This is a genomic window from Paenimyroides aestuarii (assembly GCF_024628805.1).
GTDB classification, from domain to species: Bacteria; Bacteroidota; Bacteroidia; order Flavobacteriales; family Flavobacteriaceae; genus Flavobacterium; species Flavobacterium aestuarii_A.
In genome coordinates this window covers 115344-230686 of record NZ_CP102382.1, presented here as the reverse complement: position 1 = coordinate 230686, position 115343 = coordinate 115344, and the positions used below count along the sequence as shown (strand labels likewise).

At 35.4% G+C, this 115343-nt stretch carries 103 protein-coding genes, 9 tRNA genes, 3 rRNA genes and 2 pseudogenes (2 of these 117 cut by a window edge); 63 read left to right on the top strand and 54 right to left on the bottom strand.

Annotation, left to right across the window (positions count from 1 at the left end; all coding sequences use genetic code 11):
• From NPX36_RS01095 to NPX36_RS01080, 4 genes are all read left to right on the top strand, one after another.
• Nucleotides 1-914, top strand: the end of a protein-coding gene (locus tag NPX36_RS01095; protein WP_257499598.1) for a methylmalonyl-CoA mutase family protein. 2503 nt of this gene lie to the left of the window's left edge; only the last 914 of its 3417 coding nucleotides appear in the window; its start codon lies off the left edge, out of view; it ends in the stop codon at nt 912-914.
• A 238-nt stretch (nt 915-1152) separates the two neighbouring features.
• Complete coding sequence (locus NPX36_RS01090; protein ID WP_257499597.1) at nt 1153-1743, top strand: hypothetical protein; 591 nt, start codon at nt 1153-1155, stop codon at nt 1741-1743.
• Entirely contained in the window at nt 1730-2503 is a 774-nt protein-coding gene (locus tag NPX36_RS01085; protein WP_257499596.1) for a hypothetical protein, read from the top strand. Before NPX36_RS01090 ends, NPX36_RS01085 begins: the two co-directional genes overlap by 14 nt.
• Before the next feature lie 228 nt (nt 2504-2731).
• Nucleotides 2732-4594: an ABC-F family ATP-binding cassette domain-containing protein gene (locus NPX36_RS01080; protein WP_257499595.1), complete on the top strand. Its 1863-nt coding sequence runs from the start codon at nt 2732-2734 to the stop codon at nt 4592-4594.
• 11 nt (nt 4595-4605) lie between these two features.
• Here NPX36_RS01080 and NPX36_RS01075 read toward each other — a convergent pair whose 3' ends face one another.
• Nucleotides 4606-5238: an NUDIX hydrolase gene (locus tag NPX36_RS01075; RefSeq protein ID WP_257499594.1), complete on the bottom strand. Its 633-nt coding sequence runs from the start codon at nt 5236-5238 to the stop codon at nt 4606-4608.
• Nucleotides 5239-5245: 7 nt separating this feature from the next.
• Here NPX36_RS01075 and pyrE point away from each other — a divergent pair, with 7 nt between their 5' ends.
• The 4 genes from pyrE to NPX36_RS01055 all read left to right on the top strand — a co-directional run bounded on the left by pyrE (nt 5246) and on the right by NPX36_RS01055 (nt 8295).
• The gene (pyrE, locus tag NPX36_RS01070; protein WP_257499593.1) at nt 5246-5887 is read left to right on the top strand and encodes an orotate phosphoribosyltransferase; all 642 of its coding nucleotides are present in this window, start codon (nt 5246-5248) and stop codon (nt 5885-5887) included.
• Nucleotides 5888-5900: 13 nt separating this feature from the next.
• Entirely contained in the window at nt 5901-6293 is a 393-nt protein-coding gene (locus NPX36_RS01065; protein WP_257499592.1) for an SRPBCC family protein, read from the top strand.
• Between the two features lie 97 nt (nt 6294-6390).
• Complete coding sequence (gene lpdA, locus NPX36_RS01060) at nt 6391-7794, top strand: dihydrolipoyl dehydrogenase (RefSeq protein WP_257499591.1); 1404 nt, start codon at nt 6391-6393, stop codon at nt 7792-7794.
• A 66-nt stretch (nt 7795-7860) separates the two neighbouring features.
• Complete coding sequence (locus NPX36_RS01055; protein ID WP_257499590.1) at nt 7861-8295, top strand: hypothetical protein; 435 nt, start codon at nt 7861-7863, stop codon at nt 8293-8295.
• A gap of 6 nt (nt 8296-8301) precedes the next feature.
• Here the strand turns inward: NPX36_RS01055 and NPX36_RS01050 are convergent, their stop codons facing one another.
• Nucleotides 8302-9621: a DNA recombination protein RmuC gene (locus NPX36_RS01050; RefSeq protein WP_257499589.1), complete on the bottom strand. Its 1320-nt coding sequence runs from the start codon at nt 9619-9621 to the stop codon at nt 8302-8304.
• Nucleotides 9622-9807: 186 nt separating this feature from the next.
• Here NPX36_RS01050 and NPX36_RS01045 point away from each other — a divergent pair, with 186 nt between their 5' ends.
• Both NPX36_RS01045 and NPX36_RS01040 read left to right on the top strand, forming a co-directional pair.
• Nucleotides 9808-10194, top strand: coding sequence for an START-like domain-containing protein (locus NPX36_RS01045; protein ID WP_257499588.1), 387 nt, complete (start codon nt 9808-9810; stop codon nt 10192-10194).
• A gap of 40 nt (nt 10195-10234) precedes the next feature.
• Entirely contained in the window at nt 10235-11071 is an 837-nt protein-coding gene (locus NPX36_RS01040; RefSeq protein WP_257499587.1) for an aminotransferase class IV, read from the top strand.
• On the opposite strand, the gene NPX36_RS01035 is transcribed toward NPX36_RS01040, so the two are convergent.
• The 5 genes from NPX36_RS01035 to NPX36_RS01015 form a co-directional block, all read right to left on the bottom strand.
• Nucleotides 11061-11621: a YqgE/AlgH family protein gene (locus NPX36_RS01035; RefSeq protein ID WP_257499586.1), complete on the bottom strand. Its 561-nt coding sequence runs from the start codon at nt 11619-11621 to the stop codon at nt 11061-11063. The genes NPX36_RS01040 and NPX36_RS01035 overlap by 11 nt on opposite strands.
• An 85-nt stretch (nt 11622-11706) precedes the next feature.
• Complete coding sequence (locus NPX36_RS01030) at nt 11707-12012, bottom strand: HU family DNA-binding protein (protein ID WP_257499585.1); 306 nt, start codon at nt 12010-12012, stop codon at nt 11707-11709.
• Between the two features lie 119 nt (nt 12013-12131).
• On the bottom strand, nt 12132-13076 hold the full coding sequence (gene fmt, locus NPX36_RS01025) for a methionyl-tRNA formyltransferase (RefSeq protein ID WP_257499584.1): 945 nt from the start codon (nt 13074-13076) through the stop codon (nt 12132-12134).
• Entirely contained in the window at nt 13076-14968 is a 1893-nt protein-coding gene (locus NPX36_RS01020) for a RecQ family ATP-dependent DNA helicase (protein WP_257499583.1), read from the bottom strand. Before NPX36_RS01020 ends, fmt begins: the two co-directional genes overlap by 1 nt.
• Before the next feature lie 34 nt (nt 14969-15002).
• Nucleotides 15003-15536, bottom strand: a complete 534-nt coding sequence (locus tag NPX36_RS01015) for an ATP-binding protein (protein ID WP_257499582.1) — start codon at nt 15534-15536, stop codon at nt 15003-15005.
• A gap of 112 nt (nt 15537-15648) precedes the next feature.
• Here NPX36_RS01015 and NPX36_RS01010 point away from each other — a divergent pair, with 112 nt between their 5' ends.
• The 10 genes from NPX36_RS01010 (at nt 15649) to typA (ending at nt 22089) form a co-directional block, all read left to right on the top strand.
• Nucleotides 15649-15936, top strand: coding sequence for a DUF493 family protein (locus NPX36_RS01010; protein ID WP_257499581.1), 288 nt, complete (start codon nt 15649-15651; stop codon nt 15934-15936).
• A 7-nt stretch (nt 15937-15943) separates the two neighbouring features.
• A complete protein-coding gene (locus NPX36_RS01005; protein WP_257499580.1) occupies nt 15944-16750 on the top strand; it encodes a DUF4290 domain-containing protein in 807 nt (268 codons plus the stop codon).
• Nucleotides 16750-18066, top strand: a complete 1317-nt coding sequence (murA, locus tag NPX36_RS01000; protein ID WP_257499579.1) for a UDP-N-acetylglucosamine 1-carboxyvinyltransferase — start codon at nt 16750-16752, stop codon at nt 18064-18066. Before NPX36_RS01005 ends, murA begins: the two co-directional genes overlap by 1 nt.
• Before the next feature lie 56 nt (nt 18067-18122).
• Complete coding sequence (locus NPX36_RS00995) at nt 18123-19229, top strand: WG repeat-containing protein (RefSeq protein WP_257499578.1); 1107 nt, start codon at nt 18123-18125, stop codon at nt 19227-19229.
• Nucleotides 19230-19404: 175 nt separating this feature from the next.
• Nucleotides 19405-19476, top strand: a tRNA-Glu gene (locus tag NPX36_RS00990).
• Between the two features lie 29 nt (nt 19477-19505).
• Nucleotides 19506-19577, top strand: a tRNA-Glu gene (locus NPX36_RS00985).
• A 30-nt stretch (nt 19578-19607) separates the two neighbouring features.
• Nucleotides 19608-19679 (top strand) — tRNA-Glu (locus NPX36_RS00980).
• Nucleotides 19680-19710: 31 nt separating this feature from the next.
• Nucleotides 19711-19782, top strand: a tRNA-Glu gene (locus tag NPX36_RS00975).
• Nucleotides 19783-19938: 156 nt separating this feature from the next.
• Nucleotides 19939-20190 carry a 30S ribosomal protein S20 gene (gene rpsT, locus NPX36_RS00970; RefSeq protein ID WP_257499577.1) on the top strand — a complete coding sequence of 84 codons (252 nt, stop codon included), beginning with the start codon at nt 19939-19941 and terminating at the stop codon, nt 20188-20190.
• 99 nt (nt 20191-20289) lie between these two features.
• On the top strand, nt 20290-22089 hold the full coding sequence (typA, locus tag NPX36_RS00965) for a translational GTPase TypA (RefSeq protein ID WP_257499576.1): 1800 nt from the start codon (nt 20290-20292) through the stop codon (nt 22087-22089).
• A gap of 47 nt (nt 22090-22136) precedes the next feature.
• On the opposite strand, the gene htpG is transcribed toward typA, so the two are convergent.
• A complete protein-coding gene (htpG, locus tag NPX36_RS00960; protein WP_257499575.1) occupies nt 22137-23987 on the bottom strand; it encodes a molecular chaperone HtpG in 1851 nt (616 codons plus the stop codon).
• 153 nt (nt 23988-24140) lie between these two features.
• Between htpG and NPX36_RS00955 the strand changes: the two genes are divergently transcribed.
• The 4 genes from NPX36_RS00955 to NPX36_RS00940 all read left to right on the top strand — a co-directional run bounded on the left by NPX36_RS00955 (nt 24141) and on the right by NPX36_RS00940 (nt 28159).
• Nucleotides 24141-24599, top strand: a complete 459-nt coding sequence (locus NPX36_RS00955; protein ID WP_257499574.1) for a lipocalin family protein — start codon at nt 24141-24143, stop codon at nt 24597-24599.
• A 12-nt stretch (nt 24600-24611) separates the two neighbouring features.
• Entirely contained in the window at nt 24612-25310 is a 699-nt protein-coding gene (locus tag NPX36_RS00950) for an OmpA family protein (protein ID WP_257499573.1), read from the top strand.
• Between the two features lie 145 nt (nt 25311-25455).
• A complete protein-coding gene (locus NPX36_RS00945; RefSeq protein WP_257499572.1) occupies nt 25456-27420 on the top strand; it encodes a M4 family metallopeptidase in 1965 nt (654 codons plus the stop codon).
• A gap of 73 nt (nt 27421-27493) precedes the next feature.
• Entirely contained in the window at nt 27494-28159 is a 666-nt protein-coding gene (locus tag NPX36_RS00940) for an MgtC/SapB family protein (protein WP_257499571.1), read from the top strand.
• Nucleotides 28160-28164: 5 nt separating this feature from the next.
• Here the strand turns inward: NPX36_RS00940 and NPX36_RS00935 are convergent, their stop codons facing one another.
• Genes NPX36_RS00935 through NPX36_RS00925 form a run of 3 tightly spaced genes read right to left on the bottom strand, consistent with a single transcriptional unit; the run spans nt 28165 to nt 30150 of the window.
• Entirely contained in the window at nt 28165-28779 is a 615-nt protein-coding gene (locus tag NPX36_RS00935) for a GNAT family N-acetyltransferase (RefSeq protein WP_257499570.1), read from the bottom strand.
• Nucleotides 28780-28796: 17 nt separating this feature from the next.
• Nucleotides 28797-29135, bottom strand: coding sequence for a hypothetical protein (locus NPX36_RS00930; RefSeq protein ID WP_257499569.1), 339 nt, complete (start codon nt 29133-29135; stop codon nt 28797-28799).
• Nucleotides 29136-29187: 52 nt separating this feature from the next.
• Nucleotides 29188-30150 carry an FKBP-type peptidyl-prolyl cis-trans isomerase gene (locus tag NPX36_RS00925; protein ID WP_257499568.1) on the bottom strand — a complete coding sequence of 321 codons (963 nt, stop codon included), beginning with the start codon at nt 30148-30150 and terminating at the stop codon, nt 29188-29190.
• Nucleotides 30151-30229: 79 nt separating this feature from the next.
• Here NPX36_RS00925 and NPX36_RS00920 point away from each other — a divergent pair, with 79 nt between their 5' ends.
• Genes NPX36_RS00920 through NPX36_RS00910 form a run of 3 tightly spaced genes read left to right on the top strand, consistent with a single transcriptional unit; the run spans nt 30230 to nt 31695 of the window.
• Nucleotides 30230-30631, top strand: a complete 402-nt coding sequence (locus tag NPX36_RS00920; protein WP_257499567.1) for an RNA-binding S4 domain-containing protein — start codon at nt 30230-30232, stop codon at nt 30629-30631.
• Nucleotides 30618-31196, top strand: coding sequence for a TPMT family class I SAM-dependent methyltransferase (locus NPX36_RS00915; RefSeq protein ID WP_257499566.1), 579 nt, complete (start codon nt 30618-30620; stop codon nt 31194-31196). The genes NPX36_RS00920 and NPX36_RS00915 overlap by 14 nt, the downstream gene beginning before the upstream one ends.
• A gap of 1 nt (nt 31197) precedes the next feature.
• A complete protein-coding gene (locus NPX36_RS00910) occupies nt 31198-31695 on the top strand; it encodes a phosphoribosyltransferase family protein (RefSeq protein ID WP_257499565.1) in 498 nt (165 codons plus the stop codon).
• 30 nt (nt 31696-31725) lie between these two features.
• Here the strand turns inward: NPX36_RS00910 and NPX36_RS00905 are convergent, their stop codons facing one another.
• The gene (locus NPX36_RS00905) at nt 31726-33651 is read right to left on the bottom strand and encodes a gliding motility-associated C-terminal domain-containing protein (RefSeq protein WP_257499564.1); all 1926 of its coding nucleotides are present in this window, start codon (nt 33649-33651) and stop codon (nt 31726-31728) included.
• 44 nt (nt 33652-33695) lie between these two features.
• Nucleotides 33696-34211, bottom strand: coding sequence for a shikimate kinase (locus NPX36_RS00900; RefSeq protein ID WP_257499563.1), 516 nt, complete (start codon nt 34209-34211; stop codon nt 33696-33698).
• A 135-nt stretch (nt 34212-34346) separates the two neighbouring features.
• Between NPX36_RS00900 and NPX36_RS00895 the strand changes: the two genes are divergently transcribed.
• Nucleotides 34347-35885 (top strand): YifB family Mg chelatase-like AAA ATPase, encoded by a 1539-nt coding sequence (locus NPX36_RS00895; RefSeq protein ID WP_257499562.1) that lies wholly within the window; start codon nt 34347-34349, stop codon nt 35883-35885.
• Here NPX36_RS00895 and NPX36_RS00890 read toward each other — a convergent pair.
• The 6 genes from NPX36_RS00890 to NPX36_RS00865 form a co-directional block, all read right to left on the bottom strand.
• Nucleotides 35875-36591: a hypothetical protein gene (locus NPX36_RS00890; protein WP_257499561.1), complete on the bottom strand. Its 717-nt coding sequence runs from the start codon at nt 36589-36591 to the stop codon at nt 35875-35877. The genes NPX36_RS00895 and NPX36_RS00890 overlap by 11 nt on opposite strands.
• A 54-nt stretch (nt 36592-36645) precedes the next feature.
• Nucleotides 36646-37512, bottom strand: a complete 867-nt coding sequence (gene ypfJ / locus NPX36_RS00885) for a KPN_02809 family neutral zinc metallopeptidase (protein ID WP_257499560.1) — start codon at nt 37510-37512, stop codon at nt 36646-36648.
• A 32-nt stretch (nt 37513-37544) separates the two neighbouring features.
• Nucleotides 37545-38240, bottom strand: a complete 696-nt coding sequence (locus NPX36_RS00880) for an RluA family pseudouridine synthase (protein ID WP_257499559.1) — start codon at nt 38238-38240, stop codon at nt 37545-37547.
• A gap of 144 nt (nt 38241-38384) precedes the next feature.
• A complete protein-coding gene (gene panB, locus NPX36_RS00875) occupies nt 38385-39203 on the bottom strand; it encodes a 3-methyl-2-oxobutanoate hydroxymethyltransferase (protein WP_257499558.1) in 819 nt (272 codons plus the stop codon).
• Nucleotides 39204-39319: 116 nt separating this feature from the next.
• Nucleotides 39320-40495, bottom strand: coding sequence for an SH3 domain-containing protein (locus tag NPX36_RS00870; protein ID WP_257499557.1), 1176 nt, complete (start codon nt 40493-40495; stop codon nt 39320-39322).
• 7 nt (nt 40496-40502) lie between these two features.
• Complete coding sequence (locus tag NPX36_RS00865; protein WP_257499556.1) at nt 40503-40814, bottom strand: hypothetical protein; 312 nt, start codon at nt 40812-40814, stop codon at nt 40503-40505.
• Between the two features lie 277 nt (nt 40815-41091).
• On the opposite strand from NPX36_RS00865, the pseudogene NPX36_RS00860 reads away from it, so the two are divergent.
• Nucleotides 41092-41982 (top strand): annotated as a pseudogene (locus tag NPX36_RS00860) (IS982 family transposase).
• 59 nt (nt 41983-42041) lie between these two features.
• Here NPX36_RS00860 and NPX36_RS00855 read toward each other — a convergent pair.
• Entirely contained in the window at nt 42042-43463 is a 1422-nt protein-coding gene (locus NPX36_RS00855) for an L-serine ammonia-lyase (RefSeq protein ID WP_257499555.1), read from the bottom strand.
• 132 nt (nt 43464-43595) lie between these two features.
• Here NPX36_RS00855 and NPX36_RS00850 point away from each other — a divergent pair, with 132 nt between their 5' ends.
• The gene (locus NPX36_RS00850; protein ID WP_257499554.1) at nt 43596-45368 is read left to right on the top strand and encodes a T9SS type A sorting domain-containing protein; all 1773 of its coding nucleotides are present in this window, start codon (nt 43596-43598) and stop codon (nt 45366-45368) included.
• 170 nt (nt 45369-45538) lie between these two features.
• Nucleotides 45539-47431, top strand: coding sequence for a molecular chaperone DnaK (gene dnaK, locus NPX36_RS00845; protein WP_257499553.1), 1893 nt, complete (start codon nt 45539-45541; stop codon nt 47429-47431).
• A gap of 286 nt (nt 47432-47717) precedes the next feature.
• Here the strand turns inward: dnaK and NPX36_RS00840 are convergent, their stop codons facing one another.
• The 6 genes from NPX36_RS00840 to NPX36_RS00815 form a co-directional block, all read right to left on the bottom strand.
• Nucleotides 47718-47966: a GIY-YIG nuclease family protein gene (locus tag NPX36_RS00840; protein ID WP_257499552.1), complete on the bottom strand. Its 249-nt coding sequence runs from the start codon at nt 47964-47966 to the stop codon at nt 47718-47720.
• Between the two features lie 101 nt (nt 47967-48067).
• Nucleotides 48068-48316, bottom strand: a complete 249-nt coding sequence (locus NPX36_RS00835) for a GIY-YIG nuclease family protein (RefSeq protein ID WP_257499551.1) — start codon at nt 48314-48316, stop codon at nt 48068-48070.
• A gap of 101 nt (nt 48317-48417) precedes the next feature.
• Nucleotides 48418-48666, bottom strand: a complete 249-nt coding sequence (locus NPX36_RS00830; RefSeq protein ID WP_257499550.1) for a GIY-YIG nuclease family protein — start codon at nt 48664-48666, stop codon at nt 48418-48420.
• 101 nt (nt 48667-48767) lie between these two features.
• On the bottom strand, nt 48768-49016 hold the full coding sequence (locus NPX36_RS00825) for a GIY-YIG nuclease family protein (protein WP_257499550.1): 249 nt from the start codon (nt 49014-49016) through the stop codon (nt 48768-48770).
• Between the two features lie 101 nt (nt 49017-49117).
• On the bottom strand, nt 49118-49366 hold the full coding sequence (locus tag NPX36_RS00820) for a GIY-YIG nuclease family protein (protein ID WP_257499550.1): 249 nt from the start codon (nt 49364-49366) through the stop codon (nt 49118-49120).
• 51 nt (nt 49367-49417) lie between these two features.
• Nucleotides 49418-49492: transfer RNA gene (locus tag NPX36_RS00815), tRNA-Pro, on the bottom strand.
• A gap of 192 nt (nt 49493-49684) precedes the next feature.
• Between NPX36_RS00815 and trxB the strand changes: the two genes are divergently transcribed.
• Both trxB and NPX36_RS00805 read left to right on the top strand, forming a co-directional pair.
• Nucleotides 49685-50629, top strand: a complete 945-nt coding sequence (gene trxB / locus NPX36_RS00810; RefSeq protein ID WP_257499549.1) for a thioredoxin-disulfide reductase — start codon at nt 49685-49687, stop codon at nt 50627-50629.
• Between the two features lie 37 nt (nt 50630-50666).
• Nucleotides 50667-51596 carry an ABC transporter ATP-binding protein gene (locus NPX36_RS00805; RefSeq protein WP_257499548.1) on the top strand — a complete coding sequence of 310 codons (930 nt, stop codon included), beginning with the start codon at nt 50667-50669 and terminating at the stop codon, nt 51594-51596.
• A 101-nt stretch (nt 51597-51697) separates the two neighbouring features.
• On the opposite strand, the gene NPX36_RS00800 is transcribed toward NPX36_RS00805, so the two are convergent.
• Entirely contained in the window at nt 51698-54121 is a 2424-nt protein-coding gene (locus tag NPX36_RS00800; RefSeq protein ID WP_257499547.1) for a S9 family peptidase, read from the bottom strand.
• A 183-nt stretch (nt 54122-54304) separates the two neighbouring features.
• On the opposite strand from NPX36_RS00800, the gene NPX36_RS00795 reads away from it, so the two are divergent.
• Nucleotides 54305-55312, top strand: coding sequence for a 3-oxoacyl-ACP synthase III family protein (locus NPX36_RS00795; protein ID WP_257499546.1), 1008 nt, complete (start codon nt 54305-54307; stop codon nt 55310-55312).
• Nucleotides 55313-55364: 52 nt separating this feature from the next.
• Nucleotides 55365-56045 (top strand): sterol desaturase family protein, encoded by a 681-nt coding sequence (locus tag NPX36_RS00790; protein ID WP_257499545.1) that lies wholly within the window; start codon nt 55365-55367, stop codon nt 56043-56045.
• 52 nt (nt 56046-56097) lie between these two features.
• On the opposite strand, the gene NPX36_RS00785 is transcribed toward NPX36_RS00790, so the two are convergent.
• On the bottom strand, nt 56098-56481 hold the full coding sequence (locus NPX36_RS00785; protein ID WP_257499544.1) for a hypothetical protein: 384 nt from the start codon (nt 56479-56481) through the stop codon (nt 56098-56100).
• A 223-nt stretch (nt 56482-56704) separates the two neighbouring features.
• On the opposite strand from NPX36_RS00785, the gene NPX36_RS00780 reads away from it, so the two are divergent.
• On the top strand, nt 56705-57250 hold the full coding sequence (locus tag NPX36_RS00780; RefSeq protein ID WP_257499543.1) for a hypothetical protein: 546 nt from the start codon (nt 56705-56707) through the stop codon (nt 57248-57250).
• Between the two features lie 40 nt (nt 57251-57290).
• Here the strand turns inward: NPX36_RS00780 and NPX36_RS00775 are convergent, their stop codons facing one another.
• From NPX36_RS00775 to NPX36_RS00760, 4 genes are all read right to left on the bottom strand, one after another.
• Complete coding sequence (locus tag NPX36_RS00775) at nt 57291-58835, bottom strand: FMN-binding glutamate synthase family protein (RefSeq protein ID WP_257499542.1); 1545 nt, start codon at nt 58833-58835, stop codon at nt 57291-57293.
• 191 nt (nt 58836-59026) lie between these two features.
• Entirely contained in the window at nt 59027-59590 is a 564-nt protein-coding gene (locus NPX36_RS00770) for a thioredoxin family protein (RefSeq protein ID WP_257499541.1), read from the bottom strand.
• A gap of 84 nt (nt 59591-59674) precedes the next feature.
• Nucleotides 59675-61120 (bottom strand): glyceraldehyde-3-phosphate dehydrogenase, encoded by a 1446-nt coding sequence (locus NPX36_RS00765; protein ID WP_257499540.1) that lies wholly within the window; start codon nt 61118-61120, stop codon nt 59675-59677.
• A 117-nt stretch (nt 61121-61237) separates the two neighbouring features.
• On the bottom strand, nt 61238-62632 hold the full coding sequence (locus NPX36_RS00760; RefSeq protein WP_257499539.1) for a Do family serine endopeptidase: 1395 nt from the start codon (nt 62630-62632) through the stop codon (nt 61238-61240).
• Between the two features lie 120 nt (nt 62633-62752).
• Here NPX36_RS00760 and dapF point away from each other — a divergent pair, with 120 nt between their 5' ends.
• The 8 genes from dapF to NPX36_RS00720 all read left to right on the top strand — a co-directional run bounded on the left by dapF (nt 62753) and on the right by NPX36_RS00720 (nt 72400).
• Nucleotides 62753-63547, top strand: a complete 795-nt coding sequence (dapF, locus tag NPX36_RS00755; protein ID WP_257499538.1) for a diaminopimelate epimerase — start codon at nt 62753-62755, stop codon at nt 63545-63547.
• Between the two features lies 1 nt (nt 63548).
• On the top strand, nt 63549-64085 hold the full coding sequence (locus NPX36_RS00750) for a GNAT family N-acetyltransferase (protein ID WP_257499537.1): 537 nt from the start codon (nt 63549-63551) through the stop codon (nt 64083-64085).
• The gene (mltG, locus tag NPX36_RS00745) at nt 64075-65112 is read left to right on the top strand and encodes an endolytic transglycosylase MltG (RefSeq protein ID WP_257499536.1); all 1038 of its coding nucleotides are present in this window, start codon (nt 64075-64077) and stop codon (nt 65110-65112) included. Before NPX36_RS00750 ends, mltG begins: the two co-directional genes overlap by 11 nt.
• Nucleotides 65113-65226: 114 nt before the next feature.
• Nucleotides 65227-65679, top strand: coding sequence for a hypothetical protein (locus NPX36_RS00740; protein WP_257499535.1), 453 nt, complete (start codon nt 65227-65229; stop codon nt 65677-65679).
• A gap of 169 nt (nt 65680-65848) precedes the next feature.
• Nucleotides 65849-66673, top strand: a complete 825-nt coding sequence (locus tag NPX36_RS00735; RefSeq protein WP_257498440.1) for an IS5 family transposase — start codon at nt 65849-65851, stop codon at nt 66671-66673.
• A gap of 37 nt (nt 66674-66710) precedes the next feature.
• Nucleotides 66711-67796 (top strand): efflux RND transporter periplasmic adaptor subunit, encoded by a 1086-nt coding sequence (locus tag NPX36_RS00730; RefSeq protein ID WP_257499534.1) that lies wholly within the window; start codon nt 66711-66713, stop codon nt 67794-67796.
• A 15-nt stretch (nt 67797-67811) separates the two neighbouring features.
• Nucleotides 67812-70964: an efflux RND transporter permease subunit gene (locus tag NPX36_RS00725; RefSeq protein ID WP_257499533.1), complete on the top strand. Its 3153-nt coding sequence runs from the start codon at nt 67812-67814 to the stop codon at nt 70962-70964.
• Nucleotides 70965-70966: 2 nt separating this feature from the next.
• Complete coding sequence (locus NPX36_RS00720; RefSeq protein ID WP_257499532.1) at nt 70967-72400, top strand: TolC family protein; 1434 nt, start codon at nt 70967-70969, stop codon at nt 72398-72400.
• Between the two features lie 52 nt (nt 72401-72452).
• Here the strand turns inward: NPX36_RS00720 and NPX36_RS00715 are convergent, their stop codons facing one another.
• Genes NPX36_RS00715 through NPX36_RS00700 form a run of 4 tightly spaced genes read right to left on the bottom strand, consistent with a single transcriptional unit; the run spans nt 72453 to nt 76162 of the window.
• On the bottom strand, nt 72453-73490 hold the full coding sequence (locus NPX36_RS00715) for a hemin-degrading factor (protein WP_257499531.1): 1038 nt from the start codon (nt 73488-73490) through the stop codon (nt 72453-72455).
• Nucleotides 73491-73503: 13 nt separating this feature from the next.
• Nucleotides 73504-74277, bottom strand: a complete 774-nt coding sequence (locus NPX36_RS00710) for a heme ABC transporter ATP-binding protein (protein WP_257499530.1) — start codon at nt 74275-74277, stop codon at nt 73504-73506.
• Nucleotides 74274-75302: a FecCD family ABC transporter permease gene (locus NPX36_RS00705; protein ID WP_257499529.1), complete on the bottom strand. Its 1029-nt coding sequence runs from the start codon at nt 75300-75302 to the stop codon at nt 74274-74276. Before NPX36_RS00705 ends, NPX36_RS00710 begins: the two co-directional genes overlap by 4 nt.
• Nucleotides 75302-76162, bottom strand: coding sequence for a heme/hemin ABC transporter substrate-binding protein (locus NPX36_RS00700; RefSeq protein WP_257499528.1), 861 nt, complete (start codon nt 76160-76162; stop codon nt 75302-75304). The genes NPX36_RS00705 and NPX36_RS00700 overlap by 1 nt, the downstream gene beginning before the upstream one ends.
• 147 nt (nt 76163-76309) lie before the next feature.
• On the opposite strand from NPX36_RS00700, the gene NPX36_RS00695 reads away from it, so the two are divergent.
• From NPX36_RS00695 to NPX36_RS00685, 3 genes are all read left to right on the top strand, one after another.
• Nucleotides 76310-78439, top strand: a complete 2130-nt coding sequence (locus NPX36_RS00695; RefSeq protein ID WP_257499527.1) for a TonB-dependent receptor plug domain-containing protein — start codon at nt 76310-76312, stop codon at nt 78437-78439.
• A 14-nt stretch (nt 78440-78453) separates the two neighbouring features.
• Nucleotides 78454-79554 (top strand): HmuY family protein, encoded by a 1101-nt coding sequence (locus tag NPX36_RS00690; protein ID WP_257499526.1) that lies wholly within the window; start codon nt 78454-78456, stop codon nt 79552-79554.
• A 229-nt stretch (nt 79555-79783) separates the two neighbouring features.
• Nucleotides 79784-80383 carry a peptidoglycan-binding protein LysM gene (locus NPX36_RS00685; protein ID WP_257499525.1) on the top strand — a complete coding sequence of 200 codons (600 nt, stop codon included), beginning with the start codon at nt 79784-79786 and terminating at the stop codon, nt 80381-80383.
• A 71-nt stretch (nt 80384-80454) separates the two neighbouring features.
• Here the strand turns inward: NPX36_RS00685 and gldJ are convergent, their stop codons facing one another.
• Entirely contained in the window at nt 80455-82077 is a 1623-nt protein-coding gene (gene gldJ, locus NPX36_RS00680) for a gliding motility lipoprotein GldJ (RefSeq protein ID WP_257499524.1), read from the bottom strand.
• Between the two features lie 190 nt (nt 82078-82267).
• On the opposite strand from gldJ, the gene porU reads away from it, so the two are divergent.
• The 11 genes from porU (at nt 82268) to rrf (ending at nt 95617) form a co-directional block, all read left to right on the top strand.
• Entirely contained in the window at nt 82268-86071 is a 3804-nt protein-coding gene (gene porU / locus NPX36_RS00675; RefSeq protein ID WP_257499523.1) for a type IX secretion system sortase PorU, read from the top strand.
• A gap of 57 nt (nt 86072-86128) precedes the next feature.
• Nucleotides 86129-87337, top strand: coding sequence for a type IX secretion system outer membrane channel protein PorV (gene porV / locus NPX36_RS00670; protein ID WP_257499522.1), 1209 nt, complete (start codon nt 86129-86131; stop codon nt 87335-87337).
• 62 nt (nt 87338-87399) lie between these two features.
• The gene (gene cdd / locus NPX36_RS00665; RefSeq protein ID WP_257499521.1) at nt 87400-87882 is read left to right on the top strand and encodes a cytidine deaminase; all 483 of its coding nucleotides are present in this window, start codon (nt 87400-87402) and stop codon (nt 87880-87882) included.
• Nucleotides 87883-87955: 73 nt separating this feature from the next.
• A complete protein-coding gene (locus NPX36_RS00660) occupies nt 87956-89347 on the top strand; it encodes a nucleotide sugar dehydrogenase (protein WP_257499520.1) in 1392 nt (463 codons plus the stop codon).
• 503 nt (nt 89348-89850) lie between these two features.
• Nucleotides 89851-89925, top strand: a tRNA-Val gene (locus NPX36_RS00655).
• Nucleotides 89926-90124: 199 nt separating this feature from the next.
• Nucleotides 90125-91642: ribosomal RNA gene (locus NPX36_RS00650) — 16S ribosomal RNA — on the top strand.
• A gap of 69 nt (nt 91643-91711) precedes the next feature.
• Nucleotides 91712-91785, top strand: a tRNA-Ile gene (locus tag NPX36_RS00645).
• A gap of 87 nt (nt 91786-91872) precedes the next feature.
• Nucleotides 91873-91949 (top strand) — tRNA-Ala (locus NPX36_RS00640).
• Between the two features lie 163 nt (nt 91950-92112).
• Nucleotides 92113-92186 (top strand) — tRNA-Tyr (locus tag NPX36_RS00635).
• 233 nt (nt 92187-92419) lie between these two features.
• Nucleotides 92420-95303: ribosomal RNA gene (locus NPX36_RS00630) — 23S ribosomal RNA — on the top strand.
• 202 nt (nt 95304-95505) lie between these two features.
• A 5S ribosomal RNA gene (gene rrf / locus NPX36_RS00625) occupies nt 95506-95617 on the top strand.
• Together the 16S, 23S and 5S rRNA genes with 4 tRNA genes alongside form the textbook arrangement of a ribosomal RNA operon.
• 740 nt (nt 95618-96357) lie before the next feature.
• Here the strand turns inward: rrf and NPX36_RS00620 are convergent.
• The 3 genes from NPX36_RS00620 to NPX36_RS00610 form a co-directional block, all read right to left on the bottom strand.
• Nucleotides 96358-96732: a hypothetical protein gene (locus NPX36_RS00620; RefSeq protein ID WP_257499519.1), complete on the bottom strand. Its 375-nt coding sequence runs from the start codon at nt 96730-96732 to the stop codon at nt 96358-96360.
• Between the two features lie 147 nt (nt 96733-96879).
• Entirely contained in the window at nt 96880-98928 is a 2049-nt protein-coding gene (locus NPX36_RS00615) for a M16 family metallopeptidase (protein WP_257499518.1), read from the bottom strand.
• Between the two features lie 13 nt (nt 98929-98941).
• Nucleotides 98942-100267, bottom strand: a complete 1326-nt coding sequence (locus NPX36_RS00610; protein ID WP_257499517.1) for a M16 family metallopeptidase — start codon at nt 100265-100267, stop codon at nt 98942-98944.
• A 189-nt stretch (nt 100268-100456) separates the two neighbouring features.
• Here NPX36_RS00610 and rplU point away from each other — a divergent pair, with 189 nt between their 5' ends.
• Together rplU and rpmA are read left to right on the top strand one after the other, a co-directional pair.
• A complete protein-coding gene (gene rplU / locus NPX36_RS00605; protein ID WP_257499516.1) occupies nt 100457-100768 on the top strand; it encodes a 50S ribosomal protein L21 in 312 nt (103 codons plus the stop codon).
• 42 nt (nt 100769-100810) lie between these two features.
• On the top strand, nt 100811-101071 hold the full coding sequence (gene rpmA, locus NPX36_RS00600; protein WP_257499515.1) for a 50S ribosomal protein L27: 261 nt from the start codon (nt 100811-100813) through the stop codon (nt 101069-101071).
• A 91-nt stretch (nt 101072-101162) separates the two neighbouring features.
• Here rpmA and NPX36_RS00595 read toward each other — a convergent pair whose 3' ends face one another.
• The 3 genes from NPX36_RS00595 to NPX36_RS00585 all read right to left on the bottom strand — a co-directional run bounded on the left by NPX36_RS00595 (nt 101163) and on the right by NPX36_RS00585 (nt 103075).
• Nucleotides 101163-101564, bottom strand: a complete 402-nt coding sequence (locus NPX36_RS00595; protein ID WP_257499514.1) for a hypothetical protein — start codon at nt 101562-101564, stop codon at nt 101163-101165.
• Between the two features lie 239 nt (nt 101565-101803).
• Nucleotides 101804-102145, bottom strand: a complete 342-nt coding sequence (locus NPX36_RS00590; protein WP_257499513.1) for a low molecular weight phosphatase family protein — start codon at nt 102143-102145, stop codon at nt 101804-101806.
• Nucleotides 102146-103075, bottom strand: coding sequence for a thioredoxin family protein (locus NPX36_RS00585; RefSeq protein ID WP_257499512.1), 930 nt, complete (start codon nt 103073-103075; stop codon nt 102146-102148).
• Nucleotides 103076-103442: 367 nt separating this feature from the next.
• On the opposite strand from NPX36_RS00585, the gene NPX36_RS00580 reads away from it, so the two are divergent.
• Nucleotides 103443-104147 carry an SDR family oxidoreductase gene (locus NPX36_RS00580; RefSeq protein WP_257499511.1) on the top strand — a complete coding sequence of 235 codons (705 nt, stop codon included), beginning with the start codon at nt 103443-103445 and terminating at the stop codon, nt 104145-104147.
• Nucleotides 104148-104684: 537 nt separating this feature from the next.
• On the opposite strand, the pseudogene NPX36_RS00575 reads toward NPX36_RS00580, so the two are convergent.
• Both NPX36_RS00575 and NPX36_RS00570 read right to left on the bottom strand, forming a co-directional pair.
• Nucleotides 104685-106260: pseudogene (locus NPX36_RS00575) on the bottom strand (IS1182 family transposase); the annotation flags it as partial.
• 119 nt (nt 106261-106379) lie between these two features.
• A complete protein-coding gene (locus NPX36_RS00570; protein ID WP_257499510.1) occupies nt 106380-106790 on the bottom strand; it encodes a DUF4293 domain-containing protein in 411 nt (136 codons plus the stop codon).
• A gap of 191 nt (nt 106791-106981) precedes the next feature.
• Here NPX36_RS00570 and rho point away from each other — a divergent pair, with 191 nt between their 5' ends.
• Both rho and NPX36_RS00560 read left to right on the top strand, forming a co-directional pair.
• Nucleotides 106982-108646, top strand: a complete 1665-nt coding sequence (gene rho, locus NPX36_RS00565; protein WP_257499509.1) for a transcription termination factor Rho — start codon at nt 106982-106984, stop codon at nt 108644-108646.
• Between the two features lie 17 nt (nt 108647-108663).
• On the top strand, nt 108664-109092 hold the full coding sequence (locus tag NPX36_RS00560) for a rhodanese-like domain-containing protein (protein WP_257499508.1): 429 nt from the start codon (nt 108664-108666) through the stop codon (nt 109090-109092).
• 49 nt (nt 109093-109141) lie between these two features.
• Here NPX36_RS00560 and scpA read toward each other — a convergent pair whose 3' ends face one another.
• The 9 genes from scpA to NPX36_RS00515 form a co-directional block, all read right to left on the bottom strand.
• Nucleotides 109142-111265, bottom strand: a complete 2124-nt coding sequence (scpA, locus tag NPX36_RS00555; RefSeq protein ID WP_257499507.1) for a methylmalonyl-CoA mutase — start codon at nt 111263-111265, stop codon at nt 109142-109144.
• 56 nt (nt 111266-111321) lie between these two features.
• Entirely contained in the window at nt 111322-111615 is a 294-nt protein-coding gene (locus tag NPX36_RS00550; RefSeq protein WP_257499506.1) for a type II toxin-antitoxin system RelE/ParE family toxin, read from the bottom strand.
• A complete protein-coding gene (locus tag NPX36_RS00545) occupies nt 111605-111835 on the bottom strand; it encodes a hypothetical protein (protein ID WP_257499505.1) in 231 nt (76 codons plus the stop codon). The genes NPX36_RS00550 and NPX36_RS00545 overlap by 11 nt, the downstream gene beginning before the upstream one ends.
• A gap of 27 nt (nt 111836-111862) precedes the next feature.
• Nucleotides 111863-113215, bottom strand: a complete 1353-nt coding sequence (locus NPX36_RS00540) for a methylmalonyl-CoA mutase subunit beta (RefSeq protein ID WP_257499504.1) — start codon at nt 113213-113215, stop codon at nt 111863-111865.
• A 17-nt stretch (nt 113216-113232) separates the two neighbouring features.
• Complete coding sequence (locus tag NPX36_RS00535) at nt 113233-113574, bottom strand: FtsB family cell division protein (RefSeq protein WP_257499503.1); 342 nt, start codon at nt 113572-113574, stop codon at nt 113233-113235.
• Nucleotides 113575-113576: 2 nt separating this feature from the next.
• A complete protein-coding gene (gene udk / locus NPX36_RS00530; RefSeq protein ID WP_257499502.1) occupies nt 113577-114188 on the bottom strand; it encodes a uridine kinase in 612 nt (203 codons plus the stop codon).
• Nucleotides 114189-114606: 418 nt separating this feature from the next.
• Nucleotides 114607-114900, bottom strand: coding sequence for a thioredoxin (gene trxA / locus NPX36_RS00525; protein ID WP_257499501.1), 294 nt, complete (start codon nt 114898-114900; stop codon nt 114607-114609).
• A gap of 2 nt (nt 114901-114902) precedes the next feature.
• A complete protein-coding gene (locus NPX36_RS00520) occupies nt 114903-115103 on the bottom strand; it encodes a DUF6132 family protein (RefSeq protein WP_257499500.1) in 201 nt (66 codons plus the stop codon).
• Nucleotides 115104-115113: 10 nt separating this feature from the next.
• Nucleotides 115114-115343, bottom strand: partial view of a rhodanese-like domain-containing protein gene (locus NPX36_RS00515; protein ID WP_257499499.1) — the 3' portion only. It continues 88 nt past the right edge of the window; the window shows 230 of its 318 coding nt (coding positions 89-318); its start codon lies off the right edge, out of view; it ends in the stop codon at nt 115114-115116.

Here is a 115343-nt window from a genome sequence, read left to right as displayed (position 1 = left end):
CGCAATTGGCTTTTACATTGGCAAATGGTTTCACTTATGTAGAATATTATTTGTCAAGAGGAATGGATATTAATGCATTCGGCCCCAACTTATCATTCTTTTTCTCGAATGGTATCGATCCGGAGTATTCCGTAATAGGTCGTGTGGCACGTAGAATCTGGGCAAAAGCCTTAAAACAAAAATATGGAGCTAACGAACGTGCACAGATGTTGAAATACCACATTCAAACATCGGGTAGATCGTTGCACGCACAAGAAATAGATTTTAACGATATTCGTACAACATTACAAGCATTGTATGCAATTTATGACAACTGTAACTCGTTGCACACCAATGCGTACGATGAAGCTATTACAACGCCAACCGAAGAGTCGGTGCGCAGAGCAATGGCAATTCAGTTGATTATTAATAAAGAATTAGGATTGGCGAAAAACGAAAATCCAATACAAGGATCATTCATTATTGAAGAATTAACCGATTTGGTGGAAGAGGCGGTTTTGGCAGAGTTTGATCGTATTACAGAACGTGGCGGTGTGTTGGGAGCAATGGAAACCATGTATCAACGCTCTAAAATTCAAGAAGAATCATTGTATTATGAAACGTTGAAACACAATGGCGATTTCCCAATCATTGGGGTAAACACTTTTTTAAGTTCAACAGGATCAAAAACAGTTGTTCCGGCAGAAGTAATTCGTGCAACCGAAGATGAAAAACAGTTTCAAATTAAAACTAAAGAAAATCTTCACAAAGCAAAAGCACAAAAAGCAACAGAAGAATTGGCAAGAATACAAGAAGTTGCTATACAAAACCAAAATATTTTTGAAGCTTTGATGGATGCTGCCAAAGTATGTTCATTAGGTCAGATAACCGATGCTTTATTTAAAGTAGGCGGTCAATACCGCAGAAATATGTAACCTTAATACAAGAAACCCGCTCCATATTTGAAGCGGGTTTTGTTTATATTGCGTGATTCGTAATCAAAATTACATTCAAAAACCGTATTTTTGTGCCTCAAGAAATAAATCATGAATTATCTCTCAGTAGAAAATATATCAAAATTTCTATAATTGCAAAGCGATAAAATATTCAATTTTATATATTGTTTTATTGTAACATTGTGATGCTTTAGTTGAGAAATTTAATGAAAATACGATGAAGATTATTTTGTATAAAAAAGTTTTTTTTACGACTCTTATTTTAGGATTAATAGGTTTTATCATTATAAGCCACACAAATTTTCTAAACTATGAAAAGCCTTTGACTTTTGATAAATATGAACAGATTACATTTAAAAATTTTAGAGGAATTGAATTTTTTAAAAAGACATTATATGGGAATGAGAGATTTGCATATGTTGTAACATCAATTGATTATAAAATTGAAGATAATTCGGTAACAATTCAATCTCTTTTTCATCCATCTAGATCATTTGTTTATAATCAGAATACAAACAGTAAAGAGCTTTTACAGCATGAAAAGTATCATATTAAAATTACAGAATTATATGTAAGGAAAGCTAAAGAAAAGATACATAAATTAGATAGATTTGATAAAAGAAAAATAAAACAAATTATCGAACAAGTTGGAAAGGACGAAAGAGCATTTCAAAAGGAATATGATTACAATACTTTCCATAGCTATGTTTTAAGTGAACAGAAAAAATATGAAATAGTAGTTGATAGTTTACTAAATTTATTAACAGAATACAAAAAACCAAAAATTAATTTCCATGAAAGGTATTAAAAATTTAACTCTAGCTTTAGTTGTTTTAACTGTTTTGAGTTGTAATAAAGAAAATAATGTTTTTCCCACAGATAAGAGATATTGGGATATAAATGATTATAATAAAGTTGTTAGAGAGCTTAATTATGGTTACGAAAAAGATGATATGTTACCAACATTCGATGATCCCAATACCAAAATCATAGTTGAGAAACTAACCGATAAGCAAAATTTTAATATCGTACTAGAAGACAATGAATTAGGACTTAAACACAGAAATGAAATTGCCGAAAAGTTTTTCAATGAATGGAAAAATATGACTACTATTTATAATGTATTAGATAGAAAAGATCAGTATTTGTATGAAGATGAAATGTTAGCTGTGTGGCATTTTGGTTTAGAACTTCAACTTAAATATTTTAAATTAGGAAATGAGCAAGTAGAGGAAAGTGCAGATGATCCAAACGCGCCTAGAGTAAAAAGTAATATAAATTCGAACGTTAACACATTAATAAAAAATTATCTTATTTATCTAGATGAAATTAATAACGAAGATGCGTTTAGTGAAGCGGGAAAATCAAAATTGGCTCAAGGAATTGATAATTATTTTCCAAAACTTATTAACTTATATCCCGAATCAGATTTTAATGCAATGAAATCTAAAGCAGAATTGCTATCAAAAAAAACAAACTCTGAAAAAATAAAAGTTTCTTTAAATAACATAATTGCACTTATTGATTCAAATTATAAGAAGGAAAAAAATGAAATGCAAAATCATTAATTATGCTCAAACCAAAATATTTTTGAAGCTTTGATGGATGCTGCCAAAGTATGTTCATTAGGTCAGATAACCGACGCTTTATTTAAAGTAGGCGGTCAATACCGCAGAAATATGTAACCTTAATACAAGAAACCCGCTACAGATTTGAAGCGGGTTTTGTTTATATTGCGTGATTCGTAATCAAAATTACGTTCAAAAACCGTATTTTTGTGCCTCAAGAAATAAATCATGAATTATCTTTCAGTAGAAAATATATCAAAATCATTCGGAGCGCGCACGCTTTTTGAAGGCGTATCGTTTGGTATCAACAAAGACCAAAAAATTGCATTTGTTGCCAAGAACGGAACTGGAAAATCGACCATATTAAGCATTATCAATGGATTGGATTTTCCCGATACCGGTCAGGTGGTGATACGGAAAGGAATCCGTATGGAGTTTTTGTCGCAAGACCCTGATTTGCAAGACCAATTAACCATTGAAGAAAGCATTTTTGCATCTGATAACGAAATTCTTAAAGTTATTGAACGTTACGAAAAGGCATTGGAAAACATGGACGACCAAGAGGAATACCAATTGGCGTTTGATCAAATGGATCGGTTCAATGCGTGGGATTTTGAAACACAATACAAACAAATTCTCTTTAAATTGAAACTAGAAGATTTAAAGATGAAAGTTAAAAACATGTCGGGTGGGCAAAAGAAACGCTTGGCATTGGCAATTGTTCTAATCAATAAACCCGATTTACTGATTTTAGACGAGCCCACCAACCATCTGGATTTGGAAATGATTGAATGGTTAGAAGATTACTTCGCCAAAGAAAACATTACCTTGTTTATGGTTACCCACGACCGTTTCTTTTTAGAGCGTGTATGTAATGAAATCATTGAATTAGACAACGGAAAAATATATCAATATAAAGGGAATTATTCGTACTATTTACAGAAAAAAGAAGAGCGTATTGCATCGGAAAATGCATCGATCGATAAAGCCAAAAATCTATTTGTGAAAGAGTTGGATTGGATGCGCCGTCAGCCAAAAGCACGCACCACCAAGTCAAAATCTCGACAAGACGATTTCTACGTTATTAAAGAAAAAGCACATTCGCGCCGAAAAGAACATCAGTTAGAATTAGAAATCAATATGGAGCGAATGGGGTCTAAAGTTATTGAAATGCACAATGTTTCTTTAGCTTTTAACGATAAAATCATTCTAAAAAACTTCGATTATCTTTTTAATAGGGGCGAACGCATCGGCATTATTGGTAAAAACGGAACCGGAAAATCTACTTTTTTAAATATTTTAACCCAAACAATCCAACCCGATTCTGGCAAGGTGGTTATTGGCGATACCATTAAAGTGGGATATTACACGCAAAGCGGTATCAATCCAAAACCCGAACAAAAAGTCATCGATATCATTAAAGAATACGGCGAGCATATCCCACTGACTAAGGGAAGAACCATTTCGGCAGGGCAATTGTTAGAACGATTTTTGTTTGATAGAAAAAAACAGCACGATTTTGTAGAAAAATTAAGTGGTGGTGAATTAAAGCGGTTGTATTTATGTACTGTTTTAATTCAAAATCCAAACTTCTTGATTCTCGATGAACCTACGAATGATCTGGATATTGTTACCTTAAACGTATTAGAAAACTTTTTGTTAGATTATCCCGGATGTTTGCTTGTAGTTTCGCACGACCGTTATTTTATGGATAAAATTGTGGATCATTTGTTTGTGTTTAGAGGCGAAGGCGAAATCGAAGATTTTCCCGGCAATTATTCCGATTTCAGGATTTATGAAGATTCTGCAGAACCTGCCAAAGAAGAGGTTTCTAAGGAAAAAGTTAATTGGAAAGAGAATCAGCCTAAAAAATTGGGTTTAAGCTTTAACGAACAGAAAGAGTTTTCTAAAATTGAACGAGAAATAAAAGATTTAGAATATCAAAAAAAGCAAATAGAAGAAAGTTTTTCTAATGGAACTGTTTCCGATGAAGAAATGATTTCAAAAGGCTTGGAATTGCAAAAAATAATTGAAACTTTAGAAGAAAAAGAAGAACGCTGGTTTGAACTTTCATCTAAAATGGAGGAATAGAAAAAGGAATCTTAAATGATTCCTTTTTCTTTTTCTAAAACAGTTTGGTCATAAACCGTATCATTAAACAACAATTTAATGTTTTGGTACGAGTTTTTAAGCAAATCTGGAATGTCTTTTTTATCAACCCAAACCACTTTTTCAATGCCCTCTTCAATCTGTCCGTGCAGTTCACCAACGTAGGTAGTACGCATTGAAAACCAGTAGGTGATTTTTAAACGGTATTCGCCATTTCGCTTAAAAATGTGAAAAGTTTTTTCTAATCGTTTGTTTATTTTTAAATTTTTGCAACCAGTTTCTTCTTCCACCTCTCTGATAGAAGTTTGTTCAATAGTTTCATTTTTTTCGATACCACCCTTTGGTAAATCCCATTTGCCGTTGCGAAAAATAAACAAAACCTGTTTCTTATCATTTTCAACCAAACCGCCACCTGCTTTGTTCACTGTAATTTTATCCTTAAAAAGTTTCATTAACTGTTCTTCGCAAGGATGATATAAGTAAGCATTTGTAACTTCACCACTAAAATATTGAGCAATTAACTTTTGTAGGTCAATGGTTTCAAGCAAATAATATTTAAAGTTGCGTTCTTTTTCTAACGTACTTGTTAAAAAAAGTGGCTTATCATTAATAAAAACTTTATACATTTGTAATATGATTTTTAACGACAATACAGCACAGAAAACGGCCGAATTGCTTTTACAAATAAACGCAATTAAATTAAATCCTAAAAATCCTTTTACATGGGCTTCAGGATGGAAATCGCCAATTTATTGCGATAATCGCATAACTCTTTCATTTCCAGAAATTAGAAAATTTTTAAAAAACGAATTTGCTGCAAATATTGTAGAAAAATTTGGTAAACCCGACTATATTGCAGGTGTGGCAACTGGTGCCATTGGCATTGGTTTGTTGGTTGCCGAAGCTTTAGAGCTTCCTTTTGTTTACGTTCGTCCGGAACCGAAAAAACACGGGCGCCAGAACCAAATCGAAGGACAATTTGAAGCAGGTAAAACAGTAGTTGTGGTTGAGGATTTAATAAGCACTGGTAAAAGCAGTTTGCAAGCAGTTGATGCGTTGCGCAATGCCAATGCACAGATTTTGGGAATGGCAGCGATTTTTACCTACGGATTTGATGTGGCTACCGAAAATTTTAAAAACGCAGACATACAATTGGTTACATTAAGCAATTATCCAACGTTGTTAAAAGCGGCAGTAGAGAAAAAATATATCTCACAAGAAGAAGTTGCTACTTTGAGTGATTGGAGTAAAGACCCTTCTGTTTGGGGAGTTTAAAAAAATATAAATTATGAATTTAGAAAGTCCGATAGTAACTGTTCAAAAATCATCAGCGTATTTGTTTGATGCTTTAAGCGATATTAAAAATTTCGAGAAGTTAATGCCTGAAAATAGAGCAAAGTTTGAAGTAATAGACGAAAACTGCTTTGAATTTGCTCTAAAAGGAATGCCCGATATTAAGCTGGTAAAAAAAAGTGCTACGCCTAATACAGAAGTTGTTTTAGGAGCCGCTAGTAGCAAATTACCTTTTACATTAATTGCCAAATTAGACGAAAAAGCCACAGAAGAAACCAACGTACAGTTGTTTTTTGAGGGCGATTTCAACCCAATGATGGCTATGATGATTAAAGGACCCATTGGAAAGTTTATTGAAACGTTAGCTGAAAATATGCATAAACTTTAAAAAAAATAGCAGCATTCACCACTTCGTAAATGCTTATTTCACAATAATAAATCGTACTTTTGTACAACTTTTAATTTTACACTAAAAAATATAAAATATGAATTCATTTGACGTAGTTGTAATAGGTTCAGGTCCGGGCGGATATGTTTCAGCAATTCGTTGCGCACAATTAGGAATGAAAACTGCAATCATTGAAAAATACCCAACTTTAGGAGGTACTTGCTTAAATGTAGGCTGTATTCCTTCTAAAGCCTTGTTGGCATCATCGCACCACGTTGATGAAATGAAACATTTTGCAGATCACGGTATTGAATTGCCTGGTGACGTTAAAATCGATTTACAAAAAATGATTGCACGTAAACAAGCTGTTGTTGATCAAACTTGTGGCGGCGTTAAATTTTTAATGGATAAAAACAACATCACTGTTTTTGAAGGTGTTGGATCTTTTGAAAATGCAACTACAATTAATGTAACAAAAAACGATGGTTCTGTTGAGCAGATTTCGGCTAAAAACACCATCATCGCAACAGGATCTAAACCGTCTTCTTTACCTTTTATTTCTATCGATAAAGAGCGCATTATTACTTCTACCGAAGCTTTAAAGTTAAAAGAAATTCCTAAACACTTAATCATTATTGGTGGTGGAGTTATCGGGTTAGAATTAGGTCAGGTTTATTTGCGTTTAGGAGCTCAAGTTTCTGTTATAGAATATGCAGACCGTGTGTTGCCTACTATGGACGGAGCAGTTTCTAAAGAATTGACAAAAGTGTTGAAGAAAGCAGGATTGAAATTCTACACTTCGCACAAAGTTCAAAAAGTAGAAAGAAACGGCGATGCTGTTTTGGTGGAAGCTTTAAATGCTAAAAACGAAGTGATTGCTTTAGAGGGTGATTACGCATTGATTTGTGTTGGTCGTCGTCCGTACACCGATGGATTAAATGCAGATAAAGCCGGAGTGAAGTTAACCGAAAGAGGTCAAATAGAAGTAAACAATCATTTACAAACTTCCGTTTCAAATATTTATGCGATTGGTGATGTGGTTCGTGGTGCCATGTTAGCTCACAAAGCAGAAGAAGAAGGTGTTTTGGTTGCGGAGCAATTGGCAGGACAAAAACCGCATATCGATTATAATTTAATTCCAGGTGTTGTTTATACTTGGCCAGAGGTTGCCGCTGTTGGTAAAACAGAAGAGCAATTAAAAGCAGAAAACAAAGAATACAAAGTGGGACAGTTTCCTTTTAAAGCATTAGGTCGCGCACGTGCATCTTCTGATTTAGACGGATTCGTAAAGATCTTGGCGGATAAAACAACCGATGAAATTTTAGGATTTCATATAGTGGGTGCCCGTGCAGCCGATTTAATTGCAGAAGCAGTTGTAGCAATGGAATACCGAGCGTCGGCAGAAGATATTTCTCGTATGTCGCATGCACACCCAACGTTTGCAGAGGCTATTAAAGAAGCAGCCTTAGCTGCAACAGACAACAGAGCGTTACACGTATAGTTTATGAATGAAAAATACTGCTTATAAAAAAAGCAGTATTTTTTATTTTAAATTTAATTCTTCTTTATGTTTAAATATTTCACATTATACCTATTGGTATTCTTGAGCAGTATCAACAGTTATTCGCAAAGGATTAAACCATATCATATACACAATGCCAAATACGAACATTTTCTTAATCTTAACTTAGTAACAACAAACTTTGATAAATTAATTAATAAACAAGATAAATATCAAGGAAAATATTTAACAATTAAAGGTCTGTTAGTTTTTGATGATTCTAAAGTATTCATTTATGCTAATCAAGCAAGGTATAATGAATTTTTAAATGGTTCTAAAGTTTCTAGATTTCAATTGTTGTTGAAGACCGATGAAATTGAATTTTTAAGAGAAAGTTGTCATTTACTTGAAGCAAATATTTATGGAACCTTTCAAAAGGCAGAAAATCAAAAATTAAATAATATTATAGGAACTTTTTCTAATTTGTGTATAATTCCTTAAATACATTTACAGACTTACGTCCTCTTCATCGTTAAAATCATTCAGAATATTTTTAGGCGAAATTCCATACTTTAACAAATGATTTGTTTGCGACAAAATATTTCCTCTACCTTCTCTTAACTGATTTTGTGCTTTTAAGTATGCGTCTTGTGCCTGTTGAATTTGTTTGCCAACCTGTTCGAAACTTTTTGTAAAAAGAACCGTTTTTTCATAAATTTTTTCGGCTTGTTTTACAATTTTTTGTGCCGATTTGTCTTGTTTGTCTCTATTCCATAAATCCGAAATCAACTTTAAACAAGCAATTAAGTTTGTAGGACTAATCAATAAAATGCGTTTTTTGTAAGCATCGTTCCAAAGGTTACTGTCTTGCTGTATCGCTAGTAAATATGCAGGCTCAATTGGTATAAACATCATAGTGAAATCTAAACCACTTACGAGATTTTGATAATTTTTATTACTCAATTCTTCAATATGTATGCGCAACGCCTTTAAATGGTTATTCAAATGGATAGTCTGCTCATCTGCATTTTCAGTCTGGCAATAGGCATCATAAGCATTTAATGAAACTTTCGAATCAATCACAATTGATTTTTGATCAGGTAAATCAATAATAATATCGGGGCGTACATTTTTTCCTTCCATAACCAAATTGTGTTGCACACGGTATTCTCTGTTTTTGCAAAGCCCAGACTGTTGTAAAATATTTTCTAAAATCACTTCGCCCCAATCTCCTTGTTTTTTATGATTAGTTTTTAGTGCGTTCGCCAAATTGTTAGCTTCGGTACTGATTTTATTGGTTTGAAACATCAATTCTTTTATACGTTCGTCTAAAGAAAAGCGAATCTTCGATTCTTTTTCATATGTTTCTTCTACTTGTTTTTTAAAGCGTTCTATGTTTTCATTTAATGGTTTAAGAACAGCATCAATATTCTCTTGGTTGGTTTTTGTAAATCGTTCTGCTTTTTCTTCCAATAACTTTTGGGCAATGTGTTCAAACTGCAATGTTGTTTGCTTATGTAAATGCGCAATTTCAGCTTTTTGAAAATCCATTTTTTCTTTTAATACCCGGTTAGTCGTTTTGGCATCAAAGTTTTCATGAGTCATTAATTTGTTTTGCTCTTGCAGCACTTCCATTTCTTTTAATAGCATTTCACATTTATCAGTAAGTTCGCTGTTTTTGAAAAGAAGTAAAGAGTGGTTGTTTTCTAATTCATGAATCATTTGCTCTTTTGCACCGCTTGTTTTCTTTAACTGAATATTTTTATAGATCAAAATAAGCGATATTACAAAAAGAACAAGGACTAATATTTGAGAGATTGTAAACATTTTTTGTTGTAAAAATATAAATAAGATGCGACTTTGTTTGTCGTTTTACTAATTAAAACCAACTAAAAATCTTCAACATTAAAAAAATGGGAATAAGTAAATTTCTACAAGTAATTTCATTCAATTAATTCCAAAAAAATTTGCTAATAGTTTTATTTTTTATATATTTCGCAAAAAAAATAAACTATGAAAACAAAGTTTGAGATTGAATACCCCATAACAGCTTCCCCGCAATTGTTGTATCAATATATTTCAACTCCTTCGGGGCTTACAGAGTGGTTTGCAGATGACGTGAACTCGCGAGGTGAATTGTTTACTTTTATTTGGGAAGATAGCGAAGAAAAAGCAAAATTGGTCACAAAAAAAACCGATGAAAAAGTAAAATTTCGTTGGTTGGATGAAGAAGGTGCCGATACAGAATATTTCTTTGAACTTCGTATTGTTCTAGATGAGCTTACTAAAGATGTAACTTTAATGGTAACCGATTTCGCAGAGGAAAGCGAAGTGAAAGATCAAACGCAATTATGGAACAACCAAATTGCAGATTTGAAAAAAGTATTAGGGTCTGCATAATTAAAGCCTTATATTTGCTCTGAATTTCAGAGCTTTTTTTATGATTAATTTTAATGGAGATTTAGTAGGTCAGTCTAACGAACATATTGAACAAAACCGCGGTTTTTTATATGCAGATGCGGTTTTTGAAACATTAAAGGTTTTAGACGGAAAGATTCTTTTTCTAGAAGATCATTATTTTAGACTAATGGCTTCGATGCGAATTCTGCGTATGGAAATTCCACTCGATTTTACATTGGAATACATGGAAAGTCAAATCATAAAAACCACCACTGCCTTAAATTTAACCCACGCTCGTGTGCGCTTAACTGTTTTTAGAAACGGAAGCGGGAAGTATTTACCAGAGCAAAGAACCGTAGGTTTTGTAATTGTGGCTGAACCCGCTGCGACCATCTATACAAATAAGCTTGAAAAATACGAAGTGGAACTTTTTAAAGATTTTTACATATCAAAACATTTGTTAAGTTCTTTAAAAACAACCAGTTGTTTGGTGAATATCACCGCAAGTATTTTCGCGAAAGAAAATGGTTACGAAAACTGTTTGTTGATTAATGATGAAAAAAATGTGGTGGAAGCCACCAATGGAAATGTTTTTTTAATTACAAATAATACGGTGGTGACACCTCCAATCAGCGATGGATGTAAAAATGGAATTATCCGCAAAAAGATGATTGAAATTATTAAAAAATCAGAGGAATTACTTTTTGAAGAGCGGTCTATTTCTCCTTTTGAGTTACAAAAAGCAGATGAAATGTTTATAACCAACATTGCCGTAGGTATCCAATCGGTAACGCAATACCGAAAAAAGAAGTTTGATCAAACTGTTGCAAATAATTTATTGGTAAAATTAAATGCCTTAGTTAGGTTCAATTCATAACGGGATCTTCGGGTGCATTTGCCCAAATGATAAATTCATCGCCCAAATCAATCATTAATTCTTTCCATAATTTAGAAGGTGTTTTTTCTAGTAAATGATTGGTGAATTGGTTTTCTACACAGGTCCAAGCTTTTTGCTGTACTTCTTCTTGCAATTGGTTTTCTTCCCAGCCACTGTATCCTAAGAAAAAGCGAATGTCTTTTTGCGAAACTTTGTTTTCTTTTAAAAGTTCAAACAATATTTCATAATCGCCCCCCCAAAAAATACCGTCTTTAATTTCGATACTGTTTGGTATTAATGAAGGAATGGTGTGTATAAAGTATAAATTGTCTTGTTCTACCGGACCACCACTGAAAATTCTGAAATTTACCGAGGCTTCAGGTATCACATCTTGTAATGTTAAATTCAAAGGCTTGTTCAGAATAAATCCTACACTTCCTTTTGCATTGTGTTCAGCTAATAATAAAACGGTTCTACTAAAAACGGTGTCTAATAAAACCGAAGAATCAGCTATTAATAACTTTCCTTTAGTGGGGGTTAACTGTTTCATAATTTACTTTTTTATTTAAAAGTAAAAAAAAAATAAAAAAAACCACACTTTTCAGGTGGTTTTTAATTATCCAAAAAGAAAAAAATTATTTTTTCTTTTTCGCTGCAGCTTTAACAGGTGTGTTTACAGCTCCGTCTAAATCAGCACCAGCTTTAAATTTAACTACTTTTTTAGCAGCAATTTTAATTGATTTTCCAGTTTGTGGATTTCTACCTTCTCTTTCTGCTCTTTCAGAAACAGACCAAGATCCAAAACCTACTAAAGAAATTTTTTCTCCTTTAGTTAATGTTTCACCAACATTTTTTAAAAATGATTCTAAAGCTGATTTAGCTGCTGTTTTGCTAATTCCTGCATCTTCTGCAATCGCGTCGATTAATTGTGTTTTGTTCATAATAATTTTTTTTTATTGAGTTAATCTTAACATATACAAATTTAAAAGTTAAATTCATTTATACAACTTTTTTTTGTAAAAAAGTGAGAAAAATAGCGGAAAAAAGCTATTAAATGGCCTTAATTACACTTTGCTTGCTCTGAAAATTGCATTCCATTGAGCAATTCTGTTGTTTTCATTTTCTTTTTTCCTGGAAATTGCAACGACAAAACTTCGATGAATCCATCAATAGTAGCAATTTCTATTGTTTTTTTCGTAGTGATAAAACTTCCGGGTTGGTGATTGTGTTTTTCGGTTCGATAAGATACATCGTGTAATTTAACATTCCATTCGTTTTCATGATCTATCAAAATGGTATAAGCAGAAGGATAGGGATTTAACCCCCGAATTAAATTGTAAACCTGTTTGCTTTCCTTATTAAAGTTTATTTTACAATTTTCTCGGTTAAGCTTATACGCCGTTTTTGTGTCTTCTGCAGGTTGCAGTGTGGTGGTGGCATTGTTGTTTTCTATTAACTTTAAGGTTTCAATGACTGCGTCTGCACCTAAATGCATCAATTTGTCGTGCAATGCTCCGGCGGTTTCATCTGGTGCAATATATGCTTCTTTTTTTAGGATTATAGCACCTGTGTCTATCTTTTCATCAATAAAAAATGTAGTTACACCTGTTTTTTCTTCTCCGTTGATAATTGCCCAATTTATGGGTGCGGCTCCGCGGTAATCGGGAAGTAAAGATGCGTGTAAATTAAACGTGCCAAATTCGGGCATTGCCCAAACGGCTTTTGGCAACATTCTAAAAGCTACCACTATTTGCAAGTTGGCGTTTAATGCGGCCAATTCTGCAAGAAAAGTTTCTGATTTTAGGTTGGTGGGTTGCAAAACTTTTAAGTTATTTTGCTCGGCATATATTTTTACGGCAGATTGATGCAGTTTTTGACCGCGACCTGCTGGTTTGTCTGGTGCTGTAACCACAGCTGCAATTTCGTAATTGTTTTTGTAGATTGTATCTAAAATTCCCACGGCAAAGTCGGGCGTTCCCATGAAAACAATTCGTAGTTTATTCATTATAATTTAATATAGGTTGCGTTTTGATAAATAAATTGGTTTTCTTCAATTAATTCGGTTAAGGCTTGCGCCAAGTAACTTGTTTGGTTTAAATAACGACTTTTTAATTCGCTCAATTCAAAAACATGACCTTTTGGATGGTTTTTTAATTGATTTTTTATTTGTGAAAGCACATCCTCTGCGCTGTTTTTCTTTTGAATACAAACCGAACATTTACCGCAATCATCGGTATATAGCTCATCGAAATAATCTAATAAGATTTTGTTTTTACAAACCGATTGATTGGTTACATAATGTAGCATTGCTTTGAACTGCATGTCTTTTACATTGTTAAACTGCACCAAATTTTTTGCCACTCGGTTAATAGTGATATCATCTTCACGAATTTCGTTTAAAACAATATTTGTATCATTTGGGGCTTGTGTAAAGGTGCAAAATCCTTTTAAAACCCAAGAGTCAATAATTTCAATAATTTTTTGGTTGGGTATTTTGGTGTGTTTTGCCAATACATCAATGTCTATAAAGGTGTCGCTTTCGTGTATGCCGCGGTAATGGTGCAAAATACTTAAAAAGATAATTTCTTCGATAGAATGATTACTAAAATATGCAATGGCATCTTCAGAATTTAACAAAAAATGTATGTAATTTTTATATTTAAAATGCTGCTCAAAAGTAAGAACCGATTGTCGATCTAAAAAAGCAAATGCATGAAAGGTTTTGCTTACGGGTAAATTGTGTTTCTTACAAAAATCTTTAAAATTAAAACGAATGGTTTCGTTAAAACCTTCGCCATAAGCAATTTGAAATTGGTTTACAAAGCGTTTATATACCAGCTTTACAAAGTCGGTTTCTAAGTGGTTGTGCAGATGAAAATTAGTGGCTTCGGTAACGCTGTAATTGTTTAAGATTAATGTGGCAAAAGCTTTTTCGCCATCACGTCCGGCACGTCCGGCTTCTTGATAGTAACTTTCTAAATTATCGGGAATATGCAAATGAATCACATTGCGCACGTTGGGCTTATCAATCCCCATTCCAAAAGCATTCGTAGCCACCATCACCAAGGTTTTTTCGCTAATCCATTGGTTTAACTTTTCTTTTTTTGATTTAAAATCCAAACCTCCGTGAAAAAAATCGGCAGCAATACCGTATGATTTCAAATTTTCTGCCACTTCAACCGTTGCTTTTCTGCTTTTCACATAAACAATTGCGGGTGCATTTGATTTTTTTAAAATTTGAAACATTATTTCTTCGGTGCTTTCTTGTTGATAAACGCCATAATGCAATTCATTCCGCAAAAATGATTTTTTAAACGTTTGCGGATTCACCAAATGAAGACTGTTAATGATATCATCTTGCACACGTTTGTTGGCCGAAGCCGTTAAAGCAATAAACGGCACATTGGGCAACCATTCTTTTAACTTGCCAATTTCTAAATATGCAGGACGAAAATCGTGTCCCCATTGCGAAATACAGTGTGCTTCGTCTATCGCTACCAAATTTATAGGCAATTGAATGATTCGGCTTAAAATCCATTCATTTTTTAAGCGTTCGGGTGCTATATACAGAAATTTGAAGTTTCCATAAAGCGAATTATCCAACAAGTTTGAAATTTCTTCGGTAGATAGGTTTCCTGAAATAGAAAGTGCTTTGATATTGCGGTCTTTTAATTGATTGATTTGATCTTCAATCAACGCAATTAAAGGTGAAATCACCAAGCAAATACCATCGGTCATTAAGGCTGGAATTTGAAAACAAATACTTTTGCCACCGCCAGTTGGTAGTAGTGCAAGCGTATCGTTTCCCTGAACCACCGATTCTATGATTTCTTCTTGCGGAAAGCGAAAAGCATCGTGGTTCCAATGTTTTTTTAAAATGTGTAAAGCTTCAAACAAAACCGTGTTTTTTTTCTTTAAAAATAAAGAAAATTTACAAATTATTCAAAATAAAAGCAATTCTTGTTTCTAAATCACCTTTTGGCACCTCTTGTAGGTGATAGCCATAGCTTTCGTAGGTTTCCACCAAATGATTGTGAATAAGTTGGGCTTGTTCAAAATTCTCATAGCGTTCGTTGTCGCATTCGTAAATTTCTTCCCAAGGCGGTAAAATAAAAATTTTTGTATAGCGGTGTTCTTTGCAAGCATCTTCGAATACGGTAGGGTAGGCATCGCCAATATAGTGCATATACGCTAACACATCGGGAATACCACGATCAATAAAAACGCAATTGGCATTCTCTGTCAGTGCATTTTTAAATTGTTCAATACGCCCCTTTAAAAGTAGTTCGCTAAACAATAAGGGTTCTTTTAAAAATAATTGATCAACACCTGTTTTTTGTGCATCTAAAGTAACTTGTCGCGAAATTTCAGGATAGCAAACGTATCCCTTTTCGGCCAATTTATTAATGACCGATGTTTTGCCCGAACCAGGACCGCCAATTAAAACAATAATTTTCTTATCCACTTTAAAAATCAAAATGCAAAATTACTATAATTATTAAAACCAATAGTCATTTTAAGTCTATAATTAGTATATTTACTTAAATCTAATGTATATTTGTACTAATTTTTATTATATGGATCAAAAAGCAGAAGAATTTTATGCACGCCTAAAAGCCGAGCTAGAAAATACGACCGAAAAATGGCCGGTAGAATACTTATACAAATTTATTGTTCCAGCTGATGAGGCTAAAATTGCCTTAATTGAAAAGGCTTTCAACAATATGGGAGCAGTAATTAAAACAAATAAATCTAAAAACGGAAATTACTCAAGTGTTTCAATAAATGTGGTGATGGGCAGTGCAGATGCAATTATTGAGAAATACAAAGAAGTTTCAACTATAGAAGGAATTATTTCCTTATAAATTTTATATGAAATTTAATCCAACAGAAGCAATAAACAATTTAGAATACAACACCAATCGCAGAGATTTGGTGTTGCCTGAATATGGTCGTCATTTGCAAAAATTAATCGACCAAGTTATTTTAATAGAAGACCGTGAAGAGCGCAACCGTGCAGCACGTGCCGTGATTGATATAATGGGAACGATTAATCCGCATTTGCGCGATGTGTTAGATTTTCAACACAAACTATGGGATCAGCTTTTTAAAATGTCGCGTTTTGAGTTAGACGTAGATTCACCTTATGAAAAACCAAAAGCAGTGACCGATTTCCACGAACCGGTTTTAATTGAATATCCCAAAAACAACCATGAATACCGTTTTTATGGTTCCAATATTGTGGATATGATTCAAGAAGCTGTTGGTTGGGAAGAAGGAGAGCGGAAAGATGCTTTAATCATGGTGATTGCCAATCACATGAAGAAAAGTTATGTGAACTGGAATAATGAATCGGTAGAAGATGCTGTGATTTTTCAACATTTAAAAGAATTATCGGCAGGCAAAATTGATTTAACAACCGGCGTTGATGAGAACAACAATTCGGTGAACCTTGCCAAAACAAATAACTGGAACAACCCATATCAAAACAACCGCAATGCTTCGGGTGGTAATTCCAATAACCGCAACAATCAATTTCAAAATCGCAACAATTCAGGAAACAACAGTCAAAGAAACAATTCGAATAATAATTCTAATAACAAACAAGGGAACAACACCAATAATAGATTTGTTAAGAAAAATAATACTAATTCACCGAAAAACAGAAACACAAATTAATGGGAACTTTTAAGATAGAAGGTGGGCATCCGTTAAATGGAATTGTACAACCGCAAGGAGCTAAAAATGAAGCACTTCAAATTTTATGTGCTGTTTTACTGACTGATCAAAAAATCACAATTTCAAATATTCCTGATATCATCGATGTAAACAAACTAATTACATTGTTAGAAAACTTAGGCGTTTCTGTTGAAAAAATCGACCGAAACACCTATTCGTTTCAGGCAGATCAGGTGAATATGGCTTATTTAGAATCGGATAAATTCCGCGAAGAAGGAAAATCGCTTAGAGGGTCTATCATGATTGTGGGGCCGTTATTAGCACGATTTGGAAAAGGATACATACCCAAACCGGGAGGAGATAAAATTGGTCGCCGCAGATTAGATACCCATTTTGAAGGATTTATCAATTTAGGAGCTACTTTTAGATACAACCGCGAAGAATATTTTTACGGGGTAGAAGCGCCCAATGGATTAACAGGCACCTATATGTTGCTAGATGAAGCTTCTGTTACCGGAACAGCCAATATTGTAATGGCTGCTGTTTTAGCAAAAGGAACCACCACTATATACAACGCTGCTTGCGAACCGTATTTGCAACAATTGTGTAAGATGCTGAACGCCATGGGTGCAAAAATTACTGGCGTTGGATCGAATTTGTTAACGATAGAAGGTGTGGAATGCTTAGGCGGATGCACGCACCAAATTTTACCCGACATGATCGAAATTGGATCTTGGATTGGTTTGGCAGCAATGACGCGCAGCGAGGTTACCATAAAAAATGTAAGCTGGGAAAATTTAGGTGTGATACCAACAGCTTTCAGAAAATTGGGAATTACTATTGAAAAAGTAAACGAAGACGATATTTTCATTCCTGCACACACCAACGGTTATGAAATTAAAGGCGATATAGACGGATCTATTTTAACAATTTCTGATGCCCCATGGCCAGGATTAACTCCCGATTTATTAAGTATATTTTTAGTAGTTGCAGCACAGGCAAGGGGAGAGGTGTTGATACACCAAAAAATGTTTGAATCGCGTTTGTTTTTTGTGGATAAATTAATTGATATGGGTGCAAAAATTATTTTGTGCGATCCACACCGTGCTGTAATCATTGGTCATGACTTTAAATCGCAGTTAAAAGCAACCAAAATGTCATCGCCAGATATTCGTGCCGGAATTTCGTTATTAATTGCCGCACTATCAGCAAAAGGAACAAGTGTTATTCAAAACATCGATCAAATAGATCGCGGTTACGAAAACATTGATGAACGCTTAAGAGCTTTAGGAGCAAAAATTGAACGTTTGGATTAAAGTAAAGAGTCTTTTTAAAGGGCTCTTTTTTGTTTATATTTATCAAAATAATTATAATGAAACATTCCATATTTATTGTTTTTTTTAATATTATAACTAGTTTGTCTTTTTCGCAAAAAAAAGATATTTGGGTGTCATTTTTTAATAAAGATAGTACTCTGGTAGGTTTTAAAGACAGTAAATCCGAAATTAAAATTGAACCAAAATTTACGGGTTTTACAATAGCTAGTAAATTTGATGATGTTTTAGTAGTTTCAGAATCAATAAATGATCATTGGCAAAGTTATTACCTTAATAAGTCTGGTAAAAAATTCGGTTTAGATAGTCTATTTATTTTTGATAACCGTACAGATTGTGAAAGTGAAGGATTTATACGTTTCAGTGATTATATGACTAACAATATTGGAATGTTTAATAAAAACGGTGAAGTTGTAATCCCGGCTAATTACAATGCTTTGACAGCTGTTAGGAATGGTTTGGTAATAGCATTGAAAAATGCAAAAAAAGACTATTGGCATAAAGATGATCATGACGGATGTGATCATTTTAGTTGGATAGGTGGACAAACAATACTCATTGATACTTTAAACAATATCCTTGTTGACAACTTTACATACGAAAAGCCTCTAAATTTATTTAGTGTTGAAAAAAGTAAAAGACCACTTTCAAGTGCTATTAGAACGTCGTTTTTAGGGACTAATGGAACATATTACTCTTTTGTAGATTTTGAGAAAGAGTTTGAAGAATGGTTTAAGAAAGATTTTTTATCCAATATTTCAGAAAAAAAATTACTACTTAACTCATTTAATAAGATTGTTTGGAGTTCAAAGAGGGATTGGGAATCTTGTGAAAAAAATCAATTTATTAACGATAATTTTTTATTATTAAAGGAAATGTTTTCGGAGATTTTAACCGATGATTGTAATTATGATATTTCTCAAGCTGAGTTAAATAGTTTTATATTCGAAGGTGCAGACTTCGATGAATATTTTGATAACTGTCGTGATGCAAAATGGTGGATTTACCCAACAATGAATGTTTATATTATTAATAAAAAAGATAAAGGTTCAATAGAAAGAGGCTATGAATTTTTACGAACTAATCAAGGTTACAAATTAATTTCTATTCGCTTTAGCGATACTGATTTAAAACGTATTAAATAAATAAGATAAAAATGTATACATCAAAACCTAAAAACATTTGCGAATTAAAAATTTATGTTGATATTTGCACACGCTAATAAAAAGCAACAAGTTCTTATTAAATATAGAAAAAGTAAAAAAATAATTTGTAGGTTTTAAAAATATTAATACTTTTGCAACCGCAAATACAAATAATGGTCCGTTCGTCTAGGGGTTAGGACGCCAGGTTTTCATCCTGGTAACAGGGGTTCGATTCCCCTACGGACTACAAAAGGTTTTCCATTGACCTAAAAAAATGGCCCGTTCGTCTATCGGTTAGGACGCCAGGTTTTCATCCTGGTAAGAAGGGTTCGATTCCCTTACGGGCTACAAGGTTTTCCATCAAACCTAAAAAATGATGGCCCGTTCGTCTATCGGTTAGGACGCCAGGTTTTCATCCTGGTAAGAAGGGTTCGATTCCCTTACGGGCTACAAAGGTTTCCATCAAACCTAAAAAAACGATGGCCCGTTCGTCTATCGGTTAGGACGCCAGGTTTTCATCCTGGTAAGAAGGGTTCGATTCCCTTACGGGCTACTGTTAGTTGTAAATAAGTTTTGTAAAATATCAGTCAGTGTCTCGGCTTTTATTTTATTAGTTAAAACCAAAGTGTTTGCCTAAGCAAATGTGGGAGGTTTTTCTTTTTTAACTAAAAGTTTTAAATAATTAATTACAATTAAAAAAGATTAAAAAATGGCAAATCACAAGTCAGCTTTAAAAAGAATTAGAAGCAACGAAAAGAAAAGAGTATTAAACAAGTATCAGCACAAAACAACTCGTAATGCAATTAAAGCTTTACGTTTGATTGAAACAAAATCAGAAGCTGCTGAAAAATTAGTTGTTGTTACTTCTATGATTGATAAATTAGCTAAAAAGAATATTATTCATGCTAACAAAGCAGCTAACTTAAAGTCTAAATTAACAAAACACGTTAACGCTCTTTAATCAGTTAATGTTTTTGAGATATATAACACTGAAGCTCTCTTTCATCGAGGGCTTTTTGTTGTTAAATAGCATCAATAAAATACAAGAAACTTTATTTTTATGACCCAAATAAGAAATATCGCAATTATTGCACACGTTGACCACGGTAAAACCACCATGGTTGACAAAATTATGTATCATTGTCAATTGTTTAGAGAGAATGAAAATACAGGTGATTTAATCCTTGATAATAACGATTTAGAACGCGAACGTGGAATTACCATTGTATCTAAAAACGTTTCTGTTCAGTACAAAGGAACAAAAATCAACATTATTGACACTCCTGGACACGCGGATTTTGGTGGAGAAGTGGAACGCGTTTTAAATATGGCCGATGGTGTTTTGCTAATTGTAGATGCATTTGAAGGACCTATGCCACAAACACGTTTTGTGTTACAAAAAGCTATTGAATTAGGTTTAAAACCTTGCGTGGTTATTAATAAAGTTGATAAAGAAAACTGTACCCCAGACGAAGTACACGAAAAAGTGTTCGATTTAATGTTTGAATTAGGTGCGGAAGAATGGCAGCTAGATTTCCCTTCGGTTTACGGTTCGGCAAAAAACAACTGGATGAGTACCGATTGGAAAAAACCAACCGATTCAATGGAAGCATTATTAGAAATGGTTATTGAACACGTGCCGGCTGCCGAAGTTAAAGAAGGTACCCCACAAATGTTAATCACTTCGCTAGATTTCTCTTCTTTTACAGGTCGTATTGCAATTGGTCGTTTACACCGTGGTGTTTTGCGTGAAGGAATGAATATTTCTTTAATTAAACGTGAAGGCGGCGTTGTGAAATCAAAAATCAAAGAGCTTTATACCTTTGAAGGTCTAGGCAGAATGAAAGTTACCGAAGTGAAGGCAGGTGATATTTGTGCTGTTGTAGGGATTGAAGGTTTTGAAATTGGTGACTGCATTGCCGATTTTGAAAATCCGGAAGGATTGGGAACAATCAAGATTGATGAACCTACAATGAGCATGTTATTTACCATTAACGATTCCCCGTTTTTTGGTAAAGAAGGAAAATATGTGACATCTCGCCATATAAAAGATCGTTTAACAAAAGAGTTGGAGAAAAATTTAGCATTACGCGTAAATGAAACCGATTCTGCTGATAAATTCATGGTTTTTGGTCGTGGTGTATTGCATTTGTCTGTTTTAATTGAAACCATGCGTCGTGAAGGTTACGAATTACAAATTGGTCAGCCGCAAGTTATCATTAAAGAAATCGATGGAGTGAAATGCGAGCCAATCGAAGAATTAACCATTGACATTCCTGAAAACTTGTCAGGACGTGCAGTAGAATTTGTAACATTGCGCAAAGGCGAAATGTTATCAATGGAACCACGAGGAGAGCGTATGATTATTGTTTTTAATATTCCATCGCGCGGAATCATTGGTTTGCGTAACCAATTGTTAACAGCAACAGCAGGTGAGGCAATTATGGCACACCGTTTCTTAGAATATCAACCATACAAAGGCGAAATTGCAGGGCGTAACAACGGTTCATTAATCTCTATGGAAAACGGTAAAGCAATTCCTTATTCTATTGATAAATTGCAAGATCGCGGTAAATTCTTTGTAGATCCAAATGAAGATATTTACGAAGGTCAGGTTATTGGAGAAAATTCTCGTGGAGATGATATGACGGTTAACGTAACAAAAACCAAAAAGTTAACAAACGTGCGTTCATCCGGTGCAGATGATAAAGCCCGAATCATTCCAGCAATTAAATTCTCTTTAGAAGAAGCTTTAGAGTATATTCAAAAAGATGAATATGTTGAGGTTACTCCAAAATCATTGCGTTTACGTAAAATCTACTTAAATGAAAACGATAGAAAACGTTATAAAATTGATTAATTCAGTTTAAAATATTCAATAAAAAAAGGAGCAAAATGCTCCTTTTTTTATTGAATATTTTCAAAATTTCGTTTCACAAAAGCAGTAAGCTCTTCACCTTTGAGCAAGCCTTGAGCCAGTTTTGCTAAATCTAATGCTTGTTTTACTAAATGATTTTTAGTGGCTTCATCACTTTCGTTTAAAATTTTAGAAGCAATTTCAGAATTCGTATTAACAATTAAATTGTATGAATCTGGGAAACTGCCAAATATGGTATTGCCGCCCATTGCCTGCATTTCTTTCATACGACGCATAAATTCGGGTTGCGTGATCATGAAAGGTTCCGCATTGCTGTCCAAAGCTTCGGTTTGAACACTGTAGTTGCTATTATTTATAGTGGTTTCGATAAACTCTTTTAGTTTTTTAGTTTCATCCTCGCTTAATTTAGAAACCACCGTTTCCTCTTTCTTAATTAAATTATCAATTGAATCCGCATCAACACGCGCAAAAGTGATGTCTTGATGATCCATTTCCAACTTTTGAATTAAATGCGATACAATTGGCGAATCTAAAAGCAACACTTCATATCCTTTTGCTTTGGCGTTTGATATATAGCTGTGTTGTGCATCTTTGTTTGACGCATAAAGCACAACCATTTTACCTTCTTTATTGGTTTGGTTTGCTTTTATTTTTGCTTTTAATTCTTCAAAAGTAAAAAACGCCTCATCAACGGTTGGATACAGTGCAAAATCTTTCGCCTTTTCGTAGAATTTATCCTCACTCAGCATTCCATATTCCAGCACAATTTTAATATCGTTCCATTTTTGTTCAAAAGCAGCACGGTCTTCGTTAAAAAGCGATTTCAATTTATCGGCTACTTTTCGGGTAATGTAATTCGATATTTTCTTCACATTTCCATCGGCCTGCAAGTAAGAACGCGACACATTTAAAGGAATATCCGGAGAATCGATTACACCTTTTAACATCGTTAAAAATTCAGGAACAATTCCTTCTACATTATCGGTAACAAAAACTTGATTTTGATACAATTGAATTTTATCTTTTTGAATGCTTAAATCACCCGATAATTTCGGAAAATATAGAATTCCTGTTAAATTAAACGGATGGTCCACATTCAAATGGATATGAAACAAAGGATCGTCGAACTGCATAGGATACAATTCGCGGTAAAAATTTTTGTAATCTTCATCGTTTAGCTCACTTGGTTTCTTTGTCCATGCCGGGTTTGGGTTATTGATGATTGCATCAACCACTACTTCGTTATCGCCTTCTTTTTCGGTTTTTGTTCCAAATTTAATAGGCACGGGCATGAATTTGTTGTATTTAGAAAGAAGTTGTTGAATTTTGTGGTCTTCTAAAAATTCGGTAGAATCATCGGCAATATGAAGAATGATTTCTGTACCACGCTCGGTTTTGTTTGAAGGCTCTAAAGTAAACTCAGGCGATCCGTCGCATGTCCAGTGAACAGCAGGTTCTTCTTTATATGATTTGGTAATGATTTCAACCTTACTTGCAACCATGAATGCCGAGTAAAATCCTAAACCAAAATGCCCAATAATGCCTGAATCTTTTGCAGAATCTTTATATTTTTCTAAGAACTCTTCAGCGCCAGAAAAAGCGACTTGGTTAATGTATTTTTCAACCTCTTCAGCTGTCATTCCAATCCCTTGGTCAATAATGTGTAGTTTTTTGTTTTCTTTATCAACCTTCACTTCAATTTTTGGATGACCATATTCAACAGTAGCTTCACCAATAGCTGTTAAATGCTTTAATTTTAAAGTGGCATCGGTAGCATTACTAATCAATTCACGTAAAAAGATTTCGTGATCGCTGTATAAAAACTTTTTAATCAACGGAAAAATATTTTCAACCGTTACATTTATTTTACCTGAAGTCATATTTATAAGATTAATTTTACTGTTATTTTTGCTGATAAATAGTCAAAACAAATACCAATGATGAAAAATATGACAAAAAGGCATAAAAAAAATCATCAAAAATTATATTAAGGCACAAAATTTGTTAATTTTGAACTATAAAATATATTAATTATGAAAAAGGTCTTAGCAATAGGAATTTTATCGGTAGCAATGTTCTCATGTAAAACAGCTACTAACACAAAAAATGATGTGCCAACTCAGATTAAATTAAAAGGAGAGTGGACATTGACCAATGTAAAATATCCATCAGGATTTAAAGTTACATCATTCCAAATAGCCGATGCAAAATGTTTTGAAGGCAGTCAGTGGAAATTTGTTTCAAACAATAACACAGGAACTGTTACCTTGAACAACAATTCCTCAAGTTGTCCGGAGTACAATTCTAAAATTGTATGGAACATTAAGCAAGACAGTTCATTCAACTTAAAGTTTGTTGGTGATGACAAGGCAAAACATGTTACTACAGGGTATAATCTTACCGCAGCAAACATTACAGACACGACTTTTGAATTGATTGACAATTCAACGGAAGCAACAATTGTGTATTCATTTGTAAAAAATAATAAATAAAAATAGAAAGTTATGAAAAAAGTAAGCGTATATGTATTATCAACTGCTTTATTGGCAGGAACACTATTCACAGGGTGTAACACGGTTAGAAATGCAAACAACACTCAAAAAGGTGCAGCAGTTGGTGCAACTGCAGGTGCGGTTTTAGGCGGTGTTTTAGGAAATAATGTAGGAAGTAAAAACAACAGTGCTTTAGGTGCGGTTTTGGGTGGAGTTATCGGTGGAACTGCCGGTGCAATTATTGGTAAAAACATGGATAAACAAGCACAAGAAATTGAAACAGCTATCCCTGGAGCAACAGTTGAACGCGTTGGTGAAGGAATTAAAGTAGTATTGAACGAAAATACAGTTAACTTTAACTTCGATTCAGCGGAATTAACCCCAACAGCGACTGCAAACTTGGATAAAATTGCTAAAGTTTTAATAAGCAACCCAAAAACTTTAATTACAATTTATGGCTACACAGACAGTGTGGGTAAAGATGAATACAACATGAAATTATCTCGCAGCCGTGCAAATGCCGTGAAATCATACTTAGGATCAAAAGGTATTGGCGTGAAAAGAATTACTGCGCAAGGAATGGGAGAGGCTGATCCAATTGCATCAAACGATACAAAAGAAGGACAAGCTAAAAACCGCCGCGTGGAATTTGGAATTGTAGCGAATGAAGATATGATTCAAGACGCAAGAAAAGAAGCAGCACGTTATTAATCATATAACTATACAAGTATTTAATAGAAGCAATGTTTAAAAGCATTGCTTTTATTGTTTTACTTAAAAAAATATAACTAATTTAGAGGATTCAAAACAACAGATATTTTTAGTAATGAGTCAACCATTTATCCCATTAAAAAAAATGATGAGTCGTACCATTTTAGCGGCTCTTTTTTTAGTTCCTACCCAAACAATTTTTGCCGAAAGTTATCAGATTAATATATCGGATCAGACTTCAGAAAGATGGCCAAAACCCAAATTTCAAAACAAATTAGGAACGTTCTATGCAGATTTTAGCAACTTTAAAATCGCTGCAGATGACTTTGATAAAAATCTTGTTAGTTACTTTAATTTAGATAGCAATCATTCATTTGAATTGATTAAAAAGACCAAGGATACAGAAACTGGTGCTATTCACTACAGTTACCAACATTTTTTTAAAGGAATAAAAGTGCATGGAGATTTAGTTTTTTTGCATGAAAAGCAAGGGAAAATTAATCATCTAAATGGGCAATTGATATCTTTTAAAGAGCTAGCTGTTTCCGAAAAAATAACCGATACTGAAGTTGTTGAAATTGCCCGAAAAGCTTTTGGTGTGAATGAAAGTGCAACAGAAAGCGCTATTGAAAAATATATATTAAAAAAAGAAGATGAAACGCAAGGCCTTGTAATTAAACTTGTAAAAAAAATAAATATTCGCTCCTTATATCCTTTAAAGAGTATTGATTTTATTATAGACGCTCAAACAGGTGAGCTGTTAATAGAAAGAAATAAAGTATATAAAGCCGATACTCCAAGTTCTAGTGCTACTTATTTTAGAGGAACTAAGAGTATGACTGTAGATTCTTACAATGGAACGTATCGTTTAATGGATAACAGTAGAAATATTAGAACCTTAAATGGATCTAATTTAGACGGGCAACTAAACAGCGATGGTTCATTCAACGGATTTTCAGAATACACAAATGCTACTCCAAATTTCACAGTTAATGGATTAAAGCCTGCTGTAGAAGTGCATTGGGCTATGAGAGAAACGTATGATTACTATAAAAATATTCACAACAGATTTAGTTTTGATGGAAATAATCATATCATTCATAACTATTATGATGCAGGTGCTGTTTTAGGTACAGATGAAAATGCAGCGGCTGTAGATGAATTCTATCAAAATGATGTGTACAATGGAATGTTTTACGGTAAAGGAGGTTCTAGCATGCATCCAGTGGTCTCTTTAGATATCGCGGGGCACGAATTTTCGCACATGGTAATTAGCAGAAACGGCAATGGAGGTTTAGATTATGAAAACGAATCTGGGGCTATAAATGAATCATTTGCAGACATTTTTGGAACAGCTATAGAATTTTATGTAAACGACAATCCTAATTGGACAATAGGTGAAGGGGTTTTTAAAAACAATGTTTCCCCAAACTATTTTAGAAGTATGAACAACCCAAATAATACACCTGTCTCGGCAGGAGCTCCAAATCAACCCGATACTTACAAAGGTACTTATTGGCAGAAAACTACCAATAATCCAAACGCATATAACGATTATGGCGGTGTGCATATAAACAGTGGTGTGGGGAACCATTGGTTTTATTTACTAAGTATGGGTGGAAATGGAACCAATGATTTAGGAAACGCGTACTATGTAAACCCTATCACCATTCAAAAAGCAGAAAAGATTGCTTACAGAGCGTTAACAAACAGCTTGTCACCCTCAGCAACATATATGGATTTTTATAATGCCACCAAAATAGCTGCTGAAACATTATATGGACTTCATTCAAACGAATGGGACGAAGTTGTAAATGCTTGGTACGCTGTGGGAATTGGTGACGCACCTGCTTCTACTAAAAACATAGAAATGCAATCAAAATTAGCGATTTATCCTAATCCTGTTGGAAATGATTATTTTATTATTGAATCGCAATTAGCAAATGAAACTACTTTTGAAATGTTTGATATTACAGGAAAAAAAATAATTGCATCACAAATTTTAGGAAGCAAAGTAACTATTCCCACTGCAGGTTACCAAGCAGGAATCTACCTGCTTAAATTCAAATCAAATGCAGGAGAATATTCCCACAAACTAATCATTAAATAATAAAAAAATAGTATATTTATAGTACATCTAAAAGGTTAGCGTTTTCGTTAACCTTTTTAATTTAAAAATGACTATGGATTTCACCACTATCACTGATTATTGGCAATTATCGGATCTGCTAAAAGCTTCGTTCTCGCTTTTGGTGGGAATGCTTTTGGGTGCCGAAAGAGAGTTGAAAGACAAAGCTGCCGGTTTGCGAACCATAACCTTGATATGTTTAGGAAGTACGCTGTTTACGTTGCTTTCCTACAAATTGGGTATGGGCGATTCTGAAGATGCCACACGCATTGCTTCGTATGTGGTTAGTGGCATTGGTTTTTTGGGCGCAGGTGTTATTTTTAAAGATGCTTTTAGTATCAACGGATTAACCACTGCTAGTATAATTTGGATTGCAGCAGCTATTGGAATGAGTATTGGTTTTGGTCAGTTTTATACCGCACTTACCTTTCTGGCATGCAGTTTTTTCATCATTCATTTAGGTGGATTTGTAAACAAACATTTATTAACAATGATTTCATTGAAACGCATTGAAATTCAGATTGATAAAATACATTACAAAAGTAAACCCGAAATTGAAACAAATATTAAAATGTTTTGCAAACAAATAGAATTAAAGCAACTACACGAACTAAATGGCATTATTATTCTAAATTATGAATGCAAGGCATACACCAAAAAAATACATCTTCTTGAAGATTATTTGGTGTATAATACTAAAATACAGAGTTTTAAAATGTAGTTTTTTTACTGATCCATTGGATAGATTTTTGCATAGAGCATTTCGCGCACCGATTCGTTCCACTCTGTGTTTAAAATACTCAACACCATGGTATCTCTTCGCACACCTGTTTTAGGACAAATGGCGTTGCTGCGCAAAACTCCATCAACGGAACAACCAATACTTAGCAAAGCATTTATACTTCTCAGGTTTTCAGAATAAGCTCTAAATTCCACCCGAACCATCTGCATTTTCTCAAAAGCAAATTCCAATAAAAGCCATTTGCAATTTTTGTTTACACCCGTTCCTTGAAATGCTTTTCCGTACCAAGTATAACCCATTTGTAAGCGATTGCTGTTTAAATAAATATCGCAATAGCGTGTAGCGCCAACAAATTTTTGCTTTTTCTTGTCAAAAACAGCAAAAGTATATTCTTCTTGGTTAATGCGTTTTTGAATAGCAATACCAATATATTTATTCAAATTTTCTGGTGTATCACATTTCACCATAGAATATTCCCAAATTTCGGGTTCATGTATGGTAAACTCTAAAAAATCTTCATAATGCTTTGCCGATAAAGGTTCTAATCGAACAAATTCATTTTCTAAAATATAATCTTCGTTGAAATCGAAATTAATCATTAACAGTAGGGTGCAACTTAAGGAATGATACTTTTGAAGAAGGCTTTGCAGTTCTGGTCAAAATCAGTATCGTTTAACAATTCTAAAGCTTTGGTGCTTATCATTTCATAATCTGCAGGCTGCAATTGATTTTGAAATATATCGTTATAAATATTACTAATAATTCCAAAAACACCGTTTAATTCTTCGGGTTTTATCTCTTTATTTTTTGCAAATATAATCCTTAAAAAGTTTGCTGCAACATACGATGCAATTTCAATGGCATTGTTAACAGAAATTTTATCTTTCTTGCTTTTGTAATAAAGTAAGGTTTCTAAATCTTTTTGTATTAATTGGGCAATATTGGAAGTGTTCATGTTTTTTCTTAAGCTAAAAAAAACCTGCAATTAAACAGGTTTTAGTGTATTTTTAATGACAATTTTTATCTAAATGTTTTTTTACTGAACCATTTTCGCAATTTGGAATTTGTTCAAATTCATATAATTTTTGAACCATTTCGCCATTTTCTTCCACAGTGTAAGTGATTTCCTGACGTGTGGTATAACCATCGCCATCGTCATCAATATCTAAAAAATTAGGTTTTCCATCGCCATCGGTATCATCGTCCCATAAATCTCCGTTGCCGTTAACATCTTCGTATTTATCAAGTAAACCATCGTTGTCATGATCTACTTCTTTCTTCGCAATCAATGAAATATCAAAAATCAAAGGTTCGTAAGTACCAATAGTGCTGCCAGCAGGAGATGATGCAAAATATCCTAAACCAGATGGCATAAACACAATTACACGTCCTGGGTTTTCATAGGTATAAGTACCGTCTTCATTTTCAATGATGGCACTAGCTGTTTTAATTTTTTGAAGAATTTGTCTGTAACCTGCAATGGTTTCAGTATAGCTTGAAAAAGCGGGGTATGCACTCCAAAAACCAAACGGATAGGTGTCAAAAATCGTTTTGTCAAATTTATAACCCGTATATGAAGTAAATGCATTGTCATGCATATTTGGGGTTTCTCCACCACCTTCATTCACAATAATATAGTATAATTTATATTCCACATTATCGGTTAATTTTTGCAAACCTTGTGAATTGGTGTAATAAGGTAGATTTTTTATAGTGATAGATTGCAGCGGATTTTCACTTTGGTTCCAAATAGCATTTGATGCATTCAAATCGGTGGTTTCAAAGTTTACGCCGTCTTCCAGAATTTCAATGCTGTTTGATTTTAAAAAGGTTTCAATCTCGATGATATCTTCGTTATATACTTCTTGGCGGTCGCGCTCTGCAATAGTGGTATCATTGTCTTCCGGGTTGCAGTTCCAAATTAATAAAGAACCGCTAAACAATGCTGCCCATGTAAAAAATCTTTTCATTTAACTTATAAATTAATGGTGCAAGATACAATTTTCATTTATTTTTGTTTAAAAATTAACCCAAAATTATAATATCAATATGCGCGTAGATAAATATTTGTGGTGTATTAGGGTTTATAAAACACGTAGTATAGCTACTGATGCCGTAAAAAAAGGTCATATATTAGTAAACAATCAACAGGCAAAAGCTTCGAGAGATGTTTTCTCGGGCGATAAAATTTCGGTTCGGAAAGATCAAATCAATTACCAGTACACGGTTTTAGATATTCCGCCCAATAGAGTAGGTGCAAAGTTGGTTGACATGTACCGAAAAGATGAAACACCACCAGAAGCATTTGAACATTTAGAGCTTTTGAAATTGGCAAAAGAGCACTACCGTGCAAAAGGCGAAGGCCGACCAACCAAGAAAGACCGCCGCGATATAGATGAGTACTTAGATGAAGATGATTATTTTGAACAACTAAACAATGAAACTAAATAAAGAATATTGGACCAGCCGATATGCCGAAAACAATATCCCTTGGGATGCCGGTGAAATCACCACACCTATAAAAGAATACGTGGATCAGCTCACCAATAAAAACTTAAAAATTTTGATACCAGGGGTAGGCAGTGGTCACGAACTAGCTTATTTATACAACAAAGGTTTTAAAAATGTGGTGGGTTTAGATATTTCAGCCGAACCTTTTGCAGCTTTTGCAGCCAAAAATCCAGATTTTCCCAGCAACCAATTAATTGTAGATGATTTTTTTAACCATACCGAAACATACGATTTAATTATAGAGCAAACATTTTTTTGTGCATTATCACCAGAATTAAGACCTTTGTACGCAGAAAAAATGAGTCAATTATTAAAGACAAACGGTAAATTGGCAGGTGTTTTGTTTTCGTTTCCGCTCACAGAAAAAGGACCACCTTTTGGAGGAAGTGCAGCAGCATATCAAGAATTGTTTTCAAACTATTTTTCAATTGAAACATTACAACCGTGCTACAATTCAATAAAACCAAGACAAAACAGCGAACTATTCATTATTTTAAAGAAATAACATGGCACAAAACATTATATTAACCCAGCAACAAATTCAGCAAATAACCAAGCGAATTGCTTACCAAATCTATGAAACATTTGTAGATGAAACCGAGATAGTAATTGCCGGAATAGCAAACAGCGGTTATGTTTTTGCAAAGAAAATAAGCGATGAGGTTCAAAAAATTTCAAACATAAAAATAGTTTTAGGAAAGGTTGAAGTAAACAAGCAAAATCCCTTAGAAGCTATTAAAACCGATTTATTGCAAAACGATTACGAAAACAAAGCTTTGGTTTTGGTTGATGATGTCATGAACTCTGGAGCCACATTGATTTATGGCGTAAAGTATTTTTTAGAAGTACCTTTAAAGAAGTTTAAAACAGCTGTGTTGATAGACCGCAATCACAAGAAGTTTCCGGTTAAAGCTGATTTTAAAGGCATTTCATTGTCCACCTCTAGTTTAGAACACATACAAGTGGTTTTTAACGATCAAGAAGAATATGCTTATTTAAGCTAAAAAGCGCAATCTGAAAAGATTGCACTTTTGTTATTGTACTTCCATCATGATTTGAACCCAGCCTGTCTTTGGTCCGTTTATAGATTCTATGCTATAGAAATAAGTACCAGAGGGCAAAATAGCTCCGCCGTTTGATTGTCCGTGCCATTGATTGGTGTATCCCATTCCATAGCTGTAAACTAAAGCACCCATTCGGTTGTAAACACTTAGCTTTGTTACTCCGAAAGGTGTTAAATCCCAAGAATCGTTTAAACCATCGCCGTTGGGTGAAATTCCTTTCGGAATTAAACAATCATTGTTATAAACAGTGAATTGTGTTTCGTAAGTACATTTGTTAAACTCTGGATAGTCGGGGTCAATAAACAAACTGTTTCCATAGATATAGATCGTTCTTTTGCCATAAATTACAGCATCAGCAGTATAGGTTTTTATCAGCTTTCCTTTACCGTTGGGCTCCGTATAATAATTGTAACCTGCAGGTAGAGGTGGCAATAAAAAAGGTTCGCAGCCCACATTGTATTGGTCGTTTCGGATAATTCTTTCCTTCGAATCAAGACGTAATTCTGATAAAATAAAACATTGCTTCTCGTTTTCAATCCTTACATAAATGGTTTCTTGCACACCAAAAGGCACTTTGTAGCTAGTTGGTTGTTGTATGGGATTTGTTTTAGAAATGGCATTATTTTGTGAATTATAAAAGCTAAATTCAAAATCTGATTTTGTTTGACCATCAATAAAATAATCAATACTTTCTTCTAAATTATACACCAATCCGTCTGACGCTTCATCAGCACAAAATTCAGAATAGTCTATGTTTTTAGGAGGAAAGCCTAATGTATCCACTTTTAATTGCAAGGGTACAACAAAAGGACATTTCCCATTGGCGGTTATTTGAATGTAAATTGTTTTGCTTCTTGTTAGATAATTTTGAGGATTAGAGATGTAATTAGTGTTATCTTCTAAAGCATCTTGTTCATTTTTATAGTATTTATAAGTTATAGAAGAATTGTTTAACCTGTTAATTTGTGGTTCAATATCGGTGAGGTTGAAATATTCATCTTTTGTTTGATCGAAATCACAAACTTCTAATTCTAATGCATATTCAGGCAGCTTTGCCACATCGTTCACAATAAACGTTATTTCGGTAACGCGCGCCAATAATCCGTTTGCTCTTTTGAATCGGGCATAGATCGTTTTAGGACTTTCAGTTGATGAAACGTCATACGGCGATTGAAGCGTGTTTGTGGCAAAGAGGGTATTTGCATCAGCCTCAAATTCAAAGAAATCGATAGTAAATGTTTTGTTTATGTTGTTGATTTCATCTTTTATGGTATTCAAATCGAACGTTTCTTTTCCATCCCTGTCCCAATCGCATACTTCGTAAGTTTTACCAATCACACTACAGTTTAAAACAGCATCTCCTCCAAACGATAAATCGTAACTAACAACAGAACTTTCCCAATGATCCACGGCGATTAATATTCCATCGCCAGGCACCACATCATACCAACGAACCATTCCCGGAATTACGCCAGTATTTGGTGGAGCAGCTCCCGGAGTTTCGCACAATTGAGTGGGTTCCAGTAAAGATAAACCAATATCTACTGTATTTACCCCAATAATGGTATTTTGCGATCCACGGTCACTAATACCCAAATTCGATAAATTAGGGTTTAGCCAAGAAGCAAAATCAAAATCAACATTTGCGTTTGGGGTGATGGTAAATGTAAAGGTAGAACCTGATTCAATCTCTACATAGTAAAGCGTTATAGCAGTGGATAGTGGTAAGAATGTACTACACGAAGTGTATAAATTGTTATATGCATTGGTTGTGGGGCTGGTTCCTTGAACAGTTTGACCAGAGCATAAATTTATAATATGCGACGGATTTATACTTTGGCTAAAACTAAAATTAAAACCTATGAATAATACTAAAAGCGTAAAAGTGTATTTCATAAAGTATTGTTTTAAACAATAAATATAGCCAAAATAATAAACAATTAATCATTTTTTTTAATGATTGATAAAATTTCATGGCAAATCGCTGTAATATCTTTGTTGTTGATAGGCAAAATATGTTTTGAAAAATTATAAAAATAATTTCGCTCAAATAAATGCTGTGCAATGTATGTGGGCAAGTCATCAATATTTTGCAAAAGAGGGCGATTGCTGTTTTTTAACCTTTCAACTAAAGTAGAAACACTCGCCTTTAAATAGAACGATTGCACCCTATTATCTTGTAGTTTTAAATGGTTATTCGCATAGCAAGGAGTGCCACCGCCCAAGCTTAAAACGAATTGTTCATCGGTATTTAAAAGTTCATTAAACCAAAAATGTTCCACTTTTCTAAAATAAACCTCTCCTTTTTGTTTAAATATTTCGTTAATGGTTAATTGCTCTTTGTTTTCAATAAAATGGTCTAAATCAATAAAAGGAATAGCAAGGTCAATGCCCAATTTTTTCCCTACGGTTGTTTTACCACTTCCCATATATCCCACCAAAATAATTTTTTTCATGTTTTGCTTTGTTTGTCAAACAAAAATACAACTAAAAAGCTTTTTGAATATTTCATACAAGAATTATATCTAAAACAATAACTCTTTTTTAAATTAAAAGTACTATATTAGAATTTAGAAAATAACAAATTGTATATGTTGGTAAAAGTTTTTGGAAGCGCTGTTTTTGGTATAAACGCTACCACAATAACCATTGAAGTAAATATAGACAAAGGCATTGGCTATCATTTAGTGGGGTTGCCCGATAATGCGGTGAAAGAATCAAGCTACCGAATTGCTGCTGCTTTGGCAAATATTGGATACAATTTACCCGGAAAAAAAATCACTATAAATATGGCGCCTGCCGATTTGCGCAAAGAAGGCTCGGCATATGATTTGCCTTTAGCGATCGGAATTTTAGCCGCTTCAGGTCAATTAAAGAAGACCGATTTTAGCAATGTAATGATTATGGGTGAATTATCGTTAGACGGTTCTGTTCAGCCCATCAAAGGTGCGTTGCCAATAACCATTCAAGCAAAGGCCGATGGTTATACAGAGATTTTTCTTCCAAAAGAAAACATTCAAGAAGCAGCTATCGTTGAAGGAATCAATGTGTATGCAGTGCCTAATATTTCTGATTTAATCGATCATTTTGAAGATAAAACGCCTTTGGAGATTACCCAGATTGAACAAGAAGATTTGTTTGATGTTGCCAACGATTTTTCGTTGCTTGATTTTGCCGAAGTAAAAGGGCAGGAAAACATTAAGCGTGCACTAGAAATTGCTGCTGCTGGTGGTCATAATATTTTGCTGATTGGTCCGCCTGGATCTGGTAAAACCATGTTGGCTAAGCGACTTCCAAGCATTTTACCACCTATGACGATGGACGAAGCTTTAGAAACCACAAAAATTCATAGTGTGGTGGGCAAGGCACAAAACGTTGGTTTGATAAAAAAGCGACCTTTTAGGGCACCGCACCATACGGCATCGAGCGTATCGCTGGTGGGTGGTGGCAGTTATCCGCAACCTGGCGAAATTTCATTGGCACACAACGGCGTATTGTTTTTAGATGAATTGCCCGAATTTAAACGCGAAGTGTTAGAGGTTATGCGGCAACCGTTAGAAGATCGCGAAGTAACCATTTCGCGGGCAAAGTTTACCGTTTCCTATCCATCTTCTTTTATGTTGGTAGCAAGTATGAACCCAAGCCCCAGCGGATATTTTATGAATGATAAAGGGTTAAGTTCTTCATCGGCACAGGAAATGAATCGGTATTTAAACAAAATTTCAGGACCTTTATTGGATCGAATTGATCTTCATATCGAAGTAAACCCTGTTCCTTTTGAAAAATTATCTGAAAAATCAAGCGCAGAGAAAAGTGCGTCGATACGAGATAGGGTGGTGCAAGCCCGAAGCATACAATCGGAACGTTTTAAAGAATATGCGGGTATTCATTATAATGCCCAAATGCCCACAAAGTTAATAGCTGTTTTTTGCGATTTAGATGCCACTTCATTGCAATTGCTGCAAACTGCTATGGATAAACTTAATTTATCAGCCCGTGCATACGACCGAATTTTGAAAGTGGCGCGAACCATAGCCGATTTAGAAAGGAGCGATAAAATTCTGCCGGCGCATATTGCCGAAGCCATTCAATACCGCAGTTTAGACCGTGATTTATGGACTAATCAGTAAGTTGCTCGCTAATATGTTGGTACAAACAATACGCCACAATATAATTTAATGGTAGGGTTAAAATAATTCCTATTCCAAAAAAAAGAATACCTATTAATGATAAAAAATATGTAATCATAATAAATAAAAACAAAAATCCGGGTTTTTGATTGATGATAGCAATGCTTAAAGAAATACTTTTACCAACGCCCAAACCGTGCACATAAATAGCAACTACCGAAAAATAAGTTAACAGCTGCAGCAAAACAGTTATTCCAAGTGCTACCAAGCCAAAACCTGCTTGTTCTAAGAAATAGGAAAGGACAGTGGTGCTTACTTGCACTGCTATAATAACGTTTAGTGCTTTTAAACCGCTGGTGCTGAAAACAGATTGGTAAGCGGTTCCCAAGCCCACATAAGGCTGGGTTGCTGATTGATGAATCATTCCGTAAACGCCGCTTAAAAGGTAATGTGCAATGATGCCCACAATTCCGTTTAAAAGCAGCAGTTCTATAGATTTACTGGCAAGTATTTCTTCTACAAATGCAGTGTTTTCTAATTTAGAGATGTCTTGCGGAAAATCGAACAAAAATAATATTCCAATAAAATATACAAAAAATAGAATGATAAAGGTAAGCAATATATAAAGTCCGGAGGTTACAGCTACTTTTTTCGCAACCGCAATGATTTGTTCGGATAGTTTTAATTGTTCAATTTCGTAGTTCATAATAAAAAAAATGCTTCGCAAAAGTACGAAGCATTTTTTGAATTGTTTACTGTTTTAATAGCGAATACTATTATATATGATTTGAATATCGCCTTGGCTGATATCTCCTGTGGTATATCCTTTCATAAACCAAGCTTTTCGTTCGGCTGATGTTCCATGTGTAAACGTTTCCGGCTGCACATGACCCTGCATTTTACTTTGAATGGCATCATCGCCTACTGCTTGTGCGGCGCTGATTGCTTCTTCAATGTCGCCTGCTTCTAGCTTGTCTTTATTGCGGCTTGCCCAAATTCCGGCGTAAAAATCAGCTTGTAATTCTTGTGCTACCGAAAATTTATTGGCTGCAGCTTTGCTTTTTCCTTGCTGAGCTTGGCGCACTTTTTGGCTGGTTCCCACAATGGTTTGTATGTGGTGCCCCACTTCGTGTGCAATGACATAAGCAATAGCAAAATCGCCTCCTTTGGCACCAAAACGACTTCTTAATTCTTCAAAAAAACGTAAATCCATATACACTTTTTGATCGGCAGGACAGTAAAAAGGGCCTGAAGCTGATGTAGCCGAACCACATGCAGTATTCACACCGTCATCAAACAAAACCATTCCAGGGCTTTGGTAAGTTTGTCCATTTTCTTGAAAAATCTGACGCCATGTTTCATTGTTATAATAAAAATTAGCTTCCGAAAAATCACCTAATTCTTTTTCCTTTGCAGAAAGCTCTCGCGTTTGCACTTGTTCGGTTTGCTGTATTGCGCCTTGGGTTTGATTCAATACATTGCCAATTACTTGCCCGGTTTCGCCACCAAACATGGTAAGCAACAATGCTACAATACCAATGATTCCACCACCTACAACCGCTTTTCCACCGCCCGACATTCCTCTGCGGTCTTCAAACCCTTCTGCTTTTTTTCTTTCCCATTTCATATCTTAAAACTTCTAAATTTTTATCTAAATTACTATTTTTCTACGTTTTTCCAAATAATATCATCTGGAACGGGTGCTATAATTTTTAATTCTTCTTTGCTAACCGGATGTCTTAACACTAATTGGCGTGCGTGCAAATGAATACCACCGTTTGGATTGCTTCTATCAAAACCATATTTTAAATCGCCTTTAATTGGGCAACCAATAGCGCTCAATTGACAACGAATTTGATGATGCCTTCCTGTATGCAAATCAATTTCTAGCGCAAAATAAGCATTTAATTTGTGAATGATTTTATAGTCTAAAATTGCTTTTTTGCTGTCTTTTACTTCTTTGGTGTGTGCTTTGGAGGTGTTGTTTTTTGGGTTTCTAGTTAAATAGTGAATCAACGTATCACTATCTTTTGGCGGTTGCTTTTTAACCACAGCCCAATAGGTTTTCTGGGTTTCGCGGTTTTTAAACAAATCGTTCAATCGGGTTAAAGCTTTAGATGTTTTTGCAAACAAAACAATGCCTGTTGTGGGTCGGTCTAACCTGTGAACCACGCCTAAATAAACAGCTCCGGGTTTGTTGTATTTTTCTTTTAAATATTCTTTAACCACATCGCTCAATGGTTTATCGCCGGTTGTATCGCCTTGAACAATATCGCCAACACGCTTATTCACCACAATGATATGGTTGTCTTCGTATAAAACCTGTAAATTTTCTTTTGTTGAATAGATTTTCATTCGAGTGGCATGTAGGTTATTTCTAGAGATGCACAGATGATATGTTGATTTTTTATTTGATTAGACACAATGTTTTTTGCAGATTAATCCTTAAAAAGCATCTTTAAAATGAAGAAAAAAACAATGTATCTGTGGTTTAATTTGTTAATATTGCTCTGATGAATTTGGAAAATCTTTCGATTTCACATCATCAACATACTGTCCGATGGCTTTTGTCATGTCTTCGTACAAATTCATATAGCGTCTTAAAAATTTAGGACTGAATTCATGTGTCATACCAATCATATCATGCACCACTAAAACCTGACCGTCAACACCACTTCCTGCGCCAATTCCGATAATAGGAATCGAAACTTCTTGGGCAACTTTCTCTGCCAATGCTGCCGGAATTTTCTCTAAAACAATTGCAAAACAACCAATTTTTTCGAGCATTTTGGCATCTTCTATCAATTTTTCGGCTTCTGCTTCTTCTTTTGCTCGAACGGTATATGTTCCAAATTTGTAAATAGACTGAGGCGTTAAACCCAAATGTCCCATAACCGGAACACCAGCGCCTAAAATCTTTTTGATACCTTCTTTAATTTCTTTACCACCTTCTAATTTCAAAGCATGGGCACCGCTTTCTTTCATTACGCGAATGGCAGATTCTAATGCCTTTTTAGAGTCCGACTGATAGGATCCAAAAGGTAAATCAACCACTACCAATGCGCGTTGCACACCGCGAACTACACATGAAGCATGATAAATCATTTGATCCAATGTAATGGGTAAAGTGGTTTCGTGTCCTGCCATAACATTGCTGGCAGAGTCGCCTACCAAAATCACGTCAACCCCCGCAGAATCTACAATTTTTGCCATGGTGTAATCGTAAGCAGTAAGCATAGAGATTTTTTCTCCGTTTTTTTTCATATCAAAAAGCGACTTGGTAGTCACTATTTTGTAATCTTTTTTTGCAACAGACATACTGAAATTATTGTTGTTTGTGAGCGGTAAAATTAGATAAAAAGTTTAAGAAAAAGATACTATTCTGAATAAAACAAGCCAAAAGAGCGTGTCTTTTGCAAATGCAGTGTTTTTTATTAGCAATAATAAGATGCTACAATCTTAAACAATTTTCCGTTTTTAAACTGAAATTCATATATCATATAGTCATCGTTTGAAATGTAATACGATTGATTTTCAGCATTTATAAAAGAAATCAAGCCGACAGCGGTTTTTAAAAATTCAACTTCGGTAGTAGTGCTGTCTAAAAAAGTATTTTTAATTTTAAAGCCAATGCCTTGCTGGGCAGTTACTCCTCGCAAATGAAAGGTTTTATTCGTGCGGTGTGCAATGGTTTCACAAATGCCGAAATAAACCAAATATTCATGTTCGGTCAATGTGCAATCATCGTAAGCTTCAGTTTTAGTGGTAAATTTACCTAATTGTGCTACTAAAAAATCTTTTTGAAAACCATTTTTGGGTTCTAAAAGGTTGTTAAGAGCAAAGCCAAACTTTTTTTCTTCGATTAATTGCGAAGGAAGTGTAAAAGATGCTCGAGGTCTGTGTTTTAAAGCATCGGCTTGCAGTGAACAAATTTCGGCAACATCTTTTTGATTATTTTTTGATGCAAATTCGGCATACAAACGTAAAGCGTCTTCGTTTTCATCGGGATTACTGTTCCAACCGAGTTCTAAAATGCGTTCGGCAAATTTTTTTTGCTCTTCTAAAGTTTCAGCTTTTTTGTATTGATTTTTTAAAACGGATAAATCTGGTCGTTGGCCCACATATTTCACTGGAATATATCCCTTTTTGTTATCAATCTGAACCGGAATCCAAGCTTCTGGATTATACGGATAAAAGGAAATAGGAACCACCGTTCCGTTTAAAAGTGTACCTACCACAGGAGCAGCACTATTGGGCAGCTCCCGAATTTTAAGGCTTGCAACCGTTGTGAACAAATGGGGCGATCCGTAATAACCATCGTTTTCTATAATAATTGCAGGTGATGGTTCATAATCGTCTTTTGCGTTTAAATGATCTTTTACCTGATAGGTGTTGGTAATGTAAATGGTTTCGGTGTGTGGTGTGTAAACTTTATAAACATATTTATCTTCCAGAAATTCATACGAATCTATTGATGCACCACGCAGAAAAATGCCCACAGCTTTTGATTGTTTTTCGTCGTTGTATGCAACAGTGGGAGTTGATATGTATTTTCTTTGTTGCCCATAAACCAAACAATTCATCAGTAAAAAGAATAAGACTTTTTTCATAATTTATTTAAAACCTATGGTATTGATTTTGAAAAATTTCGTTTTTATAGATAATAACTTCTGATTCTTCTTTATATTTTCCAAGAGACCTATTGTAAAATTCAATATGATTTAAAAATTTGGTTTTAGAAACTTGGTCATAAAACGTCCAATGAAATATTTCTATTTTTCGACCTTTAATTTCATTGTTGAAATCTTTTTCTTTATAAGTTATTAAGTACGAGTTAATTGAATAATTACTTACTTTTAAAAACTTATTATAATAAATCATTTCTTTGTTGAATCCTGTAATACCGAAAATTGTATCATTTTTAAACATTTTTGGCTTACAATCTTCACATATAGAAATCTTGGGTTCTATAAAATCTTTGATTTCATTCTCAATATAATTACGAAGAATCGTATCTTTAATTTCAGAAAGTTTTATGCTGTTTATGTTTTCAGATACTGTTACCGCTTCCGTGTTTTCATTTTTACATGAAAAGAAGACTATAAACCTGAGTTCGATTATTATTTAGGATAAATATATTGTATAAAAAAAGAAATAGTTGTATATTTAATTATCTGATTGTTAAATATTTAAACAACTATTTCTTATGGTTAATTTCGATAAAATTACAGAAATTTTTTGTCTTGTTGATGAATTTTGCCAGCAATTTTTTCCTTTTCTTGAAAAAAACAGTATTGGAAACAAATCTAAAAGACCCCCAATGATGTCACCCAGTGAAATAATAAGTATTATGATTCTTTTTCATTTGAGCGGTTTCAGATGCTTTAAGCACTTTTACATTTTCTATATTCAAAAACATATGCAAGCTGAGTTTCCTAAAACAGTGTCTTACAATAGATTTACAGAGCTTATGCAATCCAACATACTTCCGCTCACAATGTTTTAAAAACCTGCTGTATGGGCAATTGTACAGGTATTTCATTTGTTGATTCCACTCCAGTAAGGGTTTGTAAAAAAAACAATCAAAAACAATAAAGTGTTCAAAGATATAGCTACCGTAGGCAAGTCCACTATGGGGTGGTTCTATGGGTTCAAGCTTCACTTAATTATCAATGAAAAGGGTGAAATTCTAAGCTTTACTATTACACAAGCCAATGTAGATGACCGTGAACCTCTTAAAAATGAAGGATTTCTCAAAGGGATTTTCGGAAAACTCTTTGCAGATAAAGGGTATATCTCTAAAAAAATTGCAGACATATTATTTGTTGATGGTGTTCATCTAATCACACAACTTAAAAACAATATGAAAAACTGTTTAATGACCTTGTCTGACAAAATACTATTGAGAAAACGTTCTGTTATTGAAACAGTTAACGATGAATTGAAAAATATGTGTCAAATTGAACATTCAAGACATAGATCTATTGGAAACTTTCTTACAAACCTTATTTCGGGTCTAATTGCTTATTCATTTTTTCCTAAAAAACCTTCAATACAATATAATGAACTAAAAACAAATCAGTTAACAATGTTCTGATTAATCGAACTCAGGTTATAAGTAATATTAAAAATATCTTTCTCACAAAATAAACTTCACTAACAATCTGCCAAATTAACAGCCACAGCTAAACCGCCTTCGCTGGTTTCCTTGTATTTATTATTCATATCTTGCGCGGTTCGCCACATGGTATTCACTACTTTATCTAATGGAACTTTTACGTTTTTAGGATCGGTATCTAATGCTAACTCGGCGGCGTTAATTGCTTTAATAGCGCCCATAGTGTTGCGTTCAATACACGGAATTTGCACCAAACCACCAATTGGGTCGCAGGTTAAACCTAAATGATGTTCCATAGCAATCTCGGCAGCAACGGTAACTTGTTGAGGTGTTCCACCCATTAATTCGCAAAGTGCAGCAGCAGCCATTGCACTCGACACGCCAATTTCGGCCTGACAACCACCCATGGCAGCAGAAATAGTAGCTCCTTTTTTAAAGATACTGCCAATTTCGCCGGCAACCATTAAAAACTGTTTTATTTCTTTTTCGCCGGCTTTGTGGTTTTCAATTGTTAAGTAATACATTAAAACAGCAGGTATTACGCCTGCACTGCCGTTTGTGGGTGCAGTAACCACGCGGCCTAATGAAGCATTTACTTCGTTTACCGACAAAGCAAAACAGCTCACCCATTTTAATATTTGACGAAAATATACTTTTGTTTTGCGAATGGTTTGCATCCATTCTTCGGGGGTGTTATAAGAAAAATCGCCTTTTAATTTTTGATAAGTATCATACGCTCTTCTACGCACGTTTAATCCGCCTGGAAGTGTTCCTTCGGTATGGCAACCAATATAAATGCACTCTAACATGGTGTTCCAAATCCGCATTAGTTCTCGGTCTATTTCTTCGGGGCTGCGCAACATTAATTCGTTTTCATAAACAATTTCAGAAATTGATTTATTTTCTTTGACACAAAAAGCAAGCAGTTCATTGGCATTGTCCACAGCAAACGGAAAATCAATTTTCGATTTTTCATTGGTTGTGTCTGTATCGGCTGTTTCTTTCACCACAAAACCACCACCTATTGAATAAAAAGTAGCTTCATGATTTTGATCTTCATAAAAAGCAGTAAATGTTAATCCATTGGCGTGAAAGGGCAAAAAGTCTTTATTAAAAACAATTTGTTTGGCTGGATTAAAAGCAATTTTTTGAGTACCACCCAAGTTTAAAAAATGAGTGTTTTTAATAGTATCAATAATTTCTGAAATGGCTTCAACAGGAACATATTCAGGATCGGCACCACTCAATCCTAGCATCACGGCCAAATCGGTAGCGTGACCAATACCAGTTAACGACAAGGATCCATATAAATCAACGGTAATTCGTTCTGTTTTATCAAAAATATCCAAATGCTTCAATTCTGCAATAAAGCGTTCCGCAGCTCTCCACGGACCTAGAGTATGCGAACTGGATGGGCCAACGCCAATTTTTAACATATCGAAAACCGAAATATATTCCATATTGAATCTTAACAAATTAATAAAGCGAAGTTACGAAATTATATGTGAATTATTTTTTGTCTTGATATTTTAAAATAAATTTCTTAAATTTCAAGAGTTTATTCACTTATTAATCAGTTAAATGTGTAAATTATGATAAAAAAAATACTTTTAATTTTTATTTACTGCTTTTTTATTAATGGTTTGTTTGCGCAACCTAATTTGGAGTGGTATGGAACAGCATCTGCTAAGACATTAAACGGAGATTGGCATTTCGATGACAATAATGGTGTGTATTACATTGGTGCTTTTGGAGAGAATCAAGATTTAGATTTTAAAGAAAATCAAGAATACATTTTTAAGCATCCAAGTACAGGAAATCCAACGAAAGGTTATGGTATAATAAAGTACGATTTAGAGGGGAATTTATTATGGGTTAAAGGGACACCAATTGAAAATCCTGGAACAAGTGAGTTTTTTACTATTGAGAAAACTAAACTATATCTTAACAAAATATATATTGTGGGTAAATTTTATAGAAACGGGATAGCTCCTGATTTTGATAAAGGAAATTACAAGATTTATCCTGATGGAAATCGAGATTTAGTTATTTTAGAGTATGATTTGGATGGAAAATTTAAAAATGCTAATAAAATGTATTTTTTTTCAATGGGTGGTGGCTTTTTATCTATAAGTAATTTTATTGTTGATAATAGTGGTGCATTTCATATAGGCGGGAGTTTTATGGGAAATGTTAATTTTGATATAAAAAATCGCTCAAAAGTTTACGAGATTTCTAGGGAAGGTTCAACGGTTTTTTATATTAATTATTCTAAAAACTACAGTATTCTTAATTATTTTACTTTTGAAACAGATTATGCAGAGTGTTTTACGTTTGATATTGATGGAGATGAAAACGTTTATATAACTGGTTCGTTTAGAGGAAAATTAGACTTAGATCCAAGTATTGGTGAAAATATTGTAACATCGGACTTAATCGCACCTGAAATTTTTGATACTAATGCTTTTATCGTAAAAATTGATAGAAATGGTAAATATATTTGGGGACAAAAACTTTCCTTTGAAGAGCCACGAGGATTATTAATTAGTACTAAAAATTATCTTTATATAGGAGGAAATTTTACAGGAAATAAAAATCTAAATATCATAGGTTCACCAATCAATTATCAATCTAATAAAGAAGTAAATGGAGATTTAAATACTCCTTTTATAGGAAAATATAATTTAGATGGAAAAGTTGAATGGATTAAAATTTTGAAATCTAATAACGGTAGCGCTTTTATTAGAGAGTTCTATTATAAAGAGGGGATAAAATATGCTGCTTTAAGAGGTTCGGGAGAATTTGCTTTATCAAATGGAGAAAAAATTAATTTGAATGATAATTATTCATCAGCTTTAATTAGTTTTGATGAAACTTCTGTAAAAAAAATTCATACATTACAAGGAATTTATACACATATGTATATGAATCAAAAAAGCTCAAAATTGATAACATACGGAATGTATAGTTATGTTGATGCTGAAATACCAGAATATGAAATTTTTCTCCCAGCAAAGAATCCTGCACCTATGGGAAATGCGGGGGGAATATCTCAATATGTAGCGATGTTTAATAACGCTGAAATTAATGAAGACGAAATAGAGCAGCCAGGTACTGGTACTAATCCAAATTTACGTTTAGCCATTTATCCAAATCCTTCTAATGGTCAATTTATTATTGAAGTTGATGGGTATTTGTTCGGAACCACTTACAAAATATTTGATGAAGCGGGGAGAAAAATCTTTGAAGATAAGGTAGCCCAACAAAAAAATGAGGTTTTAATAAACGTTGCAGCAGGTGTTTATGCTATTTCATTTTATCGAAATGATGAAATTATCAAGTCACATAAGATAATTGTTAAGTAATAATTGTGTCAATATGTCATAATGTAACCTTTAATACAGTTTAATAATGTCAGAAAATCTACTTTTTCTGACATTTTTTTATGCTTTTTAAGTTAGGCACAACAATTGACTAATACAAAAGCGTGAATGAATCACAAAAAATAAAGTACAAAATAAAGAATATAAAAGATATGAGTAAGATTATTGGAATTGACTTAGGAACTACCAACTCTTGTGTTGCTGTAATGGAAGGTAATGAAGCAGTGGTTATTCCAAATGCAGAAGGTAAAAGAACAACACCGTCTGTAATTGCTTTTGTAGAAGGCGGTGAAATTAAAGTGGGTGACCCTGCAAAACGCCAAGCGGTAACAAACCCTACAAAAACCATAGCGTCTATTAAACGTTTTATGGGTGAAAAATTCTCTGAAGTTCAAAAAGAATTAGAGCATACAGCATACAAAGTAGTAAAAGGTGACAACGATACCCCGCGCGTTGATGTGGACGGACGTTTGTACACTCCACAAGAATTATCGGCAATGACGCTTCAAAAAATGAAGAAAACTGCTGAAGATTATTTGGGCCAAACAGTTACGCAAGCGGTGATTACCGTTCCTGCATATTTTAACGATGCACAACGCCAAGCTACTAAAGAAGCCGGACAAATTGCTGGGTTAGAAGTAATGCGTATTATCAACGAACCTACTGCTGCAGCATTGGCTTACGGTTTGGATAAAGGCAGCCAAGACAAAAAGATTGCAGTTTACGATTTAGGTGGTGGTACTTTTGATATCTCGATCTTAGAATTAGGTGACGGTGTTTTTGAAGTATTATCAACAAACGGAGACACGCATTTAGGAGGTGACGATTTTGACCAAGTAATCATTAATTGGTTAGCAAACGAATTTAATGCAGCTGAAGGTGTAGATTTACGCCAAGATCCAATGGCACTTCAACGTTTAAAAGAAGCAGCAGAAAAAGCGAAAATCGAATTGTCTTCTTCAGCTCAAACGGAAATCAACTTACCGTATGTAACTGCTACAGCTACAGGACCAAAACACTTGGTGCAAACATTAACTCGTGCAAAATTTGAGCAATTAGCAGACGATTTAGTACGTCGTTCAATGGAACCATGTAAAAAAGCATTACAAGATGCAGGGTTATCCATCTCAGATATCGATGAGGTAATCTTGGTAGGTGGATCAACACGTATTCCTGTAATTCAAGAACACGTAGAAAAATTCTTTGGAAAAAAACCATCAAAAGGCGTAAATCCAGACGAAGTTGTTGCTTTAGGAGCAGCTATTCAAGGAGGTGTTTTAACAGGCGATGTGAAAGATGTATTGTTGTTAGACGTTACACCTTTATCATTAGGAATTGAAACAATGGGTGGTGTTTTTACAAAATTAATTGAGTCGAACACAACCATTCCTACCAAAAAATCGCAAGTGTTTTCAACAGCGGTAGATAACCAACCATCGGTAGAAATTCACGTGTTGCAAGGAGAACGCCCAATGGCAAATGATAACAATACAATTGGTCGTTTCCATTTAGACGGAATTCCACCAGCACAACGCGGAGTGCCACAAATTGAAGTTACTTTTGATATTGATGCAAACGGTATCATTAAAGTATCGGCAACTGATAAAGGCACAGGTAAATCACACGATATTCGTATTGAAGCTTCTTCTGGATTAACAGCAGAGGAAATCGAACGAATGAAGAAAGAAGCAGAAGCAAACGCAGAAAGCGACAAAAAAGCGAAAGAAACTGCCGATAAATTAAACGAAGCAGACGGAATGATTTTCCAAACCGAAAAGCAATTGAAAGAGTTTGGTGATAAATTATCAGATGGTAACAAATCGAATATCGAAGGCGCATTGGAAGAATTGAAAAAAGCTTACGAAACTCGTAATGTAGAAACAATTCAACCGGCTTTAGACAAAATCAACGAAGCTTGGAAGGCAGCTTCAGAAGAAATGTACAAAGCCCAAGCAGACACACAACAGGGTGGTGCATCACAAGCTGAGCCAACACAAGACAGTGGCGATGCTACCCAAGACGTAGATTACGAAGAAGTGAAATAGTAATTTTTTTCATAAATACGAAAAACCTCAAGCTGAAAAGTTTGAGGTTTTTTGTTTAAATTAACATTAAAGAAACTGTAAACTTACCCCTTTTTAGAACAATTTAAAAGTATTACTCACTTAATCGCTCACGGATAGGTTGATATAAACTGGGATATTTTGATATGAAATAAAAACAAAAAAACCGCAAATCCTTAGAATTTGCGGGTTTATGACTTCACTTAGTGCAAGTGTTGTCGGGGTGGCAGGATTCGAACCTGTGACCTTCCCGCCAGGCGGGACGCGATTATATTTCATAAAATCCAATATCAAAAAGAAATCTTTTACCACCTCTTTTTTTTATTTTGTTTTCGAGTTGAACCGCTTCACTTCTCGACTGACATTCAAAATAAGTTATTAAAATCCACGGGATGCCGTTTTTAGTTGCAATTTGTTGTGCCGTGTTGTGCCGATTGATTCTGTCGGATAAATTATTGGTTTGCCCAACATAATACTTCAAAGACTTGGTACTATATAAAATATAAGTATAAAACATAACACTGTTTTAAAATAAAAAAAGACTTCCATTTTAGAAGTCTCTTTTTTGTCGGGGTGGCAGGATTCGAACCTGCGACCTTCCCGCCAGGCGGGACGCGATTATATTTCATAAAATCCAATATCAAAAAGAAATCTTTTAGCACCTCTTTTTTTTATTTTGTTTTCGAGTTGAACCGCTTCACTTCTCGACTGACATTCAAAATAAGTTATTAAAATCCACGGGATGCCGTTTTTAGTTGCAATTTGTTGTGCCGTGTTGTGCCGATTGATTCTGTCGGATAAATTATTGGTTTGCCCAACATAATACTTCAAAGACTTGGTACTATATAAAATATAAGTATAAAACATAACACTGTTTTAAAATAAAAAAAGACTTCCATTTTAGAAGTCTCTTTTTTGTCGGGGTGGCAGGATTCGAACCTGCGACCTTCCCGCCAGGCGGGACGCGATTATATTTCATAAAATCCAATATCAAAAAGAAATCTTTTAGCACCTCTTTTTTTTATTTTGTTTTCGAGTTGAACCGCTTCACTTCTCGACTGACATTCAAAATAAGTTATTAAAATCCACGGGATGCCGTTTTTAGTTGCAATTTGTTGTGCCGCGTTGTGCCGATTGATTCTGTCGGATAAATTATTGGTTTGCCCAACATAATACTTCAAAGACTTGGTACTATATAAAATATAAGTATAAAACATAACACTGTTTTAAAATAAAAAAAGACTTCCATTTTAGAAGTCTCTTTTTTGTCGGGGTGGCAGGATTCGAACCTGCGACCTTCCCGCCAGGCGGGACGCGATTATATTTCATAAAATCCAATATCAAAAAGAAATCTTTTAGCACCTCTTTTTTTTATTTTGTTTTCGAGTTGAACCGCTTCACTTCTCGACTGACATTCAAAATAAGTTATTAAAATCCACGGGATGCCGTTTTTAGTTGCAATTTGTTGTGCCGCGTTGTGCCGATTGATTCTGTCGGATAAATTATTGGTTTGCCCAACATAATACTTCAAAGACTTGGTACTATATAAAATATAAGTATAAAACATAACACTGTTTTAAAATAAAAAAAGACTTCCATTTTAGAAGTCTCTTTTTTGTCGGGGTGGCAGGATTCGAACCTGCGACCTTCCCGCCAGGCGGGACGCGATTATATTTCATAAAATCCAATATCAAAAAGAAATCTTTTAGCACCTCTTTTTTTTATTTTGTTTTCGAGTTGAACCGCTTCACTTCTCGACTGACATTCAAAATAAGTTATTAAAATCCACGGGATGCCGTTTTTAGTTGCAATTTGTTGTGCCGCGTTGTGCCGATTGATTCTGTCGGATAAATTATTGGTTTGCCCAACATAATACTTCAAAGACTTGGTACTATATAAAATATAAGTATAAAACATAACACTGTTTTAAAATAAAAAAAGACTTCCATTTTAGAAGTCTCTTTTTTGTCGGGGTGGCAGGATTCGAACCTGCGACCTCCTGGTCCCAAACCAGGCGCGATGACCGGGCTACGCTACACCCCGAATTGTTTTCAATAATTCGAGTGCAAATATACATGTTTTTTTTATTTAATGCGTAAAATTTTAAAAAAAGATAAAAAAATATTTACTCATAGAGCGAATCGATTATACCATAGTTATTTAAAACAGAACTTTCTTTTGAATCCATTGATAAATAGCTATTTTTGTAATCGTTAAAAAACAATGTAAAAAAATATGTCAACAACTATAGAAACGGTAAAATGTTTAATAATAGGTTCGGGGCCAGCAGGTTATACTGCGGCGATTTATGCGGCTCGTGCCAATATGAATCCTGTATTGTATCAAGGAATGCAACCTGGCGGTCAGTTAACCACAACAAATGAAGTAGAAAATTTCCCAGGCTATCCAGATGGGGTTACAGGTCCAGAAATGATGATGCAACTGCAAGCGCAAGCTAAGCGTTTTGGAACAGATGTACGTGACGGTTTTGCTACCAAGGTTGATTTATCGGGCGAATTGAAAAAAATATGGATCAATGACACGATTGAAATTCATGCAAAAACAGTAATTATATCAACAGGGGCAACAGCTAAATACTTAGGTATTCCGTCTGAACAGCACTATTTGCAAATGGGTGGCGGTGTATCGGCTTGTGCAGTTTGCGATGGTTTTTTCTACCGTAATCAAGAAGTAATTATTGTTGGTGCAGGCGATTCGGCTTGTGAAGAAGCCCATTATTTGTCGCATTTATGTAAAAAAGTTACTATGCTGGTTCGTTCTGAAAAATTTCGTGCATCAAAAATCATGGAGGAACGTGTGAAAAACACACCAAACATTGAAATTTTAATGAGCACCGAAATTGATGAAGTTTTGGGCGACGGACAAATTGTTAACGGAGTGCGTATAGTGAATAATAAAACCAACGAGAAAAAGGAAATCGCTGTTACAGGTGTTTTTGTGGCAATTGGTCACAAACCTAATACCGATATTTTCGCCGGACAATTAACGATGGACGAAACAGGGTATTTAATCACCGAAGGAAAAACATCTAAAACAAACGTTCCCGGCGTTTTTGCGTGTGGTGATGTGCAGGATAAAGATTACCGACAAGCAATTACTGCTGCTGGATCGGGCTGTATTGCGGCTTTAGATGCCGAACGTTATTTAGCAAGTTTATAATTTTATACCAACAGGCGGCTTCGGTCGCCTTTTTATTATGCTAAGAGTTCAATCAATTTCGTTTTCTTACGAAGATAAACAAGTGTTATCACAAATTAGATTTTCTGTTCTAAAAGGGCAAAGTATTGCGCTTATTGGAGAAAGTGGAAGTGGAAAATCAACCCTACTAAAATTGATCTATGGTTTGATGGATGCCGATTCAGGTTCGATTTTTTGGAAAGATAAACAGATTTTGGGCCCTGCATACAATTTGGTTCCCGGAATGGACTTTATGAAATATTTGGCTCAGGATTTTGACCTTATGCCTTTTGTTTCGGTTGCTGAAAATGTAGGTCGATTTTTATCGAATTTCTATTTAAAAGAAAAGAAGCAACGAGTTGATGAATTGCTGAAATTGGTTGATATGACGGAATTTGCCCATGTAAAAGCTCAATTTTTAAGCGGAGGACAAATGCAACGAACCGCTTTGGCGAGAGTCTTGGCTTTAGAACCGGAATTACTTTTGTTAGATGAACCTTTTTCCCATATTGATCATCATCAAAAAAGTAAATTAAGTCAACATGTATTTCAGTATTGTAAATCAAAAGGAATCACCATCATATATACTTCGCATACACCCGAAGAGATTTTAATGTTTTCAGACGAAGTGATTGTAATGAAAGATGGAGTCATTTTGACTAAAGAAAAACCACAACATATTTATGAACTTCCTTCAAGTGAATACATTGCTCGTTTAACAGGTGAAATAAATTTAATTCCCGTACGCTATTTAGGTGTTCAAAATGATGAAATATTACTCGTTAGACCACATCAATTTTTTATAGCAAACGAGGGTTATCAAGCCAAAGTTATTTCGTGTTATTACAGTGGAAGAGGGTATGTGTTAAAAGCTCAATTTCACGATGTTGTTCTAACCATTGAATCGCGTGAGCCTTTAAGCGGAACGATTCATTTTTTAATTAGATAAAATAAAAACGCCGACAATTTGCCGGCGTTTAAAAAAATATTTAGTTTACACGAGATTCTTCACTCCATTACATTTCGTTCAGAATGACAGCATCGTGTGAGTTATTTTTTATTTTTTAAATGCTTGTCTAAAAACTGTTCTTGTTCCCAAAGCAGGTGCAAAATGTTTTCTTTAGCAACGTAACTGTGACTTTCTTTTGGTAAAATTACCATACGAACCGGTGCTCCTAATCCTTTCAACGCTTGAAAATAGCGTTCGGTTTGCAAGGTAAAAGTGCCCGGGTTGTTATCGGCTTCGCCATGCACTAAAAGCAATGGCGTTTTCATTTTTTCGGCATTCATGAAAGGCGACATGGTGTTGTACACATCAGGAACTTCCCAATAATTGCGCTGTTCGCTTTGAAAACCAAAAGGAGTCAATGTTCTGTTATATGCACCTGAGCGGGCAATTCCGCAGGCAAACAATTTGGTATGAGCCAATAAATTTGCAGTCATAAAAGCGCCGTATGAGTGTCCGCCCACGCCCACACGGGTTCTATCAATAAATCCTAATTTATCCACTGCATCAATCGCAGCTTCAGCATTCAGCGCCAATTGTTCAATAAAGGAATCGTTTGGTTCTTGTGTTCCTTCGCCAATAATCGGAAAAGCGGCATCGTCTAAAACCGCATAGCCTTTCGCAGCCCAATATACAAACGAACCGTAATAAGGAAATGTAAATTCATTAGGATTTGCAGATGACTGTCCGGCACTGTTTTTATCTTTATATTCAGCCGGATATGCCCAAATTAAAAGAGGTAATTTTTCGGTAGGATTTTTACGGTCATAACCCGCTGGTAAATACAATGTTCCCGATAATTCCACTCCGTCTTTGCGTTTGTATTTGATTACTTCTTTATGCACATCTTTAATACTTTCAAACGGATTTTTGTTGAAGGTAATCTGCTTTAAATCATTTTTTGAGTTAATGTTGCGGAAATAGTAATTAGGATAATCGTTTTTTGATTGGATATTCACCAAAACAGCTCCTTTTTTAATATCGATGATTTCAGAAATCGATTCCAAGCGGTCTGTAAGTTTTGATTGATACAAACGTTTTGTTTTTAAAGTAGCCAAATCCAATTCATCAATAAAAGGAAATTGCCCTTCTTTGGTGTGTCCTTCGCCAATTAAATACAATTTGTTGTTTTCTTTTTGCAAGGTGTATCTTCCCAATGCATTCTTTTTAGTTTGAAAATCACCCGGATCGCTGTAAATATCCTGATAATTTCGATCCCAAATGGTCACTAATTCCGATTTTTTGGTTGGATTAAACAAATAAGTTTTTATGTTCCGGGTATCATACCATTGATCGTAAACAATTGCCGTTTCTTCATCGCCCCAAGCAATTCCACCAAAGCGTTGCGGTGTTTTTGTAAGCAACTCAGGTTCATTGTTAAAAGGCGCTTCCCAAGTATATAAAGCATCGCGTTTTTCTACGCTTTTTGCAGGGTCGCCGCCGTCTAAAGCTTCTACAAAAAACAAAGTAGCTGGTTTATCACTTCTCCAGTTCATGCTGCGTTTTCCTTGTCGAGTTGCCATAAATCCTTTTGGCATCACTTCGTTCAAAGGTACATCGTTTACCAATTTCACTTCTTCACCATTTGCTTTATAAGCAATCGTTTTCATTGGAAACCGACTTAGCGGTACCAAGTACGAAAAGGGTTTTTGAATGGTTGTTAGCAAAACATAATTTCCATCGGGCGAAAAAGTTTCACCAGCAAATAAATCGGCTTTTTTAAACAGTTTTTTGGTTCCGTTTAAATCAATTGTATATAATTCAGAGGTTACAATGGTCTCGAAATTGGCTTCGTCGGTTTTGTTTTTCAACAAATCTTGATAGGTTCTGTTTTGCGAAACCACACCTTCTTCGGCATTAGAAACAATAGGCCCGGTAGGGATTGCTTTTTTAGCATCTATCAATGGTTTTCTGTTTTCGGGAATTACCTTAATCAACAACTCGTTGCTGTTTCTAAACCAAGTAATCGGGTTGCCTAAATTGGCATTTAAAATGGCATTGGTCAGTTTTTTTGCCGTTGCTTTTTCTAGGTCTAAAACCCATAATTCGTTGCCGGTTGCTGTGGTATTTGTAAATGCCAGTTTGGTTTCGTTTGGCGCCCAAGATACGTTGCTGATCTGTGCGTTGGCAGGCAAACCTTTCACAACGGTTTCGGTTTTATCGTTGATTTTTTTTATTTTTATGTTGTTGATGAACGATGCCGTGCTTGAAATATTCGTGTTTGGATTGATACGTAAACCACCCAAACGCAATTCGTCTTGATTCAATTCGTCAAGCGATTTATAGGTATTTCGATACGAGAGAACCATCCACTCTTTATTCGTACTTATAGAAACAGAAGGGGCACGTTCATAATCGGCTAACTGTAAAATTTCTTTTGAAGGCTTCTGGAACGTAATGTTTTCTTGTGCAATCATAGGCGCTGTGGCTAATAATAATGCTAATAAGGTTTGTTTTATTCGTTTCATTAATAAACAATTGATTGTGAAATTATGTTTTTAAAGATACAATTATTTATCAAAAATCAATCAATAGTAATGTGTTTCCTATGATTTAATCTAATAATTGTGCAGGATATTCGATTAATGAATACCTTAGTATTGTTTTAAAAATAAGTGTAAATTTGTATGAATTCCAAATAAAAAGTAAGTATGTATCATTCAAAAATAACCGGATTAGGCTTTTATGTACCGGAAAATGTGGTAACAAACGATGATTTATCACGACTTATGGATACCAATGACGAATGGATTCAAGAGCGAACCGGTATAAAAGAACGCCGCCATGTAGTTTTACCAGAAGATACCACTTCAGGTATGGCGCTAAAAGCATCGAAAATTGCCATTGAACGTGCAGGAATTGATAAGAACGATATCGATTTTATTGTATTTGCCACGTTAAGTCCCGATTATTATTTTCCAGGTCCGGGAGTTACCCTTCAAAAAGAATTGGGCATAAATACCGTTGGAGCGTTAGATGTTCGCAATCAATGCTCGGGTTTTATTTATGCGCTTTCGGTGGCCGATCAGTTTATTAAAACGGGCATGTATAAAAATATTTTGGTGGTTGGCTCTGAAGTGCATTCAAAAGGATTGGACATGACCACTCGCGGGCGTGGTGTTTCGGTGATTTTTGGCGATGGGGCAGGAGCTGCTGTTTTAAGCCGAACCGAAGATTTATCAAAAGGGATTTTATCAACCCATTTACACTCAGAAGGCGAGCATGCAGAAGAATTGGCGTTAATTGCTCCCGGAATGGGCAAGCGCTGGGTGACCGATATTATTAAAGAAAATAATACAGACGATGAATCGTACTATCCGTACATGAATGGTCAATTTGTATTTAAAAATGCAGTGGTTCGTTTTTCAGAAGTGATTAATGAAGGGCTGCAAGCAAATAATTTACAAGTTGCAGACATTAATATGTTGATACCACACCAAGCCAATTTGCGAATTGCACAATTTATTCAGCAAAAATTCAAACTGACCAACGATCAGGTGTATAACAACATTATGAAATACGGCAACACCACAGCTGCATCGGTGCCTATTGCACTCACCGAAGCGTGGGAACAAGGCAAAATTAAAGAAGGTGATTTAGTGGTACTTGCAGCATTTGGCAGCGGTTTTACATGGGCAAGTGCTCTAATTCGTTGGTAAAAAAGTTGTAATTGATAATAGTTCTCAGTAAATTCGAATAATAAAAAAAGTTATGAAAGGTCATAGAGTACAAAATTCAGGACAAGCGCAATTGTTTAAAAATCCATTTTTGGAATTGTTAACTAAGGGGCATCCTGCATTAAGTTGGGGTATTCATGTTCCCATTTTGGTGTATTGTTTTTATTATGGATACAGTCATTATTTTTTGACATTGCCAGAAATGTTTGCTATCGCCGTTTTTGCATTGCTTTTTTGGACATTTTTTGAGTATATCGCACATAGATATGTGTTTCATTTAATAAGCGAAAAGGAAAATTTGCAAAAGTTTGCTTATATCATGCACGGTAACCACCATCATTATCCAAAAGATAAATCGCGCTTATTTATGCCACCGGTGCCTAGTTTAATTATTGCGGCGGCGCTTTTTGGTATTCAATATCTGCTTTTAGGAAAGTATGCTTTTGCTTTTTATCCGGGTTTTATTCTAGGATGGTTAATGTATGCTTCGATGCATTATTTGATTCACGCCATCGAACCTCCTTTCAAGTTCTTGCAACCCTTGTGGCGCAATCATCATCTGCATCATTACCGCAATGAAAACCTTGGTTTTGGGGTGAGTAACACGTTTTGGGACAAAGTTTTTGGAACCATGTTCGATTTTAAAAAAGACCGTATCGATAAACAAAAATCTAAAGATTTAATGTTTGATAGAAAACAAAAAAGTGAAGCCTAAAATGCTTCACTTTTTTTTATAAACGTAAGTAGTTATCAAAAATTATTAATTTTTAAAAATAAGGCTTTTGTGCAAATTGTACAGTTATTACATTGCTGTCAAGATAGCCCGCACGTTTTGCTTGAATAGTTACCGTGGTGATAGTATTACTTGTGTATCGGTTACCCATTATTTCTTTGCCATTCACATAAAAAGTAGCATCAGAAACTGCAGATCCGCCACTCGTTGCTGATAACATCACTTGATTTCCTAATGGTGAAAAATACCTCTTTTTTTCAGTTGAATAAGAAGTGTTTGCAGTAAGTGTTAATTGCTGCCCAATATTAGGATTTTGGTTTGGAACGGGTGTTTCTAATACAGTGTCATCTTCAGAGCATGAAGAAAAACCAATCACTGAAAAACTAGCTATTGCAATAAAGAATAAAATCTTTTTCATCTTAAATATATAAGGTTAATCGTTTACTAACTTAATAATGCTATAAAAATACAAAAAATATTGGTTAACCAAATTTTTTATGTTTGTTTTTTATAATATAGTTAATTTTTTTACGATTTCAATGATAAAGAATATGGTTCGTTATAAACGGCATTTCGCTTTAATAGTTAATTAATTGAAAAGGCAGACAGATCAAAATTCTTTTTCTTGCTATCTTTGTTTTATGAAACGACTAATTATTTATGCTACTAGCTTATTAAGTGCAGGAGCTTATTCGCAAATTGGCGATGCCATTCACTGTGGATACGACTTTACCAGTTATATAGTTGTAAAACCTCACGAAGACGGCAAAACACAAACCATAAACGGTTTAAAAATGACTATTTGCGATGAAAATGGCAACGAAGTAATAAATAAAGATTTTAAGTTAAGTTGGAAAAATAACAACCAACCGTTGCATTTTGTTCGCAATTACAAAATTGATTCTAATAATAAAAAGTTAGAAGGTTTTGACGAAGGTAAATGGTTTTATTATTTTGCCGATGACCATTATTTGGTAACAGTTTCCAATACCTTTAATGCCGAAGATTATTATTTAAAAATCGAAGATACAGATGGCATTGAAAATGGCGGACATTTTAAAACCTTTATGATGCAATTGGCGCCTTATAATATGTATATCTTATGCACGTCAGAGGAAAAGCAAAAAGCCATGCAATTTGGTAGAAGAATGAACAAACCTATTGATGTGGTTTTAGAAAAATATTAAATGAAAAACGGAAGAACAATTGTCTTCCGTTTTTTTATGATTAGTTGATAACTGTTTCTTTATCTTTAAAATACATTTCTGCAAAAGTAATGTTTCTGCCATGTTCAATACGTTTGTGAAATACCTCTGGACTTATTTCGTTTGGTTTAGAGAAACCGCAAGCTCCAATAAATTCTCCAAAAGCTTTCATGGTGTTTTTATGAAAAGTGGCTACACGCACTGATTTGTCTGTAATATCCATTCCTTCATACAACAAAGGATCTTGAGTGGCGATACCAACAGGGCAGTGTCCGCTGTCGCATTGCAAGGCTTGAATGCATCCCAAAGCAAACATCATTCCTCGGGCACTGTAACAAGCATCGGCACCTAATGACATATTTTTGGCTAAATCAAATGCTGAGATAATCTTTCCGGCAGCGATGATTTTAATTTGGTCACGCAAATTGTATTGTTTCAATATCTTGTTTGCAAAAACCAATGCATCCGATAGTGCCATTCCCATATAATCGATAAATTCTAATGGTGCAGCCCCGGTTCCACCTTCAGCGCCATCGATTGTAATAAAATCGGGATAAATTCCGGTTTCGCTAAACGCTTTGATGATATCTGTAAACTCGTCTTTTCGTCCAATACAAATTTTAAAACCTACGGGTTTACCGCCACTTAAATTACGCATTTTTCCAATAAAGTATGCCAATTCAATAGCATTGCTAAAGGCAGAGTGCGATGATGGCGAGTGTACGGTTGTAAAAGGTTTTACATTACGAATTTTAGAAACCTCTAAAGTGTTTTTCTCAGCAGGTAATAATCCACCATGACCGGGTTTCGCTCCTTGAGAAAGCTTTAATTCGATCATTTTAACGTCGTCATATTGCGCTCTTTCGGCAAATAAGGCATCATTAAAAAAACCATTTTCATCTCTACAGCCAAAATATCCGGTTCCAATTTGCCAAATTAAATCACCTCCTGATCTGTGATATGGTGAAATACCACCTTCTCCGGTGTTGTGCGCAAATCCTCCTAATTTAGCACCTTTGTTTAACGAAATAATCGCTTTTTTACTTAATGCGCCATAACTCATTGCGCTAATATTATAAATACTTGCACTGTAAGGTTTGGCACATTGATCATTTCCAATTAAAGTTCTAAAGTTAAAATCAGAGATGTTTTTTGGATAAACAGAATGCGAAGCCCATTCATAACCAATGCGGTTTGGGTCATCTTGCATACCAAAAGATACGGTTTGCTTGGCGTTTTTAGCACGTTGGTAAACAATAGAACGCTCACGGCGGTTAAAAGGTTTACCATCTAGCTCACCTTCCCAAAAATATTGACGCAATTCCGGGCGAATTTCTTCTAAAATGTATCTTAAACGCCCAATAATTGGATAGTTTTTGCGAATGGTATGCTTCGTTTGAAAAGCATCTTTAAACGCTAAATAAAACAAAACTGCAGGCAATATGAGTGATATTATACTCCAACTTCTAAAGATTACGAGGTACAATGTCACAATTAAATAGGTAATAACAAATGCCCAAATAACTTGCCTAATTACAAAACGATTAAAAAATTTTTGATGTAACATACATTTTTAAATGCAAAAATTGTTGTTGTTTAATAATTGATTTTAATACCTATTGTTCTTAATTTTTTTATAAAATAACCATCAAGCTTCTCTTTCAAATTCGAGGTCTTTATTTTATTCTAGAAAACCTGTTCATTTTCTAAAATGAAAAAAGAAAAATAGTGTTCGCAAAGGTAATAAACATTTTGATTTTAAAGAGTATTTTTCCATTTAATATTACACCCAACACTTGGTTTTTGCAAAGGATTAACACTTCGGTTGTACAAGATTGAATCAATGGCGTTGCGAAGGTCATTTCCATTGGTAGGAATTCCGTTTTTTGGGCGTGAATCGTCTAATTGACCGCGATAGATTAATTTGTTTTGTGCATCGAACAAATACAAATCGGGAGTGCATGCAGCATCGTATTTTTTTGCTACTTCTTGCGTTTCATCATATAAATAAGGAAAACCGAATTTATGGTGAAAAGCAAACTCACTCATTTTTTCAGGGGCATCATCAGGATATGCAATAGCGTCGTTGCTGGAGATGGCTACAAATCCAATTCCTTGTACGCGGTAATCATTTGCCACACGAACAATTTCTTCTATTACATGCAACACAAAAGGGCAGTGGTTGCAGATAAACATAACAACTGTTCCGTGGTTTCCTTTTATGTCATTAAACGATTTCCATTCGTTGCTATTTGTATCGGGCAGAAAAAAATCGGCTGCTGTTGTGCCTAAGGCTAACATTTTTGATGGTGTACGTGCCATAATGTTTTTTGTTTACTACGAATATAAACTAAAAAAAGCTGGTTTTCAAAAAACCAGCTTTTAAATATTAAGATTATATATCTACTAATAGTAAACGTATCTGCGTACTTTAGCAATGTGTTTTGCTAAACGAATCACTTGGTGGCTGTAGCCATATTCGTTGTCGTACCAAATGTATAGTACAATGTTTTTACCATCGGCAGAAACAATTGTTGCGTTAGAATCATAAATTGCTGGTGCTGATGTTCCAACGATGTCTGATGAAACCAATTCGTTGTTTAATGAATATTTAATTTGCTCTACCAATTCGCCTTCTAAAGCATATTGTTTCATTATTTTGTTTAAATCTGCTACCGAAGTTTCTTTGCCAACTTCTAAATTTAAAACTACTAATGAACCATTTGGAACAGGTACACGAATGGCATTAGAGGTTAATTTACCCGCTAAACTTGGCAATGCTTTTGCAACTGCAGAACCAGCACCTGTTTCGGTAATTACCATGTTTAAGGCAGCTGCTCTTCCACGACGGTATTTTTTGTGCATGTTATCCACCAAATTTTGGTCGTTTGTATAAGCGTGAATGGTTTCTAAATGTCCTTTCACCACTCCTAATTCTTCTTCAATAACAGCCAAAACAGGCGTAATGGCGTTTGTTGTACAAGATGCAGCAGACCAAATCGGAGTTTCGTCGATGTTGTAATTTTCATGGTTTACACCATAAACAACATTTGGAACACCTTTTCCTGGCGCTGTAAGTAAAACTTGTGTTGCACCTTTTGATTGTAAGTGGCGTGATAAAGCGGCTTCGTCTTTAAAAACACCTGTGTTATCAATAACCAATGCATCGTTGATACCGTATTGTGTGTAATCGATATCTTCTGGTTGAGCGGCAGAAATCATGCGAACTGGTGAACCATTGATAATCAACGATTCGTTTTCAACATCAATTCCTACTGACCCTTCAAAATCTCCGTGGATAGAGTCTAATCGAAGTAAAGATGCACGCTTTTCCAATGAAGCTTCATCGTTTTTATCGCGTGTTACGATTGCTTTTAAGCGTAATTGTTGACCTTTACCAATTTTAGCCATTAATTCGCGTGCTAATAAACGACCAATACGACCAAATCCGTATAAAACAACGTCTTTTGGCTCAATTGTATTTCCTTCTTTTGCACCTTTTAACTTGTCCACAACAAAAGACAAAGAATCGTTGTATTTGTTGTCTTCTAGATGGAATTCATACGTTAATTTACCAATATCAATGCGCGCTGCTGGTAAGTCTGCGGTTTGAATGGCACGAGCAATTTCAACAGTGTCAAAAATATTAATAGGTTTTTCAACAAATTTTGCAGCATATTCGTGTAAATTAATAATGTCGCTCACGCTACGGTCAATCAATTGATTTCTGAACAAAACCAATTCAATTGATTTGTCATACCATAAATCATTAACGATTTTAATAAACTCTACGCAAGCTTTTCTTCTGTCTGCTTGGAAAGCCAATTCTTTTTCGTATAAATTATTTTCCATTTGGGGTGTAAATTGTGTTGTATTTTAAAAAGTTGTACAAAAATATTAATTTTTATGATATACAAGCACATATAATTAAAAAAGTAGCTTTTTTATAAGCTACTTTTTATCAACACATTACAAAATCAATCGCAATCGTTCGCCTCTTGGAGTGATTAAATCCATGCGGAGTTGTTCCTGATTTAGTTTTGAAAGAATTTCGTTGGCATGTTCGGTATTTTTGATTTTTGAACCATTCACTGCCAAAATAATCGCATTTTTCAATTCACTTTCATAGGCTTTAAAACGCTCGTTGGATATACCGTTGATTTTAACACCGTAATTAATTCCCAACGCTTTTTGTTCTTTTGGCGACAAATTTTCAATTTCGAATCCGTTAAATTGGATTTGGGCAATTTCTTTTTTACTTAATTTAACCACTAATTCTTTGTCTTGATTGTTTCGTTTTAAAGAAACTTTTACTTCGTCGTTCGGGCGTTTGGTGGCAATGATGCTGTTTAAATCTAGAAAAGAATTGATTCCTTTGCCGTCTATTTTATAAATAATATCGCCTTTTTTGATACCTGCAGCTTCGGCTCCTGAATTTTTTGTTACGTTCTCCACATAAAATCCTTGTTTAAAGGTGAGCTTGTTTTCTGCTGCAATTTGACTGTTCACTTCATAACCTTGCACCCCCAAAATACCTTGTTGCACTTTTCCGTATTCCATTAAATCGTTCACTATTTTTCGAGCTAAATTAGAGGGAATAGCAAAAGAATAGCCCACATACGAGCCTGTTGCAGACGAAATCATGGTGTTGATACCAATTAAATCGCCGTTGCTGTTAACCAATGCACCGCCTGAATTTCCCGGATTCACAGCCGCATCGGTTTGAATGAATGATTGAATACCGTTTTCTGATAAATTGCGGGCTTTGGCTGAAACAATTCCAGCTGTAACAGTAGAAGTTAAATTGTACGGATTTCCCACTGCTAGCACCCAATCGCCCACACTAATGGCATCAGAATCGGCGAAAGTTGTAAACGGTAGTTTCTCAGACGTATTGATTTTTAAAAGGGCAATATCCATTTTAGAATCGGTTCCTATCAATTTTGCTTTAAAAGTACGGTTGTCGTTTAGCGTAATTTCCAATTCACTTGCACCTTGAATTACGTGATTATTCGTAATGATATATCCGTCTTCCGAAATAATCACGCCAGAACCCGTACCCACTTGCGCGTAGGTTTGTCCACCACCTTGGTATCCGTAGAAATATTCCATAATCGGGTTTCGCGGTGCATTTCTAAATGATACATTTTTAACGTGTACCACCGAATGAATGGTTTTTTCTGCGGCCAACTTAAAATTAGGCGCTTCAAAAACCGAATTGTTCACATTTCGAAAAGGTGCACTTGTGGTAATTTCTTTTGCGTTTTCAAAATAATTGGTATCTTCAAAAAACAATTTGTACGACCCCAATGTTACAACACCACTTAACAACGATGTTGCTAAAATAGTTCCTATATTTTTCATATAATTATTTAATGTTTATTTATTTAACAGTAAAATTACAATAGTACTAAATCATTAAAAAATAGTTTAACGCTTGTTAACACTACTTAACGAAGCTTTAATATTTTATATCTTTGCACAATGAAGCAATTAACATTTTATAAATACCAAGGCACCGGCAACGACTTTATTATGGTTGATAACCGCAGCCTTTTCTTTCAAAAAAATGATGCAGCAACAATCGCTTTTTTGTGCGACAGAAGATTTGGAATTGGCGGTGATGGATTAATTTTATTGGAAAATGATGCTACTGCCGATTTTAAAATGGTTTATTACAATGCCGATGGAAACGAAAGCACTATGTGTGGCAACGGCGGACGTTGTATTGTTTCGTTTGCGCATTTTTTAGGAATTTTTTCAAAAGATACTACATTCAATGCGATAGATGGTTTGCACCATGCAACTATTAACAAGGAAGGTGTTGTGGCTTTGCAAATGATTGATGTTTTAAAAGATACCATTAAAAAAGATAGTAATTACACTTTTTTGTTTACCGGCTCTCCGCATCATGTGGAACTAGTAAATGATGTGAAAAATTTTAATGTTTTTGAAAACGGGAAAAACATTCGTTACAGCGACCAATACAAACCGGGCGGAACGAATGTAAACTTCGTTGAACAATTATCAAACGATTCTTTTAAAATACGAACGTATGAGCGTGGCGTGGAAGACGAAACCTTATCTTGCGGTACCGGAGCAACGGCTGTGGCACTTGCAATGAACAGTTTAGGAAAAACAGCTGTAAACAAAATCACTATTCAGGTTGAAGGTGGAGAAGTGCAAGTGTCTTTCGATCAAAACGACGAAAAATACTACAACGTTATGTTAACGGGAGCTGCTCAACAAGTTTTTAAAGGAACAATTTTAATACCCTAAAATGTTTTTAAGAGGAAATAAAGTTCATTTACGTGCCTTAGAACCCGAAGATTTATCATTTTTATACGAAATTGAAAACGATGAATTGTTGTGGGAAGTAAGCCATACCCAAGCTCCTTATTCTAAATGGTTGCTTAAAAATTATTTGGAAAACAGTCATCAGGATATTTACGAAGTAAAACAACTGCGCTTGGCCATTGCCGAAAATGGCTCTAATCATTTAATTGGGTTAATAGATTTATATGATTTTGATCCTAAAAACAGTAGAGTTGGTTTGGGAATTGTTGTGAAAAGCAGTGAAGAACGAAACAAAGGTTTTGGCAGCGAATCGGTAGAACTTTTGTTGGGATATGCGTTTCATATCTTAAATGTTCATCAAATATATGTTAATGTTGCTGCAACAAACCATGCAAGTATCAAGCTTTTTTCTAAATTTGGTTTCGAAAAAGTAGGCGTTAAAAAACAGTGGAACAAAATCGGAGCTGTATATGTTGATGAACTGCTGTACCAATTAATAAATCCTTTAAATGAAAATTAATAAATTAGTTAGCTATGTAGCTGTACTTGGCGTTTTTGCTGCCTTGATTTTTGGTTACAGTCTATACAGAAAAGCTTTTACGCCCAATACCAATTTTGCAGATAAAAGTATTTACATTCATATACCTACCAATGCCACTTACAGCCAAGTGCAAGACTCGTTAAAAAAATATGTAAAAAACTACACTTCTTTAGAAGGTCTTTTTTCAAAATTGGGTGAATCGGCAACAGTAGAACCTGGAAGATACCTTATTGAAAATGGTTACAATAACTACCGAATTGTTAAAGCACTGCGCAGAAACGTGCCTGTAAAACTTACATTTAATAACCAAGAAACCCTTGAAAAGTTATTGCAACGTATTTCGTCGCAAGTGGAACCCGATATTGCAGATTTATACCAAACTTTTACGGAACCTGCTTTTTTGGAGGAAATGGGTATGAATAAAGACAATGTTTTAGCCATGTGCATGCCCAACACCTATGAAGTTTATTGGAATACCACTCCATTAAAAATCAGAAATATTCTGCAAAAAGAATACATCCGTTTTTGGAACGATGAACGAAAAGCAAAGGCAAAAGCATTAGGTTTAACGCCTGTTCAAGTGGCTTCTTTAGCTGCAATTGTTCAAAAAGAAACGGCAAAAGTAGATGAGCGTCCACGAGTTGCAGGTGCATATTTAAACCGATTGAACCAAGATATGCTGCTACAGGCAGATCCAACGGTGGTTTATGCTAAAAAAGCATTATCGAATGATTTTGAACAAGTTATAAAGCGTGTTTATTTAAAAGATTTAACATTAAACCATCCATTTAACACATATAAATTCAAAGGAATACCCAACGGATTAATCGCTATGCCCGACGAAAGTTCAATTGATGCGGTGTTAAATGCAGAGAAACACAATTATATATATTTTTGTGCCAGTGTTGAACGGATTGGGTATCACGAATTTGCATCAACCATCGACGAACATGCCAAAAATCGAGAAAAATATACTAGTTGGTTAAATAAAAGAAATATTAAATAAAAAAGAGTCGTAAAAAACCGCTTAAAAGTGTGTAATATGGTGTTGTTTTTTTAACTTTTATTTAGCAGCAACCAATCAAAAGTTTTAAGTGTTTTAAATAATTTTACACCCGAAATGAAATCATCCTTTTTAAAATATTACTTTTTGTTGATTGCTTTGCTTTTTGCGAGTATGAGCAATTATGCAAACCAGATGCATATTCTGCAAAATGGTAGCGAAAGTGGTTTTTTAAAGTATCAAAATACCGCCCACACACTAACTTCTCAAAAAAAGGTTGCAAATCATTTCGACAAAAAAGCTCATAAACAGGTTCATTTAGGAAAAATAAAACACATATATGTAAACCATTACAAAGCAGATTTTTCCGAAACAGAATTTGAACTTCAAAACGAATCAAAAATTCAAAAAGTAAAAGTGCTTTTAAAAGCTTTCTTTTTATACTTTTTAGTTCATATACCTACTTCTTACCACAGTAAAAAAAGCGTCCAAATTGTTGGTCAGCTTTCTACATTTTATTCCTACCTAAAAAATCAGGTTTTTATAAGCCTTTTGGTGATAAGACTGTGATTTTTAATTTTTTTAGATTGCATTTATAAACACGGCATGTGCTGAATGAGCACACATTGCTGCTTGTTTTCTATATCTTTTAAAAGAAGTGATTTAAACTTATTTTGTAAATAATAAAGGGTTGACGAAATTTGTGTTGCAAAACATATTCATTTCAAAATCAACCCTTATGTACAGTGTACTGAACAAAGATATAATAAAAAAAGAAATAGTACCTTATTTGCCATTAGCAAAACGAGGTTTTCAGGCAACAGTTCCTTTGGAAGAAATAGTAAATGCTGTACTTTACAAACTTAAAACAGGAGTTCAATGGCATCAACTTCCAGTTAAGGCATTATTTGAAGAAAATGTATTAAGTTGGGAATCGGTTTATTATCATTATCGAAAATGGTGTAAGGCAGATATTTTAAAAAAAATCTGGACAAGCATTTTAGAAAAAAACAAATCAAAATTAGACCTTTCGAATGTAGATTTTGATGGTAGTCATACCTCTGCAATTAGGGGTGGTGAAGAAGTAGAATATCAAGGTAGAAAGAAACGTAAAACCACTAACTCATTGTATTTAAGTGATAAACAAGGAATTCCATTAGCCATTTCAGAACCTGTAGCTGGTAACCATAACGATCTTTTTAACATAGAAGTTCAGTTTGAAGTGATAACGGGAACTTTAGAGCAAGCAAAAATTCCAGTTGAAGGACTTTTTTTAAATGCTGATGCGGGCTTTGATTCTAAAGAATTTAGGTTGTGTTGTGAGAAAAAAGAAATACATGCAAATATTTGTTTCAATAAAAGAAATGGCGATACAGATAGAGATGAATATTTTGACCAAGAACTTTATAATGAGAGATATAAAATAGAAAGAACAAATGCTTGGATGGATAGTTTTAGATCCATATTAAATAGATTCGACACAACAGTTACAAGTTGGCTAGGCTTTAATTATTTAGCATTCATCGTAATTGCTCTAAGAAAATTTAATAAAATAAAAGTTTAAATCACTTCAAAATTAAAAATCATTAATATTATTCATCATGATAAAAAAAGCGTTTGTTTTTTTAAGCTTTTCATTGGCTTTTTTAACTGTTGGTTGCCAGTCTCATAAAGAAGAAGCTCACGAGAAAACTACTTTTTCGGTAACCAGTCCGCTTGTCAAAGACACTATTATTTATAAAGATTATGTGGCACAGATACGTTCTGTGAACCATATTGAAATTCGTGCCCAAGAAAAAGGTTATTTGCAAAAAATATTTGTAGATGAAGGGCAATTTGTAAAAAAGGGACAATTGCTCTTTAAAATTATGCCTAATTTGTATGAAGCCGATGCTAATCGTGCAAAAGCCGAAGCAAATTATGCCCAAATAGAATACAAAAACACCAAACAGCTTTATGACAACAATGTGGTTTCTACAAACGAATTGGCACTAGCAAAAGCCAAATACGATAAAGCCCAAGCCGAATTGGCATCCATGAAAACCCATTTACAATTTACCGAAATACGAGCACCATTCGATGGAATTATTGATCGATTTCATGCGCGTTTAGGAAGTTTAATTACCGAGGGAGATCTGCTTACAGAGTTGGCAGACAATAGCAAAATGTGGGTGTATTTTAATGTGCCCGAAGCAGAATATTTAGATCAAATGGCGCATAAATCAAAAGATAGTTTGCTGCAAGTAAAACTAAAAATGGCAAATGGCGAACTATTTGACCACGACGGTTTTGTTGAAACCATTGAAGCCGATTTCGACAATGAAACTGGAAATATTGCTTATCGCGCTACTTTTCCAAACCCAAAAGCGCTACTTCGTTTTGGGCAAACAGGCAACGTAGTTATTAGTACACCTATTAAAAATGCACTGCTTATTCCGCAAAAGGCCACTTTTGAAGTACTAGATAAAAAGTATGTTTTTATTGTCACAAAAGGAAACATTGTAAAAGCACGCGAAATTAAAATTGCTGCCGAAATTCCACATATTTACATCGTGGGTAGCGGTTTGCAAGCAAGCGATAAAATTTTAATCGATGGCCTGCGACTTGTAAAAGAGAACGAAAAAATTTCGTACAAATTTATTCAACCAGCAAAAGTTTTATCAAGTTTAGAACTTTATGCAGAGTAATTAATCTCCCGAAAAATGTTTAAAAAAATCATTCATAGACCTGTATTCGCAATAGTAATATCGGTCATTATTCTATTTGTGGGTTCATTGGCTATTAAACAATTACCCACCTCACAGTTTCCGCAAATTGCCCCTACAACTGTTAGCGTATTCATTGCTTATCCGGGTGCAAGTGCCGATGTTTTGGTAAAATCGTCCTTAATCACTTTAGAAAATGCCATCAATGGGGTGCAAGGCATGCGGTATATTTCTACCGATGCAACCAGTGCCGGAGAAGCAACTTTAAATGTGGTTTTTGATCCCGGAACCGACCCCAACGAAGCAGTAGTATTGGTAAAAACACGTATTGATCAAGTAATGCCTTTACTGCCTGAATTGGTTCAGAAAGAAGGCGTTGTGGTCACACCTATTCAGCCAAGTATGCTTATGTATGTGAACTTATACAGTAAAAATAAAAGCATGGATGAAAAATTCTTGTACAATTATGCTACTGTAAACATTATCCCAGAAATAAACCGCGTTAAAGGGATTGCAAAATCACAAATATTAGGAAGCCGACGCTATGCCATGCGTGTGTGGCTAAACCCAGAACGAATGCGTGCGTACCGCATTTCGGTTGATGAGGTTATGGATGCCATTGGCGAACAAAGCATCATTGGTCGACCAGGTAGAATTGGTCAAAGCTCGGGTATCGCTGCCCAATCGTTGGAATATGTTTTAACGTATAAAGGACAATACAACAAACCCGAAGAGTATGAAAACATTATTATTCGTGCCAATTCAGAAGGTGAAAGTATTAAGTTGAAAGACATTGCCAACGTTGAGTTGGGAAGTGAGTTTTTTGATATTTATTCTAATTTAGATGGCGATCCGTCTGCATCTATCGTTTTGAAACAAAACTATGGCAGCAATGCCAACGAAGTAATTGAACAAGTGAAAGTGAAACTGGAAGAAATGAAACAAAATTTTCCCCCAGGTGTTGATTATAAAATTAGTTACGATGTTTCAAACTTTTTAGATGCATCCATAGAGCAAGTAATCCACACTTTGCGCGATGCATTTTTGTTGGTAGCAGTGGTTGTATTTATTTTCTTGGGCGATTGGCGCTCTACCATTATCCCCATTATAGCCGTTCCGGTTTCTTTAATCGGTGCCTTCTTTTTCATTCAGATTTTTGGATTATCTATTAACTTGGTTACGCTTTTTGCTTTGGTATTGGCAATTGGTATAGTGGTAGATGACGCCATTGTGGTCGTAGAAGCCGTACATGCCAAAATGGAAGAAAAAAACCTATCGCCATATAAGGCAGTGAAAGAAGTAATGGGCGAAATCAGCGGAGCAATCATTGCAATAACCATGGTGATGGTTTCGGTATTTTTACCCATTTCATTTATGACAGGACCGGTTGGAACTTTTTACCGTCAATTCTCTATCACCATGGCCAGTTCTATTGTGATTTCAGCAGTAATTGCCCTTACGCTTACACCCGTTTTATGTGCCATTTTGCTAAAAAATCATCATGGAAAACCTAAAAAAGCAACAATAATAACCCGATTTATTGATGCGTTTAACAGAGGTTTCGATAAACTTACAGGTAAATATGTGAGTATTTTAAAACGAATTGTAAACCGAAAATCGGTCACTTGGGCAGTATTACTTGTTTTTTGTGGAGCAATCTATGTGCAAAACCAATTTTTGCCCGGCGGTTTTATTCCTAGTGAAGATCAAGGAACCATTTACGCCATCATTCAAACCCCACCTGGATCCACCTTAGAACAAACCAATCAAGTGGCACGTAATCTTCAAAAAATTTGCGAAGAAGTTCCAGGAATTGAATCGGTTTCTTCTTTGGCAGGTTATGAAATTATGACCGAAGGGCGTGGTTCCAATGCAGGAACATGCTTAATAAACCTAAAAAATTGGAGCGATCGGGAACACTCCGTAACCGAAATTATGGAGGAATTAGAAGGCAAAACACGAAATTTAGGAGCAGTAATCGAATTTTTTGAACCACCGGCAATTCCGGGCTTTGGATCTTCTGGTGGTTTCTCAATGCGTTTATTAGATCAAAATGCAACTACTGATTACCATGAATTCGATAGAATCAATAAAGAATTTATGGCCAACTTAAACAAACGAAAAGAATTAACCGGTGTGTTTACATTTTTTGCTGCCAATTATCCGCAATATGAATTGCAGATAGATAATAATGCTGCGATGCAAAAAGGGGTTTCGATTGGAAAAGCTATGGAAAATTTAAACATTCTTATTGGTAGTACCTACGAGCAAGGATTCATTCGTTTTGGTCAATTTTTCAAAGTGTATGTGCAGTCATCTCCCGAGTTTCGAAGTTTGCCAAGTGATATTCTGAATTTATATGTAAAAAATGAGCAGGGTGAAATGGTTCCGTACTCCGCTTTTATGAAACTAAAGAAAACCCAAGGCCCCAACGAAATTACGCGTTATAACATGTACAATTCCGCTTCAATTCGCGGGCTTCCAGCGCCGGGTTATACTACTGCTGATGCCATTAAGGCAATCAATGAAACAGCACAACAAACATTGCCTCACGGCTATAAAATAGCTTGGGAAGGTTTATCATTTGACGAAGCACAACGCGGCAATGAAGCCTTGTATGTATTTGGTGTGGTTTTAATTTTTGTTTATTTGGTTTTAGCAGCACAATACGAAAGTTTCATATTGCCTTTGGCGGTAATTATGTCATTGCCAATGGGTATTTTTGGTTCGTTGTTTATGTTGAAAGCAATGGGCTTGGCAAACGATATTTATGCGCAAGTAGGTCTAATAATGCTTATTGGATTGCTTGGTAAAAATGCCGTGCTTATTGTGGAATATGCTGTGCAGAAAAGGCAAAGCGGTGCCACTATTTTAAATGCTGCTATTGAAGCTGCAACAGTTCGCTTCCGTCCAATTTTAATGACTTCTTTTGCGTTCATCGCCGGACTTATTCCGCTAATTTTTGCTCATGGAGCAGGTGCAATTGGCAACCACACCATCGGAGCATCTGCTTTGGGCGGTATGCTTTTCGGTACGCTTTTCGGGGTTGTGATTATTCCCGGACTTTATTACATATTCGCAAAAATTGCAGATGGACGGAAAATGATTAAAAATGAAGATGAATCGCCACTAACCAAAGATATTTATTAAACATGAACAAACAAAAACTATTTAAGTATGCAGTAATAGGCTGCATACTTTTAAACATAGCCGCATGTAAATCAATTGATATTAAAGAAAAACAAGAAAACCGAACAGTTCCTGCTGACTTTGGATGGATGCAAAATGACACCATTAACTCTGCAAAAATGGATTGGAAAACATATTTTACCGATGTGCATTTACAGCATTTAATAGAAACAGCATTCGAAAACAATCAGGAATTAAATATAATGCTCCAAGAAATTGACATTACAAAAAATGAAATTCGCTTGCGCAAGTCGGAATATTTACCATCGGTTGGTTTAAAAGCAGGTGCCGGAGTGGATAAAGTGGCTCGATTCACAAATATTGGAGCAATGGAAGCAACTACCAATATAGAGCCAGGCAAAGAAATGCCCGAACCATTAACCGATTTTGGTGTAGCCGCAGTTGCTAACTGGGAATTAGACATTTGGGGCAAATTGCACAACGCAAAAAAAGCAGCTGTAAACCGTTATTTGGCAACCATTGAAGGACAAAGTTTTATGAAAACACAGTTGGTTGCAGAAATTGCACAATCCTATTATGAGCTGTTGGCGCTGGATAATGAATTAACAATAGTGCAGCAAAACATCGAAATTCAAAACAATGCCTTGAATATGGTAAAACTTTTAAAAGAGGCAGCTCGGAGCAACGAATTGGCCGTTAAACGATTTCAGGCACAGGTTTTAAAAACCACTGGCTTGCAATTTGAAATTAAACAGCAAATTATTGAAACCGAAAACAGAATTAATTTTTTAGTAGGAAGATATCCGCAAACAATTGAACGAAGCACTGAAGATTTTTCAAACTTAGTTCCACAAAAAATATTCGCAGGTTTACCGGCAGATTTATTAGAAAACAGACCCGATATTAAGAAAGCAGAACTGTTGTTAGCGGCAGCAAAATTAGATATAAAAACCGCAAAAGCACAATTCTACCCATCGGTAGGTATTTCTGCAGCAGCTGGTTACAGTGCGTTTAACCCAAGTTATATATTTAAGCCTCAATCCCTTTTGTATTCGTTAGCAGGTGATTTGGTTGCCCCACTTGTAAACCGAAATGCAATCAAAGCAGCCTATTACAACGCAAATGCAAAACAAATTCAGGCGGTTTTTGAATATGAACAAACGGTGCTATCTGCTTATATAGAAGTGGCTAACCATTTATCTAAAATGCAAAATTTAGAAAACAGTTACAGTTTAAAACAGCAAGAAGTAGATGCACTAACACAATCAATCACCATTTCGAATAACCTTTTTAAATCTGCACGAGCAGATTATATGGAGGTGCTACTTACCCAGCGCGAAGCGCTTGAAGCAAAATTTGAATTGATTGAAACCAAAATGAAACAGTTACAAACTACTATAACGGTTTACAAAGCCCTAGGCGGTGGTTGGAATTGATCATTGAAATATAAAAAAAAGCTGTCCGACTTTTCGGACAGCTTCTTATTTCTTAATTCAATTTCTCAACCGTTGTTCTCCAAACATCTAATTCTGGAATACCTGGTTTGCGTTTTCCAAAGAACTGAACAATAATATCGCCCATTTCATTAAAAACTTCAATTGCTGTAACCACGCCATCTTCGGTGGGTTTGCGAACCACCCAAGTTTGTGCAATTTTGCTCATATCTAAATGCAGGTTAAAATCGGGATCCATGATATTGTACCATTCTTGATGCCACATGGTTTTGCGAATATTTCCTGTATGAATTTGGATGTTTCCTTTGTTGCCCACAAAAACCATAATTGGTGTTTTTTCTTTGGCAACTTCTTCTAGCATGGTGACAATTGCATCTTTTGAGATTTGCTTTGCATGAAAATCAGACGGAGCCAAACGCAATGCTTGTGTACGAGAAACACCAAATTTGCGCAACATTCCAAAAAACTCGTGGGTATCTTTTAAATCTATCCATGCTTGTTTAAAACCTTCTACATCAATTTCGTTGTCTGGTTTTTCGTCTAAGTTTACTGTATAAGCTTCGGTGGTTTCAAATGGTTGCTGATCTTCGCTTTTGTATTTTTCAACTAATGCATTAAAAGCCGTTTCATTGCTATCGGCTGTTAAAAATATTTTGTGAATCGCTTCGCCATCTTTTCCAAAAAACTGAATACTTTTTGATGTTCCACGTGCATTTTCTTCGATTACTGCAAATGCTTTTTTCCAATGCGACAAGAAAATTCGTAAGTCAATATCTTCGCCCACAAATAAACCTGCATGTGGATTAGAAAAATCTCCGTTCAAATAAATTCCTTTGCGTTCATGTACACATTCGTCGTTTCTGGTTAAAGCCATCACTTTGCCCAACGATTTCATTTCTGATAAAATTTCTTTAAATTCTGGGCGTAAACGTGTAACACCATTGTCTATTTTTGTTGCCAATAATTCCATTTCACTAACGCCTAATTGTGCTGCAGCGTTGCGTATTCTTAGCTGTGGTTGCTCTTGTTTTAGCAAATCCCATTGTGTTTTTAAACTTTCTGTTGTATTCATAATTGATTAAAATTTATCCAAATAATATAATAGGTTGTTTGTTTTTAGGATGAGGTGTAATGCTACACGGATATTGATACACCCTTGAAATGCGTTCTTGAGTGAGTACTTTTTGGGGTTCATCGAATATTTCGACGCAGCTTTTGTTCATTAATAATAAGCGATCGGCAAATTGTGCGGCAATGTTTAAATCGTGTAAAACCACCAAAGCCGAATTGTTTTGTTGGGTGAATTCTTTTATTAAATGTAAGGTTTTGAATTGATGCGCCACATCTAGATTATTCAAAGGTTCATCTAACAATAATAATTTATTTTCAACAGAATTTTCTAATTGAGCAAAAACGCGTGCTAAATGTAAACGCTGTTTTTCACCACCAGACAATTGTTCATATTCGCGGTCATTTAAATGATTGGTTTGGGTATTTGCCATCCATTTTTCTACAATTTTTAAATCGTTTGCATGTGGTTCTGCATTAAAGTAAGGATACCTGCCCATGAGCACAATTTCATCGTTTTTTAAGTTGATTTCATTTGAGTGATGCTGCGAAAATTTTGCCCTATGAAAGGGAATTTCTTCTTTTTTGTAGGATTTAATTTCGGTGTTTTTAAAGAAGAATTTTTCAGATTGATACGAAATTTCGTTTGCCACACAACTTAAAAAGGTGGATTTTCCTGCTCCGTTTGGACCAACAATGGCAATGAGTTCGCCTTTATGAATCTCTAAATCGATATTTTTTAAAAGAAAACGATTGTTTACTTGAACGTTTAAATTGTGAATTTGTATCATTTTAATTTTCTTTTATAATTGATTAAAATCGAAATAAAAACGGGTGCTCCCATAATAGCTGTTAAAATACCAATGGGCAATTCTGCCGGAATCACAATTAATCTACTAATGGTATCGGCAATTAAAAGCACAACAGCTCCTAAAAGCATCGACAAAGGCAAAAGTATGGTATAGTTGGAATGAAACACAAAGCGTAATATATAAGGCACCACTAAACCAATAAAACCAATGGTTCCGTTGAAAGCAACCACGCAACCCACCATTAGTGAAGATGCAATGATGATTTGTTTTTTAGTTCTTTCAATGTGGAAACCTAAGTGCGCCGCTTCTTTTTCGCCTAGCATTAAAGCATTGAGCACTTTGCCTTTTTTAAGTAAAAATATACTTCCGCCCGCAACAACAATAAATACCAACAAAACTTTCCACCAATTTGCTCCGGCTAAACTACCCAATGACCAAAAAGTGATGTTTCGCAGTTCTTCTTCTGTTGAAATATAGGTTAAAAAACCGGTGACAGCACCTGTTAAAGCCGTGATAGCCACACCCGAAAGTAACAAAATGAGCACATGGGTTTTTCCGTTCGAAGTTGCCATTTTATATACAAACCACATAGTTAATAATGCACCTATAAACGCCATAATACTCAGCAATATGTATCGAAAAAAAGCAGGAAGCAAAGGCATTATTGCCGAACCAAAAACAATTGTTAAAGCCGCAAACAATACCGCTCCTGATGTGATGCCAATTAAATCGGGTGATGCTAACGGATTTTTAAACAAGCCCTGCAAACTAGTACCGCTAATTGCCAATGCAGCACCTGTTAAAATGGCCATTAAAATGCGCGGAATACGCAGTTCTATTAAAACAAAAGAATCGGGTGTATGTGTTCGTGTAGAAAAATAGGTGCTGATGATTTCTATTATCGACGTGTTAAAATCATAAGCACCCAAATACAATGCTGTTACCAAAGCAACCAGTAAAACAATGTAAAACAAGCGTTTGTAAACAGCAATTTTCTTTTTCATTATTGTAATTTGTTATGTAATTCAATAACTGCTTCTCCTAAACGAGGACCAAAACCAGAAAGTAATTGCCCGTCCATGGTAACAACTTTTTTATTCTTACCAGCATTTGTTGCCGCAATACCGTCTATTTTCAGTAAACCATCTACACCGCCAACACTTTGCAAACCGCTATCGAACATTAAAATCACATCGGGATTTGTAGTAAGCAAAGCTTCTGGAGTTAACGGTTTAAAATCGGTTAAAGCTGCGGCTGCATTTTCAGCACCTGCCAATTCTATCATGCTGTGCAAAGGCGTTTGTTTACCAGCAACCATTAAATTTCCTGCACCACGCGCATAGATAAAAAGCACTTTAGGTTTTTTTGCAAAAGGTTGAATGGTGCTTATTTTCGTTGAAATATGATCTAAAAGAGGTTGATAATTTTCTTTATTTAGCTTTGATGCAACTTGTGTAATTAGCTGCTTAGTACCCTCCACGCTATATTCTTGGTCAATAAGTACTAAGGGAACATTCGCTTTTTTTAATTGCTCGTTTAAATTGGGATTCATGTCCTTCGTTGTTCCAAAAACCACTGTTGGTTGCAGTGCCAAAATGCTTTCTGCTGTAATGGAACGAACATGTCCCAAATCGGTTGCTTTTAAATCATTCGGAAAAGTAGAAGTAACATCTCTTCCTACAATTTTTTCTGATGCATCTAATGCCGCTAAGGTTTCAGTTACTGCACCGTTTAATGACACAATTCGCGAGGTGTTTATTGCTGGTTCATTGGCTGTGTTTGTACCATTATTCGCGGTACTCGATTTTTGATTGCAGCTTACTAAAACCATTGTAAATGCAATAAGAGTAAGGACTTTTTTCATTTTACTATTTATATTAAGATTAAATTAATTCGTTTTTCGCATCACAAAATTAAAAATTTATTCTAAAAAACAAGAATTTATTTAGAATAAATAAAAATAACTTTTTACTTTTGCTTTCGTTATTTAACATTAGAATAAATAAAAATAATGGAAATTAAATACATATATCTTTCTTTGATTTGTATGAATGGGCTTGTACTGCAAGCACAAGTTGATTCATTAGAGCAAACGATGGAAGATACAAGATTAGAAGAATTAGTTATTACGTCACAGATAGAACCGCAATCACTTAAAAAAGCTATAAATAATGTTCGTGTTATTTCTAAAGAAGATATTCAAAATTTAGGAGCTGTTAATTTAGCCGATGTTTTAAATCAATACATAAATATCACAGTAACACCAGATAGTTCAACAGGTAAGTCAACCGTTTCAATGTTTGGACTTGATTCTAGATATTTTAAAATTTTAATAGACAATGTTCCATTAGTTAGTGAAAATGGTTTTGGAAATAGCACCGATTTATCTCAAATAAATTTAAACGATGTTGAAAGAGTCGAAATTATCGAAGGATCTATGGGTGTTACGCACGGCGCAAATGCGGTAAGTGGTGTTTTAAATATTATTACAAAGAAATCATCCGATCATAAATGGGAATTTCAATTAACGGCACAGGAGGAAAGTGTAGGTAAAGAATTTAGTTTTTTTAATAAAGGACGACATATTCAAGCTTTAAAAGTTAATCATAATATAAATGATAATTGGTTTCTATCTGTAGGTTTAAATCGAAATGATTCAAAAGGCTTCTTGAAGGGGCAAAAGGGAGAGCATCATGACCTTAACGATGGTAAAAGAGGATATATATTTTTACCAAGACAGCAAACACAGGGTAATACACTTATTAATTACTCTAAAGATGATTTAAGGGTTTTCTATAGATTTGAATTTTTAGACGAAGATTTACAATATTACAATCGTGTAGTGCAATCTGGGTATAATGAAGATATTGGAGCTTATAAATACGGATTAGATAAACGTTATTTTGTTAATCGTTTATATCATCATTTAAATGCAAGCGGTAAACTTTTTAACCATGTTAATTTTAATGTTTCACTATCTCATCAACAGCAAAAAAGAGAGCAGGAAACATTTAGAAATAATATAACACACGGTATAGAAACGTTAAATGTAAAAGAAAAGCAACAGTCAACAGATGTTATTTATTCAATAGGAACATTTAGTAATTTCTTCAAAAGTGAAATTTTTAATTTACAGCTTGGGTATGAGTTTTTAAATACCAATGGTTTTTCTATAGTAGATGAATTATCGGCAAATCCACAAGATGTAGCTAAAAAACTAAATAATTACGATGTTTTTGCAATAACAGATATTAACTTAAACGATAGATTTTCATTCCGACCAGGATTCAGATATTCTTTCCAATCGATATTTGAAAATCAATATTCTTATTCTTTAGGAGGAAGATATTTATTGAAGAACGGATTTGAATTTCGAGCTGCTATTGGACAATCGTACAGAACACCAGATTTCGATGAGTTGTATTCTAGATTGATATTTGATGGGCATCATTTTGTTGGAAACGAAGATTTAATACCAGAAAAAAGTAACTCTTTAGAAGCAAGTATTAAGAAAGTAACCACTTTTTCTAATAATGAAAAAGCATTGCTTTTATCAAACAATTTAATGATAAGCCGCAATGATATAAAAGATCGTATTACAAGTGCCCTTATTGGGTTTGATGGACCAACGCCAATGTATCAAACTATAAATGTAAGTAATTATGAAAGTTATAATTTCTCATCTACCAATCAGTTAGTATTTGATAACTGGAAATTTAATTTAGGTGCCTCGCTTACATTAGTATCGCAAGTTATAGATAATCTAGATTTTAAATCAAGTGATAAGTTTTTTAACGATTTTAACTTTAATTCTAGTGTTTCATATAGCGTGCCAAGTTGGAAAACAACATTTGCTGCCTATTACAAATTTATAGGTAAATCTCAAGAATGGGTTGCTGGAATGGATGAATTTGTGATTTCCGAGAGAGATTCTTATAGTAATTTAGATGCGTCTATTCGTAAAATGTTTTGGAATAACAAGTTTGAAGCCACAATAGGAGCACGAAATATTTTCAACGTTACCACTTTAAATAGATCAAGAGTCAATGAGGGCGGAGGTCATGAAGTTGATGCCGCAGTTAACATATTTAGTGGACGCAGTTATTTTGTTAAGTTAACATATAATCTCAATTTTAATTAATATATTTTTTAGACATGAAAAAATCAATTTTCATTTTAGCATTAGCTTCTTTTGTTTTTGCATCTTGTTCAGATGATAACAATACATCAGAACCAGTTGTTGTAAAACCAGTAGAAGGCGGTACAGTTGCTGCAAAAGTAGGTGGACCAAACCAACCAAACCAAGTTTATGTAGATTTAAGTACAAATACACAGACAGGTGTTAAGCGTGATACTTGGGATTTAGGTTTTTCTACAGGATCTGACTTTAGAGTTATTATTAACGGATCGGTTAAAATGGCTGTTAAAAAATTAGAAACTACAAATATCGATGCTGTTCAAACACAAGATGATGCAGTAGCGGTAGGATACAGTACACTGGCTAGTTGGGGATATGTAGATAATCCAACGGGTATTTTAACAGGAAATGGTGGTGGAAACGGTACTGCAATTGCAGAGATTTCTGCAACAGCTGCTGATAACTATGTGTATTTAGTAAATATGGGGTTTGAAGTTGGTACAACAGCACCAAGCCCGGGATCTGTAGCGTTAGACGGTGCTGCTCGTGGTTGGAAAAAAGTTAGAATTACAAGAGATGGTAATGACTACGTAGTTGATTATGCTAATTTAGCAGATACTACGCACAAAACAGTTAAAGTTTCTAAAAAAGCAGATTTTAATTTTACCTTTTTAAATTTAACTTCTGGTCAGGAAGTAGCAGCGCAACCAGCTAAAAAGCAATGGGATTTGTCGTTCACTGGTTTTACTAACTATTTTCCTTATGGTCAAGATCAAATTACTTATTATTTTGCCGATTTCATTACAACTAATGTACATGGTGGTACAAAAGTTTATATGGTACAATCTACAGCAGCAACATTAGCATCTGAATTTACAGCTTTTACAAAAGCTAATGTTGAAGAAGGTAAGTTTAGTACATCTGCAACAGATCAAAGAATTATTGGAGATACATGGAGAAATGGTGGCGGACCATCTTCAGCACCAAGTATTAAAGACGATCGTTTCTATATTATTAAAGATGTAGATGGAAATGTATTTAAAGTTAAATTTATTGCAATGACTAACGATGCAGGTGAAAGAGGTAACCCTGTTTTTGAATACGAATTACTTAAATAATATTTGAAATTGAATTAGTAGAATATTTAAGGCTCACATTTTTGTGGGCCTTTTTTTAGTTATAACTGTTAATGAAATCTTACAAAAATCTTGAAAATCAGTATTTTAAATATTAATCGTATCTTTGCACATTGAAATTCAAATAGTGACAGTATTTGAGAAATGATTTAGAATGATAAAAAAATGTTCTTATTTTATTTTAATTGCTCTTGCAGTTGCTCTCATAACAATGGCTTTTAAAGGTGTTGAATCGCCAGCAACAGTGAGCAATTATTACAAAGTAACCACCCCATTGGCGTATAGTGTATGCACTGAAAAGGAAATCTTAAAAAACAAAAAACAAATCGAAAAGAAAGAACCGTTCTCAATAAAAACTACTGGTTCATTTATAGATTTTAAAGAAGCTATAGCTTTGCAGGAATCAAATCTAAATTACCGATCAGTTAATTCGTATGGATATATGGGAAAATATCAATTTGGTAAAGGAACCTTGAAATTTATAGGCATAAAAAATACCGATGATTTTTTAAATAATCCGGTACTGCAAGAAAAAGCGTTTGTTGCTTATATCCAAAAAAACAAATGGATATTGCGTAGAGAAATTAAAAAGTATGCTGGTAAAACCATCGCAGGAATATCGATCAGCGAATCAGGCATGCTCGCTGCCGCCCATTTAGGAGGAGCAGGTGCTGTGCAAGATTTTTTACGATCAAATGGCTCAGTGACTTTCGTGGATGGGTATGGAACAAACATCCGAACCTACTTAGCAAAATTTGCAAATTATGATTTAAAAGAAATTAAAGCAGCTAAAAATCCTAGGGTAGCTTAAAAAAATAATACTCCGATAAATTAATTTACCGGAGTATTATTTTAAGACCTTTTATAAATGAAGAATAAGGATTAACCTCTTGCTTTTTTCTTTCCGCTTGATTTAGTAACACCTACTTTAGTCATTGCGTTTCTAAATCCAACAAAGTCTGATGCAGAGTATTGATCTATGAATCTGCGTGTTGCAGGATCCAACCAATAAGCTCTGTCTTTCCAAGAACCACCTTTAATAACACGTGAATTATTGTTAATTAAACTGGTTCTGTTTGCATCATCTAAAGTGTAAGTTAAGTTCCCCTCAGCGTCATAAGCTGCGGTGTTTTGCGGTGCGTTATACATTTTCGATTTTGCTTGACCCACTCTTGCAAGATTATCACCATCATTATAAGCAATGCTGTTGTCACCTTGAAAATTGCGTCTTAAGAAGGTGTCTTCTGTACCAACAGCTTCTTTCTGAACTTCACCAGGTAAAGCACGTGGGTGCAATTTACCATTTGGTAAGGTGTCGTATTCAATATTTGTACTTACAACTTGTACTGTTCCGTCAGGAGCAATCACACTTTTGTTGTAAACATTTCCACGGAAATAGTTAATGTCATTCACCTCAGAAGAAATTGCCGGACGATAAACGTCTGCTACCCATTCTGCCACGTTTCCTGCCATATCATATAATCCCCAATCATTTGCTGGGAACGATTTTACAGCTGTAGTAATTTCACCTGCATCTGTTGACCAACCTGCGATACCACCGTAATCACCGCGTCCTTGCTTGAAGTTAGCTAAATAATCACCTTTCGATCTGCGAGAGTTGGTACGTGTTTCATCTGATCCCCAAGGATATTTGTTTCTTCCTTGTTGATTATTGTACACACGGTCCGATTTTCTAACGCTAGCAGCATATTCCCACTCAGCCTCGGTTGGTAAACGGAATTCAGCAGAAATAATACCGTATTCCATTTTTGCATAAACACCGCTTTGGCCAGGTTGTGCACGGTTTTTTACTCCTCTAAGCACAATGCTGTCGTTGCCAGCGTATGCTTTTGTAGGAGCACTCAAGTAGGTGTCTGTAGAGAACGATTGTTCTCCATATACTTTATCAGTTTTAGCGTTTTTAGCAATATAGCCTGCACGCTCTAAATTTAATTCATTCACACGATCAGTTCTCCATTTAGAGAAATCGTTTGCCTGAATCCAAGATACACCAACTACTGGGTAGTTTGCGTATGCCGGATGGCGCAGATACGTGTTGGTTAAGGTTTCTGTAAAACCTAATTGATTACGCCATACTAATGTATCTGGCAAAGCAGCATTGTATATTTGACGGTATCTTGCTTCTGAAGGTGGATAGACTGCTTTTGTCCACGCCAAGTATTCGGTGTACATTAGGTTGGTAACCTCAGTTTCATCCATAAAGAATGATTGCACATATTGCTGTGTTGCACTGTTGTTCCATTCTCCCATTACATCGTCTTGAACGCGTCCCATTGTAAATGTACCCCCTTCAATAGCTACCATTCCATACGGAACTTCTGTGCCATCGTATGACGTGTTATATTGGAAACCACCTTTTTTGTCGTTGATCTTCCAGCCTGTAGCCGAAGACATACTTGCATTGCTGTTTCCACAACTTGTTAGTCCAATTGACGCTGCTATTACAGCTATCAATTGTAATGTCATAATTTTATTAATCTTCATTGTTAAAGTAGGTAATAAATTTCGTTGCAATATAATAATTAGCTTTTGATTAACAATATCAAAATTAAAAATATTTAAAAAAAACTTAAAAAATGTAAAATATTAGTCTCTTACTATTCGTTTTAATGGTCAATGTAATTATTTTAATTATTTTTATCAAATTATTAATAGATACTATTTTTCTATAAAAATGAAAAAACTATTACCAGTTTTTGCGATGCTTGGCAGTTTTGCCTTAAACGCGCAAACAAAAGATGTTCGTTTGCAATGGACTGAACAAAATTTTACTATCAGTAACGGAGAAAATTTCTTTGTTCCAAGTTTTCAACAGGAATATTTTAATTATAATTCTGGAGAACGCATTATTGGGGCAAAGGTTTTTATAAATAATGTGCAAGGAAATCAGCTACGCGTGGTTTCTGAAAATGTGCAACCTATTGATTTGTCTAAATACAAAGACATTAATCCGAAAAATATCCCTAGTTCCATTGATCCTAAAATACAGTTTTATGTTACAAAAGGCGTGCAATCGGCTATTGTAACATTTAATCCTATTATTAAAACAAGTAATGGCTACAGTAAAGTAACCAATATTACATTTGATGTTTATGGAACGAAAACAGCTGCTTTAAAGAATACTGTTTTTACGGTTCAAAATTCTGTTTTGGCGCAGGGGAATTGGTTTAAATTTAAGGTCAATGAAACAGGAGTTTATCGTTTAGACAAACATTTCTTAAATAAATTGGGTGTTCCGAACGATGTAGATCCTCGTACTATTAAGGTTTATGGATACGGTGGTGGCATGCTTCCGCTTGAAAACAATAAAAACGAACATTTTGATGTGCCCGAAATTGCGATTCAATTTCAAGGTGAACAAGACGGCGTTTTAAATGATAATGATTTTGCATTGTTTTATGGAGTGGGTACGAAAGGGTGGAATGCACAAAACGCCACGCACTTAAATTTGTACAGCAATGATGCATATTATTTTGTAACCTATGGCGGAACAGTTGGCAAACGTATGCAAACATACGTGGAACCAGCCGGTGCTTCAACAGTAAACTATACCGATTATCTCGAAAGGGTTTTCGATGAAAAAAATATTGAAAATATTGTACAGCTTAGCCGGAAAACGTTTGGTGAAAATTTTGGACAAAGTTTCACAAAGCAAGTAGTTTTGCAAACACCTTTAATGAATAGTTCTAAACCAGCAACTGTAGGTATCAATTTAGCTGCCATTTCACAAAATCAAACATTTTTTAATATCTCCTTAAATAATCAGCAGATAGGTTCGCAAGCTATCAATGGAAAAATTAGTAATGCGCAAGCAAATGAAGGCTATTTTTCCAACACGTTAAATTTAAACGGGGAAACACATACGTTTGCTATAAATTTTAATAATAACGGCATACCATCGGCTCGGGGATATATCGATTTTGTTGCAATTGATTACTATAAATACTTGGCTGGAAACAATAAACAATTCCAGTTTAATTTTCCCGATGCAGTTTCACAAGTTGGTGTAGGCTCTTTTCAGATAACAAATGCGCAAGGTATTACACAAGTGTGGGATGTGACCGATCAATATAACCCTACATTCAAAACCAATACAGCAGGATTAATAAATTTAAAAATGCCTTTAGGGGCGTTGAAAGATTTTGTGGCTGTGGATCAAAACGACATCTACACGCCAATTGAAGTGGGCAATGCAAAAATTTTAAACCAAAATTTAAAAGGAACTATTTTTGCCAACGGAAACGTAGATTATCTAATCATTACCAATAACGACCTGCTTTCAGCAGCCAACCGTTTGGCAAATCTTCATAAAACGCAAAGCAATTTAAACGTAAAAGTGGTTCCGCTAGATGCCATTTATAACGAATTTTCGTCGGGTCAGCAAGATGTTGTGGCTATTCGCAATTTTATCAGATATGTGTATTTTGCAGGAAATCAAACGCTTAAATATGTAAACTTGTTTGGTGATGCTTCTACAGATTATTTCGACCCAGCATCGAATATTGTACCTATTTTTCATTATTTGAACAGTACACTATCTCCTAATTCAAGCGAAAACTTTAATGACTGGCACACCTTTGCAACAGACGATTTTTATGCCTTGCTAGATGACCCGGAAGGGTTGATGAATAACGATACTTACACCGGTATAGATGTAGTTATTGGAAGAATGCCTGTTAATAATGTTCAAGAGGCAAACGCAATGGTGAATAAAGTAGAACAATATTTAAGCAAAGAAAATGCAGGGCGTTGGAAGAATGTTTACACAGCCTTGGCAGATGATATAGACGCCGGCTTTGATGCCGTATTGCAAGTGGCCTTAAATAATATGGCCGATGAACTTGTAGCTAATAAGCCTTTTATGAATGTAAAGAAAATCATCGCAGACTCATATCAGCAGCAGGTGGTGGCAGGCGGGCCAAGATATCCAAAAGCTAAAGAAGATTTTTTAAACGGAGTAAATTCCGGCAGTTTAATGGTGAGTTATTTGGGGCATGGTTCTGAAACAGGATGGGGTGCCGAACGTTATTTTGAAATTCCTGATATTGAAAGGTTAAACAATATCGATAAATATCCATTATTTGCAATTATGACTTGTGATTTTACTCGTTTTGATAATCCAAAGCTAAAATCAGGAGGGGAATATTTGTACCTACGCGAAAATTCAGGCGCTATTGGAATACTAGCAACCAACCGAAAAATTGGAATTGGCAGTGCAAGCGACTTTACCGAGAATACTTCAGCTTGGCTTTTTAATTACAATAATATATTGCCCAATGCAACAATGGCAGAAGCTTTAATGCACACTAAAAACGATCTTGTGAAAAACGTTGGAGAACAAGCAATGATTTCATTTGTGGGTGATCCAGCATTAAAATTAGCCATTCCAAAACCAAATATTACCATCACACATGTAAACGATGAACCGATAGAGAATTTTACAGGCAGCCTTCGTGCGTTAGATAGAGTAAAATTAAAAGGACAAGTGACTACTGAGGGCGGACAATTAATTGGCAATTTCAATGGCGATTTAGCAGTTCAAATGTTCGACAAAAACCAAGAAAAAACAACATTGATGAACGATGGGAATGGCCAACCAATGACCTTTACCACTTTAGGAGAGACCGTTTTTCGAGGAAATGCATCAGTTTCAAACGGTGGGTTTGAAATAGAATTTGTGGTTCCAAAAGATATTAAAATCGCAGTAGGTGAGGGCAAAGCCAGTTTTTATGCTGTAAAAGAATCTAATGTTTTAGATGAATATGCCGGTGGAAACACCACAATAAAAATTGGAGGTGTTAACGAAAATGCAGCCGAAGACAATAAACCACCTCAGATAAAACTGTTTATGAATGATGAAACGTTTATTTCTGGAGGTATCACTAATAGTTCTCCATTGTTTTTAGCACACTTAGAAGATGAAAACGGAATGAATACAGCCAGTGGAATTGGCCATGATATGGTAGCTATTTTAGATGGTGATGAAAACAACCCCATCGTGATGAATGAATTTTATGAAACCGAACCAAACAATTTTATGAAAGGATTTGTGAATTATCCGTTCAGCAATTTAAAAGAAGGTTTGCACACCATTACATTTAAAGGATGGGATGTGTACAATAATTTAGCAACTGCAACGTTAGACTTTGTAGTGGCAGCAGAAACAGGATTAACATTAGACCGCGTGTTAAATTATCCAAATCCGTTTGTAGATTATACCGAGTTTTGGTTTCAGCACAATCGTCCGAATGAAACCTTACAAGTACAAGTGCAAATTTTAACCGTTACTGGTAAAATAGTAAAAACTATTAATCAAACCATTGTTTCTGAAGGATTTTTATCCAAAGATATAAAATGGGATGGCCGTGATGATTTCGGTGACCGGATAGGTAAAGGGGTTTATATTTACCGTTTAAAAGTTAAATCAACCGTTTCTGGTGAACAAGCAGAAAAAATTGAAAAATTGGTAATCTTATAGTTTATCAAAAACTATTAAAAACTAATTTTTATATTTGTTCCATATAATAAAAGATAAATGAGAAAAATTTCAATAGCAGTTGTTAGTTTATTTACAGTAAATGCAGCATTTGCACAGCAAGAGTTACCAATGCCCGATGGTACACCACTTTCATATAATCCGGCAATTACAACAGGTGTATCTTTCTTAACAATCACCCCCGATGCGCGTTCAGGTGCTTTAGGGGATATGGGAGTTGCAACGTCAGCCGATGCTTTTTCGCAGTTTTATAATCCTGCAAAATATGCTTTTGCAGAAAAACAGCAAGGTTTTGCATTGTCATATACACCTTATATGTCAAAAATTGCCAGTGATATTTCTTTAATGGGAGTGAGTTACTACAACCGTGTAAATGAGCGAAGTGCTATTGGTACAAGTTTGCGCTATTTTACATTAGGTGAAATTACACTTACAAATAATCAAGGAGAATTTCAGGGTGTTGAAAAGCCTAATGAATTTTCTGTTGATGTTTCTTATACCATAAAATTTTCTGATAATTTTGGTATGGCAGTTGCTGGTAGATACATCAGTTCCAATTTAAGATTGCGCGGTGATGGCGAAACAGCAGCTAATACTTTTGCAGTAGATGTAGCAGGATATTATGAAAGCGACCGTATCCAAATGAGCAACTCAGAAGGAAGATTGCGTGCTGGTTTCAATTTTCAAAACATGGGGCCAAAAGTAAGTTACACAGGCGATACGAATTTTTCAAGCAATATTCCCACTACCTTGCGTTTAGGAGTAGGTTACGATTATATTTTAGATAATTACAATACCGTTACTTTTTACGGAGAAACAACAAAATTAATGGTGCCTTCTAATTTACAGCCAACTTTTATAGATGCTAATGGAAACGGTGAATACGACGCTGGAGAGCAAGTAAATAGCCGCTTTCAAGAATACCGTGACATTGGTTGGTTTTCGGGAATGTTTAAATCGTTTGGCGATGCACCAGGTGGTTTTGGTGAAGAAATGCGCGAGTTTACATGGTCATTAGGTGCCGAATATTGGTATCAAAATTCATTTGCCTTCCGTTTAGGTTACTTTAACGAAGCCGAAGATAAAGGTGCTCGTAAGTTTGCTACTTTAGGAGCTGGTTTCAAATACAATATCGTAAATATCGATGTATCTTATTTATTAGCAACCGGTAAAGTGCAGAATCCATTAGAAAACACATTGCGTTTTTCATTAACCTTTAACTTTGGTAGAGATTATTATAAAAATTAAATGCTCATACAAATCATTACAAAGTCCAAGCAAATACTGTTTGGGCTTTTTTGTCTTTTTTTATGCAAGAAATTAATATACCAACAAAATTATACAGCTATAAACAATTGACCGAGTTGCCATTGCCCATTCAAAATTTAATGAATCAAGCAGTAGCAGCCCGGTTAAAAGCATACGCGCCTTATTCCAATTTCCAAGTAGGAGCAGCGATATTGTTAAAAAACGGAACAATTGTTTTGGGGTCTAATCAAGAAAATGCAGCATATCCTTCTGGACTTTGTGCCGAACGAACAGCTGTTTTTTCTGCAGGAGCCAATTTTCCAAACGAACAAATAATAGCTATTTGTATCTCCGCATCATCCACCTTAAAAGATACATTAGAGCCCATTCCCCCATGTGGAGCCTGTAGGCAATCATTATTAGAATACGAAAACAAACAAAAAAACAATATTCCAATTTACTTTATGGGAAAAGCCGGCGAAATCATTCAATCACCGTCTGTAAAAAACTTGTTACCTTTTACATTTAGAGAAGAAAGTTTATAAGCATAAATAAAAATCATTTAGTAATTTTGACTCTTAAAGCAACAAATTTGTTGCACTATTTTTAAACAATTCTATGATAAAATCAATTTGTTGTATTGGTGCAGGCTATGTTGGTGGTCCAACAATGGCAGTAATTGCATTAAAAAATCCACATATAAAAGTTACAGTAGTAGATGTAAATCAAGAACGCATCAACGCTTGGAATGCACAAAACTTAGACAAATTACCTGTTTACGAACCCGGGTTGGCAGAAATCATTGCACAAATGCGCAATGTAAATTTATTTTTTAGCACCCAAGTAAACGAAGCCATTCAACAAGCCGAGATGATTTTTATATCGGTAAACACTCCCACAAAAACTTACGGACTAGGCAAGGGCATGGCAGCAGATTTAAAATATGTCGAGCTTTGCGCCCGCCAAATAGCAAGCGTTGCCACCACCAATAAAATAGTTGTAGAGAAATCAACCTTACCCGTTCGTACGGCATCAACCATTAAAAGCATACTCAAACAATCCCAAAACAATGTACAGTTTGAGATTCTCTCAAACCCCGAATTTTTAGCAGAAGGCACCGCTATCAATGATTTGCTAAACCCTGATCGCGTTCTAATAGGTGGCGATTATCACACCCCGGAAGGTAAAAATGCCATTGCGGCACTCTCCGAAATATATAAAAATTGGGTCACTACCGATAAAATCATCACCACCAATATCTGGTCTAGCGAATTATCAAAACTCACAGCAAACGCCTTTCTTGCCCAGCGCATATCTTCCATAAACGCCATGTCGGCAATATGCGAAGCTACAGAGGCAAACATTGACGAAGTAGCATTTGCCATCGGAAAAGACAGTCGGATTGGTGACAAATTTCTAAAAGCTTCTGTCGGGTTTGGCGGCTCATGTTTTCAAAAAGACATCCTCAATTTAGTGTACATTGCCCAAACTTTTGGTTTAAACGAAGTTGCCGATTATTGGCAGCAAGTAATTAGCATGAACAATTATCAAAAAAGCCGATTCGCCCGCAAAATTGTACAAGAAATGTTCAATACCGTTTCAGGTAAAAAAATTGTTCTATTAGGATGGGCGTTCAAAAAAGACACCAACGATTCGCGCGAATCAGCAGCCATCGATATCGCCAATTATCTCATAGAAGAACAAGCAGAATTACATATATACGATCCAAAAGTCACCGCACAACAAATCTTTACCGATTTAGAAAAAAGCACCACCATTCCACAAGAAGAACTAGCAACCAAAATAAAAATATACAACCATCCAGACACTATTTTTCAGCAAGCACACGCTATAGTAATAGTAACCGAATGGGATCAATTCAAAACATTTAACTATACCAATATCAAAAAACAAATGCAACAACCCGCATTCATTTTTGATGGAAGAAACATACTAAATCCGTCCGAAATCACACAAATAGGCTTTCACTACATTGGTATTGGCAAGTAAAACAATATCCCGTCACCTTCAAAAGTGGCGGGATTTTTTTTATGATATGGGCGTTCCCCTTCCATTCCGTTTCAAAACAAAGCTCAGAACCCACACACCATTTCGTCCATCACAGAAAAAAACAAGCAAACAGTCGGGTCGGGCTATTCGCTACAATCTTTTTGTTCGCAAGCTCACAAAAAGGATTTTCGCTGCTATCCCTAACGCGGTTTTACTGTATAATGTAAATTGTGTTTTGTAAAATTGTACAACTTTGCCAAAGTTTCAAACTTTGGCAAAGATTATTTTCACCTAGCTTAAACTTCAAAACCACACGCTGTCAAACAATTACAAAAAAGATTAAAAAACTTTGAAAAACCATTTGCAAAAGCCAAAAAAAGAGTAGTATATTTGCAACCGCTTTCAGGACAACGAAAGCCACGTTCATAGAAAAAAAGTAAAAAATAAATTTGGATGGTATAGAAAAAGGTTATTATCTTTGCAGTCCGTTCAAAAAAGAAAAAGGGCGATTAGCTCAGCTGGTTCAGAGCACCTCGTTTACACCGAGGGGGTCGGGGGTTCGAACCCCTCATCGCCCACAAAAAAACTTTTTCAAAAAAAAGCAAAAATAAATTTGCTGATTAAAAAATAAGTTTTACTTTTGCAACCGCTTTGAGAGAGAAGCGAAAGAAAGAAGAATAAGTTCATAGACATATTGGATTAACAGAGAATTAAAGAGTAAAAGCTCTTGGTCAACCAAGAGGTTTTAAACGACACATCAACAATATAAAAAATTATACGATGAAGAGTTTGATCCTGGCTCAGGATGAACGCTAGCGGCAGGCCTAACACATGCAAGTCGAGGGGTAGAAGCAGCTTGCTGTTTTGAGACCGGCGCACGGGTGCGTAACGCGTATGCAATCTACCTTATACTAAGGGATAGCCCAGAGAAATTTGGATTAATACCTTATAGTTAATAGCATTGGCATCAATATTATTATAAAGATTTATTGGTATAAGATGAGCATGCGTCCCATTAGTTAGTTGGTGTGGTAACGGCATACCAAGACGATGATGGGTAGGGGTCCTGAGAGGGAGATCCCCCACACTGGTACTGAGACACGGACCAGACTCCTACGGGAGGCAGCAGTGAGGAATATTGGTCAATGGGCGCAAGCCTGAACCAGCCATGCCGCGTGCAGGATGACGGTCCTATGGATTGTAAACTGCTTTTGTACAGGAAGAAACACTCCCATGCGTGGGAATTTGACGGTACTGTAAGAATAAGGATCGGCTAACTCCGTGCCAGCAGCCGCGGTAATACGGAGGATCCAAGCGTTATCCGGAATCATTGGGTTTAAAGGGTCCGTAGGCGGCTTTATAAGTCAGTGGTGAAAGTTTTTGGCTTAACCAAAAAAATGCCATTGATACTGTAGGGCTTGAATATTTGTGAAGTAACTAGAATATGTAGTGTAGCGGTGAAATGCTTAGATATTACATGGAATACCAATTGCGAAGGCAGGTTACTAACAAATGATTGACGCTGATGGACGAAAGCGTGGGTAGCGAACAGGATTAGATACCCTGGTAGTCCACGCCGTAAACGATGGATACTAGCTGTTCGAGCTTCGGTTTGAGTGGCTAAGCGAAAGTGATAAGTATCCCACCTGGGGAGTACGGGCGCAAGCCTGAAACTCAAAGGAATTGACGGGGGCCCGCACAAGCGGTGGAGCATGTGGTTTAATTCGATGATACGCGAGGAACCTTACCAGGGCTTAAATGTAGTTTGACGTATTTGGAAACAGATATTTCTTCGGACAAATTACAAGGTGCTGCATGGTTGTCGTCAGCTCGTGCCGTGAGGTGTCAGGTTAAGTCCTATAACGAGCGCAACCCCTGTTGTTAGTTGCCAGCGAGTCATGTCGGGAACTCTAGCAAGACTGCCAGTGTAAACTGTGAGGAAGGTGGGGATGACGTCAAATCATCACGGCCCTTACGTCCTGGGCCACACACGTGCTACAATGGCCGGTACAGAGAGCAGCCACTTGGCGACAAGGAGCGAATCTATAAAACCGGTCACAGTTCGGATCGGAGTCTGCAACTCGACTCCGTGAAGCTGGAATCGCTAGTAATCGGATATCAGCCATGATCCGGTGAATACGTTCCCGGGCCTTGTACACACCGCCCGTCAAGCCATGGAAGCTGGGGGTACCTGAAGTCGGTGACCGCAAGGAGCTGCCTAGGGTAAAACCGGTAACTAGGGCTAAGTCGTAACAAGGTAGCCGTACCGGAAGGTGCGGCTGGAACACCTCCTTTCTAGAGATGGTTTAAACATCTTTTACTCTTTAACTGTTGGTTCAAAAAAAAGCAGAATAAAAAATACAGAGTCTCGTAGCTCAGCTGGTTAGAGTACTACACTGATAATGTAGGGGTCGGCAGTTCGAGTCTGCCCGGGACTACAAAGTATTTTATTCAAAGGAAATTCTAGGGTTGAGGGATTATTAAATTTAGTTCATAATTCATAATCCACAATTCATAACTAAATTGGGGGATTAGCTCAGCTGGCTAGAGCGCCTGCCTTGCACGCAGGAGGTCAAGGGTTCGACTCCCTTATTCTCCACCACAAGAGATTCAGCCAAAAGGGGCTGGAGCGTCCCGCTATAGGCGGGAAGGTCAAGGGTTCGACTCCCTTATTCTCCACCACAAGAGATTCAGCCAAAAGGGGCTGGAGCGTCCCGCTATAGGCGGGAAGGTCAAGGGTTCGACTCCCTTATTCTCCACCACAAGAGATTCAGCCAAAAGGGGCTGGAGCGTCCCGCTATAAGCGGGAAGGTCAAGGGTTCGACTCCCTTATTCTCCACAATTTACTGTAAAATGTAAGTTGTATATTGTATAATGAACATTATACACTATTACAAACTACATTATACAATAAAAAAAGTTCATTGACATATTGAGATACATTTAAAAAGTAGAAAAGATATTAGAAATAATATAAAGCACATTTTTTGGTAGTACGTTATAAGAAATACGTTTTAGGTTTTCGAACCTATAACCTATAGCTTACAACATAGAACTAAAAAAGTAGAGCACAATAAGCAAAATAAGGGCGTATGGGGAATGCCTAGGCTCTCAGAGGCGAAGAAGGACGTGATAAGCTGCGAAAAGCTACGGGGATTGGCACACACGAGGTGATCCGTAGATATCCGAATGGGGCAACCCACTAGATTGAAGATCTAGTATCCTGATAAGGAAGCAAACCCGCTGAACTGAAACATCTAAGTAGGCGGAGGAGAAGAAAACAAAAGTGATTCCGTAAGTAGTGGCGAGCGAACGCGGAAAAGCCCAAACCAAAGTTGTTACGGCAATTTTGGGGTTGTAGGACCACAGAATTTTATGCAAATCGAATAAGAATCATTTGGAAAGATGAACCGCAGAGGGTGATAGTCCCGTATTGGTAAGAGATGTAATAAATAGTGGTATCCTGAGTAGGTCGGGGCACGTGAAACCTTGATTGAAACCGGCGGGACCATCCGCCAAGGCTAAATACTCCTGAGAGACCGATAGTGAACCAGTACCGTGAGGGAAAGGTGAAAAGAACCGTGAATAACGGAGTGAAAAAGAACCTGAAACCATACGCCTACAAGCGGTCGGAGCCCATTCGTTGGGTGACGGCGTGCCTTTTGCATAATGAGCCTACGAGTTACCGTTGCTGGCAAGGTTAAGTAATTAAGTTACGCAGCCGAAGCGAAAGCGAGTCTGAATAGGGCGCATGAGTCAGTAATGGTAGACGCGAAACCGTGTGATCTACCCATGGGCAGGTTGAAGTTTGGGTAACACCAAATGGAGGACCGAACCGGTTGACGTTGAAAAGTCTTCGGATGACCTGTGGGTAGGGGTGAAAGGCCAATCAAACTCGGAAATAGCTCGTACTCCCCGAAATGCATTTAGGTGCAGCGCTGAAAAAGTTTAATAGAGGTAGAGCTACTGATTGGATGCGGGGGCTTCACCGCCTACCAATTCCTGACAAACTCCGAATGCTATTAAATGATTTTCATCAGTGAGGGCATGGGTGCTAAGGTCCATGTCCGAGAGGGAAAGAACCCAGACCATCAGCTAAGGTCCCCAAATGTATGCTAAGTTGAAAAAACGCGGTTTGATTGCCCCGACAGCTAGGATGTTGGCTTGGAAGCAGCCATTCATTTAAAGAGTGCGTAACAGCTCACTAGTCGAGCGATCGAGCATGGATAATAATCGGGCATAAGCATACTACCGAAGCTATGGATTGTACAAGGTACAGTGGTAGGGGAGCATTCTAAACTGGGTAGAAGGTGATTTGTGAGAATTGCTGGACTGTTTAGAAAAGAAAATGTAGGCATAAGTAACGATAATGCGGGCGAGAAACCCGCACACCGTAAGACACTAAGACCAAGGTTTCCACAGCTATGCTAATCAGCTGTGGGTTAGTCGGGACCTAAGGCACACCCGAAGGGGGACGTCGATGGCCAACGGGTTAATATTCCCGTACTTGTAATAATTGTGATGGAGTGACGCAGTGGTGAAAGTACCGCGAACTGACGGAATAGTTCGTTAAAGCACGTACCTATATCTTTAATAGTAAAATGCGTTAGAGATGGAGAAATGCGATAGTACTCGGAGCCTTCGGGCAAAGAGATAGTGTACCTAAAGGCTGTCAAGAAAAGCTTCTAAACCTAGATTATTAGAACCCGTACCGCAAACCGACACAGGTGGTCGAGGAGAGTATCCTCAGGTGCTCGAGAGATTCATGGCTAAGGAATTAGGCAAAATAGACCTGTAACTTCGGGAGAAAGGTCGCCACGCTCAGGCGTGGCCGCAGTGAAAAGGTCCAGGCGACTGTTTATCAAAAACACAGGGCTCTGCCAAATCGTAAGATGAAGTATAGGGCCTGACACCTGCCCGGTGCTGGAAGGTTAAGAGGAGATGTTATCTTCGGAGAAGCATTGAATTGAAGCCCCAGTAAACGGCGGCCGTAACTATAACGGTCCTAAGGTAGCGAAATTCCTTGTCGGGTAAGTTCCGACCTGCACGAATGGTGTAACGATCTGGACACTGTCTCAGCCATGAGCTCGGTGAAATTGTAGTATCGGTGAAGATGCCGATTACCCGCAGTGGGACGAAAAGACCCTGTGCACCTTTACTATAGCTTAGTATTGTTCTTGGATAAGTGATGTGTAGGATAGGTGGGAGACTATGAAGCGGCGTCGCTAGGCGTTGTGGAGTCATTGTTGAAATACCACCCTTTGCTTATCTGAGATCTAACCCCGCGTTTCGGGGGACATTGCTTGGTGGGTAGTTTGACTGGGGTGGTCGCCTCCAAAAGAGTAACGGAGGCTTCTAAAGGTTCCCTCAGCACGCTTGGTAACCGTGCGTAGAGTGCAATGGCAAAAGGGAGCTTGACTGAGAGACCTACAAGTCGATCAGGTACGAAAGTAGAGCATAGTGATCCGGTGGTTCCGCATGGAAGGGCCATCGCTCAAAGGATAAAAGGTACGCCGGGGATAACAGGCTGATCTCCCCCAAGAGCTCATATCGACGGGGGGGTTTGGCACCTCGATGTCGGCTCGTCACATCCTGGGGCTGGAGAAGGTCCCAAGGGTTGGGCTGTTCGCCCATTAAAGTGGCACGCGAGCTGGGTTCAGAACGTCGTGAGACAGTTCGGTCTCTATCTACTGTGGGCGTTAGAAATTTGAGTGGATCTGATTCTAGTACGAGAGGACCGAATTGGACCAACCTCTGGTGTATCAGTTGTGCCGCCAGGTGCATCGCTGAGTAGCTACGTTGGGAAGGGATAAGCGCTGAAAGCATATAAGCGCGAAACCCACCACAAGATGAGATTTCTTTAAAGGGTCGTTGGAGATGACAACGTTGATAGGCTATAGATGTAAAGGCAGTAATGTCATAGTCGAGTAGTACTAATAGCCCGTATGCTTATGTGCTCTGGAAGTTGCTTTGTAAAGAATAGTGTTAGTATTAAGATTTTAGTATTAAGTATTAAGACTGAAATAATATCTACAAATAAATAAAAGTATCGAAAATATGTTAACAATATTGCAGCAAAGCTGCGTTTAAAGTTCGAAGTTTAATGTTCAAGGTTAAAAACCTGAAACAAAAGAAACTTTAAACCTTAAACAAAGATTTAAGGTGGTTATAGCATCGGGGCTCACCTCTTCCCATTCCGAACAGAGAAGTTAAGCCCGATAGCGCAGATGGTACTGCATCTTCATGTGGGAGAGTATGTCGCCGCCTTTTTTTAATAAAGCCTGTCTTTTTCAAGATAGGCTTTTTTTTTATTTACTACGTACCGTTCGCTTCGCGCTCGGTTGGTGCGGCGCAATTCTCCGCCTAGGTGGATCGGGTCGTCGCCTTTTTTTAGTAAAGCCTGTCTTTTTTAAGACGGGCTTTCTTTTTTGTTATTTACTACGTACCGTTTGCTTCGCTCGGTTGGTGCGGCGCAATTCTCAAGCTCGTGTCGTCGCCTTTTTTTAATAAAGCCTGTCTTTTTCAAGACGGGCTTTTTTTTGTTATTTACTACGTGTACCGTTCGCTTCGTTCGGGTGGTGCGGCGCAATTCGCAAGCTCGGGTCGTCGCCTTTTTTTCTACAATATACAGTAATACAATTTACATTATACATGAAATGTGGCTAAAGTCAATTGTAAATTTGCATCATAACCATCGAACTAAGGTTCGAGGCAAGTTCATCTAAAAGAACTTAAAATCTTAAACAGACCAACCACAGATTTATAGATTTGCACTTATTTTCTTCAATATACAGCAGTACAATTTACATTATACAACTATACAACCTACATTATACAGTAATCATCAGCTAACCGCAATAGGGATTGCAGCCTTGTTGGAGCTCTTTGTTTTTTGCAAAAAAACAAAAGCGACGGCGGAAAGCCCGACCTGAAACGTTAGTGGAAGGGATTGCCCTGATAAGTAGGACTAATATCTGTATTTATGATGGTTGTTGGCTTGTATGTTTTGGTTATTCTACGGTTAGGGTGTCTTCCAAGAATTTTGAGGAGAGTAAATAGGTTTCGTTGATTATTTTATCGGTTTCGAATAGGGCGTAAAATGTTACTTCGCTGTTTTTATCTATGATGAGGGTGGATGAGTTGATGTCGCCGTATTCTTTGATTTTGAATTGTACGAAGCCTGTTACTATTGTGTTTTTAGTGTTTTGTACGGTTGCTTGTATGTAGTTTAGGTATTTGCCTTGTGGAGTGGGTTCTTGCGAGATGTAGCTAATAGTTGCTTGGGTTACTTGGGTTGTTCCGTTGTCGGCACGAGCGTTGTTGTCATCGTTTTGTGTGCACGACAAGAAAAAGATGGAAATGAATACTATTATTATATTTCGCATGTGTTGATAGTATGTTTTATGGTTAAATATACTAATTTATTGTTTGTTTTATTAGGTTGATGAAAGAAATGTGTATTTTTTGTTTGCGGGATAAAAAAAATGCCTTAAAGAATTTTCTCTAAGGCATTTATGGGATGTTTGTGATTTTTATTTAAAGTCTGCGTCTGTTACGCCTTCGTTTACTTTTATATCAGAAACTTTGAATTCTGCATTTCCTAACATTGGCACTGTGAAACTGTGTGGAAACTTGATTCCTTTTACTGCTTTGTAATCGCTGTATGCGGTAGTCATTTCTACGGTTTGTCCTTGAGCTTCCATTGTTTCGGATGATCCAACTTTTAAGCCTGAGGCTACGCTGTAAAAAGTGGTTTGTTTGTCTTTCTTTAAAACATACACTTCTTCGCCGTTGAATGTTTCGATTCCTGCTAATTCAAAACTAGCTGCATTTTTCAAATCTTCTAATTCATCGAACATTTTTGCTGAAGCTTGTGCATCTTTTAAATCGTCGCCTTTTAATTCTTGCTTCTGACCTTGGCCAGACATGTAGCCCATGGTTGGTGTAATTACTTGTTTCATTAATTCCATGCCCATACCGTTTAAAGATACCATTTTTTGACCTTTAGCAGTTTGTTTTTGGGTTAATGTAATTTCCATTCCTTGCATGGTTCCTTTTGCTACCATTGCAACCGATTTTGCTTCTTGTAATTTTGCTTCACCACCAATTGCTTTGATGTGATTTTCGATTACTGTTTTAGAAGTTACGCCTGCTGGTGCTGCTTTTTTGAAAACTGGTTTTTCTACTGGGTTTGCATATTTGTCGTAATAGTTTACTGGGTATCCTAAACGGTCTAAAGTACCTGCAACATCGGCTCCTTTACCAACAATCACAATACGTTGATTGTCTTTCTTGAAGTATTTGTTTGCTACGCGTTGTACATCAGCTACAGTTACTGCCTGAATGTTTTTTATGTAGTTTTCATAGAAATCTGCTGGTAAACTTTGTGTTTTTGTTCTTAATGCAAAGCTCGCAATGGTTCCTGGTTTTTGGGTTTCCATTACAAAGTTTCCAATGTATTTTGCTTTTGCAAGATCTAATTCTGCTTGGGTTACAGGTTGTGTTCTGATTTTTTGCAATTCGTTTACAAATTCTACCACTGCAGAATCGGTTACTACGTTACGAACAGATGCAGAAGATGTGAATTTTGAGGTGTATTTACCTGATCCTAATGACGAATAAGCGCCGTATGTCCATCCGTGTGCTTCGCGTAAGTTCAAGAATAAACGACCTTCACCACCACCACCTAAGATTTGATTAGCAATTAATGCTGCAAAATAATCCTTGTCGGTTAACTTTAAATTTACGGTGTTTACTAAAGCAATTTCAGACTGAACTGCGTTTGGCATGTCCACAAAATCGATTTGTGTTTTTACTACATCATTTGGTTCTGGATATTTAGCAACAGGTGCTGATGCTTTTTTCCAGTTTTTGAATAATTTCTCTACTTGTTTTTTTACATCTTTAAACTTTACGTCACCCACAACTACTAAATAAGCGTTTTCTGGTACAAAGTACGATGCGTAATTTTGCTTAACATCTGCTAATGTTACATTGTTCAATGTTTCTTCGGTGATAAATTCACCTGTTGGGTGATTGGTTCCGAATAATAAAGCATTGGTAACTCTGCGGGCAACAGAAGGTACTGATTTTTCATCTGTTTTTAAACCTTCAATAGCTTGCTGTTTGGCTTTGTCAAACTCTTCTTGATCGAATAATGGATTTAGGGAACCTTCTGCCATTAATTCTAACAAACGCGAACTGTATTTAGACAAACCGCTTGCTGATGCACCGGTGTTCCAAAAGTTAACATTTGCTCCTAAGAAATCAATTTCATCGTTGAATTTTTCTTTAGATGTTTTTGTGGTTCCGTTACCAACAACTGCACTTGTTAGGCTAGATACACCTGCTTTTTCACCTTCTACATAAGGTGGTGTATCAATCGTTAACATATAACTTACACGTGGCAGTTTATGATCTTCTACAACCATTACTTTTAAACCATTTTTCATAGTGAACTCTTGCGGCTTTTGCACGTTCACTGTTGGCATTGGTCCTGGTTTTGGTTGTGGACGTTTTATTTGAGCTTCGGCACTAATAGTTAGTAACAAAGCTGATGCGAATACTAATATTTTTTTCATTTTGTTTACTTTCTTATTTTGCTGAATCTTCTTTTGCCGGTACATAGTCTAACAATAAACGCGCATTGCTTTGTAAATATTTTTTAGCAACATCGCGAATTTCTTCTCTTGTAATTGAACGGTAGATATTAATTTCTTCATTAATAAGGTTGATGTCACCATACAATAAATAGTTGGTAGCTAAGTTTTCTGCCAAACCTTCTAAATCTGAGTTTTGACTCACATAACGGTTTTCAAAATCGTTTTGTAACTTTTGATAATCTCTTTCTGAAATTAGCTCGGTTTGTAATTTTGTGATTTCAGCATCGATTTCTTTTTGTAAAGCCTCACGTGTTGTATCGCCCATAGGTAAACCTGCGATTAGATACATCCCGTAATCTTCTTGTGCGTAGTTGAAAGCAAACAACTGTAAAGCCATTTTCTTTTCATCTACAATTTTCTTTTGCATTGGCGATGATTTTCCGCCAGAAAGGTATGAAGAAATCATATCCAACACACGTGCATCACGGGTTTTCATAGATGGTGTTCTATAAGCGGTGATGTACATTGGTATTTGGATGTTTGGATCTTCTGCCGTTGCATGAATAGCTGATGTGATTGGATCTTCTTGAATGTTTACGCGCGGAACGTTTGCTCCTTTTTTAATCACTCCAAAATATTTTTGAACCAATTCTTTCGTTTTTGCAAATTCAATATCACCAGCAATTACTAACACAGCATTATTTGGCACATAGAATTTTTTGTTGAATGCCTGAAACTCTTCTAAAGTAGCTGCATCTAAATGTTCCATTGAACCAATTGGCGCCCAACGGTAAGGGTGTTTTTTGAAAAGATTTTTCTTAACTTCTGTAATCCAGTTTCCGTATGGGCTGTTATCTACACGTAAGCGTTTTTCTTCTTTTACCACCTCGTTTTGTGTATCTACTCCGATTTGGTTGATTACGGGTTGCAATAAACGATCCGATTCCATCCAAATAGCCAATTCTAAATTATTTGATGGGAATACTTCGTAATAATAGGTACGGTCGTCTGAAGTGTTGGCATTATTGTGACCACCATTTGCAGTTACCAACTTAAACCACTCACCTCTTTCAATGTTTTCGGTACCTTCAAACAAAAGGTGTTCAAAAAAGTGTGCAAACCCTGTGCGCTCTGGGTTTTCGTCTTTTGCACCCACATGGTACATCACTGAAGTAACTACAACAGGCGCCGATTTGTCTTGATGTAACACTACATGCAAACCATTGTCTAATGTGTACTCTTCAAATTCAACTTTCTGTGCTAAGGCAACACTGCTAATAAGAAGTGTTGTAGCTAAAGCTGTTAAAGATTTTCTCATAACTCCGATTAAATTAATTTGATTTTTAAATTAGTGTGCAATTTCGTGATTATGTTACATTTAAAATGTACTTTTTTTTAATATTTTTTTTGAGGGGAATTAATTTTTTAAAAACGAGTCACTTAGATTTGTTTTATAGATATTTTTTGTATATTTGCAGTCTTAAAAATCAATTTTAATTTAATTGTTATGTACGCAATCGTAGAGATAGCAGGGCAACAATTCAAAGTTAGCAAAGACCAAAAAGTGTATGTAAACCGTTTGGCAACAGAAGAAGGAGCAAATGTTACTTTTGACAAAGTTCTTTTAGTTGACAATGCAGGAACAGTTACTTTAGGCGCCCCAGCTATAACAGGAGCTTCTGTAGGAGCGAAAGTTTTAAAGCACCTTCAAGGTGACAAAGTTATCGTTTTCAAAAAGAAAAGAAGAAAAGGATACAAAAAGAAAAACGGTCACAGACAAGCGTTGACGCAAATCGTAATCGAGGGAATCAACATTTAATCTGTAACTAGAAAGTATTAACAATTTTAAAAACCAAACATCATGGCTCACAAGAAAGGTGTCGGTAGTTCTAAGAACGGTAGAGAATCAGAATCGAAACGTTTAGGCGTTAAGATTTATGGTGGACAAGCAGCTATTGCTGGTAACATCATTGTAAGACAAAGAGGTTCAAAACATAACCCAGGTGAAAACGTTTACATGGGTAAAGATCATACTTTACATGCTAAAGTTGACGGAGTTGTACAATTCGTGAAAAAGAGAGATAACAAATCTTTCGTTTCTGTTGTACCATTTGAAGCTTAATCTTCTTAGACTGAAAAAATTAAGAAGCATCTCATTGAGATGCTTTTTTTATTGTTCTACTAAAAAAAATTAATTTTATGTTTATAATACACTAAATTGTTACATAATAAACGTCTGCAGTATTCCGACTGATGTTTAGCACTTGAAAACCACCATCTTCGGGTATTATTTCTACCAAATCAAATGATTTACAACTTTTTGGCAACCCTTTAAAAATTAAGGTGAACTCTAACGGTTTTTGAAAAGGAATTAATGTCCACTGCGGAGCAAAACTTATACCTTCTGCAAAAATTAATTTATATGTTAAACCTGATTCTTTATCAACCAAGTATGTACTTTTCCAGATTCTGGCTGCATCACCGTAATCTACGGAATAAATAGAACAATGAACAATTACCTGCTTTTCTTCATTATTCAAGAATAAAATATCTTCTTTAAGCTCATCGCAAATAGAAGGTTTTATTTTTAAATTTTCTTCAATCATTATTCCCATAACATACTATTTAAAATACAAAAGTATAAAAAAAAGCGATTCAAATTTTCTGTCGCTCATAATTTCGGATACTTGTGAACTGAATTATAGCTGCGAATTTACAATAATTCTACTTAGGTTCTGCTATTAAGGCGTGCAAATGTGGCGGTTCTTCCAAAATAGGCAAGTTACTTTACAAGAAATATATTCCAATGAAAAGATGATTTATTTGTGTTTGAATCTATTATTGATAAAGCAACTTATTCCAAATAATGATCTATTTTATTTTCTAATATTTCAATAAGTTCTCTTTGGTAATATTTGAAAATATCCTTGATGTTCAAAACAATAATTTCATTTTTCAATCTACCATTCATCAAGATATCCACTTCTTTTTTATGGTTGTTTTCCATAACAAAAATCAGGTCAGCTTGTTTCAGAAGGTTTATTGTCAATAGATTTGTTCCCTCTTTTTTACATATTTTAAGATTTGTACCAGCCGACTCAAATTGTATGTTAGGATATTTAGCGCTAAAATAATCTTCGGCAGTTTTAGAGCGTTGTTTGTTTGCTGAGCAAATGAATAATACTGTTTGAACCATCTAATTTAAGAATTTTTGAAATTCATTTTTGTCAGTAGTGAAACCTTGCGTTTTTAATATTTTTCCTTCGCTATCAACAATTACAAAAAATGGCTGGCGATTTTCATTAAATACTTCTTTCTGAAGTTTTATATAAAAAGCTCCATATGTTTTCATTGCCTTTCCGTTTTTTTGATTGTATAGGATTGATTCTTTTGGAACATTTTTTTTTGAGTCCACAAATAATGTTATAGAGTGATAATTTGAAACAATAAATGCTTGTATATCAATGTCAAATAAAAAAGCATCTTCCATTCTACGTGAATTAACATCTGCGTACGCAGAAAAATAAATAAGTAACGGTTTACCTGTTTTTTTAGCCATTTGTAGCATCTCTTTGTAATTAATAAGTTCTGAATCTTTAAAAAAGTCCGGTAACTCTTCATTTAAAACTTCACTTTTTGACACGGCTTCAGCTATTCGATTAAGATCATTCATCATGTGACCGTAAGTTTCATAGCGATTTGGGTTTTCCTTAATTATTTGATAAATAGCATGTACCAAATTCTCATCTTTAAATAATTTTAGCAATAATTTACGATCGCTATCCCAGTCACTAAGGTTTATATGTTTACTTTGCAACATTAACAAGTCATTGTAAAGCTTTACAGATTCCTTATATTCTGGAGTTGCTCTTACTTTCAGAATTTCATCCATTAGCTTTTGATAGGTTACAGTATCGGGATCGTCGTTTAATAATTTTATAACTATAGAAGCCGTAAGCGGAGGTTGTTTCAAAAAGTTCACATCTTCATCATCTAATCCACAGGCAGATAATTTAGAAAAGTTGGTAATTAGTTCAAGTTGTGTTTTTTCAAAATCATCATGCAGCATTATTTTTTGAGCCAAGAGTTTACTGCAATCTGTCTGAGCAGGCAAATTAAAGGTCATGGATTCAAGTTTTAAATATAAAAACAATTAACTGAAAAAATCTTTTTCAATTAGCTTTTAATTTTATATGAAAACTGCAAAGATCAATGTGGGAAAATTTTTAAAAAAATACAATAACTTGGATATCACTCATTCGAATGATAGAATTAAAATAAACCTAATAGTGTTTTTACAAAAAAAGAGATTGCAGTTAGAAAACATACAACCTCTTAATTAACCAAAAAAAACACTTATGAACTGCAAATATAATAATTTTATATGCATGCATATAATTTTTAACTCAATTTTTTTTCCTATCAGCGCAGTAGCTTGAAAAGGAGTAATTCGCTATCTTTACAATACGTATAAAAATCAATTTAATTTAAACATGCAAAACATAGAACACAAAGTAGCTTACATAACAGGAGGTACAAAAGGAATAGGTTTTGGTATAGCAAAAGCTTTATTGCAAAACGGAGTCAAAGTGGCAATTTCCGGAAGAAATATCGATGATGTAAATAAAGCAAAAGAACAATTGGGTACTGAAAATGTTTTGGCAGTGCAATCTGATGTTAGAAATTTTGAAGACGAAAAAAAAGCAGTTAAAGAAATTATAGCAACCTATGGTAAATTAGATGTTGTTATTGCCAACGCAGGATTGGGTAAATTTGCACCCATCGACCAAATGTCTTTAGAAGATTGGAATTGCATGATTAACACGAATCTAACAGGTGTTTTTCATACGCTAAAAGCAACTGTAGAACAACTAAAGCAAAACAAGGGATATTATATCTCAATCGCTTCCCTGGCAGGTACAAACTTCTTTGCAAATGGTGCGGGTTATAATGCATCCAAATTTGGAGTTGTAGGTTTTACACAAGCAGCGATGCTAGATTTGCGCGATTATGATGTAAAATGTACTACCATTATGCCGGGTTCGGTTACCTCGAACTTTAACAATCATATCCCAAGTGAAACAGATCAATGGAAAATTCAACCTTCGGATTTAGGTCAATTGGTTGTAGATTTATTAAAAATGAATCCAAATGTTTTACCAAGCAAAGTTGAAGTGAAACCTACTAAAACAAAGTAAGACACTATCTAAAAAACGTATATAAGTAAAAAAGATGCTCGCTTATAATGCTGGCTTTCTAATTTTTTATAGATATGAAAATTGATGCGTTTTTATAGCAATAATATTTTTTTAACTTTTGTTAAAGTTCCTTTTTATTGAGCAAATCATGATACAGATAGAAAGTAAATGCCCAAGTAAATGATTGATGAAACTTTGTTTATAAATTAATACTGTTTTTAAAGTTTACTTTTATTTTTTTAGCTGTTGCATAGAGTTGGAGGTCTTTGAGAAGCATTTTTTTTATTACTTAAACCATAAAAAAAATTACTTCGTGAGTTCGCTTCTTTATGGTTGTGCGGCAGCTGGCGTAATGATTTTATCTTGTAAGAAAAAATAAAAATTTACTAAAAATTGTAAGATAAACTAAAAAGAGGCTGTCCAAAAAGGGCAGTCTTTTTTTTATGCGGCTAATTTTTGATAGTGAAAATTTTGATGATTATTTTTAGTTGAAGAAAATTCTTGATGCTTAAAAATGAAAATTTCAATTTCAAAAATCATTTTTGAACCTCGTTTTGCGGTTTTTACAACAATTTTCTTAGAAGTCGCTCCTTTAGCCACCATTTTTCTAAAATTATGTCCAAGAGCCATCAGTAGAAATTCTAATTCTACTTTTTCTAATCCTTTGAATGTAAATCTGTTAAATTTATTATTGCTTTTGAGTTGACCAAAGACAGCTTCTACTTCTATCGGGCGTTTGCTTCGGTGTTTTAAACCTTCTTCGCTAGTTAATAATGTTTTAGCCTTGTGTTTTAATTCATTTAATCGGTGGTTGACTTCTATTTTTCGGTTGCCTTTTGCATTGAAACATTCCCCTCGAAGCGGACAATTGTTGCAGTTTTTAGCTTGATAATAAGACACTTGCGATTCGTATCCGTTGCTCGAAATTCGTTTGCCTTTGCCTATATTTTCCATTCGTTGACCCATCGGACAAACGTAAAAATCTTGTTCTTGGTTATAGAATAAATTCTGAACCAAAAACGGATTGTTTTCCATCTTCTTTTTCTGTTCTGCATGAAAATAATTTATACTTCACATACGCTGTAACGCTCTTATTTTCAAGCATTTCGTAATTCTCCTCACTTCCGTATCCTGCATCGGCAACCACTTCTTTGCTTTGTTTTTTGTAAGCATTTTCAAAACCTTCCAAATGAGATTCTAAAGTGGTGGTGTCACCAGGTTTTTGATGGATAGAGATGTGTGTAATAAACTGGTTTTCAGTTGAAATCTGCGTATTATAAGCCGGTTTAAGCTGTCCGTTTTTCATGTGATCTTCCTTCATCCGCATAAAAGTAGCGTCGGGGTCGGTTTTGCTGTAAGAATTCCTATCGCCTAAAGTTTCTAGGTCTTTTTCGTATTTTTCTAATTTTGGAAGATGCTCATCCTGAAGTTTTTGTAGCTCTTTTGCCTGTTTTTTGGTAGGTTCTTTTAGTTTTTTGTTCAATTCAGATAACTTCTCTTTTAGTTCTTCGGAATTGATTTTTTTGGGCAGTTCTTCCTTGTTAAGTTCTTGATTATCTGATTGAATACTGTTTTCAATATCTGAAAGAATCGTATTGATTTTAACTTCTAATTTTTCTTTGTACTTTTCCACAGAACCCCGCCAAACGAAGGTGTATTTATTGGATTTTGCCTCAATTTTTGTGCCGTCAATATACTGAATATCAAGGCTGATGTAGCCCAATTCTACCAGCATTTTCACCACTTCGGCAAACAAATCTTTGATTTTCTCCTTCAAAATTTTCCCTCTAAATTCGTTGATGGTTCTAAAATTTGGCGTAGAATTTCCCGAAATGTACATAAAATGAATGTTTTCGGTAAGGGCTTTGGCGATTTTTCTACACGAATAAATGTTGGACAAATAGCTGTAAAACAACACTTTAATCATCATTCTCGGATGATATGCAGAGCAACCTCCGCCTAAGTAAAGATTTGTAATATCGCTGATATCCAATTGATTAACCACCGAATCCACCAACCGAACGGGGTGGTCTTCTGGAATCAAATCAAAAATATTGATAGGGAAAAGTTCTGGAGAGTTGCCTGTTTGATTTTTAAATGTTACCTTAGCCATAGTTGGGTTTTTTGTTCAACTCTAAAATACGAATTTTTTAGAGAAAACACAACAAAAAAAGGGCTGCCCAAACTTTTTGGACAGCCTCTTTAACGCACTAATAAACTAAGATGAAAGGTTTATCGTATACGATCGGCAGATTTTACAAGATCTTCGTCCTTCTTAATGGCTTTATTGGCTAATACCAACAAAATGATAGAAATGATAGGAAGAAACATCCCAATACCCTTCTCAGAAACCAAAGTTTCTCCAGATAAATTTAGCGATTGATACACAAATAATCCTAGTAATATAAAGTTCAATATCATGTTCAACCTGTTATACACAAATTGAGTTTGTCTTTTTTTATACGAGAAAATCGAAATAATACTCAATGCCGCAGCTAAACCAAACAATAAGGTGTACCACGTGTTTTGCCCCACAAAATAGTCCATTCCCTTAAAATCTTTCCACAACGGAAAAACCAAAGATAAAACACCCGAAACAATAAAAGCCAACGCTAAATAGATAGTTTGTATTCTTTGAATCATTATTTATTGATTTGTTTACAAAAGTAACACTAAATTTCTTTAAAAATAGTTCATATTAAAAAAAATATTGTAATATTGCATAAGAAAATCGTAACTTCTTCATTGTTCGACCTTTCTATAAAACTTATTAGAAAAACTTTCTTTTAAGCACAATACCACAAAAAATTAATATCAATTCAACGTCATAATTTATGTTTGACAAAAACGTGTTAAAGGGTATGAAATTACCCGAAATAAAAGAAATAGCAAAGACAATTGGTATCGCTAAGACCACTCTTAAAAAAGACGAATTGATTGATGCTATTTTAAAAATGCAAGAAACTTTTCAGCAAGAAAAGCCTGCTACTGAAAATGAAAGTATGCCAGAACAGGCAGCTCATTCAAAAAAAGAAAAACGAAAAAGAATACATACAACTACAGACGAAGCTGCAACGGAACCAACTACACAGAAGGCACACAATTCGTCTAAAAAAAATGTGGAGAAAGCAGTTGAAAATACAAGCGATATTCCGCAACAAAACAATCAGCATAAAAATCAAAAACAGCGCAAAAAAGCAGCATCAACCAATGAAAAGCAAGAGCAACAGCCTTCATCAATAACTACTCAAGATTCTGCAAAAGAAAATGTGCAACCAGAAGCGCCCGAAAACGAAAAACAGAATAACACCCAAAACCGAAATAAAAATCAAAACCAGAATCAGAAAAAGCAAAATTACCGCGACCCTGATTATGAATTTGAAGGAATTATTGAATGCGAAGGTGTTCTTGAAGTTCCAAAAGACGGTGGTTCGCATGGTTATTTGCGATCATCGGACTATAATTACCGCAAGTCACCAGACGATATTTATATTTCACAATCACAAATTCGTTTGTTTGGCTTAAAAAAAGGCGACACTATAAAAGGAATTGTGCGTCCGCCCAAAGGCAATGAACAGCATTTTCCGTTGGTTCGTATCACAAAAATCAATGGTCATGAGCCGGATGAGGTTCGTGATCGTCCTTCTTTTGAACATTTAACGCCCCTTTTTCCTAAAGAAAAATTCAATCTATCAGGGAATAACTCCAAACTATCTACCCGCATTATTGATTTATTTGCCCCAATAGGTAAAGGGCAACGCGGTATGATTGTAGCACAGCCCAAAACGGGTAAAACAATGATGCTAAAAGAAATTGCCAATGCCATTGCAGATAACCATCCAGAAGTCTATCAAATTGTTCTATTGATCGATGAACGCCCTGAAGAGGTAACCGATATGCAGCGAAATGTTCGTGCAGAAGTTGTAGCTTCTACCTTTGACGAAGAAGCGCGCTACCATGTAGAATTAGCTGATATGGTGTTAGAAAAAGCAAAACGATTGGTAGAATGTGGGCACGATGTAGTGATTTTACTTGATTCAATCACCCGTTTGGCACGTGCATACAATACCGTTCAACCAGCCTCGGGAAGAGTGTTGTCGGGTGGTGTAGATGCCAATGCTTTGCAAAAACCAAAGCGCTTTTTTGGAGCGGCACGAAATATAGAAAATGGTGGGTCATTAACTATAATTGCAACTGCTTTAACCGATACAGGTTCTAAAATGGACGATGTGATTTTTGAAGAATTTAAGGGAACAGGTAATATGGAATTACAGTTAGACCGTAAAATTGCAAACAAACGCATTTTCCCAGCAGTTGATTTAACGTCTTCATCAACCCGTCGAGATGATTTATTACAAGATCGATACACCAACAGTAAGATGGTTGTTTTGCGTAATATTCTCGCGGATATGAACCCGGTAGAGGCAATTACGTTTATTCACGACCGCATCAAAAACACCAAATCAAACGATGAGTTTTTTGACAGCATGCGCGACTAATTTTTAATGGATTGTTTATGAGAAAGTATATTTTATTACTTATTTGTTTTTTAGGGATGTTTGGAATGAATGCCCAAAGTTTTACAGACCCTTGGACGCCGCAGCAACTTTTAAGCACCAAAGTTTTGTCAACACGAATCACTCAAAACAAAATGGATCAAACCATTTTAATTAATATTGGTCCTGATGCGGTGATAAAAAATTCGTTCAATTTGGGACCGGTTCAAAACAAAGGCAATCAAGAAAAACTGCAAAACTATCTTAAAAAAGTTTCAAAAGACAAAGAAGTGGTTTTGTATTGCGGTTGTTGCCCATTTGAAAAATGTCCCAACATTCGTCCCGCATTTAAAAGCTTAATTGCTATGGGATATAAAAACACAAAGCTTTTAAATATTCCTAAAAACATAAAAGTAGATTGGATTGATAAAGGCTATCCGGTAAATTAAAATAAAAAAATCTCCTAAAAGACAATATGTCTTTTAGGAGATTTTTTATTTACTCCATATCCATCAACACATTTAAAATAGTAATGGCAGCATCGGCAATTCTCGTTCCTGGACCAAAAACAGCTACTGCACCGGCATCGAACAAATACTGATAATCTTGTGCAGGAATCACACCGCCCACAATTACCATAATATCTTCTCTACCGTATTTTTTCAGTTCTTCAATCACTTGTGGTACCAATGTTTTGTGACCAGCAGCTAATGACGAAACACCTAAAACATGCACATCGTTTTCAACGGCTTGTTTGGCAGCTTCGGCAGGTGTTTGGAACAAAGGTCCCATATCCACATCAAAACCAACATCGGCATAACCCGTGGCAACTACTTTTGCACCACGATCGTGCCCATCTTGTCCCATTTTTGCAATCATAATACGCGGACGGCGTCCTTCTTGCTTTGCAAAATCGTCGGCCAATTGTTTTGCTTTTGCAAAATTTTCGTCGGTTTTAATTTCTTTATTATACACGCCACTAATGGTTTTAATTTGTGCTTTGTATCTGCCAAAAACAGTTTCTAAGGCATCGGATATTTCGCCTAAAGTAGCACGATTTTCTGCGGCTTCAACAGCCAATTCTAGTAAGTTTCCATTGCCGGTTTTAGCAGCATTTGTCAAAGCTGCTAAGCTTTGCTTGACTTTATCGTTGTCGCGAGTGGCTTTAATGGTATTTAATCGTTCGATTTGCTGCTGACGCACCACTTGGTTGTCCACTTCCAAAATCTGTAAAGGATCTTCTTTTTCCAAACGATACTTATTCACACCCACAATAATATCCTGACCAGAATCTATACGAGCCTGTTTACGAGCCGCAGCTTCTTCGATACGCATTTTTGGAATTCCGGCTTCAATAGCTTTCGTCATTCCTCCGTACGATTCTACTTCTTCAATCAGTTTCCACGCTTTTTCAGCAATTTCTGCTGTTAAACTCTCCACATAATAACTTCCCGCCCACGGATCAACCGTTTTGCAAATCTTTGTTTCTTCTTGCAAGAAAATCTGTGTATTACGGGCAATACGAGCCGAAAAATCGGTTGGTAAGGCAATAGCCTCGTCTAACGCATTGGTGTGTAACGATTGTGTTCCACCAAAAGCAGCAGCAGCAGCTTCAATCGCCGTACGAGCCACATTGTTAAAAGGATCTTGCTCGGTTAAACTCCAACCCGAAGTTTGACAGTGTGTGCGCAATGCCAATGATTTATCTGATTCTGGATTGAATTGTTTTATCAATTTCGCCCAAATCATTCTACCGGCACGCATTTTGGCGATTTCCATAAAATGATTCATACCAATTGCCCAGAAAAACGAAAGGCGAGGAGCAAATTCATCTACTTTCATTCCGGCAGCCAATCCAGTGCGAACGTATTCCAAACCATCTGCAATGGTATAAGCCAATTCAATATCAGCAGTAGCGCCGGCTTCTTGCATGTGGTAACCCGAAATAGAAATCGAGTTGAATTTGGGCATTCTTCTACTGGTATATTCAAAAATATCAGCAATAATTTTCATTGATGGAGTAGGTGGGTAGATGTAGGTGTTACGCACCATGAATTCCTTCAAAATATCGTTTTGAATGGTTCCCGAAAGTAATTTTTCGTCAACGCCTTGTTCTTTTGCAGCCACAATGTAAAATGCCATAATTGGTAAAACGGCACCGTTCATGGTCATAGAAACCGACATTTGATCTAACGGAATCTGATCGAACAATATTTTCATATCTTCTACCGAATCAATAGCAACACCGGCTTTACCCACATCGCCTACCACGCGTTCGTGATCAGAATCGTATCCGCGGTGCGTTGCCAAATCAAAAGCAACTGAAAGTCCTTTTTGCCCGGCAGCTAAATTTCTTCGGTAAAAAGCATTACTTTCTTCGGCAGTTGAAAAACCAGCGTACTGACGAACCGTCCACGGACGGCGAACGTACATGGTGGCATAAGGTCCACGAAGATTAGGTGCAAAACCAGCACCAAAGCCTAAGTGTTCTAAGTTTTCAATATCGGCCAACGTATAGGTTTGCTTCACCTGAATGCCTTCGGCTGTTTCAAAAGAATTTGGATTTTCTGTAACCGTTTTCTTTTGATGTGGTAATTGTATGTTTTGTATGTTTTTTCTCATGAATTTTTTAATAATCTTCAAATTCATTAATAATTTTTTAATTTCTGAATAGGTGTTTATTCAGGATATTTTTTGGTACTTCGTGAGGTGTGTAAAACTGCTTTCACAACAATTTCACTATTTATTATTTCATAATGAATTAAATAGGGAAATCTTTTTACTAAAATCGTTTTATTATTGTCGTATTTTGTTTGAAAAATAAGTGGTTCCTTTTGCACAAGAGCCATTGCTGTTTTTACAGAAGATAGAAATCTTTTTCCAAGTCCCTTTTGAACTTCTTCGTCATACCAAAAGGCAATTTCTTTTAAATCAAGTTTTGCTTTGGGAAGAATTTTTAACTTATAATTCATTTTCAATATCTTTCACTGCTTCGTCAAAATCTAAAGCTATATCCGGATTTTTTAAATATTCTGAAGCTCTTTCACGAACCTCATTAATGTGCCATTGAGGAATTTCACTTTCAATTGTTTTTAATACAATTACTTCCACTTCATCGGCATTAAAATCATCGGGTAAATTGATGATTACCTGACGATTTTTTACTTTCACTATTTCTCTAATTGCTTCCATGATCTTCTTTTTCTGAAAGTTACGAAATTATTCCGAAGCTAAACGTTCTTGTTCTAAAGTTGCTGCCAAACGTTTTTCAATAATCGGAGTAATTAATGTTTTACGCGGATTTTGCTTTACAAAAGGATACAATTCTAAATCGTGTGCCATTTTATCTTGGGCATTTGGATATTTGTTTGTTCCTAATAAAACTTCCTTACCTGAATCGAAAAGTTCCTGTTCTTTTTGTGCACTTTCGTTAATTTTTCGCTGAATGGTTCCTTCGATTAATTGTGAAATTAATCCACCGTTTTTTTCGATATCTTTAAAAAGTTCCAATCCTTTTTCAGCTAATTGTTGCGTTAAACTTTCTATGTAATACGCTCCGTCTGCCGGATTGTTTACTTTATCAAAGTAACTTTCTTCTTTTAAAATCAATAACTGATTGCGGGCAATGCGGGCTCCAAATTCATTGGTTTTGTGAAAAAGGGCATCATAGGCAATGTTTTCAACGGCATCGGCACCGCCCAAAACAGCACTCATACACTCGGTGGTTGTTCGCAACATATTCACGTTGTAATCGTAAATGGTTTTGTTGCGAAGGGTTGGTTTTGCAATAATGTGAAACGTGATGTTTGGCGAATAAGCTTCTGCCAACGCATTTAACGACAAACGCAAGGCACGCAATTTTGCAATTTCAAAGAAATAATTTCCACCAACAGCAACTTCAATTGTAATGTTTTTATCGAAATTTTCAATTCGGTTTAAATATTCGTTGGTATGTGCCAAAGTATAAGCAATTTGCTGCACCATATTGGCACCCGCATTTTGATATGTTGTTGCTTTTACGGTTAACCAGTTGATGTTATTGCCTTTTTGGTTAATTTTATTCAGTGTTTCAAAATCTGAAGTTCCGTCTTTATAAAAATTTCCATCGAATGTTAACTGATGAATTGGATCAATCAAAACAAAAACTTCAAACTGCAATTTGGCAGCTTCGTTATTTATCTGTTCCACAACATCGGCATCTAAAAACAATAATTGTAAGTAAACCGCTTTTGGCTGTTGTTGTAATTGATTGATGATATTTACAACGTTTATTTCTTTTGATGGAATAATGAAACGAATGCTTTCTGCACCGCGTTTTAAAACTTCGTTCGCTTTTGCAATTGATTTTTCTGTGTCGAAAACATAAATTTCCTGAACAATTGAAAAATTGGTGTTTTGTGTAGCAACGGCTGTGGTTACAGCGTCTTCATCGTTGTGATAGAAAGGTTTAACCTTAATACCTTCTAAACTTTCCCAAACCAATGTATCGTTATAATCGGCACCTTTTAATTCGTACTGAATTTGATTTTTCCATTGTTTTGATGATACTTTTTCAAAATCGTTAAATAACATATTACTGTATTGATTTGTTAGTTAGTTTCTTCTGTTGGATATTCTTTGTCGCTGTCAATAATATAAATGTCTTCGTTTTCACGTTTCATATAATATTTTTCCCGGGCATATCTTTCCACCTCTTCTTGGCGGTATAATTTTTTTATGTTTTTATCGTCGCTATTAATTTCGGCCTGAAAATAATCTCGATTTTCTTCTAATTTTTCAATTTCGTTATCAATCGTTTGGTGGTCGTAAAAAGCATAAGTGTCAAAAAACAAAAGCCAAACAATAAAAAACAGGGTAACCAACACAAAACGGTTTGTTGCCCATTTCAAAAAAGGGTATTTAACGAGTAAAGCGGCGATTTTTTGTTTCATTTTTAATCGTTTATTTTTTTGTTGATAACCGTTCGCACAATATCGATAGCTACTGTGTTGTATTTATCATTAGGAATAATGATGTCTGCGTATGCTTTTGATGGTTCAATAAACTGTTCGTGCATCGGTTTCAATGTGGTTTGATAACGGTTTAAAACCTCGTTCATATCTCGGCCACGGTCTGCAATATCGCGTTTTAATCTGCGAATTAACCGTTCGTCTGAATCGGCATGAACAAAAATTTTAATATCGAATAAATTGCGCAATTCCGGATTGGTTAAAATTAAAATTCCTTCCACAATCATTACTTTTCGCGGATGTGTTAAGATATAATCATCGGTGCGGTTGTGATGCACAAACGAATACACTGGTTGATTGATGCTTTTACCAGCTTTTAAATCTTGCAAGTGGTTGCAAAGCAAATCAAAATCAATTGCGCGGGGATGGTCAAAATTTATCAAAGCACGTTCATCCATACTTAAATGATCGTTTGCTTTGTAATATGAATCCTGCGAAATAATTCCCACTTCGGTTTCGGGCAGTTCATTCATAATTTGGTGAACAACAGTTGTTTTTCCGCTACCTGTGCCACCTGCAATACCAATTATCAGCATTTTATTAATGTTTTTACAAATGTACTTAAATTTATAAATACATTAAAAAGTAGTTTGCATTTACTTTTTGGTTTTTTGTGAAAAATATCTACACTCATTTGTGCGTTTTTCTACACAATTTGTTGATGTTTTATTAAGAATAGTGTATTTTTGGGTGATTTAGGTGCTGGTATATAATTTGTTTTATTACAAGCAAAATAATTATGAAAAAGAAGTTTGTTGGGTACTGATACTTCATTTTTGTAAATGAACGTATCAACGCCTAACGAATGATAAAAAGATTGATAGGAGTAATTTAATAATAAAAGTAGTTTTTTTGAATGTTTTTAGTTAAGTGAATGAGTTTTTCTTTTTAGAAAGATTGTTGAAATGAAGAAAGGGAAGTGTGCACTTCCCTTTCTTTATTTCAACAACAATTCTAAGCATTTTCATTTAATAAACGCTCTAATTCATTTGCAGAAAACACACCCGATTGACGCCATTTTACAGCACCGTTTTTAAATATAATCATGGTGGGCACACTGCGGATTTGATATTGCGCAGCTACTTGCTGGTTTTTATCCACATCGATTTTTATAATAGCGGCTTTTTCACCCATTCGCTGTTTTAATTCTTCTAAAATAGGAGCTTGCATTTTGCACGGTCCGCACCATTCAGCAAAAAAATCTACTAAAATGGGTTTGTCTTGATTAATGATTTCTTGAAAAGTCATATTTATTTTACTTTTTTAGGTTTAAGAATTGATGCTAATAAACCACCCATCACCATTCCGTAAATAGTACTATTTGTGGGATTTGATGTAATGGCACATGTACCTGAAAGGCAACCGATGTATTTCCAATATAAATACCCTAAAACAGCACCAATTGCAATGCCAAAAAGTTCTAAAACATATTTTTTAAACCAGTTTCTCATGTTTTATTTTTTATGATTCGATATACTTCTGCATATTTTGTAAACTGCCTCCATTGGTTACATCGTTAATGCCGTTTTTTTCTAAAATATTTTTTGCCATGCTGCTTCGGTTGCCGCTTCTGCAAAATACAACAATATTTTTTTTGTTTTTGAATTTTGAAATTTGAGGACCTATTTGATCCAAAGGAATGTTAACTGCATTTTTTACACTGCCCGAAGCAAATTCGGCAGCTGAACGCA

Coding starts and splice junctions, on each gene's coding strand:
- NPX36_RS01090 (WP_257499597.1), top strand. CDS start 1,153: ATGAAGATTATTTTGTATAAAAAAGTTTTTTTTACGACTCTTATTTTA.
- NPX36_RS01085 (WP_257499596.1), top strand. CDS start 1,730: ATGAAAGGTATTAAAAATTTAACTCTAGCTTTAGTTGTTTTAACTGTT.
- NPX36_RS01080 (WP_257499595.1), top strand. CDS start 2,732: ATGAATTATCTTTCAGTAGAAAATATATCAAAATCATTCGGAGCGCGC.
- NPX36_RS01075 (WP_257499594.1), bottom strand. CDS start 5,238: ATGTATAAAGTTTTTATTAATGATAAGCCACTTTTTTTAACAAGTACG.
- pyrE (WP_257499593.1), top strand. CDS start 5,246: ATGATTTTTAACGACAATACAGCACAGAAAACGGCCGAATTGCTTTTA.
- NPX36_RS01065 (WP_257499592.1), top strand. CDS start 5,901: ATGAATTTAGAAAGTCCGATAGTAACTGTTCAAAAATCATCAGCGTAT.
- lpdA (WP_257499591.1), top strand. CDS start 6,391: ATGAATTCATTTGACGTAGTTGTAATAGGTTCAGGTCCGGGCGGATAT.
- NPX36_RS01055 (WP_257499590.1), top strand. CDS start 7,861: ATGTTTAAATATTTCACATTATACCTATTGGTATTCTTGAGCAGTATC.
- NPX36_RS01050 (WP_257499589.1), bottom strand. CDS start 9,621: ATGTTTACAATCTCTCAAATATTAGTCCTTGTTCTTTTTGTAATATCG.
- NPX36_RS01045 (WP_257499588.1), top strand. CDS start 9,808: ATGAAAACAAAGTTTGAGATTGAATACCCCATAACAGCTTCCCCGCAA.
- NPX36_RS01040 (WP_257499587.1), top strand. CDS start 10,235: ATGATTAATTTTAATGGAGATTTAGTAGGTCAGTCTAACGAACATATT.
- NPX36_RS01035 (WP_257499586.1), bottom strand. CDS start 11,621: ATGAAACAGTTAACCCCCACTAAAGGAAAGTTATTAATAGCTGATTCT.
- NPX36_RS01030 (WP_257499585.1), bottom strand. CDS start 12,012: ATGAACAAAACACAATTAATCGACGCGATTGCAGAAGATGCAGGAATT.
- fmt (WP_257499584.1), bottom strand. CDS start 13,076: ATGAATAAACTACGAATTGTTTTCATGGGAACGCCCGACTTTGCCGTG.
- NPX36_RS01010 (WP_257499581.1), top strand. CDS start 15,649: ATGGATCAAAAAGCAGAAGAATTTTATGCACGCCTAAAAGCCGAGCTA.
- NPX36_RS01005 (WP_257499580.1), top strand. CDS start 15,944: ATGAAATTTAATCCAACAGAAGCAATAAACAATTTAGAATACAACACC.
- murA (WP_257499579.1), top strand. CDS start 16,750: ATGGGAACTTTTAAGATAGAAGGTGGGCATCCGTTAAATGGAATTGTA.
- NPX36_RS00995 (WP_257499578.1), top strand. CDS start 18,123: ATGAAACATTCCATATTTATTGTTTTTTTTAATATTATAACTAGTTTG.
- rpsT (WP_257499577.1), top strand. CDS start 19,939: ATGGCAAATCACAAGTCAGCTTTAAAAAGAATTAGAAGCAACGAAAAG.
- typA (WP_257499576.1), top strand. CDS start 20,290: ATGACCCAAATAAGAAATATCGCAATTATTGCACACGTTGACCACGGT.
- htpG (WP_257499575.1), bottom strand. CDS start 23,987: ATGACTTCAGGTAAAATAAATGTAACGGTTGAAAATATTTTTCCGTTG.
- NPX36_RS00955 (WP_257499574.1), top strand. CDS start 24,141: ATGAAAAAGGTCTTAGCAATAGGAATTTTATCGGTAGCAATGTTCTCA.
- NPX36_RS00950 (WP_257499573.1), top strand. CDS start 24,612: ATGAAAAAAGTAAGCGTATATGTATTATCAACTGCTTTATTGGCAGGA.
- NPX36_RS00945 (WP_257499572.1), top strand. CDS start 25,456: ATGATGAGTCGTACCATTTTAGCGGCTCTTTTTTTAGTTCCTACCCAA.
- NPX36_RS00940 (WP_257499571.1), top strand. CDS start 27,494: ATGGATTTCACCACTATCACTGATTATTGGCAATTATCGGATCTGCTA.
- NPX36_RS00935 (WP_257499570.1), bottom strand. CDS start 28,779: ATGATTAATTTCGATTTCAACGAAGATTATATTTTAGAAAATGAATTT.
- NPX36_RS00930 (WP_257499569.1), bottom strand. CDS start 29,135: ATGAACACTTCCAATATTGCCCAATTAATACAAAAAGATTTAGAAACC.
- NPX36_RS00925 (WP_257499568.1), bottom strand. CDS start 30,150: ATGAAAAGATTTTTTACATGGGCAGCATTGTTTAGCGGTTCTTTATTA.
- NPX36_RS00920 (WP_257499567.1), top strand. CDS start 30,230: ATGCGCGTAGATAAATATTTGTGGTGTATTAGGGTTTATAAAACACGT.
- NPX36_RS00915 (WP_257499566.1), top strand. CDS start 30,618: ATGAAACTAAATAAAGAATATTGGACCAGCCGATATGCCGAAAACAAT.
- NPX36_RS00910 (WP_257499565.1), top strand. CDS start 31,198: ATGGCACAAAACATTATATTAACCCAGCAACAAATTCAGCAAATAACC.
- NPX36_RS00905 (WP_257499564.1), bottom strand. CDS start 33,651: ATGAAATACACTTTTACGCTTTTAGTATTATTCATAGGTTTTAATTTT.
- NPX36_RS00900 (WP_257499563.1), bottom strand. CDS start 34,211: ATGAAAAAAATTATTTTGGTGGGATATATGGGAAGTGGTAAAACAACC.
- NPX36_RS00895 (WP_257499562.1), top strand. CDS start 34,347: ATGTTGGTAAAAGTTTTTGGAAGCGCTGTTTTTGGTATAAACGCTACC.
- NPX36_RS00890 (WP_257499561.1), bottom strand. CDS start 36,591: ATGAACTACGAAATTGAACAATTAAAACTATCCGAACAAATCATTGCG.
- ypfJ (WP_257499560.1), bottom strand. CDS start 37,512: ATGAAATGGGAAAGAAAAAAAGCAGAAGGGTTTGAAGACCGCAGAGGA.
- NPX36_RS00880 (WP_257499559.1), bottom strand. CDS start 38,240: ATGAAAATCTATTCAACAAAAGAAAATTTACAGGTTTTATACGAAGAC.
- panB (WP_257499558.1), bottom strand. CDS start 39,203: ATGTCTGTTGCAAAAAAAGATTACAAAATAGTGACTACCAAGTCGCTT.
- NPX36_RS00870 (WP_257499557.1), bottom strand. CDS start 40,495: ATGAAAAAAGTCTTATTCTTTTTACTGATGAATTGTTTGGTTTATGGG.
- NPX36_RS00865 (WP_257499556.1), bottom strand. CDS start 40,814: ATGTTTAAAAATGATACAATTTTCGGTATTACAGGATTCAACAAAGAA.
- NPX36_RS00855 (WP_257499555.1), bottom strand. CDS start 43,463: ATGGAATATATTTCGGTTTTCGATATGTTAAAAATTGGCGTTGGCCCA.
- NPX36_RS00850 (WP_257499554.1), top strand. CDS start 43,596: ATGATAAAAAAAATACTTTTAATTTTTATTTACTGCTTTTTTATTAAT.
- dnaK (WP_257499553.1), top strand. CDS start 45,539: ATGAGTAAGATTATTGGAATTGACTTAGGAACTACCAACTCTTGTGTT.
- NPX36_RS00840 (WP_257499552.1), bottom strand. CDS start 47,966: ATGTTTTATACTTATATTTTATATAGTACCAAGTCTTTGAAGTATTAT.
- NPX36_RS00835 (WP_257499551.1), bottom strand. CDS start 48,316: ATGTTTTATACTTATATTTTATATAGTACCAAGTCTTTGAAGTATTAT.
- NPX36_RS00830 (WP_257499550.1), bottom strand. CDS start 48,666: ATGTTTTATACTTATATTTTATATAGTACCAAGTCTTTGAAGTATTAT.
- NPX36_RS00825 (WP_257499550.1), bottom strand. CDS start 49,016: ATGTTTTATACTTATATTTTATATAGTACCAAGTCTTTGAAGTATTAT.
- NPX36_RS00820 (WP_257499550.1), bottom strand. CDS start 49,366: ATGTTTTATACTTATATTTTATATAGTACCAAGTCTTTGAAGTATTAT.
- trxB (WP_257499549.1), top strand. CDS start 49,685: ATGTCAACAACTATAGAAACGGTAAAATGTTTAATAATAGGTTCGGGG.
- NPX36_RS00805 (WP_257499548.1), top strand. CDS start 50,667: ATGCTAAGAGTTCAATCAATTTCGTTTTCTTACGAAGATAAACAAGTG.
- NPX36_RS00800 (WP_257499547.1), bottom strand. CDS start 54,121: ATGAAACGAATAAAACAAACCTTATTAGCATTATTATTAGCCACAGCG.
- NPX36_RS00795 (WP_257499546.1), top strand. CDS start 54,305: ATGTATCATTCAAAAATAACCGGATTAGGCTTTTATGTACCGGAAAAT.
- NPX36_RS00790 (WP_257499545.1), top strand. CDS start 55,365: ATGAAAGGTCATAGAGTACAAAATTCAGGACAAGCGCAATTGTTTAAA.
- NPX36_RS00785 (WP_257499544.1), bottom strand. CDS start 56,481: ATGAAAAAGATTTTATTCTTTATTGCAATAGCTAGTTTTTCAGTGATT.
- NPX36_RS00780 (WP_257499543.1), top strand. CDS start 56,705: ATGAAACGACTAATTATTTATGCTACTAGCTTATTAAGTGCAGGAGCT.
- NPX36_RS00775 (WP_257499542.1), bottom strand. CDS start 58,835: ATGTTACATCAAAAATTTTTTAATCGTTTTGTAATTAGGCAAGTTATT.
- NPX36_RS00770 (WP_257499541.1), bottom strand. CDS start 59,590: ATGGCACGTACACCATCAAAAATGTTAGCCTTAGGCACAACAGCAGCC.
- NPX36_RS00765 (WP_257499540.1), bottom strand. CDS start 61,120: ATGGAAAATAATTTATACGAAAAAGAATTGGCTTTCCAAGCAGACAGA.
- NPX36_RS00760 (WP_257499539.1), bottom strand. CDS start 62,632: ATGAAAAATATAGGAACTATTTTAGCAACATCGTTGTTAAGTGGTGTT.
- dapF (WP_257499538.1), top strand. CDS start 62,753: ATGAAGCAATTAACATTTTATAAATACCAAGGCACCGGCAACGACTTT.
- NPX36_RS00750 (WP_257499537.1), top strand. CDS start 63,549: ATGTTTTTAAGAGGAAATAAAGTTCATTTACGTGCCTTAGAACCCGAA.
- mltG (WP_257499536.1), top strand. CDS start 64,075: ATGAAAATTAATAAATTAGTTAGCTATGTAGCTGTACTTGGCGTTTTT.
- NPX36_RS00740 (WP_257499535.1), top strand. CDS start 65,227: ATGAAATCATCCTTTTTAAAATATTACTTTTTGTTGATTGCTTTGCTT.
- NPX36_RS00735 (WP_257498440.1), top strand. CDS start 65,849: ATGTACAGTGTACTGAACAAAGATATAATAAAAAAAGAAATAGTACCT.
- NPX36_RS00730 (WP_257499534.1), top strand. CDS start 66,711: ATGATAAAAAAAGCGTTTGTTTTTTTAAGCTTTTCATTGGCTTTTTTA.
- NPX36_RS00725 (WP_257499533.1), top strand. CDS start 67,812: ATGTTTAAAAAAATCATTCATAGACCTGTATTCGCAATAGTAATATCG.
- NPX36_RS00720 (WP_257499532.1), top strand. CDS start 70,967: ATGAACAAACAAAAACTATTTAAGTATGCAGTAATAGGCTGCATACTT.
- NPX36_RS00715 (WP_257499531.1), bottom strand. CDS start 73,490: ATGAATACAACAGAAAGTTTAAAAACACAATGGGATTTGCTAAAACAA.
- NPX36_RS00710 (WP_257499530.1), bottom strand. CDS start 74,277: ATGATACAAATTCACAATTTAAACGTTCAAGTAAACAATCGTTTTCTT.
- NPX36_RS00705 (WP_257499529.1), bottom strand. CDS start 75,302: ATGAAAAAGAAAATTGCTGTTTACAAACGCTTGTTTTACATTGTTTTA.
- NPX36_RS00700 (WP_257499528.1), bottom strand. CDS start 76,162: ATGAAAAAAGTCCTTACTCTTATTGCATTTACAATGGTTTTAGTAAGC.
- NPX36_RS00695 (WP_257499527.1), top strand. CDS start 76,310: ATGGAAATTAAATACATATATCTTTCTTTGATTTGTATGAATGGGCTT.
- NPX36_RS00690 (WP_257499526.1), top strand. CDS start 78,454: ATGAAAAAATCAATTTTCATTTTAGCATTAGCTTCTTTTGTTTTTGCA.
- NPX36_RS00685 (WP_257499525.1), top strand. CDS start 79,784: ATGGCTTTTAAAGGTGTTGAATCGCCAGCAACAGTGAGCAATTATTAC.
- gldJ (WP_257499524.1), bottom strand. CDS start 82,077: ATGAAGATTAATAAAATTATGACATTACAATTGATAGCTGTAATAGCA.
- porU (WP_257499523.1), top strand. CDS start 82,268: ATGAAAAAACTATTACCAGTTTTTGCGATGCTTGGCAGTTTTGCCTTA.
- porV (WP_257499522.1), top strand. CDS start 86,129: ATGAGAAAAATTTCAATAGCAGTTGTTAGTTTATTTACAGTAAATGCA.
- cdd (WP_257499521.1), top strand. CDS start 87,400: ATGCAAGAAATTAATATACCAACAAAATTATACAGCTATAAACAATTG.
- NPX36_RS00660 (WP_257499520.1), top strand. CDS start 87,956: ATGATAAAATCAATTTGTTGTATTGGTGCAGGCTATGTTGGTGGTCCA.
- NPX36_RS00620 (WP_257499519.1), bottom strand. CDS start 96,732: ATGCGAAATATAATAATAGTATTCATTTCCATCTTTTTCTTGTCGTGC.
- NPX36_RS00615 (WP_257499518.1), bottom strand. CDS start 98,928: ATGAAAAAAATATTAGTATTCGCATCAGCTTTGTTACTAACTATTAGT.
- NPX36_RS00610 (WP_257499517.1), bottom strand. CDS start 100,267: ATGAGAAAATCTTTAACAGCTTTAGCTACAACACTTCTTATTAGCAGT.
- rplU (WP_257499516.1), top strand. CDS start 100,457: ATGTACGCAATCGTAGAGATAGCAGGGCAACAATTCAAAGTTAGCAAA.
- rpmA (WP_257499515.1), top strand. CDS start 100,811: ATGGCTCACAAGAAAGGTGTCGGTAGTTCTAAGAACGGTAGAGAATCA.
- NPX36_RS00595 (WP_257499514.1), bottom strand. CDS start 101,564: ATGGGAATAATGATTGAAGAAAATTTAAAAATAAAACCTTCTATTTGC.
- NPX36_RS00590 (WP_257499513.1), bottom strand. CDS start 102,145: ATGGTTCAAACAGTATTATTCATTTGCTCAGCAAACAAACAACGCTCT.
- NPX36_RS00585 (WP_257499512.1), bottom strand. CDS start 103,075: ATGACCTTTAATTTGCCTGCTCAGACAGATTGCAGTAAACTCTTGGCT.
- NPX36_RS00580 (WP_257499511.1), top strand. CDS start 103,443: ATGCAAAACATAGAACACAAAGTAGCTTACATAACAGGAGGTACAAAA.
- NPX36_RS00570 (WP_257499510.1), bottom strand. CDS start 106,790: ATGATTCAAAGAATACAAACTATCTATTTAGCGTTGGCTTTTATTGTT.
- rho (WP_257499509.1), top strand. CDS start 106,982: ATGTTTGACAAAAACGTGTTAAAGGGTATGAAATTACCCGAAATAAAA.
- NPX36_RS00560 (WP_257499508.1), top strand. CDS start 108,664: ATGAGAAAGTATATTTTATTACTTATTTGTTTTTTAGGGATGTTTGGA.
- scpA (WP_257499507.1), bottom strand. CDS start 111,265: ATGAGAAAAAACATACAAAACATACAATTACCACATCAAAAGAAAACG.
- NPX36_RS00550 (WP_257499506.1), bottom strand. CDS start 111,615: ATGAATTATAAGTTAAAAATTCTTCCCAAAGCAAAACTTGATTTAAAA.
- NPX36_RS00545 (WP_257499505.1), bottom strand. CDS start 111,835: ATGGAAGCAATTAGAGAAATAGTGAAAGTAAAAAATCGTCAGGTAATC.
- NPX36_RS00540 (WP_257499504.1), bottom strand. CDS start 113,215: ATGTTATTTAACGATTTTGAAAAAGTATCATCAAAACAATGGAAAAAT.
- NPX36_RS00535 (WP_257499503.1), bottom strand. CDS start 113,574: ATGAAACAAAAAATCGCCGCTTTACTCGTTAAATACCCTTTTTTGAAA.
- udk (WP_257499502.1), bottom strand. CDS start 114,188: ATGCTGATAATTGGTATTGCAGGTGGCACAGGTAGCGGAAAAACAACT.
- trxA (WP_257499501.1), bottom strand. CDS start 114,900: ATGACTTTTCAAGAAATCATTAATCAAGACAAACCCATTTTAGTAGAT.
- NPX36_RS00520 (WP_257499500.1), bottom strand. CDS start 115,103: ATGAGAAACTGGTTTAAAAAATATGTTTTAGAACTTTTTGGCATTGCA.